Genomic DNA, 88,471 nt, shown 5'->3' with positions numbered 1-88,471 from the left:
CCGGAGGGCTGGCCGTTGCGCGTGCGTCGCCGCGACCGCGAGCGGGGAGCCCGCTCGGCGTCGGCCTCGGCGCGGCCCTCGCTGCGACCGGCGGTGCTCGACCGCGTCGGCGCGACGGTGGCGGCCGGCTTCAAGCGGCCCTTCGTGCCCGCCGGGATGTCGAGGTCGCTGTACAGGTGCGGGCTCGACGAGTACGTCTCGGTCGGCTCGGGCTGCCCGAACTCGAGGGCGCGGTTGATGAGCGCCCACTTGTGCAGGTCGTCCCAGTCGACGAACGTCACGGCGATGCCCGTCTTGCCCGCGCGGCCCGTGCGGCCGACGCGGTGCAGGTACGCCTTGTCGTCGTCGGGGATCGTGTGGTTGATCACGTGGGTCACGTCGTCGACGTCGATGCCGCGGGCCGCGACATCCGTGGCGATCAGCACGTCCTTCTTGCCGGCCTTGAAGGCGGCCATGGCGCGCTCGCGCTGGTCCTGGTTGAGGTCGCCGTGCACGGCCGCCGCGTTGAAGCCGCGGTCGTTGAGCTCCTCGACGAGCTTGGCCGCCGCACGCTTCGTGCGGGTGAAGATCACGGTCTTGCCGCGGCCGTCGGCCTGGAGGATGCGCGAGATGACCTCGTCCTTGTCGAGCGAGTGCGCCCGGTAGACGAGGTGCTTGATGTTCGCCTGCGTGAGCCCCTCGTCGGGGTCGGTCGCGCGGATGTGGATCGGACGCAGCATGAAGCGGCGTGCGAGCGCGACGATCGGCCCGGGCATCGTGGCCGAGAAGAGCATCGTGTGACGGGTGGCCGGCGTCTGGGCCATGAGCTTCTCGATGTCGGCGAGGAAGCCGAGGTCGAGCATCTTGTCGGCCTCGTCGAGCACCATCTCCTGCACGTTCTTCAACGAGAGGAGACGCTGCGACGCGAGGTCGAGGAGTCGACCGGGGGTGCCGACGACGATCTGCGCGCCGGCCTTGAGCTGCTCGATCTGGCCCTCGTACGCCTTGCCGCCGTAGATCGAGACGATCTTGGTCGGGCGGTTCGAGGTCGCGAGCTCGAGGTCCTCGGTCACCTGCACGCACAGCTCGCGCGTGGGCACGACGACGAGCGCCTTCACGCCGCCCTCGGGGTCGTCTCCGAGGCGCTGGATGATCGGCAGGCCGAACCCGAAGGTCTTGCCCGTGCCGGTCTTCGCCTGGCCGATGATGTCCTGGCCCGCGAGGGCGAGGGGGATGGTCTGTTCCTGGATGGGGAAGGCATCGATGATGCCCTTCCCGGCGAGGGCGTCGACGATGTCGGACGCGACGCCGAGGTCACTGAAAGTGGTCAATATTCTGCCTGTCGGTCTTGCGGGAAACGAGGTGCGCCCTGCTTCGACCTGAGGCGCACGGCCACGGGTCCATCGCCCGTGTGCACCCCCAGCCTATCCGAGAGTGCCTGAGAGCCTCGGATAGGCTGTGTCGCGTGGTGTTCAGGACGAATCGGCGGGGGCTCCGGCCCGAGGCGCCGCGACTGCGTCCCCGCGTCACGCCGACCGAGCTGGCGAAGGTCGACTTCACCGAGCTGGTGCCCGAGCCGGTGCCCTTCCTCGGCCAGGCCGCCTACATCCAGCTCGAGTTCTTCGAGAACCTCGCGCGAGCCGTCGCGACCGCGCCCACGCTCCCCGCGAAGGAGGGGCTGAGCGCCGCGGCGGGTGTCGCCCTGCGCAAGCACCACGCGCTCATCGCCGAGATCCGCCGCCTCGGCGTGGAGCCCGACGACGTGATGGCGCCCTTCGCACCGGCGACCGATCGCTTCCAGCAGATCAGCTCCGGTGCCGACTGGTACGAGCTCCTGCTCGGCATCCATGTCACCGCGGGCATGCTCGACGGCTACTTCTCGCGCCTCGCAGGCGGGCTGCCCGCCGAGCTCGGGGCGCGCGTGCGGGCGATCCTCGACGAGGAGGGCGCCTCGGTCGTGCTCGAGTCCGAGCTGCGCGACGCCATCGCCGCCGACTCCCAGCTGGCCGATCGGCTCGCGCTCTGGGGGCGCAGCCTCGTCGGCGACACCCTGCTGATCGCTCGGTCGGCGCTGCGTGCGTCGGAGGCGCCGAGCACCACCCGAGCCGAGAAGGTCGAGCCGGTCTTCACCGAGCTCATCGCCGATCACACACGGCGCATGGACGCGTTGGGCCTCACGGCCTGAGCGTCGGGCGTCGGTGCCGTCGCGGCATCCGGTGCCGTCTGGGGCCCGGCGTCAGGTCAACGGCCCAGCGTCAGGCGGTGCGGCTGCCCGCACCCGGGCGGGCGAGCCGCTCGAACAGCTCGGCGTCCTGCCGCTCACGGCGCGGGCCGATGAGCCAGACGGCTGCCACGGAGGCGAGGCCGGCGACGACGAGGGTGGCGACCCAGATCCAGCCGCCGTCCCATGCCCAGCCGAGCCAGGTCAGGGCGACCCATACGACCGCCGCCACTCCGGCGCCGACGGCCGGCGCGAGGGCGCTGCCGTACGTGTGCCGACGGGGCAGCGCGTAGCGCGCGGCGAGCCCGAGGATCGCGCCGCCGAGCACCGCGAAGAGCAGCTCCACGTCAGGCCACGAACCCGACGTGGCGCGACTCCTCCGAGCCGATCTCGACATAGGCGAGTGCGGCAGCGGGCACCACGTAGACGGCGCCCTTCTTGTCGGAGAGCTTCAGGAGCGCGGACTGCCCGGCGAGGGCCGCCGCGACGGCCTGCTCCACCTCCGCCGCCGACTGCGAGGTCTCGAAGCTGATCTCACGGGGGGAGTTCTGGATGCCGATGCGAACGTCCACGATGCGCCTTTCTGCTTGTGCTCACACACTATGACACGGGCCGCGCCGGGCCGGTCGCGTTCACTGTCGGCGGAACGCGTTACCGTTCAGGCATGCCCGGCACCGCGACCCTCCTGCACCCCGTCGCGACCCTCGTCGACGGCGAGCACGCGGCGGTCTTCGGAGCCCCGGGCAGCGGCAAGACGAGGCTCGTCGTCGACCTCGTCGCCGACCGGGTGCAGCGGCTCGGCTACGGCACCGACGAGGTGCTCGTGCTCTGCGCGACGCGCGCGTCGGCCACGGCGTTGCGCGACGAGGTCGCGGTGCGCCTCGGCGTCACCACGCGGGGTCCGGTCGCGCGCACGGCGAACTCGCTGGCGTTCCAGCTCGTGCGCGCCTACACCGGGCAGCCCGTCACCCTGCTCACGGGCGCCGAGCACGACCAGATCGTCGGGGAGCTGCTCGAGGGCGGCGTCGACGACGGCTTCGGGCCCGAGTGGCCCGACCCGCTCACCCCCGAGGTGCGCGGGCTGCGCGGGTTCCGGTCCGAGCTGCGCGACCTCATGATGCGCGCCGTCGAGCACGGCGTCGACGGCGAGGCGCTGTCGCGGCTCGGGCGGCTCGCCATGCGTCCCGAGTGGCTTTCCGCGGGCGAGTTCCTCACCGAGTACGCCGAGGTGAAGGAGCAGCTCCGGCCCACACAGTTCGACTCGGCCGAGCTCGGCGCGTTCGCCGCGGCGGTGGTGCGGCGCAGCACGGTCGACCCCGCGGCATCCGCCGCCCTCGGCACGCTGGCCGGCCTGCGGCTGCTCATCGTCGACGACGCGCAGGAGGCCACCGAGGCGACGGCCGCGCTCCTCGGGGCGTTCGCGGCGCGCGGCGTCGCGGTGGTGGCGGTCGGCGATCCCGACGTGGCCAGCAACGGGTTCCGGGGTGGTCGGCCCGAGCTGCTCGGGTCCCTCGGGTCGGTGCTCGGAGGCGCGTCCGTGCGGCGGATCGACCTCGACGAGATCCACCGGGGGCGCGTCGAGATCCGCGAGGTGGTCCACGCCGTGACGGCGCACATCGGCACCGCGCTCGGCGGCAGGCACCGGCAGGCGCGACTCGCGGCGCTCGGCGACGTCGACGAGCTGCCGCTCGACCCCGACCCGCTCGCGCCGGTCCTCGGCATCGAGGCCGCATCGCACGCCGCGGAATGCCAGGCGGTGGCCGGCCTCCTGCGCGAACGCCACCTGCTGGGCGGCGTGCCCTGGTCGTCGATGGCGGTCGTGCTGCGGTCGGGTGCCGAAGTGCCCGCGTTCGAGCGCGGCCTCGCGCTCGCCGACGTTCCGACCGCGGGCGACGCCGCGCGCACCGCCCTGCGCGACGCGCCGGCCGCTGCGGCCCTGCTCGCCGCGGCGTCCCTCGTGCTGGGTCGTGAATCGCTCACGTCGGCCCTGGCGGTCGAGCTGCTCACCGGTCCCCTCGGCCGGCTCGACGGGGTCGGGCTCCGGCGACTGCGGCTGGCCCTGCGACACGAGGAGCTCGCAGCGGGGGGCAACCGCTCGGGCGACGAACTGCTGGTCGAGGCGCTCGGCGCCCCCGGCGGCTTCGAGACCGTCGACGCAGCGCCCGCCCGGCGCGCCGCGCGCCTCGCGAAGCTCCTCGATGCCGCGGCAGGCGTGGCCGCGTCGGGCGGCACGATCGAAGAGGTGCTCTGGTCGCTTTGGGAGGGCAGCGGGCTCGCCACCGAATGGGGCGCGCAGGCGCGCGGCACCGGCGTGCTCGCCGAAGAGGCCAACCGCGCCCTCGATGCCGCCGTGGCGCTCTTCGCCGCCGCGACCCGCTACGTCGAGCGCGAACCCGGCGCTCCCGCCGTGCGGTTCGTCGACGAGGTGCTCGCGAGCGAGCTGCCCGAAGACTCGCTGGCGCCCCGGCGAACCGCCGAGACGGTGCTGGTCACCACGCCGCCGGCGCTCATCGGCCGGGAGTTCGACGTCGTGGTGGTCGCCGGCCTCCAGGACGGCGTCTGGCCCAACCTCCGGCCGCGGGGCACGCTGCTGCACGCCGGACTCCTGCCACGCGTGGTGCAGGCCGCCCGCGCCGGGGCGCCGCTGCCGGCCCCCGAGTCGGTGTCCGAGGCGAGGGTCTCGGTGCGGGGCGACGAGCTGCGGCTGTTCGCGCTCGCCGCGTCGCGCGCCCGGCGACAGCTCGTGCTCAGCTGCACCTCCAACGACGACGAGCAACCCTCGATGCTGATGGCCTACGCCCCCGAGCGGGTGCGACCCCGACGACGACCGCTGCACCTCCGCGGCCTCGTGGGCGCGTTGCGGCGCGAGGCGTCCGCGACGCGCGACCTCGAGGCCGCCGCCGCCCTGGCGCTCCTCGCGGAGCAGGGCGTGCCGGGCGCGCACCCCGACGACTGGTACGGCCTGGCGGCACCGTCGACGACGGCCCCGCTCGTCGACCTCGACGCGGATCCCGAGGCCGTGGTGCCCGTGTCGCCGTCGCAGATCGACCGTGCCGAGGAGTCGCCGCTCGGCTGGTTCATCGATCACGTCGCATCGCCGCCCTCGGGGCTCGCCGCGTCGATCGGCACCCTGGTGCACGCCGTCGTCGAGGAGGCTGGCGCGCGCGCCGACGGCGACACCAGCATCGAGACGCTGTGGGCCGCGGTCGAGGAACGCTGGCGGGAGCTCCGCTTCGAAGCCGGATGGGTCGCCGAACGCGAGCGGCGGGGAGCGCGACGCATGGCCGAGGGGGCCGCCGACTACCTCACCGCCTTCGCCGACGACGGCAAGGTGCTGCTCGGTGCCGAGGGCCGGTTCACCCTCGTCGTCGACCGGGTGCGCATCACGGGCACGATCGACCGCGTCGAGGCCTCACCGGACGGCACCACGGTCATCGTCGACCTCAAGACCGGACGCACCCCGCCCACGGCGGAGCAGACGGCGAAGCATCCGCAGCTGGCCGCCTATCAGCTCGCCGCACGGGCAGGCGCCGTTCCCGACGCAGGGCGCGCCGGCGGCGCGAAGCTGGTGTACCTCGCCAAGCCCGTGCGCGGCATGGCCTTCACCGAACGGGCCCAGCAGCCGTTCGACGACGACGATGACGCCGCCTTCCGCGACCGGCTCGCCGCCGTCGCGCGCACGATGGCCGGCAGCGAATTCGAGGGTCCCGGCGAGCTGGGCTTCCGCTCCCGATTCGGCGCCTGGCTCTACCGGGTCCACCTCGTGCCGGCGGTGTCGGCGTGAGCGGGCGCATCGGTGCCGAGGAGATCGCCGTCCGGCTCGGGTTGCACCCCCCGACGGCGGAGCAGCGGTCGGTGATCGAGGCATCGCCGCACGGGGCGAGCATCGTCGTGGCCGGCGCCGGCAGCGGCAAGACCGAGACGATGGCCAACCGGGTCGTGTGGCTGCTGGCCAACGGGTTCGTCGCCGTGCCGGAGGTGCTCGGCCTCACGTTCACGCGGAAGGCCGCCGGCGAGCTGGCCGAACGCATCCGCGAGCGCGTCGGCCAGCTCGTGCGCGAGGGCATCGCCGAGGTGGAGCTCGACCCCCTCGAGTCGGCTGCGGTCGGCACGTACAACGCCTTCGCCAGCTCGATCTACCGTGAGCACGCGATGCTCATCGGGCGGGAGCCCGACGCGGCGGTGCTCGGTGAGGCGTCCGCGTGGCTGCTCGCGAGGTCGGTCGTCAGCGGGTCGACCGATCCGCGCCTCGTGGAGGTCGACGCCTCCCTCGACCGGGTCACCGGCGCGGTGCTGTCGCTCAGCCGCGCGCTCGCCGAGAACGTCGTCGACAGCCGAGACGTGCAGGCATTCGCCCGCGACTTCCTCGCGATGGACGGCCTCCCCATCGAGGCTCCGCGCAAGCGCACCGACTTCGAGACGTTCACGAGCGCGCTCGGGGTCGTCGGAGCGCTTCCGCCGCTGCTCGACCTGGCCGACGCCTACTCGGCGGCGAAGCGGGAGCGCGGCTACGTCGAGTTCTCCGACCAGGTCGCCCTCGCGCTGGCGATCTGCGAGCGCAACCCCGAGGTCGTCGCCGCGCATCGCGAACGTGCGCGCACCGTGCTGCTCGACGAGTACCAGGACACCAGCGTGGTGCAGACACGGCTCCTCGCGACCCTCTTCGGCGGTCACTCCGTGATGGCCGTCGGCGACCCCGACCAGTCGATCTACGGCTGGCGCGGCGCCAGCGCCGCGAACCTCGCCAGGTTCTCGAACGACTTCGCGCCCGAGTCGGAGGCGGGCGTCTTCGACCTCTCCACGAGCTGGCGCAACCCCGGCATCGTGCTCGACGCGGCGAACGCGCTCATCGAGCCGCTCGACGCCGGAATCCCGAAGGCGCCGCTGGCGCCGTCGCCGTTCGCGGGGCCCGGCGAGGTCGGCGTGCGGTGGGCCGAGACCATCGAGGACGAGGCCGACCTGGTCGCGCAGTGGTTCGCGGCCCGGCTGGGCCGGCCCGGCACAGGGGCAGCCCGGAGTGGCGCCCTGCTGTGCCGCACCTTCGCGAACGTCGGCGTCTTCACCACGGCCCTCCGAAACCACGGCGTCCCGACGCACGTGCTCGGCATCGCGGGCCTGCTCGACCAACCGGTCATCGCCGACCTCGTATGCGTCCTCCGCGTGCTGCACGACCCGACCGCGGGCTCCGAGCTCGTCCGCGTCCTCGGTGGGGCACGGTGGCGCATCGGCCCGGCCGACCTCGCGGCGCTCAACGGGCTCGCCAGGTGGCTTGCCGACCGCGATCTCGGCAGCCACCGCCTCGACGACGGGGTCCGACAGGGGCTCCGGGCGTCCATCGCCGCCGACGAGTCCCCGTCGATCGTCGACGCGCTCGACTTCCTCCTGACCGCCCCCGACAGCCACTCGGCGCTGCGGGCATTCAGCGAGACCGGGCTCGGCCGCATGCGTCGAGCCGGCGCGCAGCTGCAGGCGCTGCGACGTCGCGCCGGCCTCGGACTGGTCGACTTCGTCCATCTCGTGCAGCAGGAGCTGCTCCTCGACATCGAGGTCGCCGCGAACGCGGAGCAGCCACTCGGCGCGCCGAGCCTCGAGGCGTTCGACGAGCTGCTCGCGGGATTCGCCGACGTCGCCGAGCACCCCACGCTCGGCGCGTTCCTCGGATGGCTCACCGAGGCGGAGCAGCGCGACCGACTCGCACCCCGCCAGGACGAGCCCGAGCCCGGTGCGGTGCAGGTGCTGTCGATCCACGGGTCGAAGGGCCTCGAATGGGATGTCGTGGCGATCCCGCGCATGGTCGACGAGGAGCTGCCGTCGAAACCCCGCACCACGAAGGGCTGGCTGGCCTTCGGCGAACTGCCGAACGACTTCAAGGGCGATCGCGCCGAGCTCCCCGAACTCCAGTGGAGGGGAGTGCAGAGCCAGGCGGAGTTCGACGAGGCGGTGCGCGGCTTCGCCGACGAGAACCGGCAGCGGCACGCCGACGAGGAGCGGCGCCTGGCCTACGTGGCGCTCACGCGCACCCGGTCGGAACTCCTGCTCACGGGCTCCTGGTGGGCCTCGCAGAAGTCGCCCCGCAAGCCGAGCGTGTTCCTGCACGAGCTCGTGCGCGCCGGCATCCTCGAGGTCGGCGCCCTTCCCGTCGCCCCCGCCGACGACGAGAACCCGCGGGGCGGCGACACCGTTCGCCAGCGGTGGCCGCTCGACCCGCTCGGCTCCCGCCACGACGCCGTGCACGCCGCGGCCGACGCCGTGCGGGCGGCCGCAGGCCAACCGAGCGGCAGCGGCATCGGCCCGCGGCTCACCGAGGAGCTGCGGCTGCTCCTCGAGGACCGACGGCGCCGCATCGAGGGCCCGGCCGCGCCGTCGATCCCGGCCCGCGTACCGGCCTCACGGTTCAAGGACTACGTCGACGACCCCGCCGCCGTCGCCGAGCAGCTTCGCCGGCCGATGCCGCAGCGGCCCTTCCGGGCCACCCGCCTCGGCACGCTGTTCCACGCCTGGGTCGAGCACCGCTCGACGGGCGAGGGCGAGGCTGCCGCCGTCGACAATGCGTGGTTCGATGTGGCCGACGCGCCTGCAGAGACCTCCGACGGTGTGATCCCGGATGCCACCGACGAACGGCTGCGCACGCTGCAGGCGACCTTCGAGGCGTCCGAGTGGGGTCACCGCAAGCCCATCGCCGTGGAGCTCGAGCTGCACCTGCCCATCGAGGAGCACGTGTTCGTCTGCAAGCTCGACGCGGTCTACGAGGTGCCCGAGGGCGGGGAACTCGCCGCACGCGGCATCCGGCACCAGGTCGTCGACTGGAAGACCGGCAAGGCGCCGAAGGACGCGCACGACCTCGAGCTCAAGCAGACCCAGCTCGCGCTCTACCGGCTCGCCTATGCGAAGTGGGCCGGCATCGACCCCGACGCCGTCGACGCGGTGTTCTACTTCGTCGAGGACGACCGGGTCATCCGGCCCGAGCGGCTCTACGACGAGGCGGCGTTGCGGCGGGCATGGGCGTCGGTCACCGCGCCGGTCCCGTCGGTGCCGGTCGCCGGCTGATCCTGCGCACCCGATGACGGGGTCGCGTCGCCCCAGTCGCTGAGGTCGAGGGGGATGGGGGCGGTGGTATCCATCGAGATCGGCTCGCGCTCGCCGGCCTCGCGGCGTTCGAGCTCCGAGAAGTCGTAACTGTCGGTGAGCATCGTCGCCGCGCCCTCGCGAGAAGCGTGATCCCGAGGCGTGTCGTCGAGCAGCCGCTCGACGTCGCCGACCGTGAGGATCGGACCGGTCTCGGGCGAGAGCGGTTCGCTCGACCGGTCATGCACGCTGGCCGCCAGCCCGTCGAGCAGTGACACGGCGTCGGCGACGATCGCGTCGTCGCGCTGCTCCACGCCGTGCAGCAGCCAGCGTGCGAGCTCGAGCTCGCCGTACAGCAGCGCCCGCTGCGGCAGGTGCGCGTCGGCGCCGCCGTTGCGCCCGGTGATGTACGCGTCGAGCGCGGCCTCCGCGGAGGCGCCGCGCGACGTGAGCAGCCAGTGCAGGTCGCGCGCGGGGTCTCCCACGGCGAGCGAGGACCAGCCGACCACCGCGGTCACGGTGTCGCCCTCGACGAGGAACGAGTCGGCCGAGAGCGCGCCGTTGACGACCGTCGGGCGGAAACGCCAGAGGGCATCGTCGTCCGTGGCCTGCTCCCAGCGACGCAGGATGGCGGCGGGAAGGTGTCCGGTGTCGGCGGCGCGGCCGATGAGGTCGATCACGCCGTCACGCGACTCGTCGGCAGACTCGCGAGGCAGGCCCGCGTCGCCGACGAAGCCGCTCGGCAGGCTGTGCACGGCCGCGACGGCTGAGCCGACCGAGAAGGCGAGCCCGGGCAGCTCGGTGAGTTCGTCCGCGGTGCGCACGGCACCGGGGAGGAACTCGGTGACGATGGCGCGCGTGCCGTCGATCGGCGCCTGGCCGACGAAATCGGGCACGGCGAAGGGCAGGCGGGCACGGATGCCCGCCGTCATCGCGCGGATGGCGACGAGATCCGCCGACTGCTCGGTCTCGGCGTTCTGCGAACGCGGAGCTCGGATGACGAGGCGTCGGCCGTCGACGGAATGGAGCTCGACCGCGTCGTAGGCGCCGTGACTGCGACGCGTGTGGGCCCTGGCTGCCCGGACCTCGAGCCCGGGCACCGCCGCCGTGGCCAACGCGGCTAGAGTGAGTGGGGGTCTGGCCATGGCACACAGCTTAAGCAGGCGAATCCGCCTCCCGGGCGACCGCCACGCCTTCCCGCCGACTCCGCCCTGAAGCGCAGAGAGGTGGCCAGTGCCCGAATCGACTTCCCCGCCCCTCGCGCGCGCTGCCCTCGACCGCGACGGCGAGGCCCGCGGCGTCGACGGGTTCGCCGAGCGATTCGATGCCGACCCGGCGTCGCGGGTCATCGTCCTGCACCGCGGGCGGGCCCTGCTCGCCGAGCGCGTCGAGGGGTCCCCGCCGCGCCTGCAGTTCCTCGAGCCGGCAGCGGTGCCCGACTCGACGCTGCGGGCGTACCTCGGCCGTACCATCGCGATCTCATCGCCCGTCGCGAGCGCCGATGAGGGGTCGGCCGACGTGTCGATCGCCGCGAGCGACGACCTTCCGGAGGGCACGGCGATCGAGCTCCGCGTGCTCGACGACGCGGTCGCCGCCGACCTCGAACCCGAGGAGGCGCGATGGGCGAACCTGCGGGCGGCGGCTCCGGTGCTCGGCGATCGCGACGCCGGGCTCTTCACCGAGGCGCTCGCGCTCGCGAACTGGCATGCGGCCGCGCCGTTCTGCCCGCGATGCGGATCCACCACGACCGTGGTGCAGGCCGGATGGGCGCGCCGGTGCGACCGCGAGGGCAAGCTCTTGTTCCCGCGCACCGACCCCGCCGTGATCGTGCTCGTGACCGATGACGACGACCGGGTGCTGCTCGGCTCCAACGCCCTCTGGGAGCAGAATCGGTTCTCGCTCCTCGCCGGATTCGTCGAGCCCGGCGAGTCGCTCGAGGCCGCCGTCATCCGCGAGGTGGGCGAGGAGGCGGGACTGCGCGTCGACCGCGTCGAGTACGGTGCCTCCCAGCCATGGCCGCTCCCGGCCAGCCTGATGCTCGGGTTCACGGCTCGGGTGGCCGACGGCTCCACGCCGTCGACGGCGACGCCCGACGGGGTCGAGATCCTCGCGCTGCGGTGGTTCTCCCGCGACGAGCTCGCGGCCGCCGCGCAGGAGGTCGCGCTGCCGGGCGGCACCTCGATCGCCCGCTGGCTGCTCGAGCGGTGGTACGGCGGTCCCGTGCCCGAGTCGCGGCCGTGGACGACGACGTGAACGCGGCATCCGACCCGCTGCTCGCCGCCCTCGACGATGACCAACGGGTGGTGGCGGAGGCGCTCATCGGCCCGGTCTGCGTGCTCGCCGGCGCAGGCACCGGGAAGACGCGCGCGATCACCCACCGCATCGCCTACGGCGTGGCATCCGGTGCCTACGACCCGGCCCGCGTGATGGCGCTGACCTTCACCTCGCGGGCCGCCGCCGAACTGCGCGCGCGACTGCGGGCGCTCGGCGCCGAGGGCGTGGCGGCACGCACCTTCCACGCGGCCGCGCTCGCACAGCTGAACCACTTCTGGCCGCTCGTGGTGGGCGGCTCGGCGCCCAGGGTGCTGGACTACAAGGGGCGGGTGCTCGGCGAGGCGGCCGAGCGGCTGCGCCTGCGCGTCGACGTGCCGACGCTGCGCGACGTCGCCGCCGAGATCGAGTGGCGCAAGGTCAGCGCCGTCGGCATGGATGCGTACGAGCAGCGGCTCGCCTCCCGGGGTGCACCGGGCACGCTCACCGGCGACCAGATGCTCGCGCTCGTGGCCGGCTACGAGCAGCTGAAGGACGAGCGGCGCATGCTCGACTTCGAGGACGTGCTGCTCGCCGTCGCGGGCATGATCGAGTCGGAGCCGTCGGTGGCGATGCACGTGCGCGAGAGCTACCGTCACTTCGTCGTCGACGAGTACCAGGACGTCTCCCCGGCGCAACAGCAGCTCCTCGACCTGTGGCTCGGCGGTCGCCGCGACGTGTGCGTGGTCGGCGACGCCAGCCAGACGATCTACACCTTCGCCGGCGCGACTCCCGAGTACCTGCTCGGGTTCGAGCGCCGCTACGAGGACGCGACGCTCGTGCGGCTCGAGCGCAACTACCGCTCGACGCCCGAGGTCGTCGACGCCGCCAACCGGTTGATGCGCGGCCGGGCGGGTGCGCTGCAGCTGCACGCGGTCGCCTCGACGAGCGCGGGGTCGGCGGCGGATGCTGCGAAGCCGACGGATGCCGCGAGGTCCACGCATGCCGCGAGCCCGACGGAGGCCGCGAGGTCCACGGATGCCGCGAGCCGGACGGATGCCGCGAGGTCCACGCCGTCCTCGGCCGGCACGTCGCCGGAGCCGCTCGTGCTCGAGTTCACCGACGAGCTCGCCGAGGCGAGGGGAGTGGCCACCCGCATCCGCGACCGGATCGACGCGGGCGTGCGACCCGAGCACGTGGCGGTCCTCATGCGCGTGAACTCGCAGTCGGCCATCCTCGAACGCGCGCTCGACGAGGTCGGCGTCGGCTCGAGGGTGCGGGGATCGGCGCGGTTCTTCGACCGGCCCGAGGTGCGCGAGGCGGTTCACGCGCTGCGCGCCGCCGCGCTCACGATCGCGGGGGAGCCCCTGTTCAAGTCGGTCAGCGACGTGCTGCGCTCGATGGGCTGGACGGTGCAGCCGCCCGAGGGTCCGGGAGCAGTCCGAGCCAGGTGGGAGTCGCTGAACGCGCTCGCCCGCCTCGTGGACGACGCCCCCGTGGGAACAACCTTCCGCGAGTTCGCCGACGAGCTCCGGGCACGCGCGGAGGCGCAGCACGAGCCGACGGTGTCGGCCGTGACTCTCGCGACGCTGCACTCGGCGAAGGGGCTCGAGTGGGACGAGGTGCACATCGTCGGCCTCACCGAGGGTATGCTCCCGATCGCGTACGCGAAGGGCTTCGATGCGATCGACGAGGAGCGCCGCCTGCTCTACGTGGGCATCACGCGGGCACGGAAGCGGCTGACGCTCTCGTGGGCGCGGGCCGGCGGTGCGCATCGAGGCGAACGGGAGCCGTCGCGATTCCTCCAGGAGCTCGGCACCCGCACTCGGGATGCGGCTCGTGCCGGCGCCGGCGGGGGAGCGCGGCCGTTCGTTCGCGGCTGAGCAGGAGCGACGTCGACGCCAGGGCCTTCGAGCCGCACCGGAGCCGGTCGTCGATGACGCCCACCGCCAGGGCGGTCGCCTCGATGACGGCGAGGGTCGTCGCCGTCGCGGCCGGTCGACCGGCGAGCTGCGCCGCGATCACCGGCCACGCCGCGTCGTCATCGCGGCGGTCGAGGTCGACGCAGCGGAGGCACGGCCCGGAGCCGGGCTCCACGAGCGGGCCGATGCGCGCCCCGGTCTCGTCGAACACGACGGCGAGGTGCGGGATGTCGCGGCGGAGCCAGGGGAGGTGCCGCGCCGGCTGCACCACCCACGACGCGACGATCACGACGAGGTCGACCGCGTCGACGAGGTCGACCGCGTCGACGAGGTCGACCTCGTCGACCAGGTCGGTCGCGGCGCCGGCGCCGTCGGACTCACTCCCGCCCGTGCCACCCGCCACCGGGACGCACTCGATGAGCGCACCGCCGGGTTGGGTACGCAGCACCCGGTAGCCGAGTGACAGGAGGTCGCCGGCGAGCCGGCCGGCCACGAGGTCGTCGCCATCGACCAGGACCACCGGCGCGGCACCTCCTCGCGCGCGTGCGGTAGACGGCGGCACGGTTTCGAACGCCGGCTCCAGTGCCGCCACCAACTCGAGCACCTCGTCGCGCTCGCCACCGAGCCCGCTGCCGATCGTGCACAGCGTCTCGACGCTCGCCCCGTGCCGGAGCGCTGCGATCAGCCCCGTCTCGAGGTCGCCCGCGCCGCGCACCACGACGCGCGGCGAGGACGCGCCGAGCTGGAGGTCGAGGGGCGTGCGCCACACGAGGGGGAGGGCCGGATCGATGCGCGGTGACATGCCGAGAGCATGCCCGACGCGCGCGGTCGGCCGCGGCATCCGTCCACAGGGACGCCCGGCCTCAGGCCTCAGGCCTCAGGCCTTCGGGTCCTCGCCGTCCTCGCCGGGAGCCGCCGGCGTCTCGCCGCGCAGCAGCTGCTCGAGCGCCTGGTCGAACTCGTCGTCGGCAGCCGAATCGGCGGTCTCGACTCCGGTCAGCCGGGCGATCAGGGCGGTCGGGTCGTCGAGGTCGGCGCTCGTCGGGAGCAGGTCGGGGTGCGACCAGAGGGCGTCACGGCCCTCGACGCCGACGGCCTCGGTGACCGCGCGCCACATGGCCGCGGCCTCGCGCAGGCGGCGCGGACGCAGCTCGAGCCCCACGAGCGTGGCGAACGCCGACTCGGCCGGCCCGCCGGAGGCGCGTCGACGGCGGATCGACTCGGCGATCGCGTCGGATCGGGGCAGGCGGCCGGTGGCGTCGGCCGTGACCGCGTCGACCCAGCCCTCGACGAGGGCGAGCATCGTCTCGAGACGGCCCAGCGCGGCATCCTGCGCCTCGCTCTTCGGGCGGATGAGCGCGCCGTTCACGACGGCGTCGCGGAGCTCTTCGGTGTTCGAAGGGTCGAAGCCCTCGGCGAGCTGCTCGAGCCGGTCGGTGTCGATGTCGATGCCGCGGGCGAAGGCCGTGATCGCGCTGATCAGGTGCAGGCGCAGCCAGCGCGCGTGGCGGAACAGCCGGGCGTGCGCGATCTCGCGCACCGCGAGGTACAGCTCGACCTGGTCGGTGGGGATGTCGAGGCCGTTGCCGAACTCGGCGACGTTCTGCGGCACGAGCACGGCGCGGCCGTCGCTCTGCAGCGGGATGCCGATGTCGCCGCCCGAGACGACCTCGGTGGCGAGCTGCCCGACGACCTGTCCGAGCTGCATGGCGAAGAGCGCGCCGCCGATGCCCCGCATCATGCGGCTCGCACCCTGGATCATCGAGCGGAGCTCCTCGGGCGCCTGCTCGCTCATCACGCGCGTCAGCGAGTCGGAGATGCTGAGCGCGACCGGCTCGGCCAGCTGCGACCAGACCGGCATGGTGGCGGCGACCCACGCGCGCCGGGTGAGCAGCTCGGGAGTGTCGGGGAGCGCCGAGAAGTCGACGACCGGGTCGAGCCACAACGACGCGACCTGCAGGGCCTGGTCGAGTCGAGCGCGCTCCTCCGCGGTGATCTGCAGCTGTCCGGATGCCGCGCGCTCCTCGCCCTGGCGCACCGCGACACTCCAGTCGATGTCGTCGCCGCTCTGGTTCATGGCCGCCTGCAGCTGCCCGAAGAGCGCGGCGAGGCTCGCCGGGTCGTTCGGCAGCCCGGCGGCTCCCGCGAGCCGCGACGGATCGATGCCGCCGGAGCCCGAGAGGAGCTCCCGCAGCATGTCGCGGAACTCGTCTTCGGGGTTCTTGTCGCCAGGCTCGTCGTCCCGATCGGCCACGTGAGCCACCTCCAGTCGCGTCTGTTTCCACCGTAGTCCCGGGCCTCGGGCGCGTGTCTGGGAAATGGCCTAGGCTGGGCGTTCCGGGTGTCCGCCCTTCGCGAACAACGCCGGCCCCGGCGCTCGCACTCGGCGATTCGATCGCCCGGAAGGAACCACGGATGGCCCTCTTCGACGACGACCCGTCGCCGCGCCCGCAGGGCCGCCGTTCGCGTCGGGAGCGCATCGGGTGGACGGCGCTCGCCGTCGCCGTGGCCATCGGCATCCTCTTCGCCCTGCTTCCGTCTCCGTACGTGATCGAGCAGCCCGGGCCCGTCTTCGACACACTGGGCACCGCCGAGCACGACGGCGAGGAGGTGCCGCTCATCGAGATCCCCGATGCCGAGACCTTCCCCACCGACGGGGAGCTCAACCTGCTCACGGTCACCGTGCGCGGCCGGCCGGGGCAGACCCCCAACTGGCTCGAGGTCGTCGCCGCCTGGTTCGACCGCACACGGTCGGCCGTGCCGGTCGAGGCGATCTTCCCTCCGGGCGTGAGCGACACCGATCGCGACGCCCAGAACGAGGCGGCCATGGTGGACTCCCAGCAGGACGCGATCGCCGCCGCGCTCGTCGAGCTGGGCTACGACTTCCCGCGCGAGGTGACCGTGGCCGGCGTCGTCGACGACTCGCCCGCCGCGGGCGTGCTCGAGGAGGGCGACGTCATCGTCTCCGTCAACGGCACCGCCGTGAACTCCATCGACGAGCTCCGTTCCGCCGTGCGCGAGAACGGCGCCGACACCCCCGCGAGCCTCCTCGTGGTGCGCGACGGCGCCGAGCAGACGCTCGAGGTCACTCCCGTCGACCGCGACGGCACCGTGGTGCTCGGCGTGGGCGTGCGCATGCACTACGTGTTCCCCATCGATGTCGTGCTGCAGCTCGACAACGTCGGCGGCCCGAGCGCCGGCATGATGTTCGCCCTGGGCATCATCGACAAGCTCACGCCGGGTGAGATGACGGCTGGCGAGGTCTTCGCCGGCACCGGCACGATCGACTCGTCGGGCCAGGTCGGGCCCATCGGCGGCATCAGACAGAAGCTCTGGGGAGCCGACGAGGCGGGCGCCGACTGGTTCCTCGCCCCGGCCTCGAACTGCGACGAGGTCACCGGACATGTCCCCGACGGCATGCGAGTCTTCGCCGTGAAGACCCTCGACGAGGCGCGCTCGGTGGTCGAGGCGATCGGCGACGGCGAGGACACCTCAGCGTTCGCCTCCTGCCCCGCGGCCTGAACAGCAGTTTCAAAGGAACGCGACTCTAGGATGGAGTCTCGATCCCACAGCGACCGAACAAGAGGCGAAGAGTGTCTGCACAGCCGCACGAACCGAGGATGCCGCGCCGTCGCGCGCCGATCGCGATCACGATCGGGGTGGTGGCCCTGCTCCTCATCGCGTTCTTCGTGTTCGTGGGCCTCTACGCCGACGTGCTCTGGTACGACCAGCTCGGCTTCGTCGACGTGCTCACGACCGAGTGGGTGGCGCGCCTCGTCCTCTTCCTCATCGGGTTCCTCGCGATGGCGGTGCCCGTCTGGGCCTCCATCCAGATCGCCTACCGCACGCGTCCCGTCTACGCGAAGCTGAATTCGCAGCTCGACCGCTACCAGGAGGTGTTCGAGCCCCTTCGCCGCCTCGCGATGTACGGCATCCCCGTCGTGCTCGGCATCTTCGCGGGCGTCTCGACGTCCAGCCGGTGGGAACTCACCCTCACCTGGCTGAACCGCACCCCGTTCGGCACGAACGACCCGCAGTTCGGCTTCGACATCGGCTTCTTCGTCTTCGAGTTGCCGTTCTACCGCTCCATCGTCGGCTTCGCGTCGGCCGTGGTGCTGCTCTCGCTGCTCCTCGTCATCGCGACGAACTACCTCTACGGCTCCATTCGCGTGAGCGGCCGCGAGGTCGTCATCTCGAAGTCGGCTCGCATCCAGATCGCGGTGACCGCCGGCCTCTACCTGCTGCTCCAGGGCGTCAGCATCTGGTTCGACCAGTACGCGACCGTCACCGAGAACAGCACCCTCATCACCGGTGCGGGATACACCGACGTCAACGCCGTGATCCCGGGTCGCCAGATCCTCGCGGCGGCGGCGGTCGGCGTCGCGATCCTCTTCTTCGTCACCGCGCTCATCGGCCGCTGGCGGCTGCCGCTCGTGGGCGTCGCGCTCCTCGTGGTCTCGAGCCTGATCATCGGTTCCCTCTACCCCTGGATCATCCAGCGGTTCCAGGTCGACCCGAGCGCCCGCTCGCTCGAGGCGCCATACATCGAACGCTCCATCGACCTCACCCGTGAGGCCTACGGTGTCGCCGACATCGAGACGATCCCCTTCGAGGCGAAGACCGACGCCGAGCCCGGCGCGCTGCGCTCGGATGCCGCGACGACGGCGAACATCCGACTGATGGACCCGCTCGTGATCAGCCCGGCGTTCCAGCAGCTCGAGCAGTTCCGCCAGTACTACCAGTTCCCCGACGCGCTCGACGTGGACCGGTACGACATCGACGGCACCACGCAGGACACCGTGGTCGCGGTGCGCGACCTCGCACTCTCGGGCCTCGGCGACGCCGAGACCTGGTTCAACTCGCACGTCGTCTACACGCACGGCTACGGCCTGGTGGCCGCCGCCGGGAACCAGCGCTCGGTCGACGGCCAGCCGGTGTTCCTGCAGTCGGGCATCCCGTCGACGGGCACCCTCGGCGACTTCGAGCCGCGCGTCTACTTCGGCGAGGAGTCCCCGGCGTACTCGATCGTCGGCGCGCCCGAGGGCACCGACCCGGTCGAGCTCGACTACCCCGCGGGCGGCGAGAGCGACCAGCAGACGCAGACCACCTTCGAGGGCGACGGCGGGCCGAAGCTCGACAACGTCTTCACGAAGCTCGTGTACGCGCTGAAGTTCCAGTCGGAGCAGATCTTCCTCTCAGAGGCCGTCAACGACGACTCTCAGATCCTCTACGACCGGGATCCGATCGACCGCGTGAAGAAGGTCGCGCCGTACCTCACGATCGACTCCGACACGTATCCGTCGGTCGTCGACGGGCGCATCGTCTGGATCGTCGACGGCTACACCCTCACCGACCAGTACCCGTACTCCAACAAGGTCAGCATGAGCGAGGCCATCGCCGACAGCGAGGGCCTGCCGCAGTCGCTGCCCTTCGACGAGGTCAACTACATCCGCAACTCGGTGAAGGCCACGGTCGACGCCTACGACGGCTCGGTGACCCTCTACGCGTGGGACGACCAGGACCCCATCCTGCAGACGTGGCAGAAGGTCTTCCCGAACTCGATCAAGCCCATGAGCGAGATGTCGGGCGCGCTCATGAGCCACGTGCGGTACCCCGCCGACATGTTCAAGATGCAGCGCGCGGTGCTCGGCCGGTACCACGTGACCGACCCGTCCTCGTTCTACTCGCGTGAGGACGCGTGGACGACGCCGAACGACCCGACGGCCGGCGCGAACTCCACGCTGCTGCAACCGCCGTACTACCTGACGATGCAGATGCCCGGGCAGGAGGAGCCCGCGTACTCCCTGTACTCGACGTTCATCCCCGAGGCGCGAGGCGACCAGAGCCGGAACGTGCTGCGGGGCTACCTCGCGGTCGACTCCGATGCCGGAGCGAGCGACGGCGAGCGATCCGACGGCTACGGCAAGCTGAGGCTGCTGACGCTTCCCGAGGACGACAACGTGCCGGGTCCGGGCCAGGTGCAGAACACCTTCAACGGCGATCCGACCGTGTCGCAATCGCTGAACCTCCTGAAACAGGGGCAGTCCGAGGTGATCAACGGCAACCTGCTCACGGTGCCGGTGGGCGGCGGCCTGCTCTACGTGCAGCCCGTCTACGTGAAGTCGACCGGCAACACGAGCTACCCGCTGCTGCAGAAGGTGCTCGTCGCCTTCGGCGACCAGATCGCCTTCCAGGACACCCTCGACGCGGCGCTCGACGTGCTCTTCGGCGGCGACTCCGGTGCCCAGGCCGGCGACAACGCGGTGGATCCGAACGCGACGCCCACGACGCCGCCCGCCGACGGCAGCACCGCGACGCCGCAGCCGAGCGACGAGGTGCAGGCGCTCCTGAACCAGGCCTCGCAGGCCCTGAAGAACAAGCAGGCCGCGCTCTCCGAGGGCGATTGGGCGGCGTACGGCGCCGCCGACGCCCAGCTCGCGGAGATCATCGCCCAGTTGCTCGCGATCACCCAGGACCAGTGACGTGGTCGTCGACCTCCGCCACGGCGATTGGCTCGACGACAACCGCGCCAACTGGGACGAACGCGTGCCGCTGCACCTGGCGTCGGACTTCTACGACCAGGAGCCGCTCCGTCGCGGAGACATCGTGCTCGACCCGATCGCCCGGGCCGGCGTCGAACGACTGCACCCCGACGGCCTCGACGGATTACGGGTGCTGCACCTGCAGTGCCACTTCGGCTCGGACACGCTCTCGCTCGCGAACCGCGGCGCGACGGTCGTCGGACTCGACTTCTCGCGTCCCGCCGTCGAGGAGGCGCGACGCATGGCCGCAGAGCTCGGGCTCGGCGACCGCGCGCGATTCGTCGAGGCGAACCTCTACGACGCCCGCCACATGCTGCCCGAGCCCGGGTCGTTCGACCTCGTGTTCACGACCTGGGGCACCATCGGGTGGCTTCCGGATGTCGCCGAGTGGGCGCGCATCGTCGCGTGGTTCCTGAAGCCGGGCGGCCGCCTCTACTTCGCCGACGGGCATCCGGCGGCCTTCGTGTTCGACGGCGACGAGGGCCCGGGCGGCCTGCCGACCTTCCAGTACGCCTACGGCGGAGGCGAGCCCGACGTGCTCGATGACCCGTCCGACTACGCCGACCCCGACGCGAGGATCGCGCACGCCCGCACGTGGGAGTGGATGCATCCGATCGGTGAAGTGGTGGGCGCCGTCCGCGCCGCCGGACTGGTGATCGACGAGCTGGCCGAGCACTTCCAGGTGCCGTGGCGGATCTTCCCGATGACGGTGCCGCAGGGCGAGGGCATGTTCGGCTGGCCGGCCGAGCAGTGGCTGCCGCTCTCGTACGAGCTGGTCGCGCGGGCCCCCTCGTCCTGACGCCGACTCCGTCGATGCGCGGTTCGGCCGGGTGACATCCGATCTGGGGTCTTGTCCTGCTCCTCGGCGGCGAGGACACTGTGCCCATGAGCGTGGTCGCCCAGATCCTCGCGATCGTCGAAGGGCTCGGCGTCGCGTTCCTCGGGATCCTCTCCGCATTCTTCTTCCGCAGCCCGAGCATGCGCGGCGTCTTCCTCATCGAACCCGAGAACCAGGAGATCGTGCGTCCGTGGGCCATCTCCTACGGCTTCTCGAACCTCGCGTGGGGCACCGGGGCGCTCGCCGGCGTGGTGGCCGTGAACCTCGGGTTCGCCGAGGTCGGGCGCACGCTCGTCATCTTCGTGAGCATCGCCACCATCATCCGTGCGCTGGCCATCCTGTTCGGCGACCTCCGGTACTGGCGGCTGGTGGCGCCGATGGTGCTCGTGCCGGCGCTGGTGCTCGTGGCCATGGCGATCTGAGCATCGCCCGATCGGATTCCGCGTGGCAGTCGCCCTCGATTGGACGACGTTTCTGACGCATGCTAGTGTTGTCTCTTGTGCCGCGGGGTGGAGCAGTTCGGTAGCTCGCTGGGCTCATAACCCAGAGGTCGTAGGTTCAAATCCTGCCCCCGCAACCAAGAAGTCCCGGTCAGTTCCGGTTTCTCGACATCATTCGAGACAACTGGCTAGGCACGAATCCGGCGCAGCGCCACGCTGCGTCGGATTCTTTTGCGTCTGCCCTCATACCGCCGAGAGCTCGACGAGCACGGCGTTCTCGGGTGCGAGCAGCGGCACGGCCACGCCGACCTCGGCCAACACTCGCCCGGTGAGCTCGATCGTTCCCGCCTCGAACCACGGGGGAGCGGCGTCCTGCACCGTGCGCGGCGCCGGGCCGAGCTCGAGGCGACGCACCAGGTAGGTGCGGTCGGCGTCGAGTCCCGGCATCCGGATCGCCGGGGGCAGGGCCGCGCGTGCGGTGCCGAGCATCGCCACCGAGAAGATCGCGTGCGTTCGGTCGACCGAGACGACGCCGTGCACCACTTGGGCCGGGTCGTCTTGGTCGGCCCTCACGACGCGGCCGCTGTGCAGGAGGGGACGGAGACGGCGATACTCGCCCGCCCACGCCGCGATGTGGTCGAGCTCGGCGTCGCTCGCGTCGGCGAGGTTCCATTCGATGCCGGCGCTGCCGAAGAGCGCGGTCGCGAACCGGAAGGAGAGCTCTGACCGCCGCCCAGTGGTGTGCGCTCGTGCGGCTCCCAGGTGGGCGCCGAGGTACTCGGGCGGCACGAGGAGGCTCGTGTACCGGTGGATGCCCTGCCGCTCGAGCGGATCGTTGGTGTCGCTCGGCCACACCCGTTCGGTGCGCTCGAGGATGCCGAGGTCGATGCGCGCGCCGCCCGAGGCGCACGACTCGATCTCGACGCCGGGATGCGCGGTGCGAAGGCGGTCGATGAGCGCGTAGGTCGCGAGGGTCTGCGCGTGCGCCGACCCGCCGAGCAGGTCGCGGTTGTGGTCCCACTTCAGGTAGGCGATGTCGTTGTTCGCGAGCAGGTCGTCGAGGCGCGCGAAGATATGGTCGGCAGCGCCGGGCGCGGTGAGGTCGAGCACGTGCTGGTGACGCCAGGCGAAATCGCCCGGCCGGCCGAGCACCCACTCGGGATGTGCCCGTGCAAGGTCGGAGTCGAGGTTCACCATCTCGGGCTCGACCCAGAGGCCGAACTCCATGCCCGCTTCCTGCACGCGGGCGATGAGAGGACCGAGGCCTTCGGGCCAGTTGCCGGAATCCACGGTCCAGTCGCCGAGCGCGCGCCGATCGTCGTGCCGTCCGTGGAACCAGCCGTCGTCGAGCACGAACCGCTCGACGCCCACGCGGGCCGCGGCGTCGATGAGCGGTTCCAGTCGGTCGAGGGACTGGTCGAAGTACACGGCCTCCCAGGTGTTCAGCACGAGCGGCCGGTCCCGTCGGACCGTCGACCACGACCTGATCCACGGATGCAGCCGATCGGAGATGCCGTCGAGCCCGGCGTTCGAGTACACGGCGACGACCCACGGCGAGGTGTACGCGCCCCCAGCGGGCACAGTAACCTCGCCGGGCGTGAGGAGCTCGCCCCCGCCGAGCGTTGCAGGTCCGAGGGCCGACCGCTCGGCCCAGGCATCGGTGTCACCGCTCCAGGCGACGTGGGTCGCCCACACCTCGCCGCTGCGGAATCCGAACCCGGTGGTGCCGGCGGCCAGGAGGAACGCGTCGTCGTGGCCGCCTCGGCCATGGCGCCCCTCGCGGCTGTGGACGCCGTGTTCGAGGGTACGGCGGATCGGCCGGCGTTCGCGGCTCCACAGGCCGCTGAAGTCGAGGAGCTCGGTGGCGCGCGCCGGCACCGGCAGGATGACGGCCGCGCGGCCGATGCCGAGCGGCCCCCGCCCGCGGTTCTCGACGCGGTGCCGCAGCCGGAGGACGCCGCTGCCGGTGAGCTCGAGCTCGGTGACGACGGCGACGGATGCCGCGGCGTCGACGAGCTCCCAGGTGAGCGTCGACGGCGCTTCGGGGTCGTGGCGCACGTCACCGGCGAGCTCCAGCCGCGGCGCTGAGAGCGCGCGGGCGGCGGCGGGACCGTCGGCCCCTGCGGCATCCCGGAACACCTGGAGTCCGGGGCGGCCGCTCCAGCCCTCGCCGAAGGTGGGCAGCAGGCTCAGCCGGAGGGGCTCGTCGATGGAGGAGGGCGCCACCGAGGGCACCGTGGCGACGGCGAGGGAACTGAGGGCGGCCTCGTCGAGCGCGCCGAGGTCGGAACCCCAGTGCAGCACGGCGGGCACGCCCGTGCCGCGGGCGTCGACGACGACGCTGACGCCCGCGGCACGGAGGTGATGGATCACGGGGTGAGGTTACTCCGCGACCGGGATGGACTGGGCCTCGAGCGTCGAGATGGTCGTGGCCTGCCCCTTGGTGAGTGCGTCCACGAGCGTTCCGTCACCGCTCGCGGCGGCCTTGAAGCCGTCGGAGACGTCGGCGTAAGTCTGCGTCATGGTGGGGCCCCACGTGAAGTCGGGGCTCACCTGCGTGGCCGCCTCGGCGAACACATCGTAGATCTTCTGGCCGCCGTAGAAGTCGACGCCCTCCTTGAGCACGGGAAGCTCGAGGCCGGCGGTGGTGGCCGGGTAGATCTGGGCCGTCTGGTTCAGCGAGGTGAGCGCCTCCTCAGAGGTGTTCAGCCACAGCGCGAACTTGGCGGCCTCGTAGAGGTGCTCGGTGCCCTTGAAGACCGCGACCGACGAACCGCCCCAGTTGCCCGCGGTCTCGCCGCCGGCCTCCCACTGCGGGGCGAGCGCGACCGACCAGTTGCCGGCCGTGTCGGGTGCGCCGCTCAGGATCGAGTTGGCCCCCCACACGGCGGAGTTCCAGGTCCAGACCTCACCGGAGTTGTACGCGTTGTTCCACTCGTCGGTCCAAGCGGGGTAGGTCGAGACGAGGTCGTTCGCCATGAGGTCCTGCCAGTACTCGGCGACCTTCGTCGACTCCTGGCTCGTCAGGTCGACCGTCCACTCGTCGCCGTCGTTCTGGAACCACTGCCCGCCTGCCTGCCACACGAATCCGGCGAACTGGTTGATGTCGGTCTGCGAGAAGTTGGTGATGTATCCGCCGAGCGCGCGGATCTGCTCGGCCGCCGCCTTGTACTCCTCCCACGTGGTGGGAACGGCGATGCCGTTCTGCTCGAACAGGTCGCTGCGGTAGAAGAGACCCATGGGGCCCTGATCCTGCGGCACGCCGTAGAGCTCGTCGTCGGTGCCGAGGCTCGCCTGGCTCCAGGTCCACGGCAGGAACTGGTCCTCGGCGGCGACGATGTCCTCGCACGCGGCGAGGTTCTCGAGGCCGTCCTGCACGCGGAAGTTCGGCAGGGCGTCGTATTCGATCTGGCCGAGGTCGGGTGCGTTGCCGGCCTCGAGCTGGTTGAAGAAGTTCTGGTAGGTGCCGGCGTTGCCGGAGGGGCCCGTCTGCACCTCGACCTGGATGTCGGGGTTGTCCGCGTTCCAGATCGCCACGGCGTCCTCGATGCCGGGGATCCAGGAGGTGAAGGTGAGGTTGACGTCGCCGTCCGCCGGCTCGCAGGAGGCGGCGTCGCTGCCGCTCCCTCCGGCGGAGCATCCGACCATCGCGATCGCGACGGTGGTGAGCAGGGCTGCGGCGACCGCTCGTTTCGTGTGACGCATGGTGTTCCTTTTCTCGGTGTGGTGGTGCGGGGTGGGGATGGTGCTGGATGGGTGGCGTCCCGCTGTCGGGACGCGGTCCTACTTCAAGGCGCCCGTGCCGAGGCCGGTGCGCCAGTACCGCTGGAGCAGGAGGAAGGTGACGATCAGGGGGATGATCGACAGGAGCGCTCCGACGAGCACGAAGCTGCGGAGCTCGGGGAACTGGTTGATCGACGAGTTCCACGCGTAGAGCCCGAAGGTCACCGGGAACAGCTCCTCGCTGCGCAGCATGATGAGCGGCAGGAAGAAGTTGTTCCAGATCGCCACGAACTGGAAGAGGTACACGGTGACGAGCGCCGGGAACATCAGGCGGATGGAGACCGTGAAGAAGGTGCGCACCTCGCCGGCGCCGTCGAGGCGGCTCGCCTCGAGCAGTTCGTCGGGCACGGATGCCTCGGCGAACACCCGGGTGAGGTAGACGCCGAACGGGCTGACGACGCTCGGGAGGAAGACCGCCCAGAACGTGTTGGTCAGCTCCACTCGGCTGAACAGCAGGAAGAGCGGGAGGGCGAGGGCGGTGGCGGGCACGAGCACGCCGCCGAGCACGACGTTGAAGATCGTCTCGCGGCCCGGGAACCGGTACTTCGCGAGGGCGTAGCCGCACATCGCGGCGAGCAACGTGGCCACGAGCGCGCCGAGGCCGGCGTAGAGCACGCTGTTGAGCATCCACTTCAGGTAGACGCCGTCGCGATAGGCGAACAGCGCCGCCACGTTGTCGAAGAACGCGAAGTCGGCGAACCATAGGGGATTGGTGCCGAGGAAGTCGGCCCGGTCCTTCGTCGACGCGACGAGCAGCCACCAGATGGGGATGAGGAAGTAGAGCGTGAACACGCCCATGACGAGCATGGCTCCGGCGCGGGGCACGAACCGCTCCCGCGGCCCCCGTCCTGCGGGGGCGGCACCGCGGCCGCTGCGCCCGATGGGAGCTTCCGAGCCGATGCTGCCGTGCGCGGCATCCGTGTCGATCGCGGCGCTCATGCTTCGGCCTTCTTCCGGGTGATGCGCAGGAACGTGAACGAGAGGATGAACGTGGCCAGCGCAAGCACGACCGAGAAGGCCGCCGCGAGGTTGACGTTCGGGATCGAGGACGTCGCGTAGATGGTCATGTTCGGCGTGTACGTGCTCGTGACCGCCGAGCTGAACGAGCGGAACACCTGCGGTTCGGCGAGCAGCTGGAGGGTGCCGATGATCGAGAAGATGGCGGTGAGGATCAGCGCGGGGCGCACGAGCGGGATCTTGATCGACCAGGCGATGCGCCCCTGGCCGGCGCCGTCGAGTACCGCCGCCTCGTAGATCTCGGCCGGGATCGCGAGCAGCGACGAGTAGATGATGAGCATGTTGTAGCCGACGAACACCCACGTCACGACGTTCGCGATCGACCACAGCACCAGGTCGGCGCCGAGGAAGTCGACGTTGCGGGTCAGCTCCTGGAACGGGGAGAGGTTCGGGGAGAACAGGAAGCCCCACATGATCGCGGCGATGACGCCCGGCACCGCCTAGGGCACGAAGAACGCGAGGCGGAAGAACTTCTTGCCGCGCAGCAGCGGCGAGTCGAGCAGCAGCGCGAAGAGGAGCGCGAGGCCGAGCATGATGGGCACCTGCACCACGCCGAACGCGAGGACCCTGCCGACGGAGGTCCAGAACGGCTCGTTCTGGAAGACGAGCGCGTACTGGGTGAGCCCGCCGAACACCTCGGTGGCCTCGCCGAACGTGCCTTCGCGCTCGACGACGAGCAGCGACTGGTAGATCGCGTACCCGATGGGCACGACGTAGAACAGCAGGTACAAAAGCCCGAACGGGGCGACGAACGCGACGATGGCTCCGGGGTGCTGCACGCGTCGGCGCGCCCGCGGCGCGGGGGAGGGACCGGCCTCGGTCCTTGGGGCCGCGGCGGCGCCGGTGGCGGTGACGGGGGCGGTCATGCCGCTCCTTCCTCTCTGATGACGCGCACGGCTCCGGCGGGGACGGCGCACGATCCGGCGATGGCGTCGCCGGTCACGAGTTCCGTTCCGCGGGCGACGACGTCGATGTCGTCGGTGCCGTGGTTGATGATGAAGCGGTACGAGCGCTCGGCGCCGACCCGGCGCACGACCTCCACCGACGCGGATGCCGCGGGGTCGGCCTCGACGCCGGCACCTTCGAGCACGCGGCCGACGAGGTCGCGCAGGGCGTTCTTCTCGAGCAGCGTGCCGAGGTACCAGGCGTCACCGGCGTCGGTTCCGGATGCCGCGGCGCGGCGGGTGATCGCGGGTCGCCCGGCGGCGGGGCCGTCGGCGAACCGGTCTACGACCGCGGCATCCGTCGCCTCGATGCGTTCGCTCCAGAGCGACGCGGAGGCACCGGACTCCAGGCCCAGCGGCGTGCCGGGCAGCACCGGGGCGAACTCCTCGACCCGCACGCCGAGCAGGTCGCGCCACACGCCGGGGTAGCCGCCGGGACGGACCCGGTCGGATTCGTCGACGATGCCGCTGTAGAAGGTGACGAGCACGTGGGCGCCTGCGGCGACGGCGTCGTCGAGGGTGGCGGCCTCGGCGTCGCGCACCGAGTAGAGGCCGGGAACGACGACGAGCCGGTACCCGGTGAGGTCGGCACCGGGCGGCACGACGTCGACCGTGACGCCCAGGTCGCGCAGTGCGCCGTACAGGGCGTGCACCTGATCGAGGTACTCGATCTCGTGGGTCGGGCGGTTCTCGGCGTCGCTCGCCCACCACGACTCCCAGCTGAAGAGCAGGGCGACGTCGGCGACCACGCGAGCACCGGCGACCTCGTCGAGTCGACCGACGATCGTGCCGAGCTCGACGGACTCGCGCCACAGCGCAGACGCCGTGCCGGCGTGCGGCAGGAGCGCCGAGTGGAACTTCTCGGATCCCTGCAGGGAGGCACGCCACTGGAAGAAGCAGACGGCGTCGGCGCCGCGGGCGACGTGCGTCAGGGAGTCGCGCAGCATCTGCCCGGGTTCCTTGGCGGCGTTGACGGGCTGCCAGTTGACCGATCCGGTCGAGTGCTCCATCAGGAGCCACGGCTGGCCGCCGGCGAGCCCGCGGGTGAGGTCGGCGGCGAAGGCGAGTTCGGCGCGGGGATCGTCGAGGCGGTGGTCGAGGTAGTGGTCGTTCGCCACCACGTCCATCTCGGGCGCCCAGGTCCAGTAGTCGAGGTTCCGGATGTGCGCGGTGACCATGAAGTTCGTGGTGATCGGCCGCTCGCTGCGGCTGCGGATGATCGCCGCCTCCGAGCGGTAGTACCCGAGCAGCTCGTCGGAGGAGAACCGGTGGAAGTCGAGCACCTGGCCGGGGTTGCGCGTCGAGACCGTGAGGCGCGGCGTGGCGATCTCGTTCCAGTCGGTGTAGCGCTGGCTCCAGAAGCTCGTGCCCCAGGCCCGGTTGAGCTCGGCGATGGTACCGTAACGCCGCTCGAGCCAGTCGCGGAACGCGCGGGTGCTCGCATCGCAGTGGCACAGGGCGTTGTGGCATCCGAGCTCGTTCGACACGTGCCAGAGCGCGACGGCGGGGTGCTCGCCGTATCGTTCGGCCACCGCATCGACCAGCGCGAGGGCGGAGGCCCGGAAGACGGGGGAGCTGGGGCACCAGGCCTGCCGGCCGCCCGGATGCCGCGTGGTGCCGTCGGCCATCACCGGGAGGATCTCGGGGTGGCGCGCGGTCAGCCACGGCGGGGGCGATGCGGTGCCGGTGCCGAGGTTCACCCGGATGCCCGCCTCGTGGAGGAGCTCGATCACGATGTCGAGGTCGGTGAAGTCGAACGAGCCGTCGGGACCCTGCAGGCGGGACCAGCCGAAGATGTTCACGGCCACGAGGTCGACGCCGGCCTCCTGCATGAGCGCGACGTCCTCGCGCCAGGTCGAGGGATCCCACTGTTCGGGGTTGTAGTCGCAGCCGAAGGCGACGCCCTCGTGCTGGAAGCGGGGACGCGAGGCGTCGGCGATGGGCTGCGGCGCCATCGTGGCGAGGTGGTCCATGTGCGCTCCGTCGATCGTGCTCGTGCATCTGTGAACGTGCACAGATCCGACGGCGACAACTCCCCGGCGAATGTCTGTGAACGTACACACATTCGCATCGTGTCGCCCGGATGTCAACTCCTCGAGGGCGATACAGTGAGTCTCGTGTCCACCCCGTCGCACTCGCCGAGGCGCGCCACCGTGCACGACGTCGCCACGGAGGCCGGCGTCTCGCGCGGCACGGTCAGCCGGTACGTGAACGGCGAGCGGTACGTCTCCGCGCACGCGCGAGAGGCCATCGAAGCGGCCATCCGCAAGGTCGGATACACGCCGAACACGGCCGCCCGCAACCTCGTCATGCAGCGCACGCAGGCCATCGGGTTCATCGTGCATGAACCCCACTCGCTGTTCGTCGAGGATCCCAACATCGGCTCGATCCTGCTCGGCGCCAACACGACGCTCTCCGAGGCGGACCACCAGATGGTGTGCCTGATCGTCGACTCCGACCGCGACACCGACCGCGTCGCCCGCTACCTCGGCGGCGGCTTCGTCGACGGCGTGATCATCGTCTCGGCTCGTGAGAACGACCCGATCACCCGGGTCGTGGAGCGGCTCGCCCTGCCCGCGGTGTACGTGGGGCACCCGCCGGGGCTCGTCTCGGGTGCGTACATCGGGATCGACAACCGGGGTGCGGCGCGCGCCATCACCGAACGGCTCATGGGCACCGGCCGCCGTCGCATCGGGATGATCGCGGCCGCCCTCGACCGGGACTCCGGGGCCGACCGACTCGCCGGGTTCACCGACGCGCTCGGCGACCGGTTCGACGAGCGGATCGTGGAGCCGATCCCGTTCTACTCGTACTCCGAGGGGCGGGCCGCGATGCTCGCACTCCTCGAACGGGATCCGGCGATCGACGGCGTGTTCGCGGCATCCGACGCCGTCGCGGCCGGCGCGATGGAGGCGCTGCGCTCGACGGGGCGGAGCGTGCCCGAGGACACGGGCGTCGTCGGCTTCGACGACAGCGCGTGGGCCACCCGCACCCAGCCCGCGCTCTCGACCGTGCGGCAGCCCGCCGCCGTGCTCGGCAGCCGCGCGGCCGCCCTCGTGCTCGATCGCCTCCGCGGCGACGTCGACACGAGCGGCCTCCTGCTCGACACCGAGATCGTCTGGCGGGATTCGGCCTGACCCGGGTCAGTCGACCGCGCTGCCCAATCGGCGTCGATACGCGGCCGGCGGCTCACCGCATCGCTCGCGGAAGCGGGCGTAGAACTGGCTCTGCGAGCGGAAGCCCGACGCGAATCCCACCTCGGGCACCGGCATCGTCGTCGCGAGCAGCAGGTGCTGTGCGCGGGCGATGCGGCACTGCGTGAGGTACTCGCCGATCGTGATGCCGAGGGCGTCGCGGAAGACGGACATCGCGTACTGCGGATGCAGGTGCACCTGGCGCGCGACCTCCGCCACGCGCACCTCCTCGTGCGCGTGCTCCGAGATCCACGCGGCCATCGCCGCGGCCTGGGGGCGGATGCCTGTTCCGGATGCCGCGGCGTTCGCAGCGGCATCCGCCGACGCCGCTCGCGCCACGCGCCGCGCGAACGCCTCGATCTCGAGGGCGGCCGTGCGGCGCTCGTCGTCGTCGCCCGCCAGTTCCGCCTGCCACCCCGGGACGCGGTCGCCGAGGCCGAGCGCCCCGTCGTGGTCGAGGAGCGCCAACTCACCGGCGAGCATCCGCTCGACGAAGCGGCGCGAGAGCCCCCATCCCAGCACGCGGTCGAGCGGGACCGTGAGCCAGGTGACCACCTGGCTGCCGGTCGCGCTCACGAGCTGATGCGGCCTCGCCGCCCAGAACACCGCGAGCCGCCCGGCCGGGATCGAGAACGGCCGGCCGTCGACGAGGTACTCGAGGTCCACGGTGGCGAGGTTGAACTCGACGTCGTCGTGGCGATGGGCCACCGTCATCGGACCTGCCTCGCCCTGCCAGCAGGCGAGCCCGAAGGAAGACCTGAGCATTCCGGAATTCTCGCACGTCAGACCGGAAGAACCGCGTGATCCTCCGATCTAGCGTCGTTATCGACCACTTCACTTTGACGAAGGAGACCGCTCATGAGCCAGACCGTCCACGCCCGCCCGCCGCAGGCGGAACTCGTCGCGCCGCGCGCGTACCACCTCACTCCCGAGGAGATCGAGCAGTTCGATGCGCGGGGATACCTCGTGCTGCGCGGCCGCATCCCCGCGCCGCTGCTCGAACGCCTGCGAGCCGCGGCCGACGGGTGGATCGCCGACGGTCGCGCGCTCGACGAGCAGGACCCCGCGGCATCCGACTACCAATGGGCCACGCGGGGTGGGGAACGCCGCATGTTCCGCGTCGACTACCTGCACGGCAAGGGGCGTGCTGCGTCGCTGGAGCTGCTCGGGAGCCCGGCCGTGCTCGGCATCGCCGAGAGCCTGGCCGGACCGAATCTCGTGCCCACCTATGAATCGCTCGTCTTCAAGGACGAGGGCGACGGCGCCGCGATCGACTGGCATCAGGACGCCGTCCACCCGCGCACCCACCGCATCTTCAACGTCGACGTCTACCTCGACGCGTCCCGTGCCGGCGAGGGCGCGCTGCGCGTGGCGCCCGGCTCCCACCTCGCCCCGGTCGACGTCTGCCAGCTCCAGGAGGAGTACGGGTGGGATGCGCCGGGCGTGATCCAGGTGGAGCTCGAACCGGGCGATGTCCTCGTGCACGACGTGATGGTCGTGCACGGGTCGGAGGCCGTGACCGGCAACCGGCTGCGCCGCACGATCTACTACGAGTTCCGCGCCGCCGAGCAGATCGCGGACGAGGGCCCGTGGGACGCCGAGTGGGTCGACCGGCGACTGCGGCTGCTGCCCGTGGCGCTGGGGGAGCACGAACGAGCGAATCCCGATGCGCCGCAGTTCACGTGGAACGTCGCCCCCGAGCTCGCGCCCGTGGTGGGCGACGATCACGACGAGGAACTCCGCATCGCGCACCTCGTGCACAGCCCCGGCTCCTACTGCAGCGCGGGGAGCGTGCCGTTCGCCGCGACGACCTGAGCATCCGCCCGGGGTCGCCGTGGCGAACGGCGGGCGCTCACTCAGCGCCGATATCGACCCGCAGCTGCTCGAACCCGCCGGTCGACCACCAGCTCGTCGCGCGGTCACGCGCGAGGGTCGTGCGGAACTGCGGCGCGGTCTCGAAGGTCGTGCCCCAGGCCGTCGTCGCCGAGGAGGCGACGAGCGCGGTGGCCAGGTCGCTGAGGGAGCCCGAGTTGCCCGGACCGTCGATCGAGTCCCAGACGTCGGCGGCCTCCGCGGGTCCGGCACCGGTTCCCGGCGCTGTGATCCGCTCCGCGCCGGGGATGGCCGTGCCGCGCGCGAAGTCGAACGCGTCGCCTGCGACGAGCCGGGTCCAGCGCACGTCGCGTGCGGTCTGTCCGCGCACGTCGCGGGGGTCGACGTCGATCACGGATGCGCCGGCCTCGCCGATCACCTGTCCGATGCGCGTGGAGCGGTCGTAGGCGAGGGCGGTCGTCTCGTCGACGCCGAGGATCCGGCGATGGTGCGTGTCGTCCGCGAGCCGGATCATGCGGGCCTGTCGGCCCCACGTGCCGAAGTGGCTGTCGAGCAGCGCCTCCTGGAAGAAGCCGAAGCCGCCGAACGGCAGCGATGCGAGCGCCGTCGGGTCGTCGAGGTACCCCGGCGAGCCGCCGTCCCGCCACGCCTGGTAGGACTCTCCGCCGGTCACCATGTCGGCGCCCTGCTGGATCGTCAGGCCGGCGCTGACCCCGGCGACGACGCCGTCGGCGCCCAGCACATCCCGGACGGCGCCGAGCACGGGCGTGTCGGCACACCGGCCGTAGGCCTCGTCGACCGGTGCTCCCGAGCAGTCGAGCAGGGTGCGGACGTACCGCATCTGGTCGCCCCCGCCGAGGAACACGCCCGTGGACTGCCGGACCTGGTCGGCGACGTCGGCACGGTCGGCATTGCCCGGCACGTAGGTGTCTCCGTCGAAGTCCACCGCCTCGTCGACGGGCACCACATAGGTCTCGGCTCCATACCGCCCGAACAGCTCGGCGTAGTAGAGGCCGTTGGCCTGGGCGTTGTTCTCGGCGGAATCGGATCCCTCAGCAGCGCTCTCCGCGGGCGCCGCCGCCGCCGTGATGATCGCGATGCGGGCAGCGGCCGGCCCGGTGCCGTCGGGATCGGCGAGCTCCACGATCTTGGAGAGGATGGCTTCGTCCTCCGAGAGGTTCCCGCCGATCAGCACGAGCGAGCCCGCGCGCGGGTCGGCGCCGTGTGCGCGCGGTCCGCCGGGAGCGGCGTGCGCCGGCACCGCGACGGCGACGAGGCCGACGGCCAACGTCGAGGCGAGAATGGGGGCAAGCATGCGATTCATGTCACTCCTTCGTGCCCGCCGGATGCGGGGATGGCCGCGACGCTACATTACAGAAACGGAAATCACTAGCATTTCTGTAACGGATGTTACATACTCGACCGCAAGCACACCCCACCTCCACGAACCGCACGAAGGGCATGTCATGTCGCGTTCCCCACTTCCCTCCGCAGGTCGCCTCACCGCGGCTCTCACGCTGGTCTCCGCAACGGCGCTGCTCGCCACGGGATGCACCGCCGCACCCGCCGAGGGTGAGCCCGCGGCATCCGAGCCGGTGAAGATCGCCGGCATCGAGATCACCGTCGACGACGACGCCGCGGCACTGCTGCCGCCCGAGATCGCGGACGCCGGCTCGGTCAAGGTGGCGACCGACGCCCCGTACGCGCCCTTCGAGATGTTCACCGAGGAGGGGTCCGATGAGCTGACCGGGGTCGACGTCGACCTCGGCCGCGCGATCGGCGCCAAGCTCGGCGTCGACTTCGAGTTCGAGCAGCAGGCGTTCGACGGCATCATCCCGGCACTCCAGGCCGGCAACTTCGACGCCACCATCACCGCCATGACCTCGAGCGTCGAGCGGATGGAGGTGCTCACCTTCGTCGACTACTCCGCGTCGGGCACCGGCATCCTCACCGCGGCCGGCAACCCTGAGGGCATCGAGGGCTTCCTCGACCTCTGCGGTGCCGACGTCGCCGTGCAGGCGGCGACGAGCCAGGTCGACCTGGTCAACGACGTCTGGCAGGGCGAATGCGAGGCGAACGGACTGGAGCCCATCGCGCTGTCGGAGTTCCCGTCCGACGCGGACGCCCAGCTCGCCATCACGAGCGGCAAGGCGATCGCCTCGCTGCTCACCAAGCCGAGCGCCGGATACGTGGCGAAGACGACCAACGACGGCAAGACGTTCGAGGTCGTCGAGGACCCCGAGGCCCCGAACGGCTACGACGCCACGCTGAACGGCATCGGCGTGCTCAAGGACGACTCGGCGTTCGCCGAGGCGATCCAGGCCGCGCTCCAGTCGCTCATGGACGACGGCACCTACGAGGCCATCCTCGACCAGTACGGCGTCACCGGCATCGGCATCGACGAAGCCACCATCAACGGCGCCGCCTCCTCGTGACCATCCCGGTCGCGACCGAACCGAAAGCACCACCCATGACCGCAACGAAGCCGTCAGCCCTGACGGCGCCCGAGGGACCGCGCGGCTCCTCGGGCGCCGCCCGCCCCCGCCCCGTGGAGGCCGTGCCCGTCCGGCATCCGGGCCGCTGGATCGCCGCAGTGCTCGTCCTCGTGATCGGCATCGCGACCCTGTCGTCGATCCTCCAGAACCCGAACCTCGACCTCCCGACGGTGGGGGAGTACCTCTTCAAGCCCCTCACGCTCAGCGGCGTCGTCATCACCCTCTGGCTCACCGCGGCATCCATGGTGGTGGGCGTCATCGGCGGCATCGTGGTCGCCGTCATGCGCCTCTCGCCGAACCCGGTGCTCTCGATCGCCGCCGCCCTCTTCATCTGGGTCTTCCGCGGCACACCGCTGCTGCTCCAGCTCATCTTCTGGGGCTTCATCGGCGCCTTCATCCCGAAGGTCGTCATCGGCGTGCCGTTGACCTCGGTGGAGTTCTGGTCGTTCACGACGAGCGACCTCATTCCGGCCACCGTGGCCGCGCTGCTCGCGCTCGGGCTCAACGAGATGGCCTACGCCGCGGAGATCGTGCGCGCGGGGATCCAGTCCGTGGATCCCGGCCAGACGGAAGCCGCCCACTCGCTGGGCATGTCCCCGTTGAAGACCCTGCGGCGGATCGTGCTCCCGCAGGCGATGCGCGTGATCATCCCGCCCATGGGCAACGAGACGATCACGATGCTCAAGAGCACCTCGCTCGTCGCCATCGTCGCCGGTGACGACCTGATGTCGAACATCCGCGAGGCGTACACCCAGAACTACAAGATCATCCCGCTGCTCATCGTCGCCGCGATCTGGTACCTGGCGCTCACCTCGATCCTCTCGATTCCCCAGATGTGGCTGGAGCGCCGCTACGGCCGCGGCTTCACCGGCGTGCGCCCCACGCTGGGGTCACGGGTCTCCACGTTCACCCAGAGCCTCACCCTGCCCGCGCGCGCCTCGAAGAAGGAGTCCGCCTCATGACCGCCGCCGCCCCACACGCCGCACCTCCTGCCGACGCCGCCGATCTCACCGCCGGCCCCATGGTCGAGGCCGTCGAGGTGCACAAGCGCTTCGGCAGCCTCGAGGTGCTGCAGGGCATCACGATGTCGGTCGAGCGCGGCCAGGTCGTGTGCCTGCTCGGCCCCTCGGGCTCGGGGAAGTCCACGTTCCTGCGCTGCATCAACCACCTGGAGCAGATCGACGCAGGCGTGATCCGCGTCGCCGGTGAGACGGTCGGCTACCGGGAGAAGGACGGCCGACTCTTCGAGCTGCGCGAGAAGGAGGTCGCCACCCAGCGCCGCAAGGTCGGCATGGTGTTCCAGCGGTTCAACCTGTTCCCCCACATGACCGCCCTCGAGAACGTGATGGAGGCACCGACCCAGGTGCTGGGGCGTTCGAGGGCCCAGTCGCGTGAAGACGGCGTTCGCCTGCTCGAACAGGTCGGGCTCGGCGACAAGGCCGGAACGTATCCGGCGCAGCTCTCGGGCGGCCAGCAGCAGCGGGTGGCCATCGCGCGAGCGCTCGCCATGGACCCCCAGGTCATGCTGTTCGACGAGCCGACGTCTGCGCTGGACCCCGAGCTCGTCGGCGACGTGCTCGACGTCATGCGCGGGCTCGCGGAGCGGGGCATGACCATGATCGTGGTGACCCACGAGATCGGGTTCGCCCGGGAGGTCGCCGACGTGGCGGTCTTCATGGACGGCGGGGTGGTCGTCGAGCAGGGCGATCCGCGGCAGGTGCTCGTCGAGCCGGCCGAGGAGCGCACCCGGTCATTCCTATCGAAGGTGCTCTGAGTGCCGCTCGATCTCTCGGGACCGGTCGGGCTTCGCACCGCCCTCCCGTCCGAATCGCCGACCTGGGTCGCGTCCCTTCGTGCCGCCGTCGAGGGAGCGGTCGCCGGCTACCGCACCGACCTCGCCGAACTCGTCTCGATCGACTCCGGCAGCGCCGACGTCGACGGCGTGAATCGCGTCGCCGACTGGTGCGCGAGCCGCCTGGCCGCCGACGGGCTCGCCGTCTCCCGCACGGCCACCGACCCCGTCGGCGGTGTCCGCCGCGGCGACGTCGTCGTGGCCCGTCGGCGTGGGACCGGCACGGCCACGGTGCTCCTCTTCGGGCACATGGACACGGTCTTCGCCGTCGGCGAGGCGGCACGTCGGCCGTATCGGGAGTCGGCCGGGCGGGCCTACGGACCGGGAGTCAGCGACGACAAGGGCGGGCTCCTGGCCGGCCTCGCCGCCGCCCGAGCCCTCGACGCCTGCGGGTGGCGCGGCTACGGCGAGCTCATCATCGCGCTCACCCCCGATGAGGAGGTCGGATCGCCCGCGAGCCGAGCGCAGCTCGCGGCGTTGGCCGGCGAGGCGGATGTCGCGCTGTCACTCGAGTGCGCGAGGGAGAACGGCGACCTCGTGTCGGCGAGGAAGGGCATCGCCGACGTGCGCCTGGAGGTCAGGGGCCGAGCGGCGCACTCCGGCATCGAGCCCGAGCGCGGCGCGAACGCAGCGGCGGAGGCCGCACACCTCGTGCTCGACCTGCTCGCCCTCAACGCGAGCCGCCCCGGCGTCACGGTGAACGTCGGCAACGTCTCGGCCGGGAGCCGCCCGAACATCGTCCCCGACGCGGCCGAGCTCCTCGTCGAGGTCCGCGCGCGAACCCTCGACGACCTCGAGGCGGTGCTCGACGCCATCGACGAGCGGGCGTCGGCCGTCAAGGTGGCGGGCACCAGCGTCCGCGCCGTCCGACAGGACGTCTGCCCGCCCCTGGAGGCCGCATCGACCGCCCCGGTCGTCGCCGCGGCTGCCGATGTCGCGGAGCGGCTGGGCTTCCGCGTGCAGGCCGGTCCGACCGGCGGCGCGTCCGATGCCAACTTCGTGGCTGCCGTGGGCGTGCCGACCCTCGACGGGCTCGGGCCGATCGGCGGCGACGACCACGCCGCGACGGAATGGCTCGACCTCGACAGCGTGCCCGAGCGGGTCGCGCTCCTCGCCGCGCTCATCGCCGACCTCGCGCACCGCCCGCCACTACGCTGTGACGTGATCTCGTGAGGGGAGCCGACGATGGCGAGTGAACCGGCGCCGGTCACGTCCGTGGCCGAGGCGATCCGTTCGCGCATGGGCGAGCTCTCGCCCGCCGAGCGGAAGGTCGGTCGGGCGCTTCTCAACGGCTACCCCTCCGCTGGGTTCGAGACGGTGGCGCGGCTGGCCTCCCGGGCCGGGGTGAGCGGGCCCACCGTGGTGCGATTCGCGACGAGGCTCGGCTACCGCGGATTCCCCGAGTTCCAGCAGGCGCTCAGGGACGACCTCGACCAGCGTTCGGCCTCACCGCTCGCGATCTACGACCGCGGGGTCGAGCACCCCTCGCCGGCGGAGCCGGCGGATCCCGCCGCCATCGCCGTGTCTTCCGTGGAGCGCACGTTCGCCACGGTGCCGCCCCACGACATCCAGGCGTGCGCGGAGGCGCTCGCAGATCCGCGAGCGCAGATCCGGCTCGCCGGCGGCCGCTACAGCCAGCTCCTCGCGCGGTTCCTCGAGCTGCACCTGCGCTCGATGCGCCCCGGCGCCGCGATGCTCCCCGACGAGACGAGCAGCCGGGCGGCGGAGATGGGCACCCTGACCCGTCGCGACGTGCTCGTGCTCTTCGACTTCCGTCGCTACGAGGAGCCGACCCGGGCGCTGGCCGAGTTCGCCGCCGCGAAGCGGACGCGGGTGGTGCTCTTCACCGACACCTGGATGTCACCGATCGCCTCCGTGGCGACGGTGGTGCTCCCGAGCGCCACGGACTCGTCGTCGCCATTCGATGCGATGACGCCGGCGATGGCCCTCGTCGAAGCGGTGATCGCCTCGTGCTTCGAGCGGCTCGGCGAGTCGGCGACCGAACGGATGCGCCACACCGAACGCGACGCACACGCACTCGGGTTGGTGTGAGGCACGGGTTGCGGCGAATGCGCTCATGCACATTCAACCAACACTCCTGACCCGAGATTGCCCGAGGGACCCGAGCTGATTGCACACGGCTGAAGGACTGAGTACACCTGCCAGCCAAGGAAGCCCTGACGCCGTCAAGCCCCGACCGCCCTACTCTGAAATCCTGCCTCATCGAGAATTCTTGTCCCGTATCGCGGCCTCTCCCGAACGGAATGTGCACGGGCGGGTTCGTCTGGTTTGGGATGTGACGGTGAGGCCGCCCGTTGGCGTCGCAGTTCCGGCTTGGCAAAGGTGGTGGGGTCGCTCGGCCCATTCTCCGCTCGGTCTCGGGAGCGTGAATGCTTGTTCGAGCTCGAAAGCGTATGGCCTGCCTTGATCGGGCGCTACTCCCGGGCGGGCCACCCGGGAATATCCGCTGGCAGGTTGTTCCCGGGGAGCTCGCCTGGAGCGCGTGAGGCGGTGGAGAACCGATCATCGGGCGGTGGCTCTCCGGAGTTGAGCGGCGAGTCAGCCGGCGGTTGCGCTCGAGCTTGCAACCTTTGGGCGAACCGGCGATCGGACGAGGTCGTCCTGGTCGGCTTGCCCTACTTGAGTTGAAGCAGCTCTCGCAAGACCTGTTCGAGGTCGTTGACGAGGGTGATGTGGCCCGCGTCGTAGAGGAGATGGGGGACCGCGCCGGGAACGTTCGATGCCAGCCATTCACCGTGGGCGAAGGGGACCGTCGCGTCCTTGCCACCCGCCCAGATGGCAACGGGCACATCGATGCTGTCCAGGTCGAATCCCCACGGGGCCACCAGGGCCAACCCGTCGTCGCGGGCGCCGACGACGCCTTGCGCGCCGGCGCGGTGCATCATTTCGGTCAACCATTGGGCCAGGCCCCGCGTGAACGCGGGGTCATCAGACGGGGTCAGCAAGGCAGCCAAGCCAGCGGCGACATCGCCCACTCCGGCGGAGGTCATCGGCAGGAAATACGTTTCCTGGAACGCGCCGTAAGCTTCCGGTCCCTCCAGTGCCGCGGTGAACTCGAGGACGTTGCCCGGTCCCATTCCGGCCATCCAGTCCAGGCCCACGGCGTCGTGCGGGGCAAGACTGGCGAGCGTCGCCGCGGCTCGGCATCTCGTCGGCAGCATGGCCGCGCATGCCAGGGCGCGCGGCCCACCGCCGGACCAACCAACGACGACGAACTCGTCGATCCGCAACTCGTCCGCAATGGCGACGATGTCCGGAACGTCGTCCACGATGCGAGGCCACTGATCCTGCACCGGTCGAGGCGAGGAGCCGCCGTACCCTGGCCGGGACCATGTCACCAGCCGAAGGTCGAGCTTCGTCGCGAGGTCGTCCAGTGGCGGGTAGTCGGCGACCGCCGACGGGCTTCCCGGGATCCACAGCCATGGGTAGCCGGTCGGGTCACCGGCCGTCAGCACTTCGAGCTCGCGACCGTCGGTCGTGGTCACGGTATGTCGAACACTGCCCATGCGATCCTCATCGGTCATCGATTCGAGCCTTGCAGCTCGCATCAGAGTATCGAGAACCACGCTTCGAACGTCAGGCCTGTGACCGGAAGCCGATCCCCTTTTGCTGCCAGTCGTCGGCCAGTTCGTTGGCGTCCCGACACATCGTGGCTCGGCTCAGTTCGCTTGGCTGCACTCGCTCGTGGACCGCATGGTGATCTGTGCCTGCCCATCATGGCCGCTCGCGGTGATGTTGGTCACGATAAGGTCCCGGCCGACAATGCGGATACCGAGGTTCTCCCGGGTATCGAGTGTCTTGACTCGCACTACCCAGCCGTCCGTTTGATGAAACGCCTCACTGAGTTTCGCCGCCCAGCTCACCCGATCGAGTTTGGGGTCGACAGAGACGACGCGCCGAATCTTCGCTTGGTCGCCGCGTTCCTCAGCTGGACACGCCTGCTGGGTCACCTCTTCTGCACGATCGAGCACGCTGCCCGCCGGCAATGTGCGTTCGACTTGATCGAGAATGCCAGTGACTTTCGCAGTCGCCGCTTCGACCGTCGCTGGCTGGGGGTCGGGCATGAAAAGGGTCGCGACCCAGACGGCGATGACGAGCATGCCGACTCCGACAGCCAACAGGATCGTCGCTTTCAAAGGACTCAATCGCGATCGCGGTGGCATCAAGCGATGCTATCGACTGGTCAAGCATCACATCGTGCCGCAAGTGGATCGCCCACCGGACGCCCGCAAGCCGATCCGTCTGCGGGCGTTCGATCTCCGACCCCTTGCAGACGTGGCGTTCTCGTTCTCGTGGTCCGGTGCTGTTGAGGCACTAGCGAGCGGTCAGTTGCCGTCGGGGGTGGGCATCAAGACGTACACGATCTCTTCGACGATGCGCCCCACGCCCGGCGCGAAGCCCGAATCGCGCGAGACCTCGGTGAATCCGCACTTCTCGAGCACATGACGTGACGCGTCGTTGTGCACGGCGACCCGCGCGCGCAGAGGCCGCACCGGCTCCGGCCAGAGCAGCAGCTGCAGCGCCTCAGTGGCAACGCCGCGGCCCCAGGCGTGCCGGGCGATCCAGTACGTGACTTCGCGGTCGGTCTCGACGTTGAAGGTCGCGGCGGTGCCGGCGAAGCCGCCGCGCTCGGTCACGACGAACTGCAGCACACCCTCGAGCGCGCGATTCCGCGCGATCCAGGCGTTGAATGCGTCGCGGTCATCGGGATCGGCGGCCGTGAAGGCTGCCATCCGGACCGCCTCCGGATCCCGCATCATCTCGAACACCGCATCGAGATCGTCGTCATTCAGAGCCCGCAGCTCGATTCGGCCCACCGCCCCACGGTATCGATGCGGCGCGGATCGGTCCACGCCGTGCAGTTGCAAATGCACTGCCTCGGCACGGGCGCCGTGATCGTGATCTGAACCAATCACGTGATCGTGGTCTGAACCAACCAACGGTATCCGAACGTGCGAATCGGCCGAAATGCCGGTTCCTCCCTTGGCCGTACTACAACCACGAGGGCTGAGCCGAAGCGGTCGGCAGGTCAGCACGGGTCGACTTGTCCGAGACCGTGACGACCATCGGGTCGCGCCGAAGGACGACTGGCCGTACCCGCTCCCGATTTCGCGCGCGCAGCTCGACGCCGGCCGCAAAGGGCCGGATGACTGGTCGCCGTGGTCATCTCAACGGCGCGTTCTCGAGCTGGCTGGTTCCAATCGGTGAGTGGGTGCTCGGCTTGGCGATCGCGATCGGCGGCATCGTCGCCAATCCGAGCACGAGGATGACGGCAGCCACGAACGCCAACACCAGTCCGACGGCCTTCTGGTCGCTCACCATGCCGGGGCTGAGGGGCGCCTGCGTTGCGGGTCGTCTCATGGGTTCGTCTCCGTTCGCAGTGGTCTCGCGTGTGGGGGCACAGGCTGGGCGACCTCGGGGAATGACCCGCTCGGGTGGGCGGGCGCTGGTCGGGTCCAGCCTGCGGCCGGGCGTTCCCCACTCCCGGCACGTTCCGTTGTACGTGGCGGACCGCTGCGGACCAACCCCTTGACACTTCTCGCCACATGACTCACCTCGGCACTCTTGGCGACCGTCGACCCCCGCGTCAGCGCGCGTCAACGAGAACGGCGGCGTCGTGGAGATCCTGGGAGCGAGCGAACGCGTGGGCGCGAGCTTCGGTCGAACACGCCATGAACGCGGTCGAACACCCCATGAACGGGGGATTGACCGGGTCATTTCGGCACAACAGACTTTGGGCCTTGGCGGCGTACCCGAGCGCCGCTATTCCCGGAGGTTCTCATGCGCGCTTCCAGCGGCATTTCGACGAGACGAGTTCGTATTCGCGAGGGCCGCACGCGCGGCTGGCTCGCCGTGATCGCATCGGGGGCGGTGGTCGCGGCCATGCTCAGTGGCATGCCGGCCTTCGCTTCGACCGTCACGACCGCGACGTTCACCGGGGGTGCCGGCACCGTCTCGTCGGGCGGCACGCTGTATGCGAAGCAGGGTGGTGCGCTGACGCTCACAGTCATCACGAGCAGCGACACCAAGTGCGTGGATGTCGCCGGCGCGTTCACCGCGCACGAGCAATCTGCCGGGGCCAAGACGAACTGGACCTTCACGACGACGGCCGGTGCGGGCGACGGTGCCCAGGGCGTGACCGTGTTCGCCTCGCCCAACGTGAACGCCCAAGGGAAATGCACGGGCCAAACCAATTCGTTGCAGGCATCGTTCACCCTCGACAACACGGGGCCAGTACTGACCGCGTCCCTTGCGCCTGCCGCCAACGCCGCCGGGTGGAACAAGGCCAACGTCGGTATCACGTGGTCGGCAACGGATGCCGGTTCGGGGATCGGCGCCGGCCCCACCCCCGCCACGGACAACGTGAACTCGAACACGGCGGGCGTCACGAAGAACGCCACGGCAAGCGACCGACTGGGCAACAGCGGCGCCGGCGCGGTGGTCGTCAAGCTCGACAAGATGAACCCGACCATCACGGGAAGCGCCGCTCCAGCGGCGAACGCGGCGGGTTGGAACAACTCCAATGTCACGGTCTCGCTCACCTGCGCGGACGCGCTCTCCGGGATCAAGTCCTGCACCGGTGGCGGCACGGTAGTGCTCTCGACCGAGGGAGCGAACCAGTCGGTGTCCGGAACAGCAGTGGACAATGCAGACAACTCTGCGAGTGCCGGTGTCTCAGGCATCAGCATCGACAAGACGGCGCCGACCCTCACGGGCACGCCGACCACCTCGGCCAACGGCAACGGCTGGTACAAGGGCGATGTCGCGATCGGATGGTCCGGGGTCGACGCACTGTCCGGGATCAACCCGTCGACGCAGCCCGCGAATGGCCTCATCACCGGTGAGGGCAGCGCATTGACCGCAAGCGCGTCGATCGCGGACAAGGCCGGGAACACGAGGACGGCGTCGAGTGTGCCGGTGAATGTCGACCGGACGGCTCCGGTGACGGGAGTGAGCGGGTCCTCGAACAGTTGGACGAACGGCAGTGTGACGTTGGCGTTGTCGCCGTCCGACAATCTGTCGGGCGTCGGGTCGACGTCGTATGCGATCGATGGCGGAGCGGTGCAGAGCGGGACGAGCGTGATCCTGTCGAGCGAGGGCGATCACTCGGTCTCATTCTTCAGCACCGATCGGGCGGGCAACGTGGAGGCCACGCAAACGGCCCACGTGAAGATCGACAAGACGGCCCCGACGATCGGTCACTCGTTCACGCCGCTGACGTACTCGGAGGGTGCGTGGTCGAACCAGGGCGTGACGGTCACGTTCGCGTGTGCCGACGCCGGTTCCGGTGTCGCGTCGTGCACGGCACCCGTGACGCAGTCGTCTGAGGGTCTTTCTCAGCAGGTGACGGGCACCGCGACCGACAATGCGGGGAACTCCGCGTCGGACACGGCCGTGGTGAGCATCGACAAGACTGCGCCGACGATCTCGGCTTCGGCTGATCGGGGGCCCAACGGCGCCGGTTGGTATCGGGATGCCGTGACGGTGAGTTTCTCGGCGAACGATGCGCTCTCGGGCTTGGCCTCCGCGTCGGGTGCCCAGATCGTCGGCGAGGGTGCGAACCAGTCGGTGACTGGCACCGCGACGGATGCGGCTGGGAACAGCGCGAGCGCCGGGGTGTCGGGGATCAACGTCGACACGACGGCTCCGGTCCTCGCTGCGGTGTTCTCACCTGGTTGGCATGCCGATGATGTGACGGTGCTCTGGTCATGCACGGATGCGCTGTCCGGGGTTGCAGCGGGGCCGGCGGATGACACGGTCACGGGTGAGGGCGGCAACCTGGCGTCGTCGGCCACATGCACGGACGTCGCCGGGAACACAGCAAGCACGACGGTGGACGGCATCCAGATCGACCGCACCGCACCGACCACCACCGCGACGCTTCCCGACCCGCTCCCGAGCGGTTGGTACGCCGCGGCAGTCCCGGTCGCGCTGACCGGACACGACACGCTCTCCGGCGTGGCGGCGACGTATTACCGGATCGACGGGGCCGCGGCCCAGCTCTACACCGGCGCCTTCTCATTCACCCAGAAGGGCACGCACACCATCGCGTTCTGGAGCACGGATGTCGCGGGCAACAGCGAAGACGCGAGCGTCAACAGCGTCACGCTCAAGATCGACGACGTCCCGCCGGTCACGACGATGACCAACCCGATCTCGCCGGCCAGCGGCTGGTTCGTCATGAGCGGCATCCCGGTCGCGTTCGACGCTGACGATGCCGAGTCGGGCATTTCGGCGACCTACTACGAGATCGACGGTGGCGGAACCCAGACGTACGGCGTGCCGTTCACCGCGGAGCTCGCCACAGGGAGCCACTCCATCACCTACTGGAGCGTCGACCTCGCCGGCAACGCGGAGGCGAAGCGGACGACCATCGTGAACGTCGACGATGTCGCCCCATTCATCGTCGGCGTGGCGTCTCCGGCGGCGAACGGTTTCGGCTGGAACAACACGGACGTCGACGTGACCTTCACGTGCACCGACGCCGAGTCAGGAGTCGCCGGTTGCGGTCCCGATGGAACGCTCAGCAGCGAGGGCGGCGACCAGCAGGTCCAGGGCGACACCAAGGACGTCGCCGGCAATGTGAATTCGACGATCGTCGACCACATCAATATCGACAAGACCGCGCCGACGCTCGTCGGCGCCGCGACCGTCGATGCCAACGGCGCCGGCTGGTACAACGGCGATGTCACGATCGAGTGGACGGGGAACGACGCACTCTCGGGCATCGACCCGTCGACGCAACCGGCCGATAGCACGATCAGCGGCGAGGGCACCGACCTGGGTGCCTCAGCCGGCATCCTCGACAAGGCGGGGAACAAGGCGACGGCATCGGTGAACGGAATCAACATCGACCGCACCGCGCCGCACATCGACGGCGGTCCGACGACGACTCCGAATGCCGCCGGCTGGTACCGCGACCAGGTCGTGCTGGACTTCACCTGCACGGATGCACTGTCAGGGGTGGCATCCTGCCCGACCAGCGCGGTGATCTCCGGCGACGGAGCTGGCCAGGCCATCACCAGCGACCCGGCCAGCGACAAGGCGGGCAACCTCAGCGCCGGCAGGACCGTCGGCGGCATCAACATCGACGGATCAGCCCCGAGCACGACAGCCAACAACCAGTGCACCAAGACGAACGGCTGGTGCACGGGCGCGACGGCCAATGTCGTGCTGGCGGCCACTGACCAGGCCGGTCTGTCGGGGGTCAAGGAGATCCACTACAGGATCGACGGCGGCGCCGAGCAGGTGGCAGCAGGTGCAGCCAAGACGGTCAGTGTCCCGCTCGACGGAAGCGGTATCGGCACCGTGCACTACTGGGCGGTCGATATCGCGGGCAACACCGAGGCCTCGAACGCTGTCGCCCTCAAGTGGGACAACATCGCCCCGATGGTCACCCACACGCTGTCACCCGTGCCCAACGCGAACGACTGGAACAGGAGCGACGTCACGGTCACCTTCGGTGCCAAGGACGACGATGCCGGATCCGGCGTTGCCGACGTTACTGCCCCCGTGACGGTCTCCACCGAGACCGACGGACAGGTCTTGGTCGGATCGGCCACCGATACCGCAGGCAACGTGGGAACCGACGCGGTCACCATCAGACTCGACAAGACGGCGCCGACCATCAGCGGTGCTGTCATCAGTGGCACGCTGGGTGGCAACGGTTGGTATGTGGGGCCGGTCACGGTGCACTTCACCTGCTCCGATGGCCGCTCTGGAGTGGCCACCTGCCCCGATGATGTGATCCTCACCGCCAACGGTGCGAACGCTGCAAGCGGCACCGCGACCGACAAAGCCGGCAACACGGCAGTCACCGCGGTTTCCGGAATCAACATCGACACCGAGGCGCCCACCATCGCCGTGGTCAACGTCGCCGGCGGCACCTACACGCTCGGCGCCGTACCTGCAGCAAGCTGCACGGCCGGCGATGGCTTCTCCGGCCTTGCGGGATCGTGCGTGGTCACGATCTCCGGAGGAACTCCCAACGGGGTCGGTACCTTCACGTACACCGCGAGGGCGACGGACACGGCCGGGAACACGGCGACGACGACGGGGAGCTACCGGGTGATCTACCGGTTCGACGGATTCCTGCAGCCGATCAACGACACCGCGCACCAGGTCGGCACCTCGACGAGCGTCTTCAAGGGCGGGAGCACGATTCCGGTCAAGCTCCAGCTCATGAACGCGAGCGGCACGCTCGTACAGACGAATGTCGCACCGGCATGGCTGACTCCGGCCAAGGGCGCCTCCATGAACCTGCCCGTCGACGAGTCGCTCTACTCGGTGGCCGCCGACAGCGGCAGCACGTATCGAGTGGAGGGCTCCCAGTACAGCTACAACTGGAAGACCGCGTCGGGCGGCAACTACTATCGCATCGGCGTTCGTCTGGACGACGGGCAGACTTACTACGTCAACATCGGCTTGCGATAGCGGCCTGCGGGGGACGCCCGTCTGCGGGAGCAGCGGACGGGCACGTCCAGCCGTATCGAGGGGATCTGGCGGGCGACCTTGCTTGGTCGAGGTCGAGCGAGGTCGAGAGTTGTCGTAGACTGGCTACATCGCACGCAGCCCGATCGAGAGATTACGAGCTGATCGGTGATATCGCGAGGAGTGACTGCCGCACGGGAGTCAGCGTCGCGGGGTGGAGCAGTTCGGTAGCTCGCTGGGCTCATAACCCAGAGGTCGTAGGTTCAAATCCTGCCCCCGCAACCGAAACAGAAGATCCCGGTCTCGAACAGAGGCCGGGATCTTCTGCATTTCCAGGGCGTCCCGATCCCGGGGTCAGCCCGCCGAGGCATCCGTGCGGTTGGCTGTCGGCGCACCCAGCCGATAGAACAGGAAGGGGATCGCCGAGAGCAGGCAGCTGGCCGCGGGCACGAGGGTGATCGCCACGAAGACCGTCTGCTGCATCTCGGGCGTGACCGTCACGCCGGCCTCGTACCCCGCCATCACCACGAACGCCCCGAACACGAGCACGGCCAGCGCGTTCATGATCTTCGTGGCGAAGGTGAGGCTGGCGAAGGAGATGCCGTCGTTGCGAACCCCGAGTCGGCGCTCCGTGTCGTCGACGGAGTCGGCGATCATCGTCGCCTGCGTGACGAGGAAGATGCCGAGGGTGAGTCCGGTGAGGAAGATGAACACCAGGATGGCGGCGAGGTTCGCGAACCCGACGAGGTACATGGCGACGTAGAGCACGGCGGCGACGAGCGAACTGCCCACGATGAGCGTGCGCCCCGAGATGCGGCGCAGCAGGAGCGGCGTCGCGAAGGACGAGACGACCATGCCCAGGATGATCGCGGCTCCGACGAGGGTGAAGGTGCCCTCGTTCCCGTACGCGATCACCACGAAGACCGCACCGCCCGCCTGGACGATGAACCGTCCGAAGCCGAGCACGGAACCGAGCAGCACCATGAGCAACGGCGTGTTCCGGAACAGCGCGGTCACGAGCTGACGCAGGGAGAGCCCCGTCGAGGCGGCCGCGGTCCGTCGCTCCCGGGTGAAGAAGAAGGCGAGCAGGAAGACGCCCATGCCGAGGAACGACGTGATGAACACGGCCAGCGACCATCCACTGCTCGTCGTCTCGGGCCCGAAGCTCAGCAGGCGCGCCACCCACGGCATCCCGAGCGTCGCGACTCCGAGCGCGATGGCTCCGAAGGCGCGGACGTTTCCGATCACTCGCGTGCGCTCCGCCGGGTCGGCGAAGGCAGAACCGATGAGACCCCAGAACGGCACGTCGCACACCGTGTACGCGAGGCTCCACAGCACGTAGCAGACCCCGAAGTACACGAGCTTGAGCGGCTCGGCCGTATCGGGCACGGTGAAGAGGAGCCCCGAGAGCAACGCGACGGGCGCGGCGGAGAACAGGATGTACGGCCGGAGCTTGCCCCACCGGGTGCGGGTCATGTCGATGATGCTGCCCATGACCGGGTCGAGGATCGCGTCGACGACCTTCGAGACGGTGATGATGATCGTGACCACCGCGAGGCCCGCGGTGCTGATCCCCGCATACTGCAGCAGGTACACGAGGATGAACGTCGACACCGTGGTGAGCACGATGTTCTGGCCGAATCCCGCCGTGATCACGGCGATCCGCTGCCGCCTCGGAGGGACGACGCCCTCGGTCGCGTCCTGGTTCGCCGTTGCCGTCACCGCTCAGTCCTCCAGCAGGATCGTCTTGATCTCGAACGGCCCGAAGTCGATCCGATCGAGGTCGGCCGCACCGCGAGGTCGCTCGAGCAGGTCGGTCTCGTGCGCCGCACGATACGCCCGGTCGACCCGCAGCGAGACCGTGGTCGGACGCCCGACGCTCTCGTACAGCCGGAGCACGATGCCATCGCCGTGCTCCGCCCGCTTGACCGTCTCCACGATGACACCGGGTTCGTCGACACCGACCAGGCTGTCGAACGCCACACCGTCGGTGATCCGCAGCGGGTTGTTGAGCCGGTAGCCCTCGCGCACCACCTTGCCCAGATCGCCGCGTTCGAACGGGCAGAACGCATAGGTGAAGTGGTGGATGCCGCGGTCGGCCGTCTGGTCGGGGAACGACGGGGAGCGCAGCAGGTTGAGGCTCAGCAGTCCGTTCTTGGCCCGGTGCCCGTACTTGCCGTCGTTGAGCAGGGCGAATCCGCCGCCGGCATCCTCCGTGGCGATCCACTTGTGCGCGCAGACCTCGAACTGGGCCTTCTCCACCGAGTCGCGCTCGGTGGTCACCCGCTCGATGTGTCCGAACTGGATCTCGCACCGCACGGTCTCGCCGAAGTGGACCGGGCGGAACTCCGCACGCAGCATCCGGTGCCGCGTGTGCCAGTCGACCTCGGTCTCGAACCGCACGACGTCGCTGCCCGCCTCGAGCACGACGCGCTGGTCGATCGTGACGCCGCGTCCACGGAGCACCTGGCGACGAACGACCGACGCGCCGTCGACGGTGGTCTCGACGTGGCTGACCCGAAGCATGCGCGGCGTCTTCCCGACGTAGTCGGCCTTGATGTCCCACGCGTTGAAGGGCCACACGTAGGGATCGCTGTGCACGACGAGGCGGTTGAGTCCGTCGGCGGCGTGCTCGGCGCCGTGCCGATCCCGACACGACACGATCTCGCCGCTGGAACGGTCGAACCGCAGGGTGAGGATGCCATTGCCGAGCGTGTCCTCCGAGGAGACGAGCCCCGGCTGCGCTCCCGCCGGTGCCAGCGGCGCCGCGCCGTACGGCGCGACCTCGGCGTGGAACCAGCCCTCGTCGGTCTTCACGAACTCGCTTCGCGGCAGGCTCGTCAGGTTCACGGCGGTGGGCGTTCCCGGCCGGCTCGGGAGTCGGTCGACGAGCCCCTCGGCGTAGTCGTCGAGTGCCGCCTCGATCCGCTCGTAGGTGTCGATCGCCTCGCGGTTGACGCGGGCGATCGACGAGCCGGGCAGGATGTCGTGGAACTGATGCAGCAGCACGTCGCGCCAGTGCTGTTCGAGCACGGGCCTGCTGTCGTCGCCCGCGAGCACCGCGAGGGCCTCGACCTCGTGCAGCTTGCGCTCGACGAGGCGGTTGTGCCGCTTGATCCGCCCCTGCGTCGTGTACGTGCCCTGGTGCGTCTCGAGGTAGAGCTCGCCGACGTGGGTGTGGGGGATGTCGCGCTGCTCGAGCGAACGGAAGAAGTCGCCCGCCGAGGAGTACCCGACCCTGGGAAGGCCCCGCAGGTTCCGCTCGCGAGCGGTGACCTCGTGGTGGATCTCGTTCGGCCCGCCACCGCCGTCGCCCGAGCCGTAGACGAGGAGCGCCGTGTTCAACGCGAGCTCGGGGTACTGCTTCAGGCCGGTGAGCAGGTTGTCGGCCGCCCCGCGGCTGTTGTAGTCGCCTTCGGGCGGCATGTGCACGAGCACGGTGGACCCGTCGATGCCCTGCCAGTGGAAGGTGCGGTGCGGGAAGTCGTTGACCCTGTTCCAGGCGAGCTTGATCGTCTGGAACCAATCCATCCCGGTCCCCCGGAGGATCTGCGGCAGGTTGCCGTTGTAGCCGAAGGTGTCGGGCAGCCAGCAGAGACGCAGCTGCTCGTCGGTGAGCCCGAACTCCTCTCGGAGGAACCGGCGGCCGACGAGCGCCTGCCGCACGAGCGACTCGCCCGACGGAAGGTTCGTGTCGGGTTCGACCCAGAACGAGCCCTGCAGTTCCATGCGGCCCTCGGCGACGGCGCGCCGCATCCGGTCGTAGAGGGCCGGATGCCGCTGCTGCATCCACGCCATCTGCTGCGGTTGCGAGGTGCCGTAGACGTAGTCGCCGCGCCGGTCGATCGCGTTGAGGGCGCGGACGTACGTGCGCGCGGCCTTGCGGCGGGTCTCGCGCAGCGGCCACAGCCAAGCCATGTCGAGGTGGCCGTGCCCGACGGCGCTGTAGACGAACTCGCTCGCAGACGGCGCCGAGAGCTGCTCGGCGAGGATCGCGCGAGCCCCGGCGACGTCGCCCGTGGTGAAGGAGCGGTACGCCGCATTCAGCGCGCGCCGCAGATCGACCTCGAGTGCCGCATCCTCGGTGGCGCCGGCGAGCACGAGCAGGGTGAGGTAGTCGTAGAAGAGCGCGTACGCCTCGTCGTCGCGGGTCGCCAGGTGCGCGCCGTGGTAGACCGCGCGGCCCACCTCGTAGAGGATCCAGCCGTTGTACGTCACATCGGCGAAGAACTCGACCCGGCCCGCCGACGTGTCGACGTGCTGGACGGGGCGATAGCGTGCGCCCCCGCTCTGCGGCAGGTCGCCCTGCTGGAAGACCGTGCTCACGGAGTCGAGCAGCTCGCCGTCGGCAGCATGCACGAGGCCTTCGCCGCGGATGCCGAGCATGACCACGGGGTTCTCGATCCCGGTCGGCACGTCGCCCGTGATGCGCAGCCAGGCGCAGTCGAACACCTTGCCCCAGTGCGTGCCAGGCCGCAGCGGACGGAACTCGGACCGGTCGAGCTCCTCGAACGGAATCGGCTCCGCAGACCGGATGATCTCGGCATCGAGTCGCGCGACGGGGGTGTGCACGCTGCGACGGATGCGCATGAGCCGTCGGTACTCACGGGGTTGCTGGACGCGAAGGCCGAAGAGCCACGCCGCGAACCCCGCCATCCACGTCCCCTTGCCTGAAGCCGACCGCCCGGACGCCCGCCGCTCCGATGCGGGGTGGGTGCGAGCGTCGGCTCGCCGGTGGTCAGTCTAGGGCAGGTGATCACCCCGGGCGGCGAGCGCGATATGCTCCAAGACGACCGGACCGAGGAGGTGAGACCCATCAACGTGCAGACCACGTGGGCGCTCCCTCGAGAGACGGCCTAGCCGCATCGGCAGCCGCGGAGCGTCCCTGACGCATCCGAAAGGCAGCACCATGCAGTTCACCTCAGAGACCGTCGACGACGGGCTCATCGAACGACGTTTCACCGTCGGCGACGTGCCGGGCATCCTGTGGACGCCGGCCGGCGATCACGACCCGCGCCCGCTGATCCTCCTCGGCCACGGCGGCGGCCAGCACAAGGCCGCCCCGGGCATCGTGGCCCGCGCCCGGCGCTTCGCGGCGGATGGCTTCGCGGTCGCGGCGATCGATGCTCCGGGCCACGGCGACCGGCCGCGAACGGATCGCGAGCGGCGATTCTCGGCCGGCATGGCCGAGCGGATGTCGGCGGGCGAGCCGGTCGCGGCCTACGTCGGCGAATATCACGCCGCGGTCGCCGAGCAGGCGGCCGGCGAGTGGAAGTCCGTGCTCGACGCACTGCAGGAGGAACTGGGGGAGGGAGGAGTGGGCTACTGGGGCGTGTCGCTCGGCACCGCCATCGGCCTGCCGTTCGTCGCCGCCGATTCCCGGATCCGGGCGGCCGTGGTCGGGCTCGTCGGCGGCGACCTCGTCCCGGTCAGGGCGTCGCGCATCACCATCCCGGTCGAGTTCCTCGTGCAGTGGGACGACGAACTCGTGCCGCGGCAGGCCGCGCTCGACCTCTTCGACGCCCTCGCCTCCTCCGAGAAGACCCTGCACGCCAATCCGGGGCCGCACGCCGGCGTTCCCAGGTTCGAGGTCGAGAGCGCCGCACGGTTCTTCCTGCGTCACCTCGCCTGAGGCGACGCGGCCACGCGTCGCGCAACCGGCCGCATGCAGAGCGCGGCGGCCTGCACCGTGGTGCAGGCCGCCGCCCCGCGGCATCCGGGAACTAGCCCTTCTTGCCGTTGCCGCTGTTGGTGACCGAGAGCACGTACCCCGCGTCGAGGTACGTCAGGTCGCCCGTCGGCAGGTTCGACACGAGCGTCGCGAAGTCGCGGTTCTTGCCGTTCGCGCACTTCGTGTTGAAGCCGCCCTGCGAGATGGCGTCGCCCTCGAGCCGGTAGACGTAGTTGCCGGCGCCGTCGGAGATCTCGTAGGGCGAGTCCACCCCGGGCGTGAGGTCGCAGCTCGCGACCACCTGCAGGGTCCAGTTGTTGTCCTGCAGGCCGTTCGTCTCGAACCACTCGCCCTCGGCCGACGAGAGGGTGGCGGCGGCGCCGTTCACCATCACGTCGTCCACGAACCATCCGGTGTCGAGGTAGGCGGCGTCCGTGGAGTACCGGAAGCGCACGTCGGTGGCGCCGGCGGGCAGCTGTGCGGTGTAGTGCACGTACACCGGGTCGTCGACGAAGTACTCGCCGCCCGACGTGCCGGTGATGCCGTTGCCCTCGGTGTTGCCGCCGTGCGGGTCGTCGTTCGTCGTGACCGTCGCGCCCGAGTCGTCGACCACGGGAACCGTGACCCACTCGCCGTTCACGAGCGCCTCGACGAATCCGTAGTCCCAGCCCTCCTCGATGAAGTGCCACGTCCAGAAGTCGAGCGACGTGACCGCGCCCGCGACATCCACGTCGAGGATGTTGTCGGACTGGCTCTCGTAGCCCGCGTACCAGTGCGTGTCACCCGAGTGCGGCGCGACCTGCGTGGAGTCCTCGCCGTCGAGCGAGATGGTGACGTTCGGTCCCGGGTTGCGGAACCGCTCCACCTGCAGGCCGTAGGGCACCGCCACCGGGCTCTGCGCGTTGGTGCGCTTCAGCCACTTCGACTCGGGCTGGGCGCCCTGGCTCGAACCGCGGCCCTCCCAGAACTGGTCGTCGGCGATGTCGATCGTCCACGTCGTCGAGGCGGGGTCGCCGAAGTCGACGGCCTTGATGTCGAAGCGGTCGGATGCCTCGTCGTCGAGGTACACGGCCACGGCCCAGTCCTGGTACAGCACCTTGGCCGCGCGCAGCCCTGCGCCGGTCTGCGCGTTGAACTCGTCGATGGCGGCCTGGACGCCGTCCATGCCGTCGGCCTGGTTCTCGAAGATCAGCTTGATCAGCAGGTCGCCGCCGGCGCCGTCGTACTGCAGGTCGGGCGTGAACGTGCCGTCGCCATTGCCGCCGGCCTGCTCCCAGAGGTACTGGAAGAAGGTGTAGGCGGCACCGTAGTTCTGCAGGCCGCCCGCCCAGCGGGTGAGCGAGGTGTCGGCGTAGAAGACCTGATGGTAGGTGAGGTGCGATCCGCCGACGTCGTAGCCGTTGAGGAACACCGCGAAGTCCGCGAGGCCCTCATCCACCCATGACAGCTCGCCCGGGTCGCTGTAGTTGTGCAGCAGGTGCTCGAGCTCATGGGCGATCACGCCCTCGTACAGGGTGGGCTGGTCGTTGTCGGGGTCATCGTCGTTCCACTCCGAGTCCGCGGGTCCGACGCGGTTCGCCCAGTCGAAGGCGTCGACGACGATCGCGTTCATGCCCGACGACTCGATGTAGTCCGGCGCGAAGTAGCCGGCCGTGTAGGTCGACTCGGCGCAGTCGTAGTAGTTCGCGTCCTGCACGTTGTAGACGAGCATCACGAGCGAGTCGCTCGCCGGCTCACTGGGATCCGCGGCATCCATCGGGCCGTAGTGCTCCTCGTCGACCGCGACGATCTGGCTCGAGAGCTCGTTGCCGAGGTAGTCGATCTGCGCCTGCGTGAGGATGTAGTCCTCCGCGCTGGCGTCCGCGCACGGCACGAACTCGTCATCCGGGTTGGGATCGAAGGCGGGGTCGAGGCTCGCGACGCCGGTCGGCGCAGAGCCGTCGAGCGGGGTGCCGGCCGGCACGTAGATGTAGACGGGCGTGCCGTCGGGGGTCGCCCCCGCGTAGGCGCGCACGAAGTCCTGATCGTAGGTGCCGCCCGCCTCGCTGTCGTTGATCGGCAGGGTGAGCGTGGGTTCACCGGGCATGTTGTCTGGCGCGGCGTTGGCCGGCCCTGCGGATGTCGCGATCATCGCGACGGCGACGACACCCGTCACCGCGGCGCCGATCACTCGGGTTGGAACTCGGAGCACGACGTTGTCTCCCTCTTGTCATGGCCCCCGAGGAGACGATCAGCCTCCCCGCAGGGCCGTCGTATGGGGGCCGCGTGGTCGCGGTCCCCGATGTAACCGAGTCAGTACAGCACGCGGAATTCGCGCGCAAAAGGGCTTGCGCGCGAGCATCGAGGCATCCTCACGACACGCTCGCCACCGTTCGGCGAGCCGCCTGAAGCCCGTCGCGAGCGCAACCCGCCGAGTACGCTGGCGGCATGTCCGATCACGCCGGGAGCGCCTTCGCCGTCGCCGTCGCGCAGTTCGCGCCCGGTGCCGATCCTGCCGCGAACCTCACAGAGATCGACCGGCTCGCGGCGCTCGCCGCCGCCCGCGGAGCGCGCCTCGTCGTCTTCCCCGAGTACTCGAGCTACTTCACGCCCGAGCCCGGCTGGGACTGGCAGGAGGCCTCGGAGGAGATCGGGGGCCGGTTCACCGAGGCGCTCGGCGCCATCGCGACGCGCCTCGACGTGCACCTCGTCGCGGGCATGATCGAGCGGCTCGGAGGCGACGAGCGCCGCGTCGGCAACACGGTCGTGGCGATCGCCCCCCACGACGGGGTTGTGGCGCGGTACCGCAAGCTGCACCTCTACGACGCCTTCGGGCAGCGCGAGTCGGAGTGGGTGGCGCCGGGCGACGTCGCGCCGCCCGAGCTGTTCGAGGCCGGAGGCATCCGCTTCGGCCTGCAGACCTGCTATGACGCCCGCTTCCCCGAGGTGACCCGCCGCATCGTCGACGCCGGGGCCGACGTGGTCTGCATGCCCGCCGAGTGGGTGCGGGGCCCGCTGAAGGAGGCGCACTGGCGGGTGCTGACCACCGCGCGCGCCCTCGAGAACACCATGTACGTGCTGGCGGCCGACCACGCCCCGCCGGTCGGCGCCGGCAACAGCATGATCGTCGACCCCATGGGCGTCGAGATCGCGACGATCGGCGAGGCGACGGATGTCGCGGTGGCCTGGGTCTCGCGTGAGCGCATCGACGCCGTGCGCCGGGTCAACCCCGCGCTCGCGCTGCGCCGCTTCGACGTGACCGAGCGGATCAACCCGCGCTCGCGGTGAGCGCCGCGAGGCGAGCGGATGCCTCCTCGAGCACCTCACGGCGCTTGCAGAACGCGAAGCGCACGAGGCTGCGGTAGGCATCCTGGCGGTCGGGGTGCACGAACGCCGACACCGGAACGCCAACCACGCCCGCCAGTTCGGGCAGCCGACGGCAGAGCGCCGCGCCGTCGTCGTAGCCGAGCGGGCGGGCATCCGCGACGATGAAGTACCCGGCGTCGGGCAGCAACACCGAGAAGCCGGCGGCGGTGAGGCCGTCGGCGAGCAGGTCGCGCTTCGCGCGGAGCTCGGCCGCGGCATCCGTGAACACCGCATCGGGCAGCCCGAGGCCGGTGGCGATGGCCGGCTGGAACGGTGCGCCGTTCACGAACGTGAGGTACTGCTTCACCGCCAGCACGCTCGTGACGAGCGCGGCGGGTGCGGTGAGCCAGCCGATCTTCCAGCCGGTGGTGCTGAACGTCTTGCCGCCCGACGAGATCGACACGGTGCGTTCGCGAGCGCCGGGCAGCGTCGCGATCGGCGTGTGCGGCACGCCGAACGTGAGGTGCTCGTACACCTCGTCGGTCACGATGATCGCGTCGTGCCGCTCGGCGAGGCGCACGATCAGCGCGAGCGTGTCGGCGTCGAGCACCGCGCCCGTCGGGTTGTGCGGTGAGTTCACGAGGATGAGGCGCGTGCGGTCGGTGACGGCCGCCTCGAGCTCGGCGTGGTCGGGCCGCCAGTCGGGCCTGTGCTGCGTTGAAGACCAGTGAAGCGGCACGGTGCGGTGCACGCCCCCCGCCTGGGCGATGAGGGCCGCGTACGCGTCGTAGTAGGGCTCGAACGTCACGACCTCCTCGCCCTCGTCGACGAGGGCGAGGATGGTGGCGGCGAGCGCCTCGGTCGCCCCGGCGGTCACGAGCACCTCGGATGCCGCGTCGACCTCGAGCCCGTAGAACCGACGTTGGTGCTCGGCGATGGCCTCCCGCAGCACGGGCATGCCGATCCCCGGCGGGTACTGGTTCACGCCGTCCGCGATGGCCTGGCGCGCGGCCTCGAGCACCTCGGCCGGTCCGTCCTCGTCGGGGAACCCCTGACCGAGGTTGATCGCGCCGGTGCGCGCCGCGAGCGCGCTCATCTCGGCGAAGATCGTGGCGGCGATGCTGCCGTCGGGCGCCAGCAGGCCGGCGCCTGCGGCGGTGCGCTGCCACGGCCGCAGGGCTGGCGAGGGGGAGAAGTCGCTCACGCTCTCACCGTACGTCAGGGTGGGGCCGCTACGCTGGCGCACGGCGACCAGGACGGCCCGATCCGCATTCGGACGAATCACCGCCACCGGATAGCCGGTTCATAGACTTCGCCGATGCCGTGCACAGCTTGCAGCGGGATGCTGGCATCGCTTTGGAAGGAGCACACCATGACGGACATCACTGACGGCACCTCGGGCGAGGCCCGCGACGGCGACGTCGCGGCGACGACGGCCACCAACGAGACCGCCGCGAACCCGGCGGCCCAGACCGCCCCCGCGACCTCCACCGAGCCCGCCGCCACGGCCGCTCCGGCTCCGACCAACGAGGGCGTGACCGCAGCCGCCGGGCCGGCACAGGCGCCCGCCGATGCCGCCCCCGCCGCGACCGGCACCGTGTACGAGCCCGGCCAGGACCCGCAGCCCTATCGGGCACCCGCCACCGCGGCGGCTCCCGCCGCGGCGCCCGCTCCGGCCGCAGCCCCCGCCGCGGCTCCCGCAGCCGTGGCAGCTCCGGTGGCGGCCACCGCCACGCAGACGCAGCCGACCGCGCCGACGCAGCCCGTCTCGGGCCAGGTCCCGCCGGCCTTCGGCGGCCCCCGCCCGGGCGAGACCCAGCCCACGACCCCGGTGGCCGGCGTTCCGCCGTACGGCACGCCGCCCGGCCAGCCGGCCGTCGCCGGCCAGCCCGCGCCGAAGCAGCGCCGGGTCGGCCTCGGCGTCGCCGCGGCGATCGTCGCCGCCGCCCTGATCGGCGGCGCCTCGGGCGCCGGCATCAACGCGCTCATCGCGGGCAATGACGCGCCCGCGTCGTCCGAGAGCGCGGGCAGCGCCCAGAACATCGTCGTGAACGACACCGACTCCGTGAACCAGATCACCGCGGTCGCCGCGAAGGCGAGCCCCAGCGTCGTGACCATCTCGGTCACCGGCGGCCAGGCCGGCGGCACCGGTTCCGGCATCATCCTCTCCGAGGACGGCTACGTGCTCACCAACACCCACGTGGTGACCCTCGACGGCGCGACCGGCGACCCGACCATCCAGGTGAAGACGAACGACGGCCACCTCTACGACGCCGAGCTCGTGGGCACCGATCCGCTCTCCGACCTCGCGGTCATCAAGCTGGTGGATGCCTCAGGCCTCGCGCCGCTCGACTTCGCGGACTCCGACAAGCTCAACGTCGGCGACACCGCCATCGCGATCGGCGCGCCGCTCGGCCTGTCGGGCACCGTCACCAACGGCATCGTGAGTGCGCTGAACCGCTCGATCGATGTCGCGTCCTCGGCGGCGCCGGCGACGCCCGACGACTCGACCGAGGGCGACAGCGGCCAGGGCGACAGCGGCCAGGGCGACAGCGGCGACGGCTCCGAGCAGAGCCCGTTCGACTTCTTCTTCGACCTGCCGAACCCCGACGGCTCGCAGCCCGAGGCGCCCCAGGCACAGGCCTCGGGCCAGGTGTCGCTCCCGGTCATCCAGACGGATGCCGCGATCAACCCCGGCAACTCCGGTGGCGCGCTCCTGAACTCCGAGGGCGAGCTCATCGGCGTCAACGTCGCCATCCTCTCGGCCGGCGGCTCGAGCGGCGAGGCCGGCAACATCGGCGTGGGCTTCGCGGTCCCGTCGAACCTGGCCGAGCGCATCGCCAAGGAGATCATCGACAACGGGGCGGCCACGCACGGCCTCCTCGGCGCGACGGTCACCTCGGCGGAGTCGGACGCCGACAGCAACACGGTCGGCGCCCTCATCTCCGAGGTGAGCGCAGGCGGAGCGGCCGAGCAGGCCGGCCTGCAGTCCGGCGACGTCGTCACCGAGTTCAACGGGGTGCCGATCACCGACCAGACCGACCTCACCGCCCAGGTGCGGGCGCTGCCCGGCGGCGAGAAGGCGCAGGTCACCTTCACCCGCGACGGCGACTCCAAGACCGTCACCGTGACGCTCGGCACCTTCGAGAGCTGACGCCTCGGCACGACCACGACGGCGGGGCCGGATCGACATCGATCCGGCCCCGCCGCCTGTGTGCTCCCACGGGCCTCACGGGGGCCGGCTGCTAGGCTCGATCGACTTCCGAGCGAGTGAGGAACATGCCCGAGCTGCCCCAACCGACGACTCCGTCGTCGCTCGTCGGCGTCTCGTATGTCATGCCCGTGCTCAACGACGCCTCGCACGTGCGCGCCGCGGTCGAGTCCATCCTCGCCCAGGACTACGACGGCCCCGTCGAGGTGCTCATCGCGGTCGGTCCCTCGATCGACGGCACGGGCGAACTGGTGGCCGACCTCGCCGCCCGCGACGCCCGCGTGCGCGTGCTCGAGAACGAGGTCGGGTCGACGCCGGCCGGCCTCAACATCGGCATCCGCGCGGCGCGCTACCCCGTCGTCGTGCGCGTCGACTCGCACTCGATGCTCCCCGTCGACTACGCCCGGGTGGCGGTCGAGGTGCTCGAGCGCACCGGCGCCGACAACGTGGGCGGCATCATGGACGCCCGGGGTGAGACCCCCTTCGAGCAGGCGGTGGCGCTGGCCTACACGACGAAGGTCGGCCTCGGCGGCTCGGCCTTCCACGTCGGCGGCCACGAGGGCCCCGCCGAGACGGTGTACCTGGGCGTCTTCCGCCGCACCTCGCTCGAGCGGGTGGGGCTCTTCGACGAGACGATCAAGCGCGGGCAGGACTGGGAGCTCAACCGCCGCCTCCGCGAGACCGGCGGCACGGTGTGGTTCACGCCGGCGCTCGCCGTCACCTACCGTCCGCGCTCCACCGTCGAGCGGCTCGCCCGGCAGATGTTCTCGACCGGGCTCTGGCGCGGTGAGCTCGCACGCCGGTTCCCGTCGGCGAACGGCATCCGCTACTTCATCCCGCCCGTCATGGTCGTGGGCGTGGCCGTCGGGCTCCTGCTCGGCATCGCGGGCATCGTGCAGGCCGCCGTGGGCGCGACGCCATGGCTGCTGCTCGGATTCCTCGTGCCGGTGGTGTACCTGCTGTTCGTCGTCGCCGCGACGCTCATGTACGCACGGCACCGCGGTGCGGCGGTGGCCGCCCGCTTTCTCGTAGTCTTGCCCTGCATACACGTCTCGTGGGGTGTGGGCTTCGTGCTCGGCTTCCTCTCGTTGACGAGCAACATCGCCAAGCACACGGGAAGGTGACGCGGATGTCACAAGCCGCCGGCCAGGCTCACGCCCGGCCCACGAGCATCGCCGAGCTCCGCGCCGTCGCCCAGCCGCCCGAGGTGCGCGGCCGGCGCAACGCCGAGCACTGGACGGCCTCGCTCTACCTCCGCAACCTCTCGCCCTACCTGACCTGGTGGCTGCTGAAGACCTCGATCTCGGCGAACGGCGTCACCGGCCTCATGATCCTCGTGGGCTGGTCGACGGCGGCCGCGCTGCTGATCCCGGGCATCTGGGGCGCGCTCCTCGCGGTCGTGCTCGGGCAGCTGCAGATGCTGGTCGACTGCTGCGACGGCGAGGTGGCGCGCTGGCGGCGCACGTCGTCGCCCGCCGGGGTCTTCCTCGACAAGGTGGGCCACTACACCACCGAGGCCCTCATCCCGCTCGCGCTCGGCATCCGCGCCGCCGCCTACCCGCTCGAGTTCCCCGCCGACTTCCTCTGGACCACGATCGGCGCCCTCCTCGCGCTCGTGATCGTGCTCAACAAGGCGCTCAACGACATGGTGCACGTCGCGCGGGCGAACGCCGGCCTGCCGAAGCTCACCGACACGCACGGCGAGACGGCACCGCGCGGCGGCCTCGTCGCGAAGCTGCGCAAGGCGGCCCGGTTCCTGCCGTTCCACCGGCTCTACCACTCGGTCGAGCTCACGCTCATCGCCTTCGGCGCGGCGCTCGTCGGCCTGTTCCTCGGCCAGCCGGTCGTCGACCGGTGGGTCGTCGGCCTGCTGCTGCCGCTTGCGATCCTCTCCCTGGTCGGCCACTTCGTGGCGATCATGGCGTCGCGACGTGTCCGTTCCTGACACGCAGGGCGATCGGGGCGGCGTGCGCCGTCACCCCGCCCGCCCGCGCGTCGGCGTCGTGGTGCTCACCATGGGCACGCGTCCCGACGACCTGGCCCGCGGCATCCGGAGCGTCCTCGACCAGCACGACGTGGTCGTCGACGTCGTGTGCGTCGGCAACGGCTGGGATCCCGCCACGGCCGAGCCGCGCCTGCCCGCGGGCGTGAAGACCCTGCATCTGCCCGAGAACCTCGGCATCCCCGCCGGGCGCAACCGCGGCGTGCCCGAGGTCGACGGCGACGTGCTGTTCTTCCTCGACGACGACGCGTTCCTGCCCGACCCGGGATTCCTGGCCACCGGATGCCGCATGCTGGCGCTGCGCCCCGAGCTCGGCCTCATCCAGCCCCGCGTCGTCGATCCCACGGGTCGCGTGTCACCGCGGCGGTGGATCCCGCGCATCCGCAAGGGCGACGCGTCGGACTCGAGCCGGGTGTTCTCCTGCTGGGAGGGGGCCGTGCTGATGCCGCGGGCGGTGTTCGACGCGACGGGCGGCTGGGCCGACCCGTTCTTCTACGCGCATGAGGGCATCGAGCTGGCGTGGCGCGTGTGGGACACCGGGCACGTCGCCTGGTATGCGGGCGACCTCGAGGCGGGGCATCCGGTCATCGACCCGGCGCGGCACGCCTACTACTACCGCCTCAACGCGAGGAACCGGGTGTGGCTGGCCCGGCGCAACCTGCCGCTGGTCCTCGTGCCGTTCTACGTGGGGTCGTGGACGGCGATCCAGGTGCTGCGCTGGGCGCGCCAGCCGGCCGCGTTGAAGGCCTGGTTCGCGGGCTGGCGCGCGGGCTGGCGGGAGCATCCGGGGGAGCGGCGTCCGATGCGGTGGCGCACCGTCTGGCGGATGACCCTCGCCGGGCGCCCCCCGATCGTCTGAGGCGCAGCCACCGCCCGCTACCCTTGGACGGTGGGATTGCGGAATGACACGCGGCGTGCCGTCAAGCTGGCCAAGGACATCATGTGGTCGCGGCGCGCCCAGCGCGAGCTGGTCACCAGGCTCGCCGAGCAGCCTCCGCTCGAGCCGCACCACTTCCGCATCGGCGTCTACTTCGCCGACGGGCGGGTGAACCTCTACCAGCTGCGGCAGTGGTACAAGCCGCTCCTCGAGCTGTCGAGGCGGCATCCGGTGCTCATCCTCAGCCGCGCCTCCGGCTCGGCGCTGGAACTGCTCGCGGAGTCGCCGCTGCCGGTGGCCTACGTGCGCCGCGTGGCGGATCTCGAGCAGGTGATCCAGGACCAGGACCTGCACGTGGTGTTCTACGTGAACCAGAACGCCAAGAACTTCCAGATGATGCGGTACGGGCGCCGGTGGCACGTGTTCATCAACCACGGCGAGTCCGACAAGATGTACATGACCACGAACCAGTTCAAGGCCTACGACTACGCCTTCATCGCGGGCGATGCGGCCAGGGCGCGGCTCGAGAAGGTGCTCTGGGACTACGACTTCGACAAGCGCGCCATCCCGATCGGGCGCCCGCAGGCCGACCACTACCTCGACGGCTCGCCGCTGCCGTACACGCCCGACGACCGCGAGGTGGTGCTCTACGCGCCGACGTGGGAGGGCGACCGCGGCGCCGCCGCCTACGGCTCGATCGCCTCGCACGGCGTCGGCTTGGTGCGCGGGCTCCTCGCCACCGGACGCCATCGCGTGATCTACCGCCCGCACCCGAGGTCGGGCGTCGTCGACCCCGCCTACGACGCGGCGAACCGGGAGATCATCGCGGCGATCGCGGCGGCCAATGCCGCGGATGCCACGGCGCAGCACGTCTTCGACGACGGGCCGTCGCTGGGCTGGCAACTGGCCGCCGCCGACGTGGCGATCGTCGACATCTCGGCGATGGTCTACGACCGCCTGGCGGCGGGCAAGCCGCTGCTCATCACGCGGCCCGCGAACCCCGAAGCGCAGATCGACACCGGCGGATACCTCCAGGCCTGCGAGTGGCTCGAGGTGTCGGATGCCGCGGCCATGGTCGCACGCGTCGACGAGGTCGCCCACGACGCCGACGCCCTCGAACGCCTCGGCGTGTGGGTGCAGCGGTACTTCGGCGACACCACGCCCGGGGTCACCACGGAGCGCTTCCACGCCGCCGTCGAGCACCTGATGCAGGAGTGGGAGCGGTTCGCCGCGCTGCACGCCGACGACGAGGACGTCGAGGAGTTCGAGGAGGACGACGAGGACGAGGCCGAGGCGCTCGGCGCCTAGCGCTCCACCTCGGGCGGCTTCGGATGCCGGCGGCTCCTGCGTGCCGCTCGCGATGCCGCAGCACGGAGGCCGCGACTCGTCTCCACGGCGAAACCGCCGAGGCCGGCGCCGGCGCGCGTCAGCCGCGAGGTCGCCGCCGTGAGCACGCCGTCGCCCTCCCGTGGCTCGAGCTCGAGCGGCAGCGTCGCCGGCGGGGTCCCGAACGCGAGGCGCGACTGCTGCAGCACCCGGCGCCCGAGGATGTGGTTGCCCGCGCCGCCGATGGCCGCGCCGATGCCGAACGGGATGGCCTTGCCGATGATGCCGGCGCCGCCGCGCACCGCGAACTGCCGCACGAACACGTGCCGGAGCCGGTCCACGACGGTGCCCATGACCGCCTTCGGCATGGTGTTCGTGATGAGCTCGCCCCAGTAGGCGTTGCGGGCGATGCCGCCGCCGGCGGCCTGCCCCGCGAACTGGCGCACAAGGTCGACGCCCTCGCGCCCGAGCATCAGCGTCATCACCAGTGCTCGCGCCCGCTCGGGGTTCTCGATGGCGATGCCGTGCACCTCGGCGACCGACTGCGCGAACAGGGCGGTGGCCTCGAGGAACCCGGCCGTCTCCACGCCCGAGAGCACGAGGGTCACGCCGGTGCCGATGCCGGGGATGACGGCCGTCGCGCCGACGGCGGCGCCGCCGGTCGTCACGGCGGTGAGGTAGCGGCGCTCGAGGATGCGCACGATCTGGTCGGGCGAGGCGTTCGGCACTCGTCGGCGGATGCCGCGCAGGTGCGCCACGACGACCGGTCGCTGGATCGACAGCACGGTGTCGATGCCGCGCTCCATGCCGTGGGCACGACCCTCGTCGGGGGCGCGGCCGCCGGGCCCGCCCGTGCCCGAGGGCTGGGACGTGCCGGCACCCGGCCCCGTGGTCGGCGAGTCGGACGGCTGACCCTCGCGGGGCGCGTCCCCGCCCAACGAGGTGATCCTGTGCACGCGTTCGGCCATGACGCCGATCCTAGATGCGGCGGCAGGGAGGTCGCCCGAAACGGGGAGGGCTCGCGCGCGCCCCGCCGATGAGGTATGCGAGGCGGGCGTCGCTACGCGGTGCCGTGCTCGGCGTTGTACCGGTCGAGGACCTCGTCGATGCCGGCGTCGAGCACGAGCGCGCCCTTGTCGAGGTAGAGCCCGCGCGTGCAGAACCGGCGCAGGTCGCGCTCGTTGTGGGAGACGAAGAACAGGGTGCGACCGCCGTCGAGGAGCTCCTCGATGCGGCGGTAGCACTTCTCGCGGAACGCCTTGTCGCCGACGGCGAGGACCTCGTCGACGAGCAGGATCGGCTCCTCGAGCTGCGAGATCACGGCGAACGCGATGCGCACCTTCATGCCGCTCGACAGGTGCTTGTAGGGCGTGTCGAGGAAGTCGCCGATGTCGGCGAACTCGATGATCTCCTCGAACTTCGCGTCGATCTGCGCCCGCGTCATGCCGTGCAGTCCGGCGGTGAGGTAGACGTTGTCGCGCACCGTGAGGTCGTCGACGAAGCCGCCCGTGATCTCGATGAGCGGGGCCACCCCGCCCGTGACCTCGACGGTGCCCTCGTCGGCGATCATGACCCCCGCCACGAGCTTCAGCAGCGTGGACTTGCCCTGCCCGTTGCGGCCCACCACGCCGATCGCCTCGCCCGGGCGCACGTCGATCGACACGTCGCGGAGCGCCCAGAACTCGCCGGGGCGGGTACGACGGCGGCGTCCGGCGAACAGGTCCTTGAAGCTGCGCCGACCCCGCCGGTTGCGACGGAACCTGACCCCGAGGCCGCGCACGCGGATGGCGTGCGTCTCCGTTGCGGCGAGCGCCGCCGCTGCGGCATCCGTCATCAGATCTCCTTCAGCACCTGGCGCACGCTGCCCCGGAAGACGAGGAGCCCGACGGCGAGGATGGCGATGGACATGACCGCGGCGATCGCGACGTTGAACCAGTCGAGCTCGTCGGGGAAGAAGGCCGAGCGGTAGAGGCCGAAGATGCCCGTGAGCGGGTTGAACGCGGCCCACACGTGCAGCTCGGGTGGGAGGTTCGTGACGCCGTAGATGATGGGCGACGCGTAGAAGAGGAAGCGCAGGATGAGCTTGACCGCGCGCTCGAGGTCGCGGAAGAACACCACGAGCGGCGCCACGATGAGTGCCACGCCCGCCGTCAGGATCGCCTGGAGCAGGATCGCGAGCGGGAACAGCACGAGCTGCCAGCCGACCTGGGCGCCGAAGACGATCGCGAACAGGGCGAGCACCGGAAGTGCGAGCAGGAACTCGATGCCCTTCGAGAGCACGATGCGGTTCACCCAGATGGTGCGGGGGATCATCGTCGAGCGCACGAGCTTCGCGTCCTTGAGGAACGCGCGCGTCGAATCCGACACGGCCCCGTTGAACCACATCCACGGCAGGAGCGCCGAGAGGAGGAACACGATGTAGGGCTGGGTGCCGACGGGACGCTCGAACACCTGCGTGAACACGAACCAGTAGATGCCCGCCATCACCAACGGGTCGAGCACCGACCACACGTAGCCGAGGGCCGACGTGGAGTAGCGCACCTTGAGGTCGCGCGTGGTGAGCAGCCAGAGCGAGTGCCGGTACCGCGCCATCGGCGTCCGCTGCAGCGGATGCGTGTCGGCGTAGCTCATCACGCTCTCATCGTAGATGCCGTGCGGCGGTAGGTTTGAACCGGGCCGACGGCGCGTGCCGTGCCCGTCCGGAAGGAGCGTCGTGCGCCGCACCAGTACCCGCGTTCTCTTGAGCTGCGCCGCGATCGGTGTGGCCGGAGGCCTCGTGGCCGGGGCATCCGGCTACCTCGCGGCGGCGTTCGCGGCCTTCGGCCCGCTGCTCTACGGACTGACGGTCGGCGTGCACTTCCTTCCGAGCGTCGTCGCGCTCGCGCTGCTGAGGCGCCCGGGCACCGCCGTGCTCGCCGGGGTCATCGCGGGCCTCGTCGGCACCGCCTTCGCCCCGTGGTGGATCGGGCGGTACCTCGGCACCGGCCTGCTCGTGGGCGCGCTCATCGAATTGCCGTTCCTCATCACGCGCTACCGGCGGTGGGACGCGTGGATGTTCTACGTGTCGGCGGCGTTCGCCGGCCTCGTGCTCGCCGTCGCCGTGTTCATCGGCCTCGGCGCCGAGCACTACGCGTGGTGGGCGTGGGCGATCGCGCTGCCGCTGTGGGTGCTGAGCCCGGTGCTGTTCACCTGGGTCGGCCGGGTCATCGCAGCGCGGCTCGCCAAGGCGGGCGTGGCGCAGTCGGTCTCTTCGGCCGACCGTTGAGTCGGCCGCCCACGGCGGAGTCGCCGGCCGACCTCTGAGATGCGAAGAGCGGATGCCGCGTGGCATCCGCTCTTCACTGCTGTGGTGCTGATCACACGAAGTGGTTCGCGCGCTCCAGGTCTTCGGCGAAGTCGATCTCGACCGCGTAGAGGTCGGAGATGTCCATCGGCTCGACGAGCATGCCGCTCTGCTCGATCGCGAGCTCGATGCCGCGCTCGAAGTAGTCCTGGTCGCCGACGCGGGCGAGGTGCCCGAGCAGGGCCGCCTTGTCGCGGCTCGACACGTAGTTGATGCCGACCGCCTCGCCGAGGCCGCCGCGCACCGTCTTGGAGAGCTCCTTGATGTAGCCCTCGGCGGTGGTCGTGTACTTGACCTCCTCGTCGGACACCTTGGCGGTGTTGACGGTGACGAACGACTGGTCGCGGGCGATGAACGGCAGCGCGCGGTCGAGGATGCGCGGGTCGAAGACGACGTCGCCGTTCATCCACAGCACGCCGCCGGCGTGCGAGGCGGAGAGGGCGCGCATGAGGCTCTTCGAGGTGTTCGTCTGGTCGTACTCCTCGTTGTAGACGAAGGACGCCTGCGGGAAGGCCTCGATGATGTGCTCGAGCTTGTAGCCGACGACGATCGTCACGGCGGCGCCTGCGCCGAACGCGTGCTCGATGTTGTCGAACTGCTGCCGCATGATGGTGCGGCCGTCGCTGAGCTCGGTGAGGGGCTTGGGGAGGGAACGCCCGAGCCGGCTCCCCATGCCGGCCGCGAGAATCACGATCTGGGTGGTCACTGCATCTCCTTCAATGGTCGGATGCCACGGGCGCTCGTTGCCGAGCGTTCCCCCCACGTTCATCCGGAAGTTCGAATGTGGACACGCCGTTATGCCGGGTCTCAGGATATCGGCTCCGCGCCCGCTGCGCCGACCCCTTGACGTGGTCGTAGCAGGATCGTGATCGAGAGCACAGGGGATGCACAGGTTCCCAGCGCGTCAACGGGTGACGTCACGACTGGGTTCGCGGCGCGGTGGTTGGTAGGTTTGCGTGGTGACTTCCGTTTCGCGCTCCGACCAGAACGACGAACAACCCGAAGGCACCGGCACCGGGGTGTCTGCCGATCGGGGGTCGTCGGCTGCGCCGCGGGCGTCGCGGAGCACGACGAGCGCACGGGCAGCGAGCCGTCCCGCCATCGCGGACAACGAGTCCGACAGCCCCGCGAAGCCGGCGGCCAAGCCCCGCTCCACGCGCTCGGCTGCGGCCAAGTCCACGGCCGCCACGTCGACGGCGGCGAAGTCCGCTGCCAAGACCACCGCCGCGAAGACGACCGCAGCGAAGACGACCGCGGCGAAGTCGAGCCCGGGGAAGACGACCGCCGCGAAGTCGACCGCCGCGAAGACGTCGGCCGGCAGATCCGCGGCCGCGAGGTCGACGGCCTCGACGAGCGCGACACCGAAGCCCGCTGAGGACGCGCCGGCCGTCGACGCCGAGCAGACCCCGCAGTCCAAGCGCACCGCGGCGTCGCGCACCGCCTCCGCGAAGGCGGCGTCGGCCCGTGGCGAGGCGGCCAAGTCGGCACGTGCCGCGCGTGCGGCGAGCACGACCAGCCCGGCCGCGCGCAGCCGTGCGGCCTCCGCGGCGACCTCGAAGCGCCAGGCGCAGCGCACGGCCGCCTCCCTCACCACCGAGACCACGACCGCCGAGCGGACGAGCCGCAAGCCGGCCCCCGCCGAGGCGGAGGCGCCCGTCGCCGAGACGGCTCCCGTCGCACCCGCTGCCGCGCAGGCCGCCGAGGCGGCTCCCGTCGCACCCGCTGCCGCGCCGGCCGCCGAGGCGGCACCCGTCGCACCCGCGGCCGGAGCGACTGCCGCCTCCGAGATCGACGAGACCACGCGCGAGCGGCCCGAGCGACAGGCCGCCGCCAGGGCTGCCGCCGTCGTCGCGGCCGCGGCGATCGCCGACGACGCGATCGCCGATCCGTCGCCGCGTGCCGAGAGCAAGGCGCCCGAGACGCCCACGGCAGCGGCCGAGGCTGCAGCCGCGGCATCCGCTGCCCCGGTCGTCAGCGATCACGTACCCGTCGACGGGGCTCCGGCCACGATGACCCTGGAGGACGTCCTCTCCGATGCGGGAGTCGAGGTCGACCTCGATGCGGCTGACGTGGCCGCTGCGACCACCGCGCCGCCCGAGACCGAGGCGGCCCCGGTCTCCACGGTCGACAGCGAGCCCGAGGCATCCGATGCCACCGTCGACCTGGCGGTCGCGGTCATCCCGGCGCCGCGCAAGGCGACCGCCCGCAAGAAGCGCACGCTCCGCGTCGCGCGGCCGGCGCCGTCGCCCGACGCACCCACGGTGCTCTCGATCGAGGGCCTCGTGAAGAAGTTCGGCGACAACACCGCCGTCGACGGCATCACCCTCGATGTGCGAGCCGGCTCGTTCTACGGCATCGTCGGTCCGAACGGCGCGGGCAAGACCACGACGCTCTCGATGGTCACCGGCCTGCTCCGACCCGACGCCGGCATGGTGCGCATCAACGGCATCGACGCGTGGGCCGACCAGCGCGCGGCCAAGCGCGCCACCGGCGTACTGCCCGACCGGCTGCGGCTCTTCGACCGCCTCACCGGTGCCCAGCTGCTCTACTACTCGGGGGTCCTGCGCGGCCTCGACAGTCGTACCGTGCGCGAACGGAGCACCGAGCTCATCGCCGCCTTCGGCCTCGAGGACGCCGTCGACCGGCTCGTCGCCGACTACTCCGCGGGCATGACGAAGAAGATCGCGCTCGCCTGCGCCATGATCCACGCTCCGCGTCTCCTCGTGCTCGACGAGCCCTTCGAGTCGGTCGATCCCGTCTCCGCGGCCAACCTCACGGAGATCCTCGAGCGGTACGTCGGCGGCGGCGGCACGGTGGTGCTCTCCAGCCACGGCATGGACCTCATCGAGCGCGTCTGCGACTCGGCGGCGATCATCGTGGGCGGCCGGGTGCTGGCATCCGGAACGCTCGACGAGGTGCGCGCCGGCGAGACGCTCGAAGACCGTTTCGTCGAGCTCGCCGGCGGACGCAAGGCAGCGGAAGGCATGGAATGGTTGCACAGTTTCTCCGACTGAAGCTGCGCCTGCTCGGGAACATCTTCCGGCGGAGCGTCTGGCAGGTCGTGGGGATCGTGCTCGGCCTCGTCTACGGACTGGGTCTCGCCGCGCTCCTGTTCATGACGCTCGTCGGGCTGCGCTTCGTCGGTGACGTCGAGCTCATCCGCGACGTGTTCATCGTCGCGGGCTCGGCGACGGTGATCGGCTTCGTGGTGCTCCCGCTGCTGTTCGGCGTCGACGACACCATGGACCCACGGCGGTTCGCGCTGTTCGGTCTGCCCGACCGCACCCTGGCGTTCGGCCTCGCGATCGCCGCCATGATCGGGATCCCCGCCTTCGTGCTCGCGATCGTGCTCGCCGGGACCGTCGTGACCTGGTCGCGTGGAGTGGGGGAGACCATCCTCGCGCTGCTCGCCGCGGCGCTCGCCTTCGCGACGTGCCTGCTGCTCGCCCGGGTCTCGACCTCACTCGCCTCCGTGCTGCTCGCCACGCGACGCGCGCGGGAGGTCAGCAGCGTGCTCGGCGTGCTCTTCATCGTGCTGATCTCGCCGATCATCGTGGTGCTCGCGACGCTCGACTGGGCCAGCTCCGGCCTCGGCGTGCTCGAGTCGCTCGCGGGCGTGCTCGGCTGGACCCCGCTCGGCGCCGCCTTCGCCGCACCCGGTGACGCGGCGGCCGGCGACTGGGGCGTCGCCATCCTGAAGTTCCTCGTGGCCGTGCTCACGCTCGGAGCGCTCTGGCTGGCCTGGCAGGCGGTCGTGGCGCGCATGCTCGTGACCCCGGGCCGCGAGGCCTCGGCGAAGAGCTACCGTGGCCTCGGCTGGTTCGACCGGATGCCGCACACGGCGACGGGTGCGGTGGCCGCCCGCAGCATCACCTACTGGTTCCGCGACGCCCGCTACTGGGTGTCGTTCATCATGATCCCGATCGTGCCGCTGCTGGTCATCGTGCCCCTCGGTCTCGCCGGCATCCCGCTCGCCTACACGGCCCTCATCCCGGTGCCGCTCATGTGCCTGCTGCTCGGATGGTCGCTGCACAACGACACCGCCTATGACAGCACCGCGGTGTGGCTGCACGTGGCCTCAGGGGTGCGCGGCGCATCCGATCGCGCAGGCCGGCTCGTGCCCGTGCTCATCGCCGGCATCCTCGTGATCGGTCTCGGCAGCTCCGTGACGGTGTTCGTCATCGACGACTGGCGGCTGCTGCCGTCGGTCATCGGCGTGAGCACCGCCCTGCTCCTCGGCGGGCTCGGGGTCGGCTCGATCACGTCGGCACGCTTCCCCTACCCGGCCGTGAAGCCGGGCGACAGCCCCTTCCAGCAGCCGCAGTCGACCGGCGCGATCACGGCGCTCGTGCAGTCGATCACCATGCTCGGATCACTGCTCGTGGCCGCCCCGGCACTCGCCTTCGCGACGCTCGGCTTCCTCGACGGCGACTCGACGTGGAACGCGGCGGCGTTCGCAGCGGGCACCGGGCTCGGCATCGCGATGCTCGTGCTCGGCATCCTGGCCGGCGGACGCGTGTTCGACCGGCGCGGGCCCGAGATCCTCGGCGCGGCGCTTCGCGCCTGAGTTCCTCGCCGCATCGCACGAGCCGGCTGCGGGATCGCGGGAAGGCCGGCACCGTGGCATCCGCGCGTAGAATCGAGCACATGATCGATCCTGCACGCGCGAGCATCGCCGACCCCGACGCCCCCGGTGGAGGCACCTCCGTGCTCGACCGCGAGCTCGAGAAGCTCCTGCAGGACGAGGCCATCGAGCCGGGCGACCACGAGCGGTTCTCGCACTACGTGAAGAAGGACCAGATCCTCGAGTCCGCGATCACCGGCAAGCCCGTCAAGGCGCTGTGCGGCAAGAAGTGGACGCCGGGGCGCGACCCCGAGAAGTTCCCGGTGTGCCCCACCTGCAAGGAGATCTACGAGCGGATGAAGTCGGCGTAGTCCTCCCGGCGGCGCGTCTCCCGGCGGTGCGTCGGCAGAGCGGTGCGCACGGTCAGCGGTAGGTCGTCGGGATCACCGGCTCGCCGCGTCCGAGGCGGAACGCCTCGATTGGCAGCTCCTGCATGACCTCGGCCCGGTGCTCGCGCGCCGCACGCGTGCCTTCGGCACCGAGGAACGCCGGGTCGGCGACGCCGTCGTGCATGAGGTGCACCATGAGCGGACGCAGTTGGCTGCCGGGTTCGAACTCGGCCTCGCCGTCGGGTCCGTCGCCGACGTAGACGACCTCCTCCCGCGCGGTGCGCGTGGAGTCGAGGCGCCGTGCCGCGTTCTTGCGGCCGCCGACGCTCGCCTTCTGCGTGGATGCCTTCGCCACCGCGACCCACTCGCCGGCGTCGTCGCGACGGGCGACGAGCTTGTACACCATGCCCGCCGCGGGGAATCCCGAGCCGGTCACGACGGCCGTGCCGACACCGTACGCGTCGACCGGGGCGCCCGAGAGGCCCGCGATCGTGAACTCGTCGAGGTCGCTCGTCACGGTGATGCGCGTGTCGACGGCGCCGAGCGAGTCGAGCTGCTCGCGGACGGCCGCCACCACCGTGGGCAGGTCGCCCGAGTCGATGCGCACGGCGCCGAGCCCCGTGCCGGCGACCCGCACGGCCGTCTCGACGCCCCTCGCGATGTCGTACGTGTCGACGAGCAGGGTCGTGTCGGGGCCGAAGGCCTCGACCTGTGCGCGGAACGCCGCCTCCTCCGAGTCGTGCAGCAGCGTGAACGCGTGGGCCGCGGTGCCCATCGTGGGCAGGCCCCAGGTGCGACCCGCCTCGAGGTTGGAGGTGGCGTCGAAGCCCGCGATGTAGGCGGCACGGGCCGCGGCGACCGCCGCCAACTCGCTCGTGCGACGCGAGCCCATCTCGGCGATCGGCCGCCCGAGGGCGACCGAGACCATGCGCGCGGCGGCGCTGGCCACCGACGAGTCGTAGTTCAGCGTCGACAGCACCACGGTCTCGAGCATCACGGCCTCGGCGAACGTCGCCTGGATGGTCAGCAGGGGCGAACCCGGGAAGTACGCCTCGCCCTCGCGATACCCCCAGATGTCGCCACGGAAGCGGTAGTCGGCGAGCCAGTCGAGCGTCTCGGGTCGAACGACCTCGTTCGACCGCAGCCATTCGAGCTCGGCGTCCTCGAAGCGGAACCGCTGCACGAGCTCCAGGAGCCGCCCCGTGCCGGCGACGACGCCGTAGCGGCGCCCGTCGGGCAGGCGGCGCGCGAACGCCTCGAACAGGCTCTCGCGGTGCGCCGTGCCGTCTCGCAGTGCGGCATCCACCATCGTGAGCTCGTAACGGTCGGTGAAGAGCGCAGCTGACCCGGTCACACGGTCAGCCTACTGGTCGGCCGCGGGCGGGCCGGTGCCACGCGACGCTCGCCTAAGCTTGAGGACCGTGACGGATGCACCGATCGGGATCTTCGACTCCGGCGTCGGCGGTCTCACGGTCGCCCGTGCCGTGAAGGACCAGCTGCCGCACGAGTCGATCGTCTACATCGGCGACCTCGAGCACTCGCCGTACGGCCCGAAGAAGATCGCCGACGTGCGCGGCTATGCGCTCGCCGTGCTCGACGACCTCGTGGCGCAGGGCGTGAAGATGCTCGTGATCGCCTGCAACACCGCGTCGTCGGCGATGCTCCGCGATGCCCGCGAACGCTACGACGTGCCGGTCGTCGAGGTGATCCAGCCGGCAGTGCGCCGGGCGGTGGCCACCACCCGCAACGGTCGCGTGGGCGTGATCGGCACGGTCGGCACGGTGCAGTCGCGCGCGTACGACGACGCGTTCGCCGCGGCCCCGCACCTCGAGCTGTTCTCCGCGGCGTGCCCCCGGTTCGTCGAGTTCGTCGAGGCGGGCGTGACGAGCGGCGACGAACTGCTGGCCGTCGCCGAGGAGTACCTCGCGCCCCTTCGCGACGCCAACGTCGACACGCTCGTGCTCGGCTGCACCCACTACCCGTTCCTGAAGGGCGCCATCTCGTACGTGATGGGGGAGCAGGTCGCCCTCGTCTCGAGCGACGTCGAGACGGCGAACGACGTGTACCGGGTGCTCGTGTCGAACGGCATGGAGCGTCGATCGGCGCTGCCGCCGACCTACCGCTACGAGGCGACGGGCGGCTCCACGAGCGCGTTCCTCGACCTCGCGCACCGCCTGATCGCCCCCGAGATCCCGAGCGTCGAGCTCGTCGAGACGGGCGCCCTCACCCTTCCCCACCCCGCATGGCTTCGACAGGAGAACGCATGACCGAGGCATCCGACCCCCAGGCGAACCTGGTTCGCACCGACGGCCGTGCCGCCGACGAGCTGCGGAAGGTGACCTTCGAACGCGGCTGGAGCGCGCATGCCGAGGGCAGCGCGCTGGTCTCGTTCGGTGAGACGAAGGTGCTCTGCACGGCGTCGTTCACGAACGGCGTGCCGCGCTGGATGAACGGCAAGGGCCGCGGCTGGGTCACCGCCGAGTACGCGATGCTGCCACGGGCGACCAACACGCGGAACGACCGCGAGTCGGTGAAGGGCCGCATCGGCGGTCGCACGCACGAGATCAGCCGGCTCATCGGCCGGAGCCTGCGTGCCGTCGTCGACACGAAGGGCCTCGGCGAGAACACCATCCAGATCGACTGCGACGTGCTGCAGGCCGACGGCGGCACCCGCACGGCCGCGATCACCGGCGCCTACCTCGCGCTCGCCGACGCCATCGAATGGGCCCGCACCCAGAAGTTCATCGGGCAGAAGGCGAAGCCGCTCATCGACACCGTCTCGGCCGTGTCGGTCGGCATCATCGACGGCACGCCGATGCTCGACCTCGCCTACGTCGAGGACGTTCGCGCCGAGACCGACATGAACGTCGTCGCCACCGGTCGGGGGCTGTTCGTCGAGGTGCAGGGCACCGCCGAGGGCGCGCCGTTCGATCGTCGCGAACTCGACGCCCTCCTCGACCTCGCCCTCTCGGGCACGGCGGAACTCACGAGGCTGCAGCTGGCCGCGCTCGCCGCCGGCGAGGAGGCGGCCCGCGCATGAGCCTCGAGTTCGTGCTCGCCACGCACAATGCGAAGAAGGTGCGCGAGTTCCAGCGCATCATCGGCGAGCGGATGCCGGAGGCGGTCGTGCTGCCGTACGACGGCCCCGAACCCGTCGAGGACGGCCTGACGTTCGCCGAGAACGCCTTCATCAAGGCGCGCACGGCCGCGGAGCACACCGGCCGGATCGCGCTCGCCGACGACTCGGGCATCATGGTGGACGTGCTCGGCGGCGCCCCCGGGATCTTCTCGGCGCGCTGGGCGGGCGAGGCCGCCGGCGACGAGGCCAACGTGCAGCTGCTGCTCGGGCAGCTCGCCGACGTGCGCCGACCGAACCGCGGCGCCGAGTTCCACTGCACCATCGCGCTGGTCGTGCCCGACTCGGTGCTGGCCGGCGGGCACGAGTTCGTCGCCGAGGGCTCCTGGCGCGGCAGCCTGGCCTACGAGGCGCGCGGCTCGCACGGATTCGGCTACGACCCGATCTTCGAGCCCGAGGGCCTCGAGATCACCGCCGCCGAACTGCAGCCCGCGGAGAAGGACGCGCGGAGCCACCGCGCGCTGGCGTTCGTGGAGCTGCTGCCCGAGCTCGAGCGCATCGCGGCCCGACTCGACGGCTGAGCCCTGGCGCGACGCACGGCGTGCACGCGGCGGCATCCGGATCGGAGCAGTTTCGGAGAAGCGCCCGAAGATCGCGGCTCGCTAGCCTGAGTTCGACGGCCCCGATGCAGGGTCGCAGACGAGCAGGATCCGCGAAGGGAACACCACGATGGCCAAGAGCGACACGTCCGGAGGGCTGACCGCCGAGGAGCGCGATGCGGTCAAGCAGCGCGCCAAGGAGCTGCGCGAGCAGGAGAAGGCCGGCAAGAACCGTGAGGCGGGCGACAAGGCCGTGCGCGATGCGATCGCGGAGATGGAGCCCGACGACAAGGTGCTCGCCGAGGGCCTCTACAAGGTCGTGACCGAGGTCGCGCCCGACCTCGTGCCGAAGACGTACTACGGCATGCCCGGGTTCGCGAACGCCGAGGGCAAGATCGTCGTCTTCATCCAGGCCGCGGCCAAGTTCAAGACCCGCTACGCGACCATCGGCTTCGAGGACCGCGCGCGACTCGACGACGGCGACCTGTGGCCCATCGGCTACGCGATCCGCAGCTGGACGCCGGCAGTGGAGCAGCAGATCACGCAGCTCGTCCGCAAGGCGGTCGGCTGAGGCGCGCCGAGCCTCGACAGCTCGGGAATGGAGTCCCAGATGGCCGAAGCGACGGGCGGAGCCGACTGGATCTCCGCCGCCGAGTTCCACCGAGCACCGGGCGTCTCCGACTGGCGAGTCACGGGAACCGGGCCGCAGGCGGTCTTCAGGGCGAGCTCCCTGGGCCACGCGGCCGGCCTCGTGGCCCCGGTCGTCGCCGCCGCCGAGCGATTCGGCGTGCAGCCAGACGTGGACCTCCGCCCAGAGGGCGTCGTGGTTCGCATTCCGTACCGCGGCCCGGAGGGAATCTCCGCGGTCGCACCGGATTTCGCTGCTGCCGTGTCCCGCGCAGCCGCCGAACTGATGCTGACGCCTGATCCCTCGATGGCGCAGTCGATCGGCATCTACGTCGCCCAGCAGTCCGAGGCCGACGTCCGACCGTTCTTCATCGCCGCGCTGGGCTACGAGGAGTTCGGAGACACGGATGCCGTCGACCCGATGCGCTGCGGACCGCAGCTGGCCTTCAACCCGATCAGCGGCGACGCTCGGGGCAGAGGCCGCACGCATCTCGACGTCTTCGTGCCGGCCGACCGGGCCCAGGTGCGGGTGGATGCCGCACTGGCCGCCGGCGGACGACTCGTCGACGATTCCCACGCCCCCTCGTGGTGGACGCTCGCGTCGCCCGACAACCACGGCGTGGACATCGCGTCCTGGACCGACACCGACGACTGACGCCTGCTTCGAGCCAGGACGTGCCGTCGGCGGGGACGGGTGAATCAGGCGCGATCGTGGAGGGTCACGTGGTAGCCGTCGGGGTCGGCGAAGGTGAAGGTGCGGCCGAATGGGCCGTCGACGGGTCCCGCGACGATCGTGTGCCCGTCGGCGACGAGCGCATCGTGGATGGCCTGGACGCCGGTCGCGTGGAGCCAGATCGCGACGCCGATACCGGGCTGGGCAACCGACGCGAGATCGGTGCCGGGAACGAGCTCCCGGAGAGCGAACGCGATCGGGGTCGTCTTGAAGACGACCGCGTGGGGAGGGCCCACGGGTGAACGGACGAGGCCCAGGTACTGCTCGTAGAACGCCTGCGATGCGGCGAGGTCGCGAGCCTGGAGGGAGATGAAGTCTGGGCCGGTGACGGGCATGGTGTCGCTCCTTGCGATCGGTGTCAGTTATCTGACATTCGTAGACTATGTCAGAATACTGACATGAGTCGAAACGGCGTCGACCTGGAGACCTCGCTGGGCTATCTGCTGAAAGAGGCATCGAGCGCCCTCCGCGCTGCCATGGAGGCGGTCCTGCGCCCGCTCGGCATGACCGTGACGCACTACTCCTGCCTCGAACTGCTCGCGCAGCGCCCGGGCCTGTCCAACTCGGAACTCGCGCGAGGCGCGTTCGTGACGCGGCAATCGATGAACGTGCTCCTCCAGGCCCTGGAACGGGACGGATATGTCACCCGACCGGTGGAGGCTCGGGTGGGCAAGGTCCTTCCTACGCAGCTCACGGCACGCGGGCGACGGAGCCTCGAGCAGGCATCCGCTGCGGTTCGGTCCGTCGAGGTCAGGATGCTCAGCGGCATGACGCAGGACGAGCAGTCCGCTGCATCCGCGATGCTGCGGAGCATGATCCACGCGCTACGCAGCGACGACGAGGGCGGCGCGGCGCCTCGAGTGGGCGGGTGACAGCCTGATCGACAGAGCGCGAGCCCAGCGGCATCCGGAATCATCCGAATCCCGCTGAGCTCGCTGGCGGAGGCGACCGCCGTGGTGGCCGGCGCCTCGGGCTCGGGTCAGTTGCCGGGCCACACCGTTTCGTCGAGGTTGGCCAGCGTTCCCGGGCTCAGGTTCTCGGTGTCCTTCGCGGTCAGGTGACCCGGGCCGAAGCCCGCCATCGGACCCGAGACGGGGAGGTTGAGCTTCGAGCCGCTGAGGTCGACCGTGTAGGTCGTCGCTGCGGTGTCGACCGCCAGGACGCCGTTGCGGCTGCCACTGATCACCACGCCGAGCTGGTGGCCTGCCGGCACGACGACGTCGTTGGCGGCCAGTTCGACGGTGACCTTGTGGTTGCCGGCCCCGTCCAGGCGAGCCCAGCCCCGGGCCAGCACTTGCAGCTCAGTGCTCGAGAGGCGCTTGGCGACGTCGAAGTAGCAGGCGTCGTCGGTTGCCGTCGCCGGTCCCCAGCAGGATTCCGTGCCCAGGGTCTGCGCGCCGTCGCCGGAAGTGCTGACGCGGTCCATCACGCCGTAGTCGACGAGCATGACCGACACCTGCCCGACCGGGGCGCCGTGCGTGACGTCGAGGTCGAGCGTCGGCGTGCCCGAGATCCGGACGTCGTGCTTGGTCGTGCCGGTGAGGAACTGCAGACGGTTGGCGTTGTCGCCGATCTTGACCGCGTTCGCCTCGCTCAGCGACGTGGAGTTGACGTAGCTGGCCGTGGAACGGTCCTGCCTGCCCAGCATCAGCGTGCCGTCGGCGTGCAGGTTCAGCGTCTGGGTCCGGGCCGAGGAGATCGGCCAGGTCGGCGACTGCTCCCACTGGTTCGGTGCGGTCTCGACGCTGACGGCGGGCTCACGGTCGATGCCGTTGTCGATGTCCATGAGCTCGTGGTCGAACCATCGGTGGAGCGTGTCGACCCAGAGGGCGCGCTCGGAGTCGAAGGGGTCCACGTGCCCGAGGCGGGTGAGCCACATCTTGCGGAGGACCCCCTGCTGGCCGAGGCCGTCCCACCACTTCGAGGCGTTCATCGTCTTGACGTTCGTGTCCTGCAGTCCGTGCACGATGAAGACGCTGGCCTTGACCTTGGACACGTCGTAGGAGGTGCCCGCCCGGTAGTCGCGCTCGGCCCAGAAGTCGGTGTAGGCACCGGTCTCATCGCCGTCGTTGGCGTTCATCCAGTTCAGCCGCGCCGAGCAGTCGGTCTCGATGGTCCGATTGGATGCGACGGACCGGGACAGGCTGCTCGGGTAGTTGTTGGACTTCACTGCGCCCTGCCAGCGGTTGTAGTCGTACCAGGAGCTGATGGCGCTGATCGGCACGATCGTCTTCAAGCCGTCGACGCCGGTGGCGGCGACGCCGTTGGCGAGGGTCCCGTCGTAGGACTTGCCGATCATGCCGGTCTTGCCGTTGCTCCAGTCCGCCTCGACCACCGTGCCGCTCGCGTCGTACGCGACGCCCTGGCCGTCCAGCCACTCCACGACGGCCTTGACCGACTCGATGTCGGAGCGGCCTCCTTCGTCGGTGCAACCGGTCGAACGGGCGGTGCCGGCCATGTCGACGGCGACGTAGGCGTAGCCGCGCGGCACGAAGTAGTTGTCGTAGTACAGCGGGAACTTGACGAGGTTGCCGGCCGCGTCGTACTCCTTGCGCTCAGCCTCGTTCCCTCGCCCGGAGCTCAGGTAGTAGGGGCTCGCGTCCATGATGATCGGGACGCGGGCGTTGCCGTCCAGTTCCCGGGGCCGGATGATGTCGGTGGCGATCCGCTCGTCGACACCATCGCCGTCGAGGTCGGGGGCGTCGACCCATACCGTCTCACGGATGGCGTCGGCGTAGTCGTAGATCGGGGCAGTGGTGTTGTCGACGAGCGTGACCGGCGGGTTGTCGGTCGGGGCCGCGCTGGCCGCACCCGCCGTGCCGAGTGCCAGGGGTACGGCGATGGCCACCGAGCCTGCGATGGCGAGAACTCTGGATTTCACTGAGGTCCTTCCGTCCGAGGAGAGCGCTTTCCGCGAGGGGGACAACGCTGTCCCGCTGCGGCTACTTAGGAACCTACGGTGCGCGCGAAGATTGATCAACAATCTCGCCCGGATCGGTTCAGAACCGGGATGTGCCGCCACGCCGGTCAGTCGTGAGGTGGGCGGCGAAGTCGCTTGACGTCGGTGCGCCGCTTCTTGGCGTCCAAGCGCCGTTCCTTCGCGCCGCGACTCGGACGCGTCGGGCGTCGCGACGGTGGCGGTGGTCGCAGCGCCTCGGCCACGACGGCGGCGAGGCGAGCGCGCGCGGCGTCCCGGTTGCGCAATTGCGCGCGATGCTCGGAGGCCGTGACCGTCAGCACGCCGTCGACGAGCCGGCCGCTCAGGCGCTCGAGGAGCCGCTCCCGCTGGTACGGAGCGAGGGTCGCCGAGCCCGCGACATCCCACACGAGCTCTGCTCGGGAGTCGGCCGTGTTCACACCCTGCCCGCCGGGACCGGAGGACCTGGAGAACCGCCAGGACAGCTCGGACTCGGGGATCGTGAGTGTCGAGTCGACCCGGAGACCGGGACGGTGGGCGGCGGGCATCGGTCTCCGCTCGGTCAGCGACGCACCTGGAATCGCAGGTGGAGCACCCGCTCGCCCTGGATCACCGCGTCTGGATCCTCCAGCAGGTGCTGCGCGTCGACCGACCCGAAGTAGCGCTTGCCGGACCCGAACACGACGGGTACGACGTCCATGCGCACCTCGTCGACCAGGCCCGCGGCGAGTGCCTGGCCACCGAGCTCGCCGGCGGCGACCTCGACCATGCGTTCACCCGCTAGCTCCTTCGCCTTGGCCACGGCTGCTTCGACGCCGTCGACGAAGTGGAACGGCGCTTCGGGGTCCCAACCCTCGGGCGGAGGCCGGTGCGTCACGACGACCACGTGGTCGATCCCGCTCGGAGGCTTCCCGTCCCAGCCGTCCGTCAGGTCGAAGACGTGGCGGCCGGCGACGGTCACCCCGATCTGGTCCCAGTACGACCGGGTGTAGTCGTAGGACGCCTGCGACACCTTCAGCACGCCGCTCTCGTCCAACGGCACGTCACCGCTGACCAACCAGTCGAACAGGGGCCCGGGCTGGTCGTGCTCGTCGGCGATGAAGCCGTCGATCGACACCGAGCTGTACATGACCACCTTGCCCATCGGGCTCTCCTCTCCGTTGCGGTGCCCCCAAGGTAGCGCGTCCTGAGCCGCTGCTCCGGTGAGAATCGGTCCCGCCCTAGTGATCGCCCGAGACGAGCGCGTTCAGGTCGCCGACGGGGCCGAGATGGCGGAGCTTGTCGGGATTGAGCTGGTTGCCCACCACGGAGATCCGGCCATCGTCGACGTGCACCATGAGCAGGCTCAGCGTGGCGCCGTCGGGGCCGCTCACCCGCAGGGCGGGGTCGCCGTTCATCGACGTGCGCTCCATGCGCACCCGCATGCCAACGCCGCGACGCACGAGCCCGGCCAGGAACCGTGCCACGGTGACGTTGCCGTGCAGCGGATGCCGCACCGCGGGCGCCTTTCCGCCGCCATCGGCGTAGAACGCCACGTCGTCGGCGAGGACGCTCGCGAGCGCGTCGACGTCGCCCGCGTCGAGCGCAGCGAAGAACGTGTCGAGGAGTGCGGCGTCGCGAGCGGCATCCGTCTTCGACCGTGGCCGGCCGTCGGCGATGCGCGCCCGGGCGCGGTGCAGGATCTGCCGGCAGGCCGCCTCGTCGCGTTCGACGATCGCGGCGATGTCGGCGTAGTCCATCACGAACACCTCGCGCAGCAGGAAGACGGCGCGCTCGACCGGTCCGAGCCGCTCGAGCACGGCGAGGAAGGCGAACGAGAGCGTCTCGTCGCGTTCGACGCGATGCGCGGGATCCTGGTCGTCATCGGGCAGCGGTTCAGGAAGCCAGGTCCCCAGGTACACCTCGTGACGGCGGCGCGCGGAACGAAGCGCGTCGATCGCGAGCCGTGTCGCGACGGTCGACGCGAACGCCTCGGGGCGCTCGATCGGCTCGCCAGACCGTGACCGCTCGTGCAGGCGCAGGGACGCCTCCTGCACGACGTCCTCGGCGTCCGACACGCTGCCGAGCATGCGATACGCGATCGAGAACATGAGGGGCCGGAGCTCGCCGAGCCCCGCGGTCGAGGTCGCCATGCTCCGAGCATTGCACAGCCGATTCGTGCTGTTCCCACGCGAATCGGCGTGCGCCGGTCACAGACCGGGTGGCCGATCCGTCGGAGGGGGTGACAGGAAGGGAAGCACATGCGAGTCTTCATCGCCGGCGCCACCGGCGCCATCGGATCGAGGTTGGTGCCGCTCCTCGTGGCCGACGGGCACGACGTCGTCGGCACATCGCGGACACCCGAGCGCCTCGCGGGTATCGACGCGGCTGGGGCGACGGGGATGACCATGGACGCCCTCGACGCGGCATCCGTGCGCACCGCCGTGCTCGCGGCGCACCCCGACGTGATCGTGCACGAACTCACCGGGCTCAGCGCCCTGGCGGGCGACGTCAAGCACTTCGACGAGGAGTTCGCCGCGACCAACGCGCTGCGCACCGTCGGCACCGACCACCTGCTCGCCGCCGCACGCGAGGCCGGCGTCGACCGGTTCATCGCGCAGAGCTACGCGGGCTGGCCGAACGCACGCACCGGCGGTCCGGTCAAGACCGAGGAGGACCCGCTCGACCCGGCGCCGACCGCCGCGTCACGGCAGTCGATCGCGGCGATCCGGCACGTCGAGCGGGCGACGACGGATGCCGCGGGGCTCGTGCTCCGCTATGGCAACCTGTACGGCCCGGGCAACGCCATCGGCCGGGGCGGCGCGATGCTGGAGATGGTCCGTGCCCGCAAGTTGCCGCTCGTCGGCGGTGGCACGGGCGTCTGGTCGTTCCTGCACGTCGAGGATGCGGCATCCGCCACCGCGCTCGCCGTCACTCGCGGCGCCCCGGGCATCTACAACATCGTGGACGACGACCCGGCGCCGGTCTCCGAGTGGCTGCCGGAGCTCGCCCGGATCACCGGCGCCAGGCCGCCCCTGCACGTCCCCGCACTGGTGGCCCGCGCACTCATCGGCGAGCACGGCGTCTCGATGATGACCGAGGTCCGGGGTTCGTCGAACGCCAAGGCCAAGCGCGAGCTCGGATGGGAGCCGCGGTATCCGAGCTGGCGGGAGGGGTTCCGCACCGGGCTCGGCTGAGCCGGGCTCGGCTGAGCCGGGCTCGGCTGAGAAGGGGACTCATTCCCATCAGGGGCGGCACGCGGCATCCGCGCCTACCCTTGAGGTGATGGCACACTCCCACGACCACGCGCACGCCCACGGGGCGACCGCGAACCGCACCAGGCTGCTGGTGGCGATCGCGATCATCGGCGCGTTCCTCGTCGTGCAGGTGGTGGGCGGCGTGCTCAGCGGCTCGCTCTCGCTGCTCGCCGACGCCGGCCACATGGCGAGCGACCTCATCGGCCTCGTGGTCGCGCTCGTGGCGGCGATGGTCGCCGCGCGCCCAGCGACCGACCGGCAGACGTACGGATACCGCCGGGCGGAGGTGCTCGGTGCCCTCGTGAACGGCGTCATCCTCATCGTCGTGGCCGTGACCGTGCTGGTCTCGGCGATCGGGCGGCTCGTGTCGGGCGCCGAGGGGGAGGCGCACGAGGTGCGCGGCGGGGTGATGCTCGTCGTCGCCGTGCTCGGGCTGCTCGCGAACCTCGCCGCCATGCTCGTGCTGCGGGCTGGGGCGAAGGACTCGATCAACGTGCGCGGCGCCTACCTCGAGGTGCTCGGCGACCTCATCGGGTCAGGGCTCGTCATCGTCGCGGCCGTCGTCATCCTCACGACCGGGTTCGACGCTGCCGACCCGATCGCGTCGATGGCGATCGCCGTGCTCATCGTGCCGCGCGCGCTCATGCTGCTCCGCGACGTCATGCACGTGCTCTTCGAGTCGGCCCCCGCCGACACCGACGTCGCCGAGATCCGCGAGCACCTGCTCGGCACGCCGGGCGTGGTGGCCGTACACGACGTGCACGTCTGGCAGATCACCTCGGGGTCGCCGGTGTTCAGCGCCCATGTGGAGGTCGACGCCGACGTGTTCGAGTCGGGTCGCGCGGGTGCGCTGCTCGACGAGCTCGGCGGATGCCTCTCCGAGCACTTCGACGTGGCCCACTCGACGTTCCAGCTCGAGCCCGCCGGTCGCGCCGAGCAGGAGCCGACGCGGCATCCGTGAGCCTGGGGCCTTCCTCACACCGTGAGCAGCCGCGCGAAGTAGCTCCGGATGTCGCCGACGAGGTCGTCGGGCGCCTCCATCGCCGGGAAATGGCCGCCGTGCCGATGCTCGCTCCAGAACGCGAGATGCCCCTCGGGGTCGAGGATGCGGCGCATGAGCGGTTCGTCGCCGAACGCGGCGATGCCCTGCGGGCGGTCGTGGCTGCGCCCCCACGCGACCTGTGCGTGCGCCGTCTCGTAGAGCACGTTCGCGGCCCCGTCGCCGCCCCGGCCGAACCAGGCGACGCTGATCAGCGTGAGCAGGTCGTCGAGGTCGACGGCGTCCTCGGGCAGGTCGCGGGCGGGGTCGGTCCACTCCTGGAACTTCTCCGCGATCCACGTCGCCTGGGCGATGGGGGAGTCGGTGAGCCCGTACGCGACGCTGAGCGGCCGGGTCGTCTGCAGGGCCAGGTAGCCGAAGTCCTCGGAGCGCGCGTCCTTCAGGCGCTCGTGGTGCTCGCGCTCCGCGGCGGTGAGGTGATCGGTGGGCGGCGTGTACTGGGTCGCGATCGCGCCGGGATCGGTCGCTGCGATCAGCCCGAGCACGTGCTCGCCGGCGTCGAGGCAGAGCTGCTCGGCGATGCCGGCGCCGACGTCCTCGCCGAACACGACGTAGCGGTCGTAGCCGAGCGCTTCCATGAGGTCGTCGAATGCGCGCGCGGTGCGGGCGATGTCCCAGCCGTGGCTGGTGAGGGGCGTCGAGAACCCGAAACCCGGGATCGACGGCGCGACGACGTGGAACGCCGGCGCGGGACCGACGCCCCCCGTCACGTCCGGTCGCTCGGCGAGTACCGGCGCGATGCGGGCGAACTCGACGAACGACGACGGGTAGCCGTGCACGAGGAGGAGTGGCACGGCCGCGTCATCCGTCGACCGCACGTGCAGGCCGTGGATGGGCTGACCGTCGACCTCGACGAGGAACTGGGGCAGGCGGTTCAGGCGGGCCTCGGCGGCCCGCCAGTCGTAGCCGGTCCGCCAGGACTCGGCGAGCCGGCGGGCGTACGGCACGGGCGTTCCGCGTTCCCAGCCCTCGGTGAGGGCTGCGGGCCAGCGGGTGCGCTCCAGGCGCGAGTGCAGGTCGGCGAGCTCGGCGTCCGAGATCGCGATCGTGAACGGCGTGACTTCCATGGCGAGTCCCTCCCTCGTGCTGTCGCGCGGGCGGCGCGACGGGACGAGTGAATCGGATGCCGCGGCCGCCGTCTTGAACCGGAACGACATCGATCCGCGGCCCGGCTCACACCGGCTCGTCGCGGTGCTGCGATTGCGCCGGCGTGTATCCGGTCAGTCGCTTGACGTCGCGGGTGAGGTGCGACTGGTCGGCGTAGCCGAGTTCGTACGCGACATCCGCGATCGCCTCGCCGGTGCGCAGCCGTGCGGCCGCCTGGCGAGCCCGGTCGATCTGGCGCACCTGTCGCCGGCTGCAACCGGTGATGCGGGAGAAGTGCCGTTCGACGGTACGCGGGGACACCGACGCCGGGGCGCGCTCGTGCAGGGCGGCCTCGATGACGGCGTCATGTGCCAGCAGGCCCTGCCGGTCGAAGGCGTCGAGGAGGTCGTCGACCGCGTGGTAGTCGGGGATGGGCCAGGTGCGTCCCGCGAGTTCGAAGTGGTCGAGGTCGGGCACGCTGAGCGGCACGGTGCGATCGCACATCGAGTGCGGCTCCACGTGGGTGAAGTACGTGCCGCGCGTGAAGCGCACGCCCACGTTCCGGTTGCCGGCGCGGTAGGGCACGACGGTCGGCCGTGACGATGGGCCGCTGATGAGGACCCGCGAGCCGGTCGCATGGCGCGTGAAGATGAGGTCCCAGCACGCGTCGGCGCCCGCGAGGTAGGTGCCGTCGCTCGTGTCGACGGTGTGCCAGACCACGTCGACGAAGGGCGAGGATGAGGCTTTCTCCTCGTAGAGGAAGCTCATGCCGCCGAGTGTAGCCCCGACGCGCCGACCTCGTGGAGGGGCTAGCGCTCCTCGGGACCGCGCTCGAAGACCTCGGGGTCGAGCACGAGGCGCTGCGCCTCCTCGTGGTCGGTGACCATGTCATCGCGGGCCGCGGCGGACTTCTTCGCCTTGCGCATCGACTGGAAGTAGTGCCAGAGCGTCGGGATGAGGGTGATCACCACGGCGCCGAGGAGGATGACGTCGATGTACTCCTGCACGAACGCGGCCACCGGGGGGATGTAGCCGATGAGGTAGCCGAAGTAGGTGAGCCCGACGCCCCAGATGAACGCGCCGATCAGGTTGTAGAGCGTGTACTTGCGGTAGTTCATGTGGCCGACGCCGGCGGCGACAGGCGCGAACGTGCGCACGATCGGCACGAAGCGCGCGAGGATGATCGCCAGGGCGCCGAAGCGCTCGAAGAACGCGTTGGTGCGCTCGACGTTCTTCACGCTGAAGAGCCCCGACTCCTTGCGTTCGAAGACGCTCGGCCCGAACTTGTGGCCGATCAGGTACCCGACCTCGCCGCCGAGGAACGCCGCGAAGCCGATCGCGAGGCACACCCACCAGATGTCGACGCCGAACACCAGCGAGGTGTTCGTGAGCAGGCCCGAGATGACGAGCAGCGTGTCGCCCGGGAGCAGGAAGCCCACGAGCAGGCCCGTCTCTGCGAACACGATGGCGCACACCACGACGAGGGCCCAGGGGCCGGCCGCGGAGATGATCGTCTCGGGGTCGAGCCAGGGAATCAGGGAGGTGTGGACCATGGAAGGGGGCTCCAGTCGTCGGACACGGCGGATGCCGGTCAGCAGGCGGCGTGGTGTCGTTGCAGTCTACCGAGCGGATGCCGCGCGCGACTGGGTTCGCGCCGGGAATCATCCCCGGGGATGACGAGGTGCGCTGCGGCGAAGCGCTCTCCGATGAGCTCGTGCGTGGCGGTGTCGGGGTGGAGCGAGTCGGGAAGCGGATGCGCCCGGGCATCGGTCTCGCCGTACAGGGCGAGCCCGTCGAGGTAGCTCAGGTTGGAATCGTCGGAGCGCGCCTCCACGACGCCCGCCAGTGCCGTGCGGATCACCTGGAGGGTCAACCGGCCCTGGGCGGTGTCGCCCGGCCGGCCGGTCGCGACGAACCTCATGCCGCCCGTGCCCAGCGACGTGGGATCGATCGCACCCGGCCCGGGCGTGTCCTCGTGGATTCCGCAGAAGATCGGCGAGACCAGCAGGATCGGGGTGGTCGGATGACCGTCGCGGATCGTGTCGAGGAATCCATGCACGGCCGGCAGGAAGCTCCGCAACCGCATGGCGTCGTGGTTCACCACGTTGATGCCGAGCTTGATGCTGATGAGGTCTGCGGAGGTGTCGCGGATGACGCGAGCCATGAACGGGTCGACCAGCGCGCTTCCGCCGAAGCCGAGGTTGTGCAGGCTGACGCCCGCACGTCGGGCCGCCACCGCCGGCCAGGTGCGGGTCGGCGACGTCGAGTTCGAGCCCTGGCTGATCGAGCTGCCGTGGTGGACCCAGACCGGCCTTCGCCGATCGTCGGGCCCGACGGGCAGGTCGGAGTGCAGGGAGACGAGCTCGATCGCCTCGTTGTGGGGAAGCCACACCTCGACCGACTTCTCGCCGGCGGGGAGGCCGTCGATGACGATGCGGTCGGTGTCGCCCGGCACGAACCTCGACTCGCCGGTCTGCATGTCGAGCTCGACCCGGTCGCCGTGAGCGAGCACGTGTGACCCGTGGTCGGCGCCGTCGACGACGACGTCGACCGCGCCCCGCATCCGGTCCACGCCGCGATAGGCCACACGTGTGGCGTGCATCGCGACCGTGATCGAGCGGGCCGCCGTCACCATCTCGAGCCGCACGCCCGACGGCTGCGCCTCCATGAGCGACAGCTGCTGGTCGGCGTCACGCTCGCGGACGGCCCGGGGGAGCCGGTGCGGCCTGATTCCGCGGGGCGTCGCTTCGAGTTCGATTGCTCCGTGGATCAACTCCGCGGTGATCGGTGTGGCGATCATGGTGTGCCTTCGTTCGGGTCGTTGGGGTTGTCCGGGTCGTTCGGATCTGCCGGGGTGGTCGGCCTGGCGGCCCAGTCCTGCAGGACCGAGTCGAGCGCATCGATGAGTCGAGGCCACGTGGAATCGGCGGGCGGCGCACTGTGAGCGAAGTTGCCGACCCGCTCGAGCGTGACGAATCCGTTGATGGCGCTGCCGACGATCCGTGTCGCATGGACGTGCTCACCCGGCGCGATCCCGTAGCCCAACAGCACGGTGCTCGTCGCCTGGACGAGCCGCCGGGCGGCCGGTGCTGCGGCGACGTCATCGCCCTGCGGCGTCTGCAGGGCCTCCCAGCATCCCGGTCGTTCGCGGGCGAAGGAACGGTGGGCGTCCGCGAAGCCGGTGAGGGCGGCCTTCGCCGCTCGCCCCATGATGGCCTCGACGATGCGATCGGCCAGTTCCTGGAGGGCAAGGATCGCGATGCCGTCACGCAGGGCCTGGAGGTTGCGCACGTGGCTGTACAGGCTCGGCGCCTGCACGTTCAGCGAGCGGGCGACGTCGGCGATCCTGAGCGCGGCGAAGCCGTTGGCATCGGCCAGGGAGGCGCCACGTTCGATGACCGCTGAGGTCGACAGTGCCGAGGTTCGCATTCGTTCAGCCTAACAGCATTAGGTGAACGCCTATGCAGCGTAGGTAATTCGCGCCTCGCTAGTCCTCGGCCTTCCAGAGGATCTCGCGGATCGGCCCCTCTCGGGCCTTCGACTCGACGAAGTCGAACGATGCCTGGATGAGCCGTTCGAGCACTCCGAGGTCGACATCGCCGAGCCGCCGCAGGTACACGCAGTAGCCGGTGGTGGAGTGTG

General features: G+C 70.7%; 73 protein-coding genes, 2 tRNA genes and 3 pseudogenes (1 of these 78 only partly in view). 40 read left to right on the top strand and 38 right to left on the bottom strand.

Annotated features, from left to right (window positions below):
• Nucleotides 1-1,310: DEAD/DEAH box helicase (locus tag AC1DZA_RS08110; protein WP_476772346.1), on the bottom strand; the 1,310-nt coding region annotated here is incomplete at its 3' end.
• 134 nt (nt 1,311-1,444) lie between these two features.
• Here AC1DZA_RS08110 and AC1DZA_RS08105 point away from each other — a divergent pair.
• Nucleotides 1,445-2,164 carry a ferritin-like fold-containing protein gene (locus AC1DZA_RS08105; RefSeq protein WP_476763600.1) on the top strand — a complete coding sequence of 240 codons (720 nt, stop codon included), beginning with the start codon at nt 1,445-1,447 and terminating at the stop codon, nt 2,162-2,164.
• A gap of 70 nt (nt 2,165-2,234) precedes the next feature.
• Here the strand turns inward: AC1DZA_RS08105 and AC1DZA_RS08100 are convergent, their stop codons facing one another.
• A complete protein-coding gene (locus AC1DZA_RS08100; RefSeq protein WP_309979758.1) occupies nt 2,235-2,546 on the bottom strand; it encodes a hypothetical protein in 312 nt (103 codons plus the stop codon).
• A gap of 1 nt (nt 2,547) precedes the next feature.
• A complete protein-coding gene (locus tag AC1DZA_RS08095; RefSeq protein WP_309979757.1) occupies nt 2,548-2,772 on the bottom strand; it encodes a DUF3107 domain-containing protein in 225 nt (74 codons plus the stop codon).
• Between the two features lie 92 nt (nt 2,773-2,864).
• On the opposite strand from AC1DZA_RS08095, the gene AC1DZA_RS08090 reads away from it, so the two are divergent.
• Both AC1DZA_RS08090 and AC1DZA_RS08085 read left to right on the top strand, forming a co-directional pair.
• Nucleotides 2,865-5,984 carry a PD-(D/E)XK nuclease family protein gene (locus tag AC1DZA_RS08090; protein ID WP_476772345.1) on the top strand — a complete coding sequence of 1,040 codons (3,120 nt, stop codon included), beginning with the start codon at nt 2,865-2,867 and terminating at the stop codon, nt 5,982-5,984.
• Nucleotides 5,981-9,247: an ATP-dependent DNA helicase gene (locus tag AC1DZA_RS08085; RefSeq protein WP_476772344.1), complete on the top strand. Its 3,267-nt coding sequence runs from the start codon at nt 5,981-5,983 to the stop codon at nt 9,245-9,247. Before AC1DZA_RS08090 ends, AC1DZA_RS08085 begins: the two co-directional genes overlap by 4 nt.
• Here the strand turns inward: AC1DZA_RS08085 and AC1DZA_RS08080 are convergent.
• Complete coding sequence (locus AC1DZA_RS08080; RefSeq protein ID WP_476772343.1) at nt 9,172-10,410, bottom strand: phosphotransferase; 1,239 nt, start codon at nt 10,408-10,410, stop codon at nt 9,172-9,174. The two genes, AC1DZA_RS08085 and AC1DZA_RS08080, sit on opposite strands and share 76 nt — an antisense overlap.
• Nucleotides 10,411-10,498: 88 nt before the next feature.
• On the opposite strand from AC1DZA_RS08080, the gene nudC reads away from it, so the two are divergent.
• Together nudC and AC1DZA_RS08070 are read left to right on the top strand one after the other, a co-directional pair.
• Complete coding sequence (nudC, locus tag AC1DZA_RS08075) at nt 10,499-11,518, top strand: NAD(+) diphosphatase (RefSeq protein WP_476772342.1); 1,020 nt, start codon at nt 10,499-10,501, stop codon at nt 11,516-11,518.
• The gene (locus AC1DZA_RS08070; RefSeq protein WP_476772341.1) at nt 11,503-13,398 is read left to right on the top strand and encodes an ATP-dependent helicase; all 1,896 of its coding nucleotides are present in this window, start codon (nt 11,503-11,505) and stop codon (nt 13,396-13,398) included. The genes nudC and AC1DZA_RS08070 overlap by 16 nt, the downstream gene beginning before the upstream one ends.
• 916 nt (nt 13,399-14,314) lie before the next feature.
• Here AC1DZA_RS08070 and AC1DZA_RS08065 read toward each other — a convergent pair.
• Complete coding sequence (locus tag AC1DZA_RS08065) at nt 14,315-15,634, bottom strand: zinc-dependent metalloprotease (protein WP_309980191.1); 1,320 nt, start codon at nt 15,632-15,634, stop codon at nt 14,315-14,317.
• A gap of 218 nt (nt 15,635-15,852) precedes the next feature.
• Between AC1DZA_RS08065 and AC1DZA_RS08060 the strand changes: the two genes are divergently transcribed.
• The 5 genes from AC1DZA_RS08060 to AC1DZA_RS08040 all read left to right on the top strand — a co-directional run bounded on the left by AC1DZA_RS08060 (nt 15,853) and on the right by AC1DZA_RS08040 (nt 21,397).
• Complete coding sequence (locus AC1DZA_RS08060; protein WP_476760901.1) at nt 15,853-16,959, top strand: YlbL family protein; 1,107 nt, start codon at nt 15,853-15,855, stop codon at nt 16,957-16,959.
• Between the two features lie 98 nt (nt 16,960-17,057).
• The gene (locus tag AC1DZA_RS08055; RefSeq protein ID WP_476760900.1) at nt 17,058-19,919 is read left to right on the top strand and encodes a UPF0182 family membrane protein; all 2,862 of its coding nucleotides are present in this window, start codon (nt 17,058-17,060) and stop codon (nt 19,917-19,919) included.
• A 1-nt stretch (nt 19,920) separates the two neighbouring features.
• Nucleotides 19,921-20,778, top strand: coding sequence for a class I SAM-dependent methyltransferase (locus AC1DZA_RS08050; protein ID WP_476772340.1), 858 nt, complete (start codon nt 19,921-19,923; stop codon nt 20,776-20,778).
• Nucleotides 20,779-20,864: 86 nt separating this feature from the next.
• Nucleotides 20,865-21,239 (top strand): DUF1304 family protein, encoded by a 375-nt coding sequence (locus AC1DZA_RS08045; RefSeq protein WP_476760898.1) that lies wholly within the window; start codon nt 20,865-20,867, stop codon nt 21,237-21,239.
• Between the two features lie 81 nt (nt 21,240-21,320).
• Nucleotides 21,321-21,397 (top strand) — tRNA-Met (locus AC1DZA_RS08040).
• A gap of 103 nt (nt 21,398-21,500) precedes the next feature.
• Here AC1DZA_RS08040 and AC1DZA_RS08035 read toward each other — a convergent pair.
• From AC1DZA_RS08035 to AC1DZA_RS08015, 5 genes and pseudogenes are all read right to left on the bottom strand, one after another.
• Nucleotides 21,501-23,630: an alpha-galactosidase gene (locus AC1DZA_RS08035; RefSeq protein WP_476772339.1), complete on the bottom strand. Its 2,130-nt coding sequence runs from the start codon at nt 23,628-23,630 to the stop codon at nt 21,501-21,503.
• Nucleotides 23,631-23,639: 9 nt separating this feature from the next.
• Entirely contained in the window at nt 23,640-24,962 is a 1,323-nt protein-coding gene (locus tag AC1DZA_RS08030) for an ABC transporter substrate-binding protein (protein WP_476772338.1), read from the bottom strand.
• 78 nt (nt 24,963-25,040) lie between these two features.
• Nucleotides 25,041-25,979, bottom strand: coding sequence for a carbohydrate ABC transporter permease (locus AC1DZA_RS08025; protein WP_476772337.1), 939 nt, complete (start codon nt 25,977-25,979; stop codon nt 25,041-25,043).
• Nucleotides 25,976-26,923 (bottom strand): annotated as a pseudogene (locus AC1DZA_RS08020) (carbohydrate ABC transporter permease). The gene AC1DZA_RS08025 and the pseudogene AC1DZA_RS08020 overlap by 4 nt, the downstream one beginning before the upstream one ends.
• A complete protein-coding gene (locus AC1DZA_RS08015; RefSeq protein WP_476772336.1) occupies nt 26,920-28,974 on the bottom strand; it encodes a beta-galactosidase in 2,055 nt (684 codons plus the stop codon). Before AC1DZA_RS08015 ends, AC1DZA_RS08020 begins: the two are co-directional and overlap by 4 nt.
• A 144-nt stretch (nt 28,975-29,118) precedes the next feature.
• Between AC1DZA_RS08015 and AC1DZA_RS08010 the strand changes: the two genes are divergently transcribed.
• Nucleotides 29,119-30,138 (top strand): LacI family DNA-binding transcriptional regulator, encoded by a 1,020-nt coding sequence (locus AC1DZA_RS08010; RefSeq protein WP_476772335.1) that lies wholly within the window; start codon nt 29,119-29,121, stop codon nt 30,136-30,138.
• A 6-nt stretch (nt 30,139-30,144) separates the two neighbouring features.
• On the opposite strand, the gene AC1DZA_RS08005 is transcribed toward AC1DZA_RS08010, so the two are convergent.
• Nucleotides 30,145-30,960 carry a helix-turn-helix domain-containing protein gene (locus AC1DZA_RS08005; protein WP_476772334.1) on the bottom strand — a complete coding sequence of 272 codons (816 nt, stop codon included), beginning with the start codon at nt 30,958-30,960 and terminating at the stop codon, nt 30,145-30,147.
• A gap of 93 nt (nt 30,961-31,053) precedes the next feature.
• Between AC1DZA_RS08005 and AC1DZA_RS08000 the strand changes: the two genes are divergently transcribed.
• Nucleotides 31,054-32,010, top strand: a complete 957-nt coding sequence (locus tag AC1DZA_RS08000; RefSeq protein WP_476772333.1) for a phytanoyl-CoA dioxygenase family protein — start codon at nt 31,054-31,056, stop codon at nt 32,008-32,010.
• 37 nt (nt 32,011-32,047) lie between these two features.
• Here AC1DZA_RS08000 and AC1DZA_RS07995 read toward each other — a convergent pair whose 3' ends face one another.
• Nucleotides 32,048-33,343 carry a cyanophycinase gene (locus AC1DZA_RS07995; protein ID WP_476772332.1) on the bottom strand — a complete coding sequence of 432 codons (1,296 nt, stop codon included), beginning with the start codon at nt 33,341-33,343 and terminating at the stop codon, nt 32,048-32,050.
• A gap of 151 nt (nt 33,344-33,494) precedes the next feature.
• On the opposite strand from AC1DZA_RS07995, the gene AC1DZA_RS07990 reads away from it, so the two are divergent.
• The 5 genes from AC1DZA_RS07990 to AC1DZA_RS07970 are packed head-to-tail and all read left to right on the top strand — an operon-like array spanning nt 33,495 to nt 38,427.
• On the top strand, nt 33,495-34,463 hold the full coding sequence (locus AC1DZA_RS07990) for an ABC transporter substrate-binding protein (RefSeq protein WP_476772331.1): 969 nt from the start codon (nt 33,495-33,497) through the stop codon (nt 34,461-34,463).
• Nucleotides 34,464-34,498: 35 nt separating this feature from the next.
• Nucleotides 34,499-35,485 carry an amino acid ABC transporter permease gene (locus AC1DZA_RS07985; protein WP_476772330.1) on the top strand — a complete coding sequence of 329 codons (987 nt, stop codon included), beginning with the start codon at nt 34,499-34,501 and terminating at the stop codon, nt 35,483-35,485.
• The gene (locus tag AC1DZA_RS07980; RefSeq protein WP_476772329.1) at nt 35,482-36,297 is read left to right on the top strand and encodes an amino acid ABC transporter ATP-binding protein; all 816 of its coding nucleotides are present in this window, start codon (nt 35,482-35,484) and stop codon (nt 36,295-36,297) included. The genes AC1DZA_RS07985 and AC1DZA_RS07980 overlap by 4 nt, the downstream gene beginning before the upstream one ends.
• Nucleotides 36,298-37,548, top strand: a complete 1,251-nt coding sequence (locus tag AC1DZA_RS07975; protein ID WP_476772328.1) for a M20/M25/M40 family metallo-hydrolase — start codon at nt 36,298-36,300, stop codon at nt 37,546-37,548.
• 12 nt (nt 37,549-37,560) lie between these two features.
• Nucleotides 37,561-38,427, top strand: a complete 867-nt coding sequence (locus AC1DZA_RS07970; RefSeq protein ID WP_476772327.1) for a MurR/RpiR family transcriptional regulator — start codon at nt 37,561-37,563, stop codon at nt 38,425-38,427.
• A 584-nt stretch (nt 38,428-39,011) separates the two neighbouring features.
• On the opposite strand, the gene AC1DZA_RS07965 is transcribed toward AC1DZA_RS07970, so the two are convergent.
• The 5 genes from AC1DZA_RS07965 to AC1DZA_RS07945 all read right to left on the bottom strand — a co-directional run bounded on the left by AC1DZA_RS07965 (nt 39,012) and on the right by AC1DZA_RS07945 (nt 43,412).
• A complete protein-coding gene (locus AC1DZA_RS07965) occupies nt 39,012-39,920 on the bottom strand; it encodes an alpha/beta fold hydrolase (protein WP_476772326.1) in 909 nt (302 codons plus the stop codon).
• Between the two features lie 135 nt (nt 39,921-40,055).
• A complete protein-coding gene (locus AC1DZA_RS07960) occupies nt 40,056-40,559 on the bottom strand; it encodes a hypothetical protein (protein ID WP_476772325.1) in 504 nt (167 codons plus the stop codon).
• A gap of 162 nt (nt 40,560-40,721) precedes the next feature.
• Entirely contained in the window at nt 40,722-41,213 is a 492-nt protein-coding gene (locus AC1DZA_RS07955) for a GNAT family N-acetyltransferase (RefSeq protein WP_476772324.1), read from the bottom strand.
• A gap of 346 nt (nt 41,214-41,559) precedes the next feature.
• Nucleotides 41,560-41,757, bottom strand: coding sequence for a hypothetical protein (locus AC1DZA_RS07950; RefSeq protein ID WP_476772323.1), 198 nt, complete (start codon nt 41,755-41,757; stop codon nt 41,560-41,562).
• 353 nt (nt 41,758-42,110) lie between these two features.
• On the bottom strand, nt 42,111-43,412 hold the full coding sequence (locus AC1DZA_RS07945; RefSeq protein ID WP_476772361.1) for a hypothetical protein: 1,302 nt from the start codon (nt 43,410-43,412) through the stop codon (nt 42,111-42,113).
• Between AC1DZA_RS07945 and AC1DZA_RS07940 the strand changes: the two are divergent.
• A pseudogene (locus AC1DZA_RS07940) lies at nt 43,315-43,512 on the top strand (hypothetical protein); the annotation flags it as partial. The gene AC1DZA_RS07945 and the pseudogene AC1DZA_RS07940 sit on opposite strands and share 98 nt — an antisense overlap.
• Before the next feature lie 221 nt (nt 43,513-43,733).
• Here the strand turns inward: AC1DZA_RS07940 and AC1DZA_RS07935 are convergent.
• Entirely contained in the window at nt 43,734-44,267 is a 534-nt protein-coding gene (locus AC1DZA_RS07935; protein ID WP_476772360.1) for a hypothetical protein, read from the bottom strand.
• Between AC1DZA_RS07935 and AC1DZA_RS07930 the strand changes: the two are divergent.
• The 3 genes and pseudogenes from AC1DZA_RS07930 to AC1DZA_RS07920 all read left to right on the top strand — a co-directional run.
• Nucleotides 44,230-44,769 (top strand): annotated as a pseudogene (locus AC1DZA_RS07930) (OmpL47-type beta-barrel domain-containing protein); the annotation flags it as partial. The gene AC1DZA_RS07935 and the pseudogene AC1DZA_RS07930 overlap by 38 nt on opposite strands.
• 3 nt (nt 44,770-44,772) lie before the next feature.
• A complete protein-coding gene (locus tag AC1DZA_RS07925) occupies nt 44,773-46,830 on the top strand; it encodes a PxKF domain-containing protein (protein ID WP_476772359.1) in 2,058 nt (685 codons plus the stop codon).
• Between the two features lie 205 nt (nt 46,831-47,035).
• Nucleotides 47,036-47,109 (top strand) — tRNA-Met (locus AC1DZA_RS07920).
• Between the two features lie 72 nt (nt 47,110-47,181).
• On the opposite strand, the gene AC1DZA_RS07915 is transcribed toward AC1DZA_RS07920, so the two are convergent.
• Both AC1DZA_RS07915 and AC1DZA_RS07910 read right to left on the bottom strand, forming a co-directional pair.
• Nucleotides 47,182-48,549, bottom strand: a complete 1,368-nt coding sequence (locus AC1DZA_RS07915; RefSeq protein ID WP_476772322.1) for an MFS transporter — start codon at nt 48,547-48,549, stop codon at nt 47,182-47,184.
• A 3-nt stretch (nt 48,550-48,552) separates the two neighbouring features.
• Nucleotides 48,553-51,483 carry an alpha-mannosidase gene (locus AC1DZA_RS07910; protein ID WP_476772321.1) on the bottom strand — a complete coding sequence of 977 codons (2,931 nt, stop codon included), beginning with the start codon at nt 51,481-51,483 and terminating at the stop codon, nt 48,553-48,555.
• A gap of 253 nt (nt 51,484-51,736) precedes the next feature.
• Between AC1DZA_RS07910 and AC1DZA_RS07905 the strand changes: the two genes are divergently transcribed.
• Nucleotides 51,737-52,459 (top strand): alpha/beta hydrolase family protein, encoded by a 723-nt coding sequence (locus AC1DZA_RS07905; protein WP_476772320.1) that lies wholly within the window; start codon nt 51,737-51,739, stop codon nt 52,457-52,459.
• Between the two features lie 91 nt (nt 52,460-52,550).
• Here AC1DZA_RS07905 and AC1DZA_RS07900 read toward each other — a convergent pair whose 3' ends face one another.
• Nucleotides 52,551-54,689: a hypothetical protein gene (locus tag AC1DZA_RS07900; protein WP_476772319.1), complete on the bottom strand. Its 2,139-nt coding sequence runs from the start codon at nt 54,687-54,689 to the stop codon at nt 52,551-52,553.
• A 236-nt stretch (nt 54,690-54,925) separates the two neighbouring features.
• On the opposite strand from AC1DZA_RS07900, the gene AC1DZA_RS07895 reads away from it, so the two are divergent.
• Nucleotides 54,926-55,765, top strand: coding sequence for a carbon-nitrogen hydrolase family protein (locus AC1DZA_RS07895; RefSeq protein WP_476772318.1), 840 nt, complete (start codon nt 54,926-54,928; stop codon nt 55,763-55,765).
• On the opposite strand, the gene AC1DZA_RS07890 is transcribed toward AC1DZA_RS07895, so the two are convergent.
• Entirely contained in the window at nt 55,746-56,987 is a 1,242-nt protein-coding gene (locus tag AC1DZA_RS07890) for a pyridoxal phosphate-dependent aminotransferase (protein ID WP_476772317.1), read from the bottom strand. The genes AC1DZA_RS07895 and AC1DZA_RS07890 overlap by 20 nt on opposite strands.
• Nucleotides 56,988-57,155: 168 nt before the next feature.
• Between AC1DZA_RS07890 and AC1DZA_RS07885 the strand changes: the two genes are divergently transcribed.
• From AC1DZA_RS07885 to AC1DZA_RS07865, 5 genes are all read left to right on the top strand, one after another.
• The gene (locus AC1DZA_RS07885; RefSeq protein ID WP_476772316.1) at nt 57,156-58,937 is read left to right on the top strand and encodes a S1C family serine protease; all 1,782 of its coding nucleotides are present in this window, start codon (nt 57,156-57,158) and stop codon (nt 58,935-58,937) included.
• A gap of 125 nt (nt 58,938-59,062) precedes the next feature.
• A complete protein-coding gene (locus AC1DZA_RS07880) occupies nt 59,063-60,118 on the top strand; it encodes a glycosyltransferase family 2 protein (RefSeq protein ID WP_476772315.1) in 1,056 nt (351 codons plus the stop codon).
• Nucleotides 60,119-60,123: 5 nt separating this feature from the next.
• Complete coding sequence (locus AC1DZA_RS07875; protein WP_309979686.1) at nt 60,124-60,939, top strand: CDP-alcohol phosphatidyltransferase family protein; 816 nt, start codon at nt 60,124-60,126, stop codon at nt 60,937-60,939.
• A 70-nt stretch (nt 60,940-61,009) separates the two neighbouring features.
• Complete coding sequence (locus AC1DZA_RS07870; protein WP_476772358.1) at nt 61,010-61,855, top strand: glycosyltransferase family 2 protein; 846 nt, start codon at nt 61,010-61,012, stop codon at nt 61,853-61,855.
• Between the two features lie 30 nt (nt 61,856-61,885).
• Nucleotides 61,886-63,181, top strand: coding sequence for a hypothetical protein (locus AC1DZA_RS07865; RefSeq protein WP_476772314.1), 1,296 nt, complete (start codon nt 61,886-61,888; stop codon nt 63,179-63,181).
• On the opposite strand, the gene AC1DZA_RS07860 is transcribed toward AC1DZA_RS07865, so the two are convergent.
• The 3 genes from AC1DZA_RS07860 to AC1DZA_RS07850 form a co-directional block, all read right to left on the bottom strand.
• A complete protein-coding gene (locus tag AC1DZA_RS07860; RefSeq protein ID WP_476772313.1) occupies nt 63,178-64,167 on the bottom strand; it encodes a hypothetical protein in 990 nt (329 codons plus the stop codon). The two genes, AC1DZA_RS07865 and AC1DZA_RS07860, sit on opposite strands and share 4 nt — an antisense overlap.
• 92 nt (nt 64,168-64,259) lie before the next feature.
• A complete protein-coding gene (locus AC1DZA_RS07855; protein WP_476762077.1) occupies nt 64,260-65,033 on the bottom strand; it encodes an ABC transporter ATP-binding protein in 774 nt (257 codons plus the stop codon).
• Nucleotides 65,033-65,830, bottom strand: a complete 798-nt coding sequence (locus AC1DZA_RS07850) for an ABC transporter permease (RefSeq protein WP_476762076.1) — start codon at nt 65,828-65,830, stop codon at nt 65,033-65,035. The genes AC1DZA_RS07855 and AC1DZA_RS07850 overlap by 1 nt, the downstream gene beginning before the upstream one ends.
• Before the next feature lie 82 nt (nt 65,831-65,912).
• Here AC1DZA_RS07850 and AC1DZA_RS07845 point away from each other — a divergent pair, with 82 nt between their 5' ends.
• Nucleotides 65,913-66,464: an ECF transporter S component gene (locus AC1DZA_RS07845; protein WP_476772312.1), complete on the top strand. Its 552-nt coding sequence runs from the start codon at nt 65,913-65,915 to the stop codon at nt 66,462-66,464.
• Nucleotides 66,465-66,555: 91 nt separating this feature from the next.
• Here the strand turns inward: AC1DZA_RS07845 and AC1DZA_RS07840 are convergent, their stop codons facing one another.
• Nucleotides 66,556-67,248: a phosphocholine cytidylyltransferase family protein gene (locus tag AC1DZA_RS07840; RefSeq protein ID WP_309979672.1), complete on the bottom strand. Its 693-nt coding sequence runs from the start codon at nt 67,246-67,248 to the stop codon at nt 66,556-66,558.
• A 253-nt stretch (nt 67,249-67,501) separates the two neighbouring features.
• Between AC1DZA_RS07840 and AC1DZA_RS07835 the strand changes: the two genes are divergently transcribed.
• The 3 genes from AC1DZA_RS07835 to AC1DZA_RS07825 all read left to right on the top strand — a co-directional run bounded on the left by AC1DZA_RS07835 (nt 67,502) and on the right by AC1DZA_RS07825 (nt 71,477).
• A complete protein-coding gene (locus tag AC1DZA_RS07835; protein WP_476772311.1) occupies nt 67,502-69,556 on the top strand; it encodes an ABC transporter ATP-binding protein in 2,055 nt (684 codons plus the stop codon).
• On the top strand, nt 69,532-71,109 hold the full coding sequence (locus AC1DZA_RS07830) for a hypothetical protein (protein ID WP_476772310.1): 1,578 nt from the start codon (nt 69,532-69,534) through the stop codon (nt 71,107-71,109). The genes AC1DZA_RS07835 and AC1DZA_RS07830 overlap by 25 nt, the downstream gene beginning before the upstream one ends.
• Nucleotides 71,110-71,189: 80 nt before the next feature.
• The gene (locus tag AC1DZA_RS07825; RefSeq protein WP_309979667.1) at nt 71,190-71,477 is read left to right on the top strand and encodes a DUF3039 domain-containing protein; all 288 of its coding nucleotides are present in this window, start codon (nt 71,190-71,192) and stop codon (nt 71,475-71,477) included.
• A 52-nt stretch (nt 71,478-71,529) separates the two neighbouring features.
• On the opposite strand, the gene AC1DZA_RS07820 is transcribed toward AC1DZA_RS07825, so the two are convergent.
• On the bottom strand, nt 71,530-72,804 hold the full coding sequence (locus AC1DZA_RS07820; protein ID WP_476772357.1) for a nicotinate phosphoribosyltransferase: 1,275 nt from the start codon (nt 72,802-72,804) through the stop codon (nt 71,530-71,532).
• Between the two features lie 112 nt (nt 72,805-72,916).
• On the opposite strand from AC1DZA_RS07820, the gene murI reads away from it, so the two are divergent.
• The 5 genes from murI (at nt 72,917) to AC1DZA_RS07795 (ending at nt 76,452) form a co-directional block, all read left to right on the top strand.
• Nucleotides 72,917-73,762: a glutamate racemase gene (murI, locus tag AC1DZA_RS07815; RefSeq protein ID WP_476761740.1), complete on the top strand. Its 846-nt coding sequence runs from the start codon at nt 72,917-72,919 to the stop codon at nt 73,760-73,762.
• Nucleotides 73,759-74,535 (top strand): ribonuclease PH, encoded by a 777-nt coding sequence (gene rph / locus AC1DZA_RS07810; RefSeq protein ID WP_476761739.1) that lies wholly within the window; start codon nt 73,759-73,761, stop codon nt 74,533-74,535. Before murI ends, rph begins: the two co-directional genes overlap by 4 nt.
• The gene (gene rdgB / locus AC1DZA_RS07805; protein ID WP_476761738.1) at nt 74,532-75,152 is read left to right on the top strand and encodes an RdgB/HAM1 family non-canonical purine NTP pyrophosphatase; all 621 of its coding nucleotides are present in this window, start codon (nt 74,532-74,534) and stop codon (nt 75,150-75,152) included. The genes rph and rdgB overlap by 4 nt, the downstream gene beginning before the upstream one ends.
• Nucleotides 75,153-75,300: 148 nt before the next feature.
• Complete coding sequence (locus AC1DZA_RS07800; protein ID WP_476772309.1) at nt 75,301-75,741, top strand: iron chaperone; 441 nt, start codon at nt 75,301-75,303, stop codon at nt 75,739-75,741.
• Between the two features lie 39 nt (nt 75,742-75,780).
• The gene (locus tag AC1DZA_RS07795; protein WP_476761736.1) at nt 75,781-76,452 is read left to right on the top strand and encodes a VOC family protein; all 672 of its coding nucleotides are present in this window, start codon (nt 75,781-75,783) and stop codon (nt 76,450-76,452) included.
• Between the two features lie 44 nt (nt 76,453-76,496).
• On the opposite strand, the gene AC1DZA_RS07790 is transcribed toward AC1DZA_RS07795, so the two are convergent.
• The gene (locus tag AC1DZA_RS07790) at nt 76,497-76,865 is read right to left on the bottom strand and encodes a VOC family protein (RefSeq protein WP_476761735.1); all 369 of its coding nucleotides are present in this window, start codon (nt 76,863-76,865) and stop codon (nt 76,497-76,499) included.
• A 63-nt stretch (nt 76,866-76,928) separates the two neighbouring features.
• On the opposite strand from AC1DZA_RS07790, the gene AC1DZA_RS07785 reads away from it, so the two are divergent.
• Nucleotides 76,929-77,402: a MarR family winged helix-turn-helix transcriptional regulator gene (locus AC1DZA_RS07785; protein ID WP_476761734.1), complete on the top strand. Its 474-nt coding sequence runs from the start codon at nt 76,929-76,931 to the stop codon at nt 77,400-77,402.
• Nucleotides 77,403-77,509: 107 nt separating this feature from the next.
• Here AC1DZA_RS07785 and AC1DZA_RS07780 read toward each other — a convergent pair whose 3' ends face one another.
• The 4 genes from AC1DZA_RS07780 to sigJ form a co-directional block, all read right to left on the bottom strand.
• Nucleotides 77,510-79,411 carry a CocE/NonD family hydrolase gene (locus tag AC1DZA_RS07780; RefSeq protein ID WP_476772308.1) on the bottom strand — a complete coding sequence of 634 codons (1,902 nt, stop codon included), beginning with the start codon at nt 79,409-79,411 and terminating at the stop codon, nt 77,510-77,512.
• Nucleotides 79,412-79,557: 146 nt separating this feature from the next.
• Nucleotides 79,558-79,995: an alternative ribosome rescue aminoacyl-tRNA hydrolase ArfB gene (gene arfB, locus AC1DZA_RS07775; protein ID WP_476772307.1), complete on the bottom strand. Its 438-nt coding sequence runs from the start codon at nt 79,993-79,995 to the stop codon at nt 79,558-79,560.
• Nucleotides 79,996-80,009: 14 nt separating this feature from the next.
• Nucleotides 80,010-80,591 (bottom strand): dihydrofolate reductase family protein, encoded by a 582-nt coding sequence (locus tag AC1DZA_RS07770; RefSeq protein ID WP_476772306.1) that lies wholly within the window; start codon nt 80,589-80,591, stop codon nt 80,010-80,012.
• A 76-nt stretch (nt 80,592-80,667) separates the two neighbouring features.
• Entirely contained in the window at nt 80,668-81,579 is a 912-nt protein-coding gene (gene sigJ / locus AC1DZA_RS07765) for an RNA polymerase sigma factor SigJ (RefSeq protein ID WP_476772305.1), read from the bottom strand.
• 108 nt (nt 81,580-81,687) lie between these two features.
• On the opposite strand from sigJ, the gene AC1DZA_RS07760 reads away from it, so the two are divergent.
• Both AC1DZA_RS07760 and AC1DZA_RS07755 read left to right on the top strand, forming a co-directional pair.
• On the top strand, nt 81,688-82,623 hold the full coding sequence (locus AC1DZA_RS07760) for an NAD-dependent epimerase/dehydratase family protein (RefSeq protein WP_476772304.1): 936 nt from the start codon (nt 81,688-81,690) through the stop codon (nt 82,621-82,623).
• Between the two features lie 88 nt (nt 82,624-82,711).
• On the top strand, nt 82,712-83,644 hold the full coding sequence (locus AC1DZA_RS07755; RefSeq protein WP_476772303.1) for a cation diffusion facilitator family transporter: 933 nt from the start codon (nt 82,712-82,714) through the stop codon (nt 83,642-83,644).
• Between the two features lie 14 nt (nt 83,645-83,658).
• Here AC1DZA_RS07755 and AC1DZA_RS07750 read toward each other — a convergent pair whose 3' ends face one another.
• The 6 genes from AC1DZA_RS07750 to AC1DZA_RS07725 all read right to left on the bottom strand — a co-directional run.
• Nucleotides 83,659-84,810, bottom strand: coding sequence for an epoxide hydrolase family protein (locus tag AC1DZA_RS07750; RefSeq protein ID WP_476772302.1), 1,152 nt, complete (start codon nt 84,808-84,810; stop codon nt 83,659-83,661).
• A 106-nt stretch (nt 84,811-84,916) separates the two neighbouring features.
• Entirely contained in the window at nt 84,917-85,597 is a 681-nt protein-coding gene (locus AC1DZA_RS07745) for an AraC family transcriptional regulator (protein ID WP_476772301.1), read from the bottom strand.
• 41 nt (nt 85,598-85,638) lie between these two features.
• Nucleotides 85,639-86,382: a DedA family protein gene (locus AC1DZA_RS07740; RefSeq protein ID WP_476772300.1), complete on the bottom strand. Its 744-nt coding sequence runs from the start codon at nt 86,380-86,382 to the stop codon at nt 85,639-85,641.
• A 38-nt stretch (nt 86,383-86,420) separates the two neighbouring features.
• Complete coding sequence (locus AC1DZA_RS07735) at nt 86,421-87,629, bottom strand: GDSL-type esterase/lipase family protein (RefSeq protein ID WP_476772299.1); 1,209 nt, start codon at nt 87,627-87,629, stop codon at nt 86,421-86,423.
• Nucleotides 87,626-88,258, bottom strand: coding sequence for a TetR/AcrR family transcriptional regulator (locus tag AC1DZA_RS07730; protein ID WP_476772298.1), 633 nt, complete (start codon nt 88,256-88,258; stop codon nt 87,626-87,628). The genes AC1DZA_RS07735 and AC1DZA_RS07730 overlap by 4 nt, the downstream gene beginning before the upstream one ends.
• 58 nt (nt 88,259-88,316) lie before the next feature.
• Nucleotides 88,317-88,471, bottom strand: the 3' end of a protein-coding gene (locus AC1DZA_RS07725; protein ID WP_476772297.1) for a DUF1801 domain-containing protein. The gene runs 286 nt beyond the window's last position; only the last 155 of its 441 coding nucleotides appear in the window; its start codon lies beyond the right edge, outside the window — the gene reads right to left on this strand; its stop codon occupies nt 88,317-88,319.

This window comes from Agromyces sp. P2_B3 (assembly GCF_056404815.1).
Note: the sequence above shows the minus strand (reverse complement) of the source record. Positions and strands in the feature narration are given on the sequence as shown.

Excerpts from the sequence above, each read along its gene's own strand:
- AC1DZA_RS08090 (WP_476772345.1), top strand. The coding sequence starts at position 2,865 with ATGCCCGGCACCGCGACCCTCCTGCACCCCGTCGCGACCCTCGTCGAC.
- AC1DZA_RS08080 (WP_476772343.1), bottom strand. The coding sequence starts at position 10,410 with ATGGCCAGACCCCCACTCACTCTAGCCGCGTTGGCCACGGCGGCGGTG.
- AC1DZA_RS08065 (WP_309980191.1), bottom strand. The coding sequence starts at position 15,634 with ATGCTGCGGGAGCTCCTCTCGGGCTCCGGCGGCATCGATCCGTCGCGG.
- AC1DZA_RS08060 (WP_476760901.1), top strand. The coding sequence starts at position 15,853 with ATGGCCCTCTTCGACGACGACCCGTCGCCGCGCCCGCAGGGCCGCCGT.
- AC1DZA_RS08055 (WP_476760900.1), top strand. The coding sequence starts at position 17,058 with ATGCCGCGCCGTCGCGCGCCGATCGCGATCACGATCGGGGTGGTGGCC.
- AC1DZA_RS08045 (WP_476760898.1), top strand. The coding sequence starts at position 20,865 with ATGAGCGTGGTCGCCCAGATCCTCGCGATCGTCGAAGGGCTCGGCGTC.
- AC1DZA_RS08030 (WP_476772338.1), bottom strand. The coding sequence starts at position 24,962 with ATGCGTCACACGAAACGAGCGGTCGCCGCAGCCCTGCTCACCACCGTC.
- AC1DZA_RS08025 (WP_476772337.1), bottom strand. The coding sequence starts at position 25,979 with ATGAGCGCCGCGATCGACACGGATGCCGCGCACGGCAGCATCGGCTCG.
- AC1DZA_RS08015 (WP_476772336.1), bottom strand. The coding sequence starts at position 28,974 with ATGGACCACCTCGCCACGATGGCGCCGCAGCCCATCGCCGACGCCTCG.
- AC1DZA_RS08005 (WP_476772334.1), bottom strand. The coding sequence starts at position 30,960 with ATGCTCAGGTCTTCCTTCGGGCTCGCCTGCTGGCAGGGCGAGGCAGGT.
- AC1DZA_RS08000 (WP_476772333.1), top strand. The coding sequence starts at position 31,054 with ATGAGCCAGACCGTCCACGCCCGCCCGCCGCAGGCGGAACTCGTCGCG.
- AC1DZA_RS07995 (WP_476772332.1), bottom strand. The coding sequence starts at position 33,343 with ATGCTTGCCCCCATTCTCGCCTCGACGTTGGCCGTCGGCCTCGTCGCC.
- AC1DZA_RS07990 (WP_476772331.1), top strand. The coding sequence starts at position 33,495 with ATGTCGCGTTCCCCACTTCCCTCCGCAGGTCGCCTCACCGCGGCTCTC.
- AC1DZA_RS07985 (WP_476772330.1), top strand. The coding sequence starts at position 34,499 with ATGACCGCAACGAAGCCGTCAGCCCTGACGGCGCCCGAGGGACCGCGC.
- AC1DZA_RS07980 (WP_476772329.1), top strand. The coding sequence starts at position 35,482 with ATGACCGCCGCCGCCCCACACGCCGCACCTCCTGCCGACGCCGCCGAT.
- AC1DZA_RS07970 (WP_476772327.1), top strand. The coding sequence starts at position 37,561 with ATGGCGAGTGAACCGGCGCCGGTCACGTCCGTGGCCGAGGCGATCCGT.
- AC1DZA_RS07965 (WP_476772326.1), bottom strand. The coding sequence starts at position 39,920 with ATGACCGATGAGGATCGCATGGGCAGTGTTCGACATACCGTGACCACG.
- AC1DZA_RS07960 (WP_476772325.1), bottom strand. The coding sequence starts at position 40,559 with ATGCCACCGCGATCGCGATTGAGTCCTTTGAAAGCGACGATCCTGTTG.
- AC1DZA_RS07950 (WP_476772323.1), bottom strand. The coding sequence starts at position 41,757 with ATGAGACGACCCGCAACGCAGGCGCCCCTCAGCCCCGGCATGGTGAGC.
- AC1DZA_RS07910 (WP_476772321.1), bottom strand. The coding sequence starts at position 51,483 with ATGGCGGGGTTCGCGGCGTGGCTCTTCGGCCTTCGCGTCCAGCAACCC.
- AC1DZA_RS07905 (WP_476772320.1), top strand. The coding sequence starts at position 51,737 with ATGCAGTTCACCTCAGAGACCGTCGACGACGGGCTCATCGAACGACGT.
- AC1DZA_RS07895 (WP_476772318.1), top strand. The coding sequence starts at position 54,926 with ATGTCCGATCACGCCGGGAGCGCCTTCGCCGTCGCCGTCGCGCAGTTC.
- AC1DZA_RS07885 (WP_476772316.1), top strand. The coding sequence starts at position 57,156 with ATGACGGACATCACTGACGGCACCTCGGGCGAGGCCCGCGACGGCGAC.
- AC1DZA_RS07880 (WP_476772315.1), top strand. The coding sequence starts at position 59,063 with ATGCCCGAGCTGCCCCAACCGACGACTCCGTCGTCGCTCGTCGGCGTC.
- AC1DZA_RS07875 (WP_309979686.1), top strand. The coding sequence starts at position 60,124 with ATGTCACAAGCCGCCGGCCAGGCTCACGCCCGGCCCACGAGCATCGCC.
- AC1DZA_RS07870 (WP_476772358.1), top strand. The coding sequence starts at position 61,010 with ATGGGCACGCGTCCCGACGACCTGGCCCGCGGCATCCGGAGCGTCCTC.
- AC1DZA_RS07860 (WP_476772313.1), bottom strand. The coding sequence starts at position 64,167 with ATGGCCGAACGCGTGCACAGGATCACCTCGTTGGGCGGGGACGCGCCC.
- AC1DZA_RS07855 (WP_476762077.1), bottom strand. The coding sequence starts at position 65,033 with ATGACGGATGCCGCAGCGGCGGCGCTCGCCGCAACGGAGACGCACGCC.
- AC1DZA_RS07850 (WP_476762076.1), bottom strand. The coding sequence starts at position 65,830 with ATGAGCTACGCCGACACGCATCCGCTGCAGCGGACGCCGATGGCGCGG.
- AC1DZA_RS07830 (WP_476772310.1), top strand. The coding sequence starts at position 69,532 with ATGGTTGCACAGTTTCTCCGACTGAAGCTGCGCCTGCTCGGGAACATC.
- AC1DZA_RS07825 (WP_309979667.1), top strand. The coding sequence starts at position 71,190 with ATGATCGATCCTGCACGCGCGAGCATCGCCGACCCCGACGCCCCCGGT.
- AC1DZA_RS07820 (WP_476772357.1), bottom strand. The coding sequence starts at position 72,804 with ATGGTGGATGCCGCACTGCGAGACGGCACGGCGCACCGCGAGAGCCTG.
- rph (WP_476761739.1), top strand. The coding sequence starts at position 73,759 with ATGACCGAGGCATCCGACCCCCAGGCGAACCTGGTTCGCACCGACGGC.
- rdgB (WP_476761738.1), top strand. The coding sequence starts at position 74,532 with ATGAGCCTCGAGTTCGTGCTCGCCACGCACAATGCGAAGAAGGTGCGC.
- AC1DZA_RS07800 (WP_476772309.1), top strand. The coding sequence starts at position 75,301 with ATGGCCAAGAGCGACACGTCCGGAGGGCTGACCGCCGAGGAGCGCGAT.
- AC1DZA_RS07795 (WP_476761736.1), top strand. The coding sequence starts at position 75,781 with ATGGCCGAAGCGACGGGCGGAGCCGACTGGATCTCCGCCGCCGAGTTC.
- AC1DZA_RS07790 (WP_476761735.1), bottom strand. The coding sequence starts at position 76,865 with ATGCCCGTCACCGGCCCAGACTTCATCTCCCTCCAGGCTCGCGACCTC.
- AC1DZA_RS07785 (WP_476761734.1), top strand. The coding sequence starts at position 76,929 with ATGAGTCGAAACGGCGTCGACCTGGAGACCTCGCTGGGCTATCTGCTG.
- arfB (WP_476772307.1), bottom strand. The coding sequence starts at position 79,995 with ATGCCCGCCGCCCACCGTCCCGGTCTCCGGGTCGACTCGACACTCACG.
- AC1DZA_RS07770 (WP_476772306.1), bottom strand. The coding sequence starts at position 80,591 with ATGGGCAAGGTGGTCATGTACAGCTCGGTGTCGATCGACGGCTTCATC.
- sigJ (WP_476772305.1), bottom strand. The coding sequence starts at position 81,579 with ATGGCGACCTCGACCGCGGGGCTCGGCGAGCTCCGGCCCCTCATGTTC.
- AC1DZA_RS07760 (WP_476772304.1), top strand. The coding sequence starts at position 81,688 with ATGCGAGTCTTCATCGCCGGCGCCACCGGCGCCATCGGATCGAGGTTG.
- AC1DZA_RS07755 (WP_476772303.1), top strand. The coding sequence starts at position 82,712 with ATGGCACACTCCCACGACCACGCGCACGCCCACGGGGCGACCGCGAAC.
- AC1DZA_RS07750 (WP_476772302.1), bottom strand. The coding sequence starts at position 84,810 with ATGGAAGTCACGCCGTTCACGATCGCGATCTCGGACGCCGAGCTCGCC.
- AC1DZA_RS07745 (WP_476772301.1), bottom strand. The coding sequence starts at position 85,597 with ATGAGCTTCCTCTACGAGGAGAAAGCCTCATCCTCGCCCTTCGTCGAC.
- AC1DZA_RS07740 (WP_476772300.1), bottom strand. The coding sequence starts at position 86,382 with ATGGTCCACACCTCCCTGATTCCCTGGCTCGACCCCGAGACGATCATC.
- AC1DZA_RS07735 (WP_476772299.1), bottom strand. The coding sequence starts at position 87,629 with ATGATCGCCACACCGATCACCGCGGAGTTGATCCACGGAGCAATCGAA.
- AC1DZA_RS07730 (WP_476772298.1), bottom strand. The coding sequence starts at position 88,258 with ATGCGAACCTCGGCACTGTCGACCTCAGCGGTCATCGAACGTGGCGCC.